The organism is Sphingobium sp. B2 (genome assembly GCF_007693735.1).
Classification (GTDB): domain Bacteria; phylum Pseudomonadota; class Alphaproteobacteria; order Sphingomonadales; family Sphingomonadaceae; genus Sphingobium; species Sphingobium xenophagum.
Window position 1 is genome coordinate 115,344 of record NZ_VDBZ01000002.1, and the last position, 115,343, is coordinate 230,686.

Annotated in this window: 88 protein-coding genes and 1 pseudogene (2 of these 89 cut by a window edge); 46 read left to right on the forward strand and 43 right to left on the reverse strand. The window is 61.1% G+C overall.

Going from position 1 to position 115,343, the window contains the following annotated elements; translation table 11 throughout:
• The 3 genes from FE851_RS16345 to FE851_RS16355 all read left to right on the forward strand — a co-directional run.
• Positions 1-402, forward strand: the 3' portion of a protein-coding gene (locus FE851_RS16345; RefSeq protein ID WP_145204744.1) for an ABC transporter permease. The gene continues 918 nt to the left of window position 1, outside the view; only the last 402 of its 1,320 coding nucleotides appear in the window; its start codon lies beyond the left edge, outside the window; its stop codon occupies positions 400-402.
• 7 nt (positions 403-409) lie between these two features.
• Positions 410-904: a DUF3299 domain-containing protein gene (locus FE851_RS16350; protein WP_145204746.1), complete on the forward strand. Its 495-nt coding sequence runs from the start codon at positions 410-412 to the stop codon at positions 902-904.
• Positions 905-1,130: 226 nt separating this feature from the next.
• Positions 1,131-3,254: a TonB-dependent receptor gene (locus tag FE851_RS16355; protein ID WP_145204748.1), complete on the forward strand. Its 2,124-nt coding sequence runs from the start codon at positions 1,131-1,133 to the stop codon at positions 3,252-3,254.
• A gap of 68 nt (positions 3,255-3,322) precedes the next feature.
• Here the strand turns inward: FE851_RS16355 and FE851_RS16360 are convergent, their stop codons facing one another.
• Both FE851_RS16360 and FE851_RS16365 read right to left on the reverse strand, forming a co-directional pair.
• Positions 3,323-4,603 (reverse strand): cation:proton antiporter, encoded by a 1,281-nt coding sequence (locus tag FE851_RS16360; protein WP_145204750.1) that lies wholly within the window; start codon positions 4,601-4,603, stop codon positions 3,323-3,325.
• Positions 4,604-4,661: 58 nt separating this feature from the next.
• On the reverse strand, positions 4,662-5,492 hold the full coding sequence (locus tag FE851_RS16365) for a 23S rRNA (adenine(2030)-N(6))-methyltransferase RlmJ (protein ID WP_145204752.1): 831 nt from the start codon (positions 5,490-5,492) through the stop codon (positions 4,662-4,664).
• 300 nt (positions 5,493-5,792) lie between these two features.
• Between FE851_RS16365 and FE851_RS16370 the strand changes: the two genes are divergently transcribed.
• Positions 5,793-6,887, forward strand: coding sequence for a glycosyltransferase family 4 protein (locus FE851_RS16370; protein ID WP_145204754.1), 1,095 nt, complete (start codon positions 5,793-5,795; stop codon positions 6,885-6,887).
• Between the two features lie 8 nt (positions 6,888-6,895).
• On the forward strand, positions 6,896-9,112 hold the full coding sequence (locus tag FE851_RS16375) for an amylo-alpha-1,6-glucosidase (protein WP_145204756.1): 2,217 nt from the start codon (positions 6,896-6,898) through the stop codon (positions 9,110-9,112).
• A gap of 34 nt (positions 9,113-9,146) precedes the next feature.
• On the opposite strand, the gene FE851_RS16380 is transcribed toward FE851_RS16375, so the two are convergent.
• The 4 genes from FE851_RS16380 to FE851_RS16395 all read right to left on the reverse strand — a co-directional run bounded on the left by FE851_RS16380 (position 9,147) and on the right by FE851_RS16395 (position 16,309).
• Positions 9,147-10,643 (reverse strand): MFS transporter, encoded by a 1,497-nt coding sequence (locus tag FE851_RS16380; RefSeq protein WP_145204758.1) that lies wholly within the window; start codon positions 10,641-10,643, stop codon positions 9,147-9,149.
• Between the two features lie 145 nt (positions 10,644-10,788).
• On the reverse strand, positions 10,789-12,846 hold the full coding sequence (locus tag FE851_RS16385; RefSeq protein ID WP_145204760.1) for a glycoside hydrolase family 97 protein: 2,058 nt from the start codon (positions 12,844-12,846) through the stop codon (positions 10,789-10,791).
• On the reverse strand, positions 12,843-14,453 hold the full coding sequence (locus tag FE851_RS16390; RefSeq protein ID WP_145204762.1) for an alpha-glucosidase: 1,611 nt from the start codon (positions 14,451-14,453) through the stop codon (positions 12,843-12,845). Before FE851_RS16390 ends, FE851_RS16385 begins: the two co-directional genes overlap by 4 nt.
• On the reverse strand, positions 14,450-16,309 hold the full coding sequence (locus FE851_RS16395) for an alpha-amylase family glycosyl hydrolase (protein ID WP_145204764.1): 1,860 nt from the start codon (positions 16,307-16,309) through the stop codon (positions 14,450-14,452). Before FE851_RS16395 ends, FE851_RS16390 begins: the two co-directional genes overlap by 4 nt.
• A 168-nt stretch (positions 16,310-16,477) precedes the next feature.
• Between FE851_RS16395 and FE851_RS16400 the strand changes: the two genes are divergently transcribed.
• Positions 16,478-17,500, forward strand: a complete 1,023-nt coding sequence (locus tag FE851_RS16400) for a LacI family DNA-binding transcriptional regulator (RefSeq protein WP_145204766.1) — start codon at positions 16,478-16,480, stop codon at positions 17,498-17,500.
• Positions 17,501-17,586: 86 nt separating this feature from the next.
• Here FE851_RS16400 and FE851_RS16405 read toward each other — a convergent pair whose 3' ends face one another.
• The 6 genes from FE851_RS16405 to FE851_RS16430 form a co-directional block, all read right to left on the reverse strand.
• The gene (locus FE851_RS16405) at positions 17,587-20,373 is read right to left on the reverse strand and encodes a TonB-dependent receptor (RefSeq protein WP_145204768.1); all 2,787 of its coding nucleotides are present in this window, start codon (positions 20,371-20,373) and stop codon (positions 17,587-17,589) included.
• A 272-nt stretch (positions 20,374-20,645) separates the two neighbouring features.
• Positions 20,646-21,851 (reverse strand): phosphatidylinositol-specific phospholipase C1-like protein, encoded by a 1,206-nt coding sequence (locus tag FE851_RS16410; RefSeq protein WP_261371009.1) that lies wholly within the window; start codon positions 21,849-21,851, stop codon positions 20,646-20,648.
• Positions 21,848-23,782: a glycoside hydrolase domain-containing protein gene (locus FE851_RS16415; RefSeq protein ID WP_145204770.1), complete on the reverse strand. Its 1,935-nt coding sequence runs from the start codon at positions 23,780-23,782 to the stop codon at positions 21,848-21,850. The genes FE851_RS16410 and FE851_RS16415 overlap by 4 nt, the downstream gene beginning before the upstream one ends.
• Positions 23,779-25,032, reverse strand: coding sequence for a YdcF family protein (locus FE851_RS16420; RefSeq protein WP_145205605.1), 1,254 nt, complete (start codon positions 25,030-25,032; stop codon positions 23,779-23,781). Before FE851_RS16420 ends, FE851_RS16415 begins: the two co-directional genes overlap by 4 nt.
• Before the next feature lie 10 nt (positions 25,033-25,042).
• Complete coding sequence (locus FE851_RS16425; protein ID WP_186378871.1) at positions 25,043-27,556, reverse strand: TonB-dependent receptor; 2,514 nt, start codon at positions 27,554-27,556, stop codon at positions 25,043-25,045.
• Positions 27,557-27,897: 341 nt separating this feature from the next.
• Positions 27,898-30,297, reverse strand: a complete 2,400-nt coding sequence (locus tag FE851_RS16430) for a TonB-dependent receptor (RefSeq protein ID WP_261371010.1) — start codon at positions 30,295-30,297, stop codon at positions 27,898-27,900.
• 391 nt (positions 30,298-30,688) lie between these two features.
• Here FE851_RS16430 and FE851_RS16435 point away from each other — a divergent pair, with 391 nt between their 5' ends.
• Complete coding sequence (locus tag FE851_RS16435; RefSeq protein WP_145204772.1) at positions 30,689-31,876, forward strand: acyl-CoA dehydrogenase family protein; 1,188 nt, start codon at positions 30,689-30,691, stop codon at positions 31,874-31,876.
• A 65-nt stretch (positions 31,877-31,941) separates the two neighbouring features.
• On the opposite strand, the gene FE851_RS16440 is transcribed toward FE851_RS16435, so the two are convergent.
• The gene (locus tag FE851_RS16440; protein WP_261371011.1) at positions 31,942-32,892 is read right to left on the reverse strand and encodes a LysR family transcriptional regulator; all 951 of its coding nucleotides are present in this window, start codon (positions 32,890-32,892) and stop codon (positions 31,942-31,944) included.
• 212 nt (positions 32,893-33,104) lie between these two features.
• On the opposite strand from FE851_RS16440, the gene FE851_RS16445 reads away from it, so the two are divergent.
• Complete coding sequence (locus FE851_RS16445) at positions 33,105-34,469, forward strand: aminotransferase (RefSeq protein ID WP_261371012.1); 1,365 nt, start codon at positions 33,105-33,107, stop codon at positions 34,467-34,469.
• Positions 34,470-34,532: 63 nt separating this feature from the next.
• A complete protein-coding gene (locus FE851_RS16450) occupies positions 34,533-35,717 on the forward strand; it encodes an MFS transporter (protein WP_145204778.1) in 1,185 nt (394 codons plus the stop codon).
• A gap of 105 nt (positions 35,718-35,822) precedes the next feature.
• On the opposite strand, the gene FE851_RS16455 is transcribed toward FE851_RS16450, so the two are convergent.
• Complete coding sequence (locus FE851_RS16455; RefSeq protein WP_145204781.1) at positions 35,823-36,626, reverse strand: SDR family NAD(P)-dependent oxidoreductase; 804 nt, start codon at positions 36,624-36,626, stop codon at positions 35,823-35,825.
• Positions 36,623-37,360, reverse strand: coding sequence for a 2-keto-4-pentenoate hydratase (locus tag FE851_RS16460; protein WP_261371013.1), 738 nt, complete (start codon positions 37,358-37,360; stop codon positions 36,623-36,625). The genes FE851_RS16455 and FE851_RS16460 overlap by 4 nt, the downstream gene beginning before the upstream one ends.
• Positions 37,361-37,589: 229 nt before the next feature.
• On the opposite strand from FE851_RS16460, the gene FE851_RS16465 reads away from it, so the two are divergent.
• From FE851_RS16465 to FE851_RS16510, 10 genes are all read left to right on the forward strand, one after another.
• On the forward strand, positions 37,590-39,098 hold the full coding sequence (locus FE851_RS16465; protein ID WP_145204787.1) for an aldehyde dehydrogenase family protein: 1,509 nt from the start codon (positions 37,590-37,592) through the stop codon (positions 39,096-39,098).
• Between the two features lie 46 nt (positions 39,099-39,144).
• The gene (locus FE851_RS16470) at positions 39,145-40,179 is read left to right on the forward strand and encodes a WD40/YVTN/BNR-like repeat-containing protein (protein ID WP_261371014.1); all 1,035 of its coding nucleotides are present in this window, start codon (positions 39,145-39,147) and stop codon (positions 40,177-40,179) included.
• Complete coding sequence (locus FE851_RS16475; protein WP_017181282.1) at positions 40,166-40,654, forward strand: VOC family protein; 489 nt, start codon at positions 40,166-40,168, stop codon at positions 40,652-40,654. Before FE851_RS16470 ends, FE851_RS16475 begins: the two co-directional genes overlap by 14 nt.
• A gap of 67 nt (positions 40,655-40,721) precedes the next feature.
• On the forward strand, positions 40,722-41,327 hold the full coding sequence (locus FE851_RS16480) for an amino acid synthesis family protein (protein WP_145204790.1): 606 nt from the start codon (positions 40,722-40,724) through the stop codon (positions 41,325-41,327).
• 18 nt (positions 41,328-41,345) lie between these two features.
• Positions 41,346-42,254, forward strand: a complete 909-nt coding sequence (locus FE851_RS16485; RefSeq protein ID WP_261371015.1) for an alpha/beta fold hydrolase — start codon at positions 41,346-41,348, stop codon at positions 42,252-42,254.
• Positions 42,255-42,269: 15 nt separating this feature from the next.
• The gene (locus FE851_RS16490; protein WP_145204796.1) at positions 42,270-43,859 is read left to right on the forward strand and encodes an acetolactate synthase large subunit; all 1,590 of its coding nucleotides are present in this window, start codon (positions 42,270-42,272) and stop codon (positions 43,857-43,859) included.
• Positions 43,856-44,641 (forward strand): SDR family oxidoreductase, encoded by a 786-nt coding sequence (locus tag FE851_RS16495; protein WP_145204799.1) that lies wholly within the window; start codon positions 43,856-43,858, stop codon positions 44,639-44,641. Before FE851_RS16490 ends, FE851_RS16495 begins: the two co-directional genes overlap by 4 nt.
• A gap of 17 nt (positions 44,642-44,658) precedes the next feature.
• A complete protein-coding gene (locus FE851_RS16500) occupies positions 44,659-45,231 on the forward strand; it encodes a cytochrome b (protein WP_145204802.1) in 573 nt (190 codons plus the stop codon).
• A gap of 36 nt (positions 45,232-45,267) precedes the next feature.
• Positions 45,268-46,695, forward strand: coding sequence for an NAD-dependent succinate-semialdehyde dehydrogenase (locus tag FE851_RS16505; RefSeq protein ID WP_145204805.1), 1,428 nt, complete (start codon positions 45,268-45,270; stop codon positions 46,693-46,695).
• 26 nt (positions 46,696-46,721) lie between these two features.
• Positions 46,722-47,111, forward strand: a complete 390-nt coding sequence (locus FE851_RS16510) for a carboxymuconolactone decarboxylase family protein (protein ID WP_145204808.1) — start codon at positions 46,722-46,724, stop codon at positions 47,109-47,111.
• A gap of 170 nt (positions 47,112-47,281) precedes the next feature.
• On the opposite strand, the gene FE851_RS16515 is transcribed toward FE851_RS16510, so the two are convergent.
• The 3 genes from FE851_RS16515 to FE851_RS16525 form a co-directional block, all read right to left on the reverse strand.
• On the reverse strand, positions 47,282-48,826 hold the full coding sequence (locus FE851_RS16515) for an alpha/beta hydrolase domain-containing protein (protein ID WP_261371016.1): 1,545 nt from the start codon (positions 48,824-48,826) through the stop codon (positions 47,282-47,284).
• A 10-nt stretch (positions 48,827-48,836) separates the two neighbouring features.
• On the reverse strand, positions 48,837-51,161 hold the full coding sequence (locus FE851_RS16520) for a TonB-dependent receptor (protein WP_261371017.1): 2,325 nt from the start codon (positions 51,159-51,161) through the stop codon (positions 48,837-48,839).
• A 351-nt stretch (positions 51,162-51,512) separates the two neighbouring features.
• Positions 51,513-52,520: a sterol desaturase family protein gene (locus FE851_RS16525; RefSeq protein ID WP_261371018.1), complete on the reverse strand. Its 1,008-nt coding sequence runs from the start codon at positions 52,518-52,520 to the stop codon at positions 51,513-51,515.
• A gap of 745 nt (positions 52,521-53,265) precedes the next feature.
• On the opposite strand from FE851_RS16525, the gene FE851_RS16535 reads away from it, so the two are divergent.
• The 3 genes from FE851_RS16535 to FE851_RS16545 all read left to right on the forward strand — a co-directional run bounded on the left by FE851_RS16535 (position 53,266) and on the right by FE851_RS16545 (position 57,049).
• On the forward strand, positions 53,266-53,628 hold the full coding sequence (locus FE851_RS16535; protein ID WP_409994508.1) for a 2Fe-2S iron-sulfur cluster-binding protein: 363 nt from the start codon (positions 53,266-53,268) through the stop codon (positions 53,626-53,628).
• A gap of 425 nt (positions 53,629-54,053) precedes the next feature.
• Positions 54,054-55,127, forward strand: a complete 1,074-nt coding sequence (locus FE851_RS16540; RefSeq protein WP_261371019.1) for a hypothetical protein — start codon at positions 54,054-54,056, stop codon at positions 55,125-55,127.
• A 173-nt stretch (positions 55,128-55,300) separates the two neighbouring features.
• A complete protein-coding gene (locus tag FE851_RS16545; RefSeq protein WP_145204823.1) occupies positions 55,301-57,049 on the forward strand; it encodes a PAS domain-containing protein in 1,749 nt (582 codons plus the stop codon).
• 22 nt (positions 57,050-57,071) lie between these two features.
• On the opposite strand, the gene FE851_RS16550 is transcribed toward FE851_RS16545, so the two are convergent.
• From FE851_RS16550 to FE851_RS16575, 6 genes are read right to left on the reverse strand one after another with little or no spacing between them, the layout of a single operon-like run.
• The gene (locus FE851_RS16550) at positions 57,072-57,563 is read right to left on the reverse strand and encodes a DUF3237 domain-containing protein (protein WP_261371020.1); all 492 of its coding nucleotides are present in this window, start codon (positions 57,561-57,563) and stop codon (positions 57,072-57,074) included.
• Between the two features lie 53 nt (positions 57,564-57,616).
• Positions 57,617-58,498 (reverse strand): kinase, encoded by an 882-nt coding sequence (locus FE851_RS16555; RefSeq protein WP_145204829.1) that lies wholly within the window; start codon positions 58,496-58,498, stop codon positions 57,617-57,619.
• Positions 58,498-59,469, reverse strand: a complete 972-nt coding sequence (locus FE851_RS16560) for a 2-hydroxyacid dehydrogenase (RefSeq protein ID WP_145204832.1) — start codon at positions 59,467-59,469, stop codon at positions 58,498-58,500. The genes FE851_RS16555 and FE851_RS16560 overlap by 1 nt, the downstream gene beginning before the upstream one ends.
• 9 nt (positions 59,470-59,478) lie before the next feature.
• A complete protein-coding gene (locus tag FE851_RS16565) occupies positions 59,479-60,393 on the reverse strand; it encodes a TauD/TfdA dioxygenase family protein (RefSeq protein ID WP_229380801.1) in 915 nt (304 codons plus the stop codon).
• Positions 60,394-60,407: 14 nt separating this feature from the next.
• Positions 60,408-61,820 carry an MFS transporter gene (locus FE851_RS16570; RefSeq protein ID WP_145204835.1) on the reverse strand — a complete coding sequence of 471 codons (1,413 nt, stop codon included), beginning with the start codon at positions 61,818-61,820 and terminating at the stop codon, positions 60,408-60,410.
• A 24-nt stretch (positions 61,821-61,844) separates the two neighbouring features.
• The gene (locus FE851_RS16575) at positions 61,845-64,760 is read right to left on the reverse strand and encodes a TonB-dependent receptor domain-containing protein (protein ID WP_145204838.1); all 2,916 of its coding nucleotides are present in this window, start codon (positions 64,758-64,760) and stop codon (positions 61,845-61,847) included.
• Positions 64,761-64,946: 186 nt separating this feature from the next.
• Here FE851_RS16575 and FE851_RS16580 point away from each other — a divergent pair, with 186 nt between their 5' ends.
• Positions 64,947-65,486: a MarR family winged helix-turn-helix transcriptional regulator gene (locus FE851_RS16580; RefSeq protein WP_017181261.1), complete on the forward strand. Its 540-nt coding sequence runs from the start codon at positions 64,947-64,949 to the stop codon at positions 65,484-65,486.
• Positions 65,487-65,511: 25 nt separating this feature from the next.
• Here the strand turns inward: FE851_RS16580 and FE851_RS16585 are convergent.
• The 3 genes and pseudogenes from FE851_RS16585 to FE851_RS16595 form a co-directional block, all read right to left on the reverse strand.
• A pseudogene (locus tag FE851_RS16585) lies at positions 65,512-65,838 on the reverse strand (FMN-binding glutamate synthase family protein); the annotation flags it as partial.
• Positions 65,839-65,846: 8 nt separating this feature from the next.
• A complete protein-coding gene (locus FE851_RS16590) occupies positions 65,847-67,286 on the reverse strand; it encodes an FMN-binding glutamate synthase family protein (protein ID WP_261371021.1) in 1,440 nt (479 codons plus the stop codon).
• Positions 67,283-68,992 (reverse strand): thiamine pyrophosphate-dependent enzyme, encoded by a 1,710-nt coding sequence (locus FE851_RS16595; RefSeq protein ID WP_145204841.1) that lies wholly within the window; start codon positions 68,990-68,992, stop codon positions 67,283-67,285. The genes FE851_RS16590 and FE851_RS16595 overlap by 4 nt, the downstream gene beginning before the upstream one ends.
• 146 nt (positions 68,993-69,138) lie before the next feature.
• On the opposite strand from FE851_RS16595, the gene FE851_RS16600 reads away from it, so the two are divergent.
• Positions 69,139-71,121, forward strand: a complete 1,983-nt coding sequence (locus tag FE851_RS16600; RefSeq protein ID WP_145204844.1) for a BCCT family transporter — start codon at positions 69,139-69,141, stop codon at positions 71,119-71,121.
• Positions 71,122-71,134: 13 nt separating this feature from the next.
• Here the strand turns inward: FE851_RS16600 and FE851_RS16605 are convergent, their stop codons facing one another.
• The 5 genes from FE851_RS16605 to FE851_RS16625 all read right to left on the reverse strand — a co-directional run bounded on the left by FE851_RS16605 (position 71,135) and on the right by FE851_RS16625 (position 74,376).
• Positions 71,135-71,932 (reverse strand): DNA-binding domain-containing protein, encoded by a 798-nt coding sequence (locus tag FE851_RS16605; protein WP_145204848.1) that lies wholly within the window; start codon positions 71,930-71,932, stop codon positions 71,135-71,137.
• Positions 71,929-72,759: a DUF692 domain-containing protein gene (locus FE851_RS16610; RefSeq protein ID WP_145204853.1), complete on the reverse strand. Its 831-nt coding sequence runs from the start codon at positions 72,757-72,759 to the stop codon at positions 71,929-71,931. The genes FE851_RS16605 and FE851_RS16610 overlap by 4 nt, the downstream gene beginning before the upstream one ends.
• 59 nt (positions 72,760-72,818) lie before the next feature.
• On the reverse strand, positions 72,819-73,088 hold the full coding sequence (locus FE851_RS16615) for a hypothetical protein (RefSeq protein ID WP_107124778.1): 270 nt from the start codon (positions 73,086-73,088) through the stop codon (positions 72,819-72,821).
• Positions 73,089-73,198: 110 nt separating this feature from the next.
• Positions 73,199-73,840 carry a DUF1109 domain-containing protein gene (locus FE851_RS16620; RefSeq protein WP_145204856.1) on the reverse strand — a complete coding sequence of 214 codons (642 nt, stop codon included), beginning with the start codon at positions 73,838-73,840 and terminating at the stop codon, positions 73,199-73,201.
• Complete coding sequence (locus FE851_RS16625; RefSeq protein ID WP_145204859.1) at positions 73,837-74,376, reverse strand: sigma-70 family RNA polymerase sigma factor; 540 nt, start codon at positions 74,374-74,376, stop codon at positions 73,837-73,839. The genes FE851_RS16620 and FE851_RS16625 overlap by 4 nt, the downstream gene beginning before the upstream one ends.
• 210 nt (positions 74,377-74,586) lie before the next feature.
• Here FE851_RS16625 and FE851_RS16630 point away from each other — a divergent pair, with 210 nt between their 5' ends.
• From FE851_RS16630 to FE851_RS26245, 3 genes are all read left to right on the forward strand, one after another.
• Positions 74,587-74,862, forward strand: a complete 276-nt coding sequence (locus FE851_RS16630; protein WP_019052323.1) for a DUF2282 domain-containing protein — start codon at positions 74,587-74,589, stop codon at positions 74,860-74,862.
• 49 nt (positions 74,863-74,911) lie between these two features.
• Positions 74,912-75,355: a DoxX family protein gene (locus FE851_RS16635; RefSeq protein WP_145204861.1), complete on the forward strand. Its 444-nt coding sequence runs from the start codon at positions 74,912-74,914 to the stop codon at positions 75,353-75,355.
• Positions 75,356-75,499: 144 nt separating this feature from the next.
• Positions 75,500-75,649 carry a hypothetical protein gene (locus tag FE851_RS26245; RefSeq protein WP_186378872.1) on the forward strand — a complete coding sequence of 50 codons (150 nt, stop codon included), beginning with the start codon at positions 75,500-75,502 and terminating at the stop codon, positions 75,647-75,649.
• Here the strand turns inward: FE851_RS26245 and FE851_RS16640 are convergent.
• The 4 genes from FE851_RS16640 to FE851_RS16655 all read right to left on the reverse strand — a co-directional run bounded on the left by FE851_RS16640 (position 75,607) and on the right by FE851_RS16655 (position 81,879).
• Positions 75,607-77,790 carry an alpha/beta hydrolase family protein gene (locus FE851_RS16640; RefSeq protein ID WP_145204865.1) on the reverse strand — a complete coding sequence of 728 codons (2,184 nt, stop codon included), beginning with the start codon at positions 77,788-77,790 and terminating at the stop codon, positions 75,607-75,609. The genes FE851_RS26245 and FE851_RS16640 overlap by 43 nt on opposite strands.
• Before the next feature lie 242 nt (positions 77,791-78,032).
• Positions 78,033-80,537, reverse strand: coding sequence for a DNA ligase D (gene ligD / locus FE851_RS16645; protein WP_145205624.1), 2,505 nt, complete (start codon positions 80,535-80,537; stop codon positions 78,033-78,035).
• Positions 80,537-81,010: an MgtC/SapB family protein gene (locus tag FE851_RS16650; RefSeq protein ID WP_107124783.1), complete on the reverse strand. Its 474-nt coding sequence runs from the start codon at positions 81,008-81,010 to the stop codon at positions 80,537-80,539. The genes ligD and FE851_RS16650 overlap by 1 nt, the downstream gene beginning before the upstream one ends.
• Positions 81,010-81,879, reverse strand: a complete 870-nt coding sequence (locus FE851_RS16655) for a Ku protein (RefSeq protein WP_145204868.1) — start codon at positions 81,877-81,879, stop codon at positions 81,010-81,012. Before FE851_RS16655 ends, FE851_RS16650 begins: the two co-directional genes overlap by 1 nt.
• 220 nt (positions 81,880-82,099) lie before the next feature.
• Between FE851_RS16655 and FE851_RS16660 the strand changes: the two genes are divergently transcribed.
• The 6 genes from FE851_RS16660 to glpK all read left to right on the forward strand — a co-directional run bounded on the left by FE851_RS16660 (position 82,100) and on the right by glpK (position 90,477).
• Positions 82,100-84,280, forward strand: coding sequence for a TonB-dependent receptor (locus FE851_RS16660; protein WP_145204871.1), 2,181 nt, complete (start codon positions 82,100-82,102; stop codon positions 84,278-84,280).
• Entirely contained in the window at positions 84,280-85,977 is a 1,698-nt protein-coding gene (locus FE851_RS16665) for an alpha/beta hydrolase family protein (protein WP_145204874.1), read from the forward strand. The genes FE851_RS16660 and FE851_RS16665 overlap by 1 nt, the downstream gene beginning before the upstream one ends.
• A 1-nt stretch (position 85,978) precedes the next feature.
• Positions 85,979-86,488 (forward strand): DUF3237 domain-containing protein, encoded by a 510-nt coding sequence (locus FE851_RS16670; protein WP_261371022.1) that lies wholly within the window; start codon positions 85,979-85,981, stop codon positions 86,486-86,488.
• Positions 86,485-87,354 carry a DeoR/GlpR family DNA-binding transcription regulator gene (locus FE851_RS16675; RefSeq protein ID WP_017181243.1) on the forward strand — a complete coding sequence of 290 codons (870 nt, stop codon included), beginning with the start codon at positions 86,485-86,487 and terminating at the stop codon, positions 87,352-87,354. Before FE851_RS16670 ends, FE851_RS16675 begins: the two co-directional genes overlap by 4 nt.
• Before the next feature lie 139 nt (positions 87,355-87,493).
• Positions 87,494-88,984: a glycerol-3-phosphate dehydrogenase gene (locus tag FE851_RS16680; RefSeq protein WP_145204877.1), complete on the forward strand. Its 1,491-nt coding sequence runs from the start codon at positions 87,494-87,496 to the stop codon at positions 88,982-88,984.
• Positions 88,984-90,477, forward strand: coding sequence for a glycerol kinase GlpK (gene glpK / locus FE851_RS16685; RefSeq protein WP_145205630.1), 1,494 nt, complete (start codon positions 88,984-88,986; stop codon positions 90,475-90,477). The genes FE851_RS16680 and glpK overlap by 1 nt, the downstream gene beginning before the upstream one ends.
• A 16-nt stretch (positions 90,478-90,493) precedes the next feature.
• Here glpK and FE851_RS26885 read toward each other — a convergent pair whose 3' ends face one another.
• The 4 genes from FE851_RS26885 to FE851_RS16705 all read right to left on the reverse strand — a co-directional run bounded on the left by FE851_RS26885 (position 90,494) and on the right by FE851_RS16705 (position 94,801).
• Positions 90,494-91,174, reverse strand: coding sequence for a FadR/GntR family transcriptional regulator (locus tag FE851_RS26885; RefSeq protein WP_261371023.1), 681 nt, complete (start codon positions 91,172-91,174; stop codon positions 90,494-90,496).
• A gap of 879 nt (positions 91,175-92,053) precedes the next feature.
• Entirely contained in the window at positions 92,054-93,202 is a 1,149-nt protein-coding gene (locus FE851_RS16695; RefSeq protein WP_145204884.1) for an alpha/beta hydrolase family esterase, read from the reverse strand.
• A gap of 207 nt (positions 93,203-93,409) precedes the next feature.
• On the reverse strand, positions 93,410-93,862 hold the full coding sequence (locus FE851_RS16700; RefSeq protein WP_017181237.1) for a PA2169 family four-helix-bundle protein: 453 nt from the start codon (positions 93,860-93,862) through the stop codon (positions 93,410-93,412).
• 111 nt (positions 93,863-93,973) lie between these two features.
• On the reverse strand, positions 93,974-94,801 hold the full coding sequence (locus tag FE851_RS16705; protein ID WP_145204887.1) for a transglutaminase-like domain-containing protein: 828 nt from the start codon (positions 94,799-94,801) through the stop codon (positions 93,974-93,976).
• Between the two features lie 214 nt (positions 94,802-95,015).
• On the opposite strand from FE851_RS16705, the gene FE851_RS16710 reads away from it, so the two are divergent.
• The 12 genes from FE851_RS16710 (at position 95,016) to FE851_RS16765 (ending at position 109,453) form a co-directional block, all read left to right on the forward strand.
• Positions 95,016-95,798 (forward strand): N-formylglutamate amidohydrolase, encoded by a 783-nt coding sequence (locus FE851_RS16710; protein WP_145204890.1) that lies wholly within the window; start codon positions 95,016-95,018, stop codon positions 95,796-95,798.
• A 67-nt stretch (positions 95,799-95,865) separates the two neighbouring features.
• A complete protein-coding gene (locus FE851_RS16715; protein WP_145204893.1) occupies positions 95,866-97,365 on the forward strand; it encodes a UxaA family hydrolase in 1,500 nt (499 codons plus the stop codon).
• Between the two features lie 52 nt (positions 97,366-97,417).
• Entirely contained in the window at positions 97,418-98,449 is a 1,032-nt protein-coding gene (gene rsgA / locus FE851_RS16720) for a ribosome small subunit-dependent GTPase A (protein ID WP_145204896.1), read from the forward strand.
• 139 nt (positions 98,450-98,588) lie between these two features.
• On the forward strand, positions 98,589-99,041 hold the full coding sequence (locus tag FE851_RS16725) for a (2Fe-2S)-binding protein (RefSeq protein WP_145204899.1): 453 nt from the start codon (positions 98,589-98,591) through the stop codon (positions 99,039-99,041).
• Entirely contained in the window at positions 99,038-101,221 is a 2,184-nt protein-coding gene (locus FE851_RS16730) for a xanthine dehydrogenase family protein molybdopterin-binding subunit (protein ID WP_145204900.1), read from the forward strand. The genes FE851_RS16725 and FE851_RS16730 overlap by 4 nt, the downstream gene beginning before the upstream one ends.
• A gap of 280 nt (positions 101,222-101,501) precedes the next feature.
• Positions 101,502-103,232: a quinohemoprotein amine dehydrogenase subunit alpha gene (peaA, locus tag FE851_RS16735; protein WP_145204903.1), complete on the forward strand. Its 1,731-nt coding sequence runs from the start codon at positions 101,502-101,504 to the stop codon at positions 103,230-103,232.
• A complete protein-coding gene (peaB, locus tag FE851_RS16740) occupies positions 103,229-104,683 on the forward strand; it encodes a quinohemoprotein amine dehydrogenase maturation protein (protein ID WP_145204906.1) in 1,455 nt (484 codons plus the stop codon). Before peaA ends, peaB begins: the two co-directional genes overlap by 4 nt.
• A complete protein-coding gene (gene qhpC, locus FE851_RS16745; protein ID WP_145204909.1) occupies positions 104,680-105,039 on the forward strand; it encodes a quinohemoprotein amine dehydrogenase subunit gamma in 360 nt (119 codons plus the stop codon). Before peaB ends, qhpC begins: the two co-directional genes overlap by 4 nt.
• A gap of 8 nt (positions 105,040-105,047) precedes the next feature.
• Entirely contained in the window at positions 105,048-106,136 is a 1,089-nt protein-coding gene (locus FE851_RS16750) for a YncE family protein (RefSeq protein ID WP_145204912.1), read from the forward strand.
• An 11-nt stretch (positions 106,137-106,147) separates the two neighbouring features.
• Positions 106,148-107,140: a hypothetical protein gene (locus tag FE851_RS16755; RefSeq protein WP_261371024.1), complete on the forward strand. Its 993-nt coding sequence runs from the start codon at positions 106,148-106,150 to the stop codon at positions 107,138-107,140.
• A complete protein-coding gene (locus FE851_RS16760) occupies positions 107,137-108,840 on the forward strand; it encodes an ABC transporter ATP-binding protein (protein WP_145204918.1) in 1,704 nt (567 codons plus the stop codon). The genes FE851_RS16755 and FE851_RS16760 overlap by 4 nt, the downstream gene beginning before the upstream one ends.
• Positions 108,833-109,453 carry a S8 family serine peptidase gene (locus FE851_RS16765; RefSeq protein ID WP_145204921.1) on the forward strand — a complete coding sequence of 207 codons (621 nt, stop codon included), beginning with the start codon at positions 108,833-108,835 and terminating at the stop codon, positions 109,451-109,453. The genes FE851_RS16760 and FE851_RS16765 overlap by 8 nt, the downstream gene beginning before the upstream one ends.
• Here the strand turns inward: FE851_RS16765 and FE851_RS16770 are convergent.
• The gene (locus tag FE851_RS16770; protein ID WP_145204925.1) at positions 109,441-111,471 is read right to left on the reverse strand and encodes a tetratricopeptide repeat-containing sulfotransferase family protein; all 2,031 of its coding nucleotides are present in this window, start codon (positions 111,469-111,471) and stop codon (positions 109,441-109,443) included. The genes FE851_RS16765 and FE851_RS16770 overlap by 13 nt on opposite strands.
• A gap of 370 nt (positions 111,472-111,841) precedes the next feature.
• Here FE851_RS16770 and FE851_RS16775 point away from each other — a divergent pair, with 370 nt between their 5' ends.
• Positions 111,842-114,595: a TonB-dependent receptor gene (locus tag FE851_RS16775; RefSeq protein WP_186378874.1), complete on the forward strand. Its 2,754-nt coding sequence runs from the start codon at positions 111,842-111,844 to the stop codon at positions 114,593-114,595.
• Between the two features lie 80 nt (positions 114,596-114,675).
• Here FE851_RS16775 and FE851_RS16780 read toward each other — a convergent pair whose 3' ends face one another.
• Together FE851_RS16780 and FE851_RS16785 are read right to left on the reverse strand one after the other, a co-directional pair.
• Positions 114,676-115,182: a cytochrome C gene (locus tag FE851_RS16780; RefSeq protein ID WP_145204928.1), complete on the reverse strand. Its 507-nt coding sequence runs from the start codon at positions 115,180-115,182 to the stop codon at positions 114,676-114,678.
• A 12-nt stretch (positions 115,183-115,194) separates the two neighbouring features.
• A protein-coding gene (locus FE851_RS16785; RefSeq protein WP_019052330.1) for a methylamine dehydrogenase light chain crosses the window boundary here: on the reverse strand, positions 115,195-115,343 show its 3' portion. Its footprint extends 397 nt past the window's final position; only the last 149 of its 546 coding nucleotides appear in the window; its start codon lies off the right edge, out of view; the stop codon is at positions 115,195-115,197.

Here is a 115,343-nt window from a genome sequence, read left to right on the forward strand (position 1 = left end):
ATCGATGGTGCGCGCGCGTTTGCCTGGCTGCTCGCGGCGACCGGCGGTCTTTCCATCTTTGTCGCCTTGCTTGCGGCGGCGTCGGCGCGGGAAGGCGATCTGGCGTTGCTTCGCGTCATGGGGGCCAGCCGCGCGCAGATTTTCGGAACGATCATGGCTGAAGGTCTCGTCATTTCGGCCATTGGCGGGCTTGCGGGGTTGCTGCTGGGCCATGGCGCGCTGGCGTTGGCGCGCAATAGCTTCGAGCAGCTCAGGGATTTCGGATTCGATCCCTTCACGCTTTTGCCTGGTGAAGCAGCGATCCTGCTTGCGGTCCTGGTCATTGGCCTTGTGGCATCCCTGATCCCAGCATTGCGCGTCTTCCGCCTCGATCTGGCCGACAGCCTGACGCGATCCAGCTAAGGAGTTCATGATGCGCCTTTTGATTTTGCCTGCCCTGCTGGCGCTGACCGCGATTCCGGTCGGCACCGCGATGCAACTGGGCAAGCCAGCCCCGACCAAAGATGTGTGGCAACCGGCAAAAACGCCTGCGGGCGGCACGCCCTGGTCTTTGCTCCAGCAAACGAAGCTGAACGACCGCACGGACGAGGCGACGATGATGATCTACACCAAGCCGAGCTTTCCGCCGGCGGTGAAGGCTCTCAATGGCAAGCAGATCAAGATTGCGGGCTGGATGATGCCGCTCGACAATGGGTTAAAGCAGAAACATTGGGTTCTGCTTGGCTATCCACCCGGCTGCCCCTTCCACATGCATGCGCTGCCCAATCAGTTCATCGAGATCAATGCGGCCGTTCCTTTCCCGACCGACGAAAGCAAGGTGCATGTCGTAACCGGGACATTGCAACTGACCGGCTATGATGAAAGCGGTATCTTCTATCGCCTATTGAACGCGCGCCCGGCCTGAATCCCGGAGGGGGGGCTTGGTCATGAAGCCCGCTGGCAAGGCATAATCCGGCTGCGGATTTCTGCCCCTCACCACCCTTTGCGCCGATCCAGCAATATTTTGACACGATTTGTTTATGATATATTGTATCTAAAAACAAAGCCGCATAAGAGAGCCGCGACAGGGGAACGCGCCAAGAGCGCATTCAGGAGAGGATCCGAGGTTCGGATCATAAAAAGGGTACCCCATGCGCATCAGTTTTCTACTATCTACTTGTTCGGCCATTGCGGTCCTGACGCTAAGCCATCCCGCTCTGGCGGAGGATGACGGGTCAGCCACAGCGGGATCGCACGAACAAACCCCTGCCAACATCATCGTGACTGCGCCTTTCCAGCGTGATCGGTCCGACATCCTCTCTGGCACGTCGGTGCTTCAGGGCAGCGAGCTGACCCAGGCCATTCGGCCTTCGATTGGCGAAACGCTCCAGCATACGCCCGGCGTGTCCGCGACCTCCTTTGGTCCCAGCGCGTCCCGCCCGGTTTTGCGCGGGCTTCAGGGGGAGCGCGTCCGCGTCCTGGTCGATGGCATCGGCTCGATCGACGTGTCCAACACCAGCGTCGATCACGCTCCTGTGGTCAACCCTTTGCTGGCCGAACGCATCGAGGTGCTGCGCGGTCCCCAGTCGCTGCTGTTCGGCGCGTCGGCGATCGGCGGCGTGGTCAACGTCATTGACAAGCGCATTCCGCGCAGCGTGCCCGAAGAGCCTGTTCATGTCGACGCGATCGCCACCTATGGCAGCGCGGCCGACGAGCGCAGCGGCGCGGGCTCGGTCGACGTACCGCTGGGTGACAAGTTCGTCGTCCACGCCGACGGCAGCTATCTGACATCCGACAATATGCGTATTGGTGGCTACGCCCTGTCGCCCAGTGCCCGTGCGGAAGCGCTGGCATCCAGCCAGCTTCCCGCAGAAGAGCCGGCAGAGGGCGAGGAAGCCATCGATTTTGCCGGCAACGCCGCTATCCGGGGCAAGCTGCCCAACAGCCAGGCCAAGACCTGGACTGCAGGCGTCGGTGCTGCCCTGATTACCGAGACCGGCAATCTGGGCGTTTCCTACAGCCACTATGATAGCCTCTATGGCGTGCCCGTTCGTTACGCGACCCGACCCGGCCAGGAACAGGAGGCGCCGCGCCTCGATCTCGCGCAGGATCGACTGGATTTGCGGGCGGAGGTCGAGACGGGCGGCGGTTTCCTCAAGACCATTCGCGCGCGCGCGAGCTATGCCGCCTATCGCCATTTCGAACTGGAGGAGGACGGCGCAGTCGGCACTGCTTTCTACAACAAGGGCATGGAAGGGCGCATCGAACTGGTGCAGGCCGATCGTGGCCCGTGGCAGGGCGCAAGTGGCGTTCAATATTATTCGCGAAACTTCAACGTGGTTGGCGACGAAGCCTTCCTGCCCAAGAATGACACGCAGCAGTTCGGCGCGTTCACCCTGCAGACCCTCAATTATGGCCCGGTGAAGCTGGAAGCGGGCGCGCGCTATGAGCATAGCGAGTTGCAGGCGCTGCCGCTCGAAGAACAGGACCAGTTCTTTTCGGGCAAGCGGACCTTCGACACTTTCTCCTTCTCCGGCGGCGCGTCCTATGGCTTGAATGACAATTGGCGTCTGGGCGCCAACATCTCGCGGTCCGAACGTGCGCCTTCGGCAGAAGAATTGTTTGCGAATGGTCCGCATGCCGGGACGCAGGCGTTCGAAGTCGGCAATCCCGATTTCAAGACCGAACGCGCATTGGGGGTGGAAGCTGTGTTGCGCGGGAAGGGCGACAATTACAGTTTCGAAGCCTCCGCCTATCATAACTGGTTTTCCAACTTCATCTATGAAGGGCTGACCGGCGAGGAAGAGGATGGCCTGCCCGTCTATCAGTTCAATCAGGCGAAGGCGCGATATTACGGGTTTGAAGCGCAAGGTTCGGTTACCCTCGCCACATTCGGCGAGATGAAACTCGTCGCCGATGCGCTGGGCGACTATGTCCATGCCCGGATCGTCGGCGAGGGCCCCGCGCCCCGCATCCCGCCGCTGCGTGTGCTCGGCGGTCTGGGCGTCACCAGCCCCAAGGTGGATGTACGCGGCGAGGTCGAGTGGACGGACGACCAGAAGCGCATATCCGACTTCGAGACGGAAACGAAGGGCTTCACGATCGTCAATGCCGAGGTCAACTACCGCCCCTGGGGCATGGAGCGTCCCCTGAGCTTTGCGCTGTCGGCAAACAACATCTTCGACGTTGTTGCCCGCCGCCATGCCTCCTTCCTGAAGGACTTTGCGCCATTGTCGGGACGCGACATCCGCGTCACGGCCCGCGTCAGCTTCTGAAGGCCGGATGTCCCGCCGCGGCTGCCGCGGCGGGACATCCTATCAGGCAGCGGCGCTCGTTGGCCGATTTAATGAGCGGCGGAACCGTTCCCGTCGGGATCGCGACCATGCCAGCGGTCAAGCATCCGCATGGCGGGGGTGACGGTCAGGCCGTGCAGCAGGATTGACAGCAAAGCCACCAAACCGACGATGGCCCACAGGCGAGGCCCCTCATCAATCTTCAGGTGATTGAGGCCATATGCAAGATAGTAGAATGATCCCACGCCCCGGATGCCGAAGAAGGCGATAGTTCTCTTTTCCGCCCGGCTCGCGCGGAACCCGGCAAGGGCTACCAGCCCGGCAAAGGGCCGGACCACCAGCAGGATGACGATGGCCGCCGCTACATCGACCCACCGCAGCGGCCAGAGCATGCCACTCAACAGCGCGCCGCCGAACAGCAGAAGCAGCACCATCATGGCCAACCGCTCAACTTGTTCGGTCAGATCGTGCATTTGCCGGTTGAAGGCATGATCCCGATGCGATCGCCGCAGCGTTAGCGCGGTCACGAATACGGCCAGGAAACCGTAGCAGTGCAGGATTTCGGTGACGCCATAGGATATGAATGTCGCGGAAATCGCGATCAGTCCGTCGCCGGTCTTCGACAATCGGGTGTCGGCGGGAATATGGAAGGTCAGCCACCCAAACAGACGGCCGATCAGCCAGCCAACCAGAACGCCCGCGGAAATTTCCCACAGGACATTGTGCAACAGCCATTGCGCAGCCCAGGGCTCGCCCGTCGTTGACGCCAATCCCATGGCGATGGCGAGATGCACGAATGGAAATGCCAGGCCGTCATTCAGTCCCGCCTCCGAGGTCAGTCCGAACCGCACCTCGTCTTCTTCGCCGGACTTGGGTGGGCCCACCTGGACGTCGGCAGCCAGCACGGGATCGGTTGGCGCAAGGCTGGCCGCCAGCAGCAGCGCCGCTACCCAGGAGAGGCCAAGCCACCACTGACCGATGAGCGTTATGGCCAGGATACCCAACGGCATCGTGACGGCCAGCAGCCGCCAGGTGATGTTCCATTTGCCCCAACTGAAAGGTCGGTCGAGTTTCAGCCCGGCCCCCATCAGGGCGATGATTACGACGAATTCGGTAAAGCGCTCGGTCACTTCGGGATAGGTGAGCGGCAAGGGGCGCAGCGTAACCGCAGGCAAGGAAAATATGGCTATACCGATGGCGATGCAGACGACGGGCAAGGACAGTGGAAGGCGCTTGAGCGCTAATGGAAGCCATGCCACCAGCGCGATCAGTAGCCCGGCGCCGGTGAGGATCAGGATATAGGGGTCAGGTGCTGAAATGATTTGCTGCATCGCCTGACAACGACGCAACCGTCGGATTGGCTACATTACCCATGGCAAGACAGCGATTTTACCTGCCCAGCCAATCGGAGGTGATCTCGCCGCTATGCCCCTCCGGCGCCAGCGCGGCGCGCAGAGCGTTTTGCAACGGCGGCAGGGCCTGCGTGAAGGCGTAGGGCGGGTTGACGATAAACAGACCCGCTCCATTATAGATGCCGGACTGGTCGTCATCGTACAACCAATGTTCCACGCACAGAAACTTCGGGATGCCGAGCCTGCGCAACTGGTCCTTCCACCGTGAATGCGTGGCGCGGTCTTTCAGCGGATACCAGATCACCGTGACGCCGTGCGCCCATTTGCGGGAAGCGGCGGCCAGAGTGGCTGTGATACGGGCGCGTTCGTCGGTCTGCTCGTACGGCGGATCGACCACCACCACGCCGCGCGGCGTTCGGGTCGGCAGCAATGCCAGCCATAGCTCGTAGGCGTCGCGCTGATGCACGGCGGCGGACGTGCCGCGCATCGCGCTGCGCAAGGCATGAACGTCCTCAGGATGTTTTTCGTTCAGGATCAAGAAATCCTGCGGACGCAGAAGCTGCGCCAGAATATGCGGCGAGCCGGGGTAAAGGCGTGGTTCGGGCCCGTCATTCACTGCCCGCACGGCGGCGCGATAGTCGTCCAGTAACGGGTTGGTGTCGGCGAACGCCCGCAGCACGCCGTGCATGGCCTCGCCGGTGCGTTGTGCCTCCTCGCTGCCAAGGTCGTACAGCCCACAGCCGGCATGGGTGTCGATCAGGGTCAGGGCGCCTTCTTTCTGTTGCAACGCCCGGACAAGGGCGATCAGCAGGCTGTGTTTCACGACATCGGCGCTATTGCCGGCATGGAAGGAATGGCGATAATTCATTGAGATTCAAAATCCTGACGATCTGCCTTCATACGAGCCGCCGGGTGCGGAAGCGGCGCACGAGGCGATTGAAGCAACACATCGGATGCTCGTATAGCGTCACGCGGAAACCTTCAAATCCGTAGCCGCCATCTTCAGCAGTATGTTGGCCATTTGCGTGAGCTTGCCCAGACCGACGACGAGGAGGAATGGACGAAAGATTGTCGTTCATGAAACTTGCGTGCCTCTGGAGGCTTGTAGCGGTGCAGCCTTGTCGTGGATGGGGGACGAAGGGCTCAACTCGTTTGAGAGGACGCCCGTATGAAAATCGCGCAAATCGCTCCCCTGGCCGAAAGTGTTCCGCCGAAACTATATGGCGGCACGGAACGTATCGTATCCTATCTGACCGAAGAACTGGTCCGTCAGGGCCATGAAGTCACCCTGTTCGCCAGTGGCGATTCGCAAACCAGCGCGGAACTGGTGCCGATCACGGACATGGCGTTGCGCCTAAACCCCGCTGTCGTCGACACAATCCCTTATCATATGATGATGCTGGAGCAGGTCCGCCGCCGCGCCGACGAGTTTGACGCGCTGCATTTCCATATCGACATGCTGCACCTGCCGATGGCGCATGATTTCATCGGGCGCACCGTGACCACGCTGCATGGCCGGCTCGACCTGCCAGACCTGCCGCCATTCTACCGCACCTTTGCACAGCACAGCCTGGTGTCCATTTCCGATCATCAGCGGCTGCCCATGCCGCCGGTCAATTGGGGTGGCACCATCTATCATGGCCTGCCCGCCGACCTGCTGGCGCCGCGGCTGGGCGCGGGCGAGGATTATCTTGCTTTTCTTGGGCGCATATCGCCGGAAAAGCGGCCCGATCGCGCGATCCGCATTGCCGCGCGATCGGGGCTCAAGCTCAAGATCGCGGCCAAGATCGATGCTGTCGATCGCAGCTATTGGGAACGCGAAATCGCGCCGCTGGTGGACCATTATCCCAATGTGGAATTTATCGGCGAGATCAACGAGCAGCAAAAGGCCCAGTTCCTGGGCGAGGCGGCCGCGTTGCTGTTTCCGATCGACTGGCCCGAACCGTTCGGTCTGGTCATGATCGAGGCAATGGCTTGCGCCACGCCGGTCATCGCCTTCCGTTGCGGTTCGGTGCCCGAAGTGATCGAACATGGCGTGTCCGGCTTCATCGTCGATAGCGAGGATGAAGCGGTGGCGGCCATCGCGGCGCTGCCTGATCTGGATCGGCGGGGGGTACGCGCCGCGTTCGACGCACGTTTCACGGCGCAGCGGATGGCAGCGGACTATGTGGCCCTGTACCATGATCTGCCCGGTGCCCGTACCGATGCCGCCCGGTTGCGGCGTCATCGGGGCGTGGAAGCCGAATTGCAGATCGTCGCATAGGAGACGCCATGACCCTGAGTCAGCCCCAGCCCGACATGCCGGGTATCGCTGGAGGGCAAGCGCTGTCCCAGGCGCAAACCCAATTTTTCATCCCCGCGACCGCCTCGCTCCACGAACGCAGGCCGCGCACGCTCAAATATGGCAACAGCTTTGCCGTGTTCGATCATAGCGGTGACGCGATCTCCGGGCCGGGCAGTCCGGAGGGGCTGTATCACTGCGATACCCGGTACCTTTCCCACCTCTATCTTACCATCAACGCCATGCGGCCGATCCTGCTGAGTTCGGCGCTGCGCGACGATAATGCCATGCTGACATGCGACCTGACCAACCCCGACTTTTTCGGGGATGACGGGCGGGTGGCGGTGGAGCATGATCTCATCCACCTGCGGCGCACACGCTTTTTGTGGAAGGATGCGTTGTATGAGCGTGTCACTATCCGCAACTTCGACGCGGAAACGCGTCAGGTCAGCGTCGATTTCAGCTTTGCTGCGGACTTTGCCGACCTGTTCGAGATACGCGGCATGACGCGGTTGCGCCGGGGGACGATGTGCGAACCGCAAGTCGGCGCGGCCGACGTCCTGCTCGGTTATATCGGACGCGATGATCGCGAACGGCAAACGCACCTGCATTTCGATCCGATGCCTGACGCATTGACCGACAGCCATGCGCGGTTCGAGGTGACCCTGCCGCCGGGTCAGCGTTGTGCGCTGTTCACCCGCATCTGCTGCGAACGGACAGAGGCGACGGAGCCGCTTCCCAAGCAGTTCCTCAAATCGCTGCGGGAGGCCATGGGCGCGCTACGCACGGCGCGCAGGCGCGGTGCGACGCTGCATTCTTCCAATGACCTGTTCAACGAGGTTGCCCGTCGATCGGTTGCCGATATCTCGATGCTGTCGACAGATACGGAATTTGGCCCCTATCCCTATGCGGGCATTCCCTGGTTCAGCACGGTGTTCGGTCGCGACGCGATCATTACCGCGCTCGAAACGCTGTGGATGGACCCGGCGATCAGCCGTGGCGTGTTGGGCTATCTTGCCGCGCATCAGGCCACCAGCTTCGATCCGGCGGCGGACGCTGAACCTGGCAAGATATTGCATGAGGTGCGGCATGGAGAAATGGCGGAACTGGGCGAGGTGCCGTTCCGCCACTATTATGGCAGCATCGATTCAACGCCCCTGTTCGTGATGCTGGCGGGCGCCTATCTGGAACGGACCGGCGACGCTGCCTTCCTGACGAGCATATTGCCGCGTATCGAGGCGGCTCTGGAGTGGATCGACACCCATGGCGATCGCGACGGCGACGGTTTTGTCGAATATGGTCGCCTGACCGACCAGGGGTTGCAAAATCAGGGCTGGAAGGACAGCCACGATTCCATCTTCCATGCCGATGGCACGCTGGCGCGCGGGCCGATAGCCCTGGCCGAGGTGCAAGCCTATGTCTATGGCGCGTGGCAGGCAGCAGGGGCGCTGTTCGCGACGATTGGCCAGGAGGCGCGCGCCGCCGAGTATCGCGATCGCGCGGCGCGTTTGCGCGACCGGTTCGACGCCGCCTTCTTTGACGCGGCACTGGGTACCTATGTGCTTGCGCTGGATGGCGACAAGCAGCCCTGCAGGGTGCGATCGTCCAATGCGGGTCATGTCCTTTATACGGGACTGGCGCGCGAGGAGCGGGTCGAGGCCGTCGTCCGGACGCTGATGGCGCCTGCCTCCTTTTCCGGCTGGGGCGTGCGCACCATCGCCTCGACCGAGGCGCGCTACAATCCCATGAGCTATCATAATGGCTCGATCTGGCCGCATGACAATGCCCTGATCGCGGGGGGCTTTGCGCGCTATGGCTATCAGCGGGAGGCCGCGCAGATATTCGAGGGGCTGTTCGCCGCCGCCACTTATGTGGACATGATGCGCCTGCCCGAACTGTTCTGCGGCTTTCCTCGTCGTCGGTCGCAGGGGCCGACATTCTATCCGGTGGCGTGCAGCCCGCAGGCCTGGTCAGCGGCGGCACCGCTGGCGCTCATCCAGTCGAGCCTGGGGCTGAGGTTCGATGTCCCGGCGGCGCAAATATCCTTTCACCAGCCCAAGCTGCCGCATTTCCTCCACAGCCTCGCCATCAAGGATCTGAGCATCGGTCCCGACAGGGTCGATATCATGTTCGATCGACTGGGCGATCAGGTGGTGGTCAAACCCATGAAGCATGATGGCGACGCCCGGATCGTGACGATTGCCTGAGGGGCGACTTGCCGATTTGCGCGCCTCTACCCCCCTATCGGCAACGTAGCGTCGCGATGGATGCCAGCATCATGACACCGGCTGCAAAGGCCATCGTCCAGATCGGTTCGGTCGGGAAGAAATGGCGCATGATCGTGCCCATCACGGTCGCGACCAGCAGTTGCGGGATGACGACGAAGGCGTTGAACAGTCCCATATAGATGCCGAGCTTTGTCTGCGGCACGCTGGAGGCGAGCATGGCGTAGGGCATGGCGAGGGTCGACGCCCAGGCGATGCCGATCGCGATCTCCGACAGGAGCAGCAGTTGCGCGTCGCGCAGGAACAGGAAGGACAGAAAGCCCAGCGCGCCCAGCATCAACGCGATGGCGTGGGTATTGGCCTGGCCGATGCGGCGGGCGAGTGGCTGGAGCAGGAAGGGGGCGGCCAGGGCGGCCACGCCATTATAGGCGGCGAACAGGATGCCGACCCAGTTCGCACCGGCATTATAGGCGGGGCTGGTGGGATCGGCCGATCCGAACATATATTGGGCGACGACGGGCGTGGTGTAGATCCACATGATGAACAGGGCCGACCAGGTGAAGAACTGGACGAGCGCCAGTCGCTTCATCAGCGGTGGCATGGTCGCAAAATCACCGACGACATGGCTGAGCAGATTGTCGCTGCGACCCTGCGCATGGAGCCGACGCGCGACGAGGCGCGCGCAGCCATAGGCGGCCAGCAGCGCGCCCAGCAGATAGAGTTCCTTTTCAAGCGACCAGGCCCATACGATCGCCAATATGACGCCGCCGGCCACGATCCAGCCCGGCCCGCCCGCAGGCATGGCCCGATCGGCCGGCAAGGCGGCGGGTGGTTGCCCGTCAGCCTGCGCAAAGCGCGCCATCTGATCGGGCGCATATTCGCGCGTCGTCAGCACCGTCCAAAGGACAGCGAGGAACAGGGCCGCCCCGCCGATATAGAAGCTGATCCGCACCGTGTCGGGTATGCCCTGCGCAGCGGCAACATTGGAAACGCCCATATGATCAAGCAGCCAGGGTGTTGCGGAACCGATCACTGCGCCCGCGCCGATGAAGGCGGTTTGCAGGGCATAGCCGGCCATATGCTGATCCTTTGCCAGCATGTCGCCGACAAAGGCGCGAAAAGGCTCCATCGACACGTTGAGCGATGCGTCGAGTATCCAGAGCATCATCGCTGCCGCCAGCAAGCCGGGCGCATGGCGTATCCCGATCAGCGCCGCCGCGGCGAACAGCGCGCCGACAAAGAAGTAAGGTCGCCGCCGACCAAAGCGGCACCAGGTCCGGTCGCTATAATGACCGATGATCGGCTGGACCAGCAGGCCGGTCAGGGGCGCGGCGATCCACAGCAATGCAAGATCGTCCAGACTTTCGCCCAGCGACTGGAAGATACGGCTCATATTGGCGTTCTGAAGGGCAAAGCCGATCTGGATGCCAAAGAAGCCGAAGCTGATATTCCATAGCCCTGCAAAACCCTGCCGGGGGCGGCTCGCGCTCGCGCTGCCTGTGTGACCGTCCATCCTGCATCCGCCCCTTAACTTCGCATATTTCCCGGCAATTCTGAAATTTTGTTACCCGATCCTGATCCTATCGAACAAGCGGCCATCCATGCCGGCAACCCGTTGCAGCATAGAGATGTGCCAGCCTGTAGGACAGGATATAGGATCAGCGGCGGCGCGCCTTGCCGCCAGCGACGAAGCGGATCGCCTGACCACCGCCGGGCGCCATTGCGATCGTCAATATGTCGCCTTTCCTGACCGCTTTCTTTTCGATCACGATCGCATGGCGCGCATCGGTGCGATAATCCGCGCCCGGCCCGTCACGATAAATTTCCGCGATATAGCTTCGTCCCGCATCCAGAAAATCGAGCGTCACCTGAACCGCGCGGGCTTCTTCATCACCCACGGCACCCAGATACCAGTCATCGCCGCCCTTTTCCTTGCGCGCGACCGTGGCATAATCGCCAACCTCTCCATTAAGCGCCCGTGTGTCGGACCAGTCGGTCGGCACATCCTTGATGAACTGGAACGGGCCGGGATATTTTGCGTAATTTTCAGGCGTGTCGGCTGCCATCACGACGGGCGAATAGAGCACCACATAGAGGGCAAGCTGTTTGGCCAGCGTCGACTGGATCGCGCTGCCTTCCGATCCCGAAAGGCTAAGGACGCCCGGCGTGAAGTCCATCGGCCCGCCCAGCAATTGGGTAAAGACCAGATTGGCCTCATGTTCGGGCGGGTTCTTGCCGCCGATCCATGCATTATATTCCATGCCGCGCCCGCCTTCGCGCGATACCCAGTTGGGATAGGTGCGGCGCAGCCCGGTGTCCTTGACGGGCTCATGGCTGTCGATGCTGACATGATATTTCGCCGCCGTCTGCACGACGCGCAGATAGTGGTTCACCATCCACTGGCCTTCATGCCATTCGCGATGGCGGGTTCCATCGGCATCGACGCGCTCGATCTGGCCCGCATCGGTGACATAGCCGGTTTTCACCACCCGCTCGCCATGATCGGCGGCCCATTTGAAGGCGCTGTCCAGCTGGCCGTCATAATGGCTGGCCGACCCGCCGGTTTCATGATGGCCGATCAGCGTCACGCCCCTGGACCTGGCATAGGCGGCCAGCCCGTCGGCGTCGAAATCCTCGGTCGGTTGCGAGAAATTCATGGCATTGCCATTGCCGAACCAGTTGCCGTCCCAGCCGACATTCCATCCTTCCACGAGGACGGCGGGGATGCCGCTGGCGGCGGCAAAGTCGATATAGCGCCGGACGTTGGCGGTGGTCGCGCCATGTTTGGGACCGCGCGCCCAGCTCCAGTCGCCCTTGATCATGTTCCACCACACGCCGACAAATTTGCCCGGCTTGATCCAGCTCGACACGTCGCCCAGCCTGTTGGGTTCGTTGAGGTTGAGGATCATGTGGTTCATGTAGAGGCCCGCCGCATCGTCCGCGATCGCGATGGTGCGCCATGGCGTCGAGAAGCCGGCATCGCGCGAGACTTTGGGTGCGCCTGCGCCCGGCGTCAGCGCGGCGCGGAAGGTGTTGCCCTGAACCCGCGCCAGATTCATCCCGCTATAATCGACCAGAGCCGCTTCATGCAGCGCGACATGGGTGCCGCCCGCGAGCTTCACGGTCATCACCGTCTGCGCCGTGCCGACGGCATCGAGCGGGGTCTTGTTGTAGAGATATTCCTCCCGGTTCCATTCAAACGCGGGTTTCCACCAGGCAGTGCCGGGCTGGGCGAAGGCGAACTGGGTCAGTTCCTCCGCAATGTTGACATGGTGGAGATTGGGCTGATCGGGCAGGGTGTAGCGAAAGGCGACGCCATCGTCGAACAGGCGGAAGGTGACGTCCATTGTCCGTTCAAGATCGCTCTTTTCGCGAAAGGCGAGGCGGATTTCGCTGTGATTGTCGCGGATGGTCGCCCATTCGCCCCAGGGCTGGGTCCATGTCGTGTCGCTGTGATCGCGCTTCGTATCGGTCAGCATCAGGTTGCGTTCGATCTTGGGAGCGTCCGTCAGCATGAAGCCCAGGCGGCTGTCGGCGATCAGGGGCTGGCCATCGCGCTGCACGGCGTAGCTGGGGCGGCCTTCGCTATCCAGACTGACGGTGAGGGTGATGCGACCGTCGGGCGAGGCGGCCTTGGCAACGACATCTGCGCGCGCGGCGATAGGGGCGAGCGACAGGGCGAAAATCGGCAGGGCAAGCGCAGTCAGTCGCGTCATGAAACAGATCCTTGATATTGGGCGACGAGGGCGGAGGCAGGCGGGAAATGCCATGGGGCGGCGTCACCGCATGTCAGCAGGGGACGCCAATGGTCGGCATCGTCCGGCGTCCAGTGCGCCGACTGGTCGCCGAGGTTGAAAACGCACAGTATATGCTGATCCGCATGGCTGCGCGTGAAGGCGAGCAGGTCGCCGGGCAGATCATGGAACGTCATCGTGCCGCTGCGCAGGGCAGGGGAGGCATTGCGCAGCGCCAGCACCTGACGGGTCCAGTGCAGCAGGGATGCCTGATCGGCCTCCTGCCGGTCGACCGCGCGCGGGCGATGCGCTTCGCCGATCGGCAGCCAGGGCTTTACAGTGGAAAAGCCCATATATGGGGCGTCGGCCGTCCAGGGCATCGGCGTGCGGGCGCCGTCGCGCGACAGGGTCAGCGGCCAGTTGGCGATGGCTTCGGGGTCTTTGAGATCCTCAAAGGCGATGTCGATCTGCGGCAGGCCCAGTTCCTCGCCATAATAGAGGAAGATATTGCCGCGCAGGCAGGCGAGCAGCAGCATCTTCATCCGGCAATAGGTGTCCGGATCATGACCCTTGCCCCAGCGCGACACGGCGCGGGGGGCATCGTGATTTTCAAAGGCCCAGCTTGGCCAGCCGATCCCCTGTTCCGCCGGCCATTTTTGCAGCGCGCCCTTGATGAGCGAACTGGTCAGCGCGGGCGCATAGAGAAAGTCGAAGCCATAGGCGGTGTTGAGGCGATGGTCGCCCTGCGTGAAGGCCTTCATTTCCCGGTCATTGTCCGCGCCGCCGACCTCTGCAACGGTGAAGCGGTCGGGATAGGCGTCGAACACGGTGCGGACCTTTTCCAGAAACAGGGGAAGGTCCGGGTGGCTCTGGCTATATAGTTTGAGCTGGAAATCGAATGGCCGGGTGCGCAGCCTGCCATCGTCGGGGGCTGGCGGATTGTCGCGCAGTTTCGGATCGTGCATCGAATGGTTGATCGCGTCGATGCGAAAGCCGTCGACGCCCCGGTCCAGCCAGAAGCGGATGATGTCGAAGATGGCGGACTGCACGTCCGGGTGATGCAGGTGCAGCTGCGGCTGTTCGCGCAGGAAGCTGTGCATATAATATTGGCCGCGCCGCGCATCCCATGTCCAGGCCGGGCCGCCGAACACGGACTGCCAGTTATTGGGCGGCGATCCGTCCGGCTTGGCATCCGCCCAGACATACCAGTCGGCCCTGGCATTGTCGCGGCTGGCGCGGCTTTCGACGAACCAGCCATGCTGGTCCGACGTATGCGCCCATACCTGATCGACGATCACGCGCAGGCCAAGCGCATGGGCGCGGGCGACCAGCGCGTCGAAATCCGCAAGCGTGCCGAAAATGGGATCGACATCGCAATAGTCGGACACGTCATAGCCGAAATCGCGCATGGGGCTTTTGAACACGGGCGACAGCCAGATCGCATCGACGCCAAGCGATGCCACATAGGGCAGGCGGGCGGTGATGCCGTTGAGATCGCCGATGCCATCGCCATTGGAGTCAGCAAAACTGCGCGGGTAGATCTGATAGATGGCGGCGCCGCGCCACCATGGCTGTAGAGTGTCGGTCATTCAGGGGACTTTGCGGGCAAGGAACGGGAAGGGCGGACAGCGCACAGGCTGTAGCCAAGCGGAGGAAGGCGGAGCGAAAGACTGCCCGGCGCGACAGCGCGGGCGGCGCAGGGCGCACCGGCGAGGGTGACGAAATCCCGCGATCCGACATCGACCTGAACATGGGTGTCGATCGGCGCGGTCGAAGTGTTGAAGGCGATGAGATATTCCGCGCCGCTATCAGGATCGAAGCGCGAGACGGCGAAGAGGCCGGGTTCCTCCGACCGGGCGCGGATCATCTGCTTGCCCCGGCGCAGCGCGGGATGGGCGGTGCGCAGGCGAGCGAGCGTGGCGATGGTGCGATAGAGGGGATGGGTCGGATCGAAGCGGGCCGTGGCCGTCGTGGCGTCCGTGCCGACGAGGCGATTGTCGTTGTAGGACGCGACCTTGCTGCCGAACATATCCTCGCGCGCGTCCTGATCGCCGCCGTCGCCTGAAAAGCCCTGTTCGTCGCCATAATAGAGCGTCGGTGCGCCGCGCAGCGTCAGCATCATGGCATGGCCGAGCGTGACGCGGTCCAGCACTTCCTGTTCGCTGGCGGCGGGGAAGGCGCGGCGGACGAAGGTGGCAAAGCGGCCATTGTCGTGGTTGCTGATGAATGTCGGCAACTGCCGCGCGGTGGCGGCGCCCCGGACATAGAGGTCGTCACCTTGCAGCATCTTTTCCCACAGCGCCGTCGCACCTGGACCCGCGACGGTCTGGATCGCGGCCTGATGAAAGGCGAAGTCGAGGACGGCGGGAAAGCCGCCTTCGCGCGTGTACCAGGCGAGCGCGCCGGACATTATGTCGCTTTCCGCCACCTCGCCGAAGATGTGGAAATTGGGGATGCCTCTGGCCCGCGCCCGCGCCTGCATGGCGGGGACGAAAGCCTGCCAGAAATGGGGATCGACATGCTTGGCCGTGTCGACGCGGAAGCCATCGACGCCGAAACGGTCGATCCAGCCGCCGAATATATCGATCATCCCCGCAATGACGCGGGGATTTTCGGTCATCAGGTCATCCAGCCCGGCAAAATCGCCCATTGTCGCGCTTTCGCCGCGATAGGTCGTTTCGCCCCGGTTATGATAAAGGGTGACGTCGTTGAGCCAGACGGGCGTCTTGGCCTGGGCTTCACCCGTTGGGACATAGGGGGTGTAGGCGTAGGATGGATCGGTCAGCCGGGCGAAATTGTCCGCGCTATGATCGTCATCGCCGGCAAAGCCGCTGTTGATCGGCGGGCCGTTGACGCCGCCGCGCCGTTGATAGGGATAGTCGGCCCGCGAACGGTAGGGGCAGGGGGCCGCAGCACATTCGCGCATCTGGATGACGTCGGCGGTGTGATTGGCGATGATGTCCATATAGACTTTCATGCCGCGTGCGTGTGCCGCCGCCACGAGCGCCGCGAAATCGGCGTCGGTGCCCAAATGCGGGTCGACATGGGTGAAGTCGGTGATCCAGTAGCCGTGATAGCCCGCGCTTTCCTGACCTTTGGCCCCCTGCACCGGCTTGTTGCGGAAGATGGGGCCAACCCAGATGGCGGTCGCGCCCAGCCCCTGGATATAGTCAAGCCGCCGGGTCAGCCCTTTAAGATCGCCGCCGTGGTAAAAGCCTTTTGCCGCAGGATCATAGCCATGGGTCAGTCGGTCGCCGCCATAGCCGCCCTTGTCGTTGCGCGGATCGCCATTGTCGAAACGGTCGGGCAGGACGAAATAGATGATTTCATCCTCCGGCAGGCGGGCGCGAAAATCCGCTGCGGCGGGCGAGGGGGGCGTCTCCGACAGGGCCGGGCTGGCCAGTGCCAGCAGCGCAGCGAACAGCGTGGGATTGCGCCTGCCCATTCCTCATCCTCCCCTTTTGCCGCACCTGCGTGATTGCGGCGGTCTTGTTCCCCCCTTCTTAGGCGGCGTTGGTCCGCCGGGCCAAGCATGTGACATACGTATTCAAAGCCATGTTCCAGACTCAACGCCCTGCTTTCCAAGCGGGCCGGAGGAGCGTAGGATCAGACCATGGCCGTCAATGAAAAAATCACCTCGTTCGACATCGCCACACTGGCCGGCGTTTCCCAGCCGACCGTGTCGCGCGCGCTGCGGGGCGACCCCACGGTCAGCGAGGGGACGCGCAAGCGGATCGAGGCAATTGCCCGCCAGCTCAACTATGCGGTGGACAAAAATGCCTCTTCGCTGCGGCGGGGGAAGAGCAACACGCTGGCCTTGCTGTTTTTCGAGGATCTGCTGCCCGACGAAAGCTGGATCAACCCCTTTTTCCTGTCGATGCTGGGGCCGATCCTGCAAACCTGCGCCAAGCGCGGCTATGATCTGCTGACATCCTTCCAGCAATTATCGACCGACTGGCATGTCGATTATGAGGATAGCCGCAAGGCCGACGGCATCATCCTGCTGGGCTATGGCAATTACGAGATTTACCGGGTGCGGCTGGAGCAATTGATAGCGCAGGGGACGCATTTCGTGCGTTGGGGATCGGTTGACGACCATGCGCTGGGGATGACGATTGGCTGCGACAATCGGCAGGGCGGGCGTGACGCGGGGCGTCGTCTGATCCAACGGGGCTGTCGCGCCATCGCCTTTCTGGGCGATGCGTCCGACCGCTACCCCGAATTTCGCGACCGCTATGCGGGACTGGTGCAGGTGATGACGGAAGCGGGCCTGCCGGTCGACTCAAGGCTGCATGTCGATGCCCTGTCGATCGAACATTCAGGGCATGAGGCCGCGCGCCGATTGATTGCGGGCGGTGTCCCCTTTGACGCGATTTTTGCGGGCTCGGACCTGATCGCCATCGGCGCGATGCGGGCGCTGGATGAGGCGGGCATGGCGGTGCCGGGCGACGTCGCCCTGATCGGCTTTGACGATATTCCGGCGGTCAGCCTGACGCGCCCGCCATTGACCACGGTGGCGCAGGATTATCTGCGTGCGGGCGAAGTGCTGGTCGATGCGCTGATCGGGCTGATCCAGGGCAAGCCGGTGACGCCGACGCTGCTGGCGCCCCGCCTGATCACCCGCATGACCGCCTGACAAAAAGAAGGGACCGCCAACTCCTTGAAAAGGAGCGGCGGTCCCGGCGCTGCCTGCGTGCAGTCAGGCAGTTTGGCGAAGGGCGATCAGAATTTGTAGGTCAGGCCCAGATAATAGTCGCGGCCATAGCGCTGATAGTCGATGACCTGGCGCGGATCGTCATTCTGATAGGTGACGAACGGCTGGTCGGTCAGATTCTTGCCCTGGAGCAGGATAGACAGGCCAGTGAGCGGACCCGACTGGAATTCATAGCCGATCTGCGCGTCCAAAATCCCTTCCGCCTTGGCAGTGCGGAAGGTCGGGGCTGCCGACAGGCCCGCCACTTCGCCCAGGAAGGAGGAACGGTAGCGATAGCTGACCCGCGCCTGGAACCCGTTTCGTTCGAAATAGGCGGTGCCGCTGGCGACCCATTTGGACAGGCCGGGCAGGGTCACGGTGTCGGTGGGGTTGGAGCCATATTTGACTTCGCTGTGGGTGTAGGAGCCGCTGGCGAACAGGCCGAAGCCATCAAGCGATTCGCTGAACAGCTTGAAGGGGAGCGATGCGGTGCCTTCCACGCCCATGATGGTGCCGCGACCGTTGTTGGCGGGCGCTTTGAGCAGGCCGATCGCGCCGCCATTGGCAATGATTTCGTTGCGGACGTCCACCGGCAATGCCGGAAGGAGCGACGAGAAATCATAGGCGATGCTGTTGTTGGGATCGACGAAATCGGTCAGATTCTTGAAATAGCCCGACAGCGACACATAGCCGCCATTGCGGAAATAGCGCTCCACCGACAGGTCGATATTGGTCGACTGATAGGGACGCAAATTGGTGTTGCCGCCGTTGGAACTGAACGGGCTGTTCATGGGGTCTGAACCCAGGCCGATCTTGGACGGATCGAAGCTGAATTCCTGGTTCACGCGCTCCTGATCCAGACGGGGGCGGACCATGGCCTGCGCCGCGCCCAGCTTGACGAAGAAGCCCGGCTCCAGTTCGACCGAGATCTGCGCGCTTGGCAGGAAGTCGGTATAGCTGGCCTTGCCCGATGCGGGCACCACCGTGACGACGCCGTTGCTGAAGCTGGAAATGGTGCCGACCGAACGCTGCCGGGAATGGATCACCTGTACGCCGAAGGCTCCCTTCAGCGGCTTGCCGCCCAGTTCGCCGTCCATCGTCATCTTGGCATAGCCGGTGAACACATCTTCCTTCACGAAATTGTCGCGCACCAGCGATTGCGGGCGATTGTCATACACCGCGTCCAGCACATTATCGTAGAGATAGAGCGGATTGAGCGTCAGCATCGCCGGGACGCCCAGATAGCCAAGCGAGACGTTGGAGCCGAGCAGTGCCTCGCTGGGAACAGGCGCGGAACCGGGGGTGCCGCCTGCAATGGTGCAATCGGTGCCGCCCGTGGGACACAGGAAAAAGCTGGTAAAGGCGCTGGTTTTCTTGCGACGGCTATAGTTGCCGCCGATTTCCCAGTTGCTGAACAGGCTGCCTTCGATGTCGCCGTTGAGGTTCATGCGCAGCGAGCGCATGTCGTCGATGAATTTGGGCCGATTGAGGAAACCCGCCTGCACCACGGCGGTCGTGCCATTATAGCCCCAGCCATTGGGATCGGTAAGGCTGATGATCCCGGTGTTGGTATAGTCGATGGTCGGCACGATCTTGAACAGGCCGTTCGACTGGCGATCGACCCGCACGCTGTCCGGCACGCCCGACCGCAGATAGCCTGTGCCCGAATAGGTTTCGAGCAGGAAGTCGGTGCGCTTGGCGCGCGACCAGCTGGCATCGACGTTCAGGCGAAGCGCGTCGTTCAGGCTGAACTGGTTGTTCCAGCCGAGCGAGATCGTGTCGGCGGTACGCTTGTTATAATCGTTGCGCTGGACGCCATAGACATTGCTGAAGGTCGCGCCGGTGACGAAGCCATTGTCGACCGTCACGTCGCTGACGCCCACATTGGCGCCCCAGACGAGCGGGAATTCGATGCCGCGCAGCCGCTGTTCTTCCTCGAAATGCGAATAGAGGACATCGAAGGTCGAATGGAAATTGTCGCTGGGCTGCCATTCCAGCGTGCCTACCGCGCCATAGCGCTTGAGCAGGTTGGACTGCACATAGGGCTTGGCGCCGCCGATGATCAGGTTGCCGCTGGCGTCGGTGGGATAGCCCCAGGCGTTGAAGCGTTCATTCTGCGAGGGGGTTTGCGATGCCGCAAAGCCGATGGCCAGGCCCAGCGTGTCGTCGGCATATTGATCGACATAGGTCGCCGACGCGCGATAGCCATAGCGTTCGCCGTCCGGGTTGAGCTTGTTCATGCCGTTCATCTGGCCGCGCAGCGACACGGCGATGATGCGGTCATTCTTGTCGAGCGGGCGCAGCATCCTGAGGTCGACCGTGCCCGAAATGCCCGCCGCGATCAGCGACGCATCGGTGCTTTTATAGACATTGACGTTCTGGAAGAATTCGGACGGATACTGATCATATTCCACGCCGCGATTGTCGCCGACCGTCACCTGTTCCCGCCCGTTGAGCAGGGTGGTGGAAAAGTCGGGGCCAAGGCCGCGGATCGACAGGCGCTGGTCGCGGCCTTCGAGACGCTGGGCGGTGACGCCGGGCAGGCGGGCCAGCGAGTCCGCGATCGACACGTCGGGCAGCTTGCCCACATCTTCGGCAGTGATGGAATCGACGATCAGCACCGAATCGCGCTTCATCTTCGCAGCGGAGGCGAGGGAGGCGCGGATGCCAGTGACGACAATGGCCTGGTCCGCTTCGTCGGCCTGATTGGCTGCGACGGGCGCATCGGCCGTCTGCGCGGATGCGATAGACGCCACCGAAAGCGAAACGCTCGCCATCAAAGCTGCGCGCAGAATGGAACCATGAAATTTGTGCATTGCAGAAACACCCTCCCCAAGACGCCTGTCAGGCGCTTCTTGCCGCTTTCGCGGGTCTGGAGGGGTAATAGCTCTGTGCTGCCCGATCTGCACAGAATCCCACATACGTATTCAGGCGATTTCACGCGACATCCCCCGCACCCCGGCCGCTCCCCAACTAATGGGCGGGCGTGGCGGCAAGGACGGGGAGGGATGAAGAGCCTTTATTTCGTCGGCGGACAGAGAGCGGGCTTGATCAAAGGTCCGCTAGCCAGAGAGGCGGGAGCCAATGCCTATCGTACGCTGCTGCAACGATAGACCAGCCTGTTGCAGCGCCATCCCTGCGCAAAGGGGGCAAGGTGATAGTCGTTGGCGTAGACATTCGGGGCGGTCAGATAATCGGTCGATATGATCTGTGCGCCGCTGGCCAGCGCTGCGTCGCGGCGCTTGCCTGAACCGTCGCGCGCATCGACGGTGTCGATGTCGGCGCGTGTCCGCACCAGATACCCTTTGCGGACAGCATCGCCTATTTCAGCGCCGCGCGTCAGCGCGTTGTCGAACAGCATGAAGGCCGTGTGCGCCATACCTGCCTGACCCTGGACGAAGGCGGCGCGTCCCTGAAGTGACGGGCGTCCGTCCAGATAGGGTGTGAAGGCTTTGAGATTCATGCCCGGCACGAGAAACAGGAACAGGAATTTGCCACGGGCCTGCCCCATCGTCGGCCAGCGCTTTGCCAATGCGGCAGCTTCGAGGGTCGGCAAATCCCCCCGCAGGTCGTCGGGCGTAAACAGCTTGTCGCGGCCAAGGATGCTGCGGATGCTGTCATCCACTTCATCGAACGCCGCCTTGTCGAAGGGCGGAATCTGTGTCGCACCGGGGATCGCCTTGTCCAGGCCAGACAGCTTGGGCTCCAGCAGCACGAATACAGGGCTGTGGTTCGGCGTGGCGTCCGACCATTGTTTCATCAGCGTCAGACAGTGGCGAAAGGTCGGGCACTGGCTGCGAAAATCCAGGTCCGCGACATGCAGCACCTTCATCCCCGGCTTTGCCAATTCATCGCGATAGATTGGCGCGAGATCGGTCACCCCCTGCGCGCGCAACTGGCGATAGGGCAGGGGATCGGCATAGGCGCCACCGGCAGGATCGGGTTGCAGATCGATTTCTATGCTGCGAACGCCGCTGCGCAACTGTGCCTGCAACGGCATCTGCACATAGTCGAGGCTGACCGCCATGTCCGTCAGGCGACCGGGATGTTCATCCAGCATCTGCGCCCGCTGCGCGGGTAGCATCATGTCGTTCATTTTGGCCATGAACGCGGACAGACGTGGCGCCATCAGCGCCATCACGCGCGGATCGGCCGGGATTGCATAGCTGTTGTGCGTGCCGACCACTTGTATGGCGTTGATGGGTACAGCGTCGGCGTTCGACGCAGGTTGCGCTACGGCCATTGCTCCACACAGGGTCGCGGCAAGGCCGGCCATCATCGCAAACCGTTTCACTGACCTGTCTCCTGCTGCATCGACCGGACCGGCAAGTCCGCCAAAGCGGTGCCGTTGATCCGAATGTTCCGGCCCATTGGCGTCGTGACGACATAGCGCGGGTCGCCGGGCGTTATCGGATAGAGGCCGAGCATGGCCCAGACGTACCAGGCGGACATGGTGCCCGCGTCATCGTCCATGCCGTCGGCAAAACCCTGCGGTGACAAGGCAAAGCTGTGTCCTACCCAAGGCTGTGGCCGCACGCCGGAATTGACGTAGCGATGGGGGACCGACTGGGTGATATAGCGGCGCACCACCCGTTCGGTCGCAGCGTTGTCGCCCGCCCATGCAAAGAGATAGGGCGTATGAATGTCCGGCTGGTTCGTCATGTTGAACAGATTGTCGGCGAAGAAGCGATCCAGTTCAGGCCGGAACCGCGGACCCAGAGTCTGCGCCAGCCAGGGGAGATCGAACACCGGGGCCCAGCGATATTGGGCCAATGTCCCCTGATATAGCCCCCGCGCCTTCACGATATCAGCATCGTCACCCAGATCCCGAAAGGTGGCCAGCCACATCGGACGATAGCTCAGCGCCCGCGCACGAAACGCCTGCGCGGTGGCGGTTTGGCCCAGGTCCGACGCCAGTTCGGCAATCGCCCAGTCATCATAGGCGGCCTCGATCTGTTCGTCCGGCGTCTTTCGCGCAAGCGTGGCGCTTTCGGTGACCATCCCGGCCAAGGCTGCTTTCGCGTCGAAATCGGTAATGCCCCTGCGTCGGAAATCGAGCAGGGCAATGCCCGCATGTTCGGTGCGTACGGTCAGAAATGGCTCGGTCGGCGTCGCCCAGCGCGCCTTGCCGCTCTGGTAGAGCCTCACCAGCGAGCGTGCGATCTGCGCGGCACGATCGGGATCGATCAGCGCAATCAGGGGCATCTGCGTCCGGTAATTGTCCCAGAGCGCCCAACTGGTATAATGCTGCTGTCCGGGGGAAAGCCGTTGGACCATGCCATCGCTGCCGCGAAAGCGCCCGTCAGGGTCTGCGATGGCGACCGGCGACTGCATCACCCGGAACAATGCGGTGTAAAACAGTGCCTGCTGCTTTCGGGAACCGCCGATTTGGACGCGGGAAAGTTGCCTGTTCCAGTCGGCCAATATCCGGTCGGCAATGGCCTGAAAGGGGCGGACGCCCAGTTCGGCGTCACGTACATTGGCTGCGGCTGCCGGATCAACCGAGGAAAGGCCCGTGTGCAGTTCGACAATATCGCCGCTGCGCACCTTCAGCGCCAGTTGCGCATCGTGCGCCGGGTCGCCTTGCCAGATTGCCGTTACCGGATTGCCATTATGGGTCAGACGGGTCGCTGAATGGAGATGATAGGTGCCCGCGTCGCAGACGGTGCCTGCCGAAAAACTGGCCTGTAGATCGCCGTCCGGCTGCGCCTGCCAATGGGCGGCGATGCGCCTGGAATAGCCACGATCGAAGGCGATCATGACGTTGACCTGTCCGGATTTCGGCATGGTGAAGCGCAAGGCGCCTGCTCCGCGCGTGGCGGTCATCTCCGCAAGGATGCCGGGACCGTAACTTACGCCATAATAGCCCGCATGGGCGCGCTCACGGCGCTTGTCGATCGGCGCGGAACCAGTGGCGTCATCATAGGCAAGCATGACCTTGACGTCGCCACCCGCCCCGTCGCAGCCGACACCGACGCCGCGCGTGTGCGAAAATCCGGTAAGCGTGTTGGCGGCATGGTCATAGCCGGCATGATTGGCAGGCGTCGTATCGGGGCCAAGCTGGACCATGCCAAAAGGGGCGACGGCCGCCGGGCTGAGTTGCCCATAATCGGCGAGCGTGCCTACGAAGGGATCGACCAGTCGCCCCGGCTCGCGGGCGCCCGCCGTCGCGGCAATTGCGCCACATGCCAGGATTGCCGACAGGGTAGAGACGATGCGGTTCATGGATCGAGCGGGTCGATGGCTTCGACATGGAAGGCCGCAGGGTCCGGCGTAAACATCAACGTGAACTGATCAGGCCCCGCTGTCAGGCGACCGGGCTGCACGCCCATTTCGGCGAGATTGCGCTGCGCCAGCATGTCGCTGCCGATATATTGGATCGTGCGATGATCCGACACGACCAGCGCTGGCCGACCGGTCGGAAATTTTGCCGCCAGCAACAGCCGCGCGCAGTTGCGCAAATTGGTGGTGGTGTGGCGCGCGTGAGGTTCCATCAATATGCGATCGGCGGGCACGCCATATTGCGTGACAAGCAGCCGCTTCATCTCGACCGCTTCGTTGAACGGTGTGCGATTGGGATGAACATTGCCGCCCGACACGATGATGAACGGCGCGACGCCGCGCGCGAAAATATCGGCGGCGATGGACAGGCGGATATGCCCCAACACGCCCGTGCGCGATTGTGCATCCTCTGGTCCGTGACCAAAGACCAGCAAAGCGGTATAGGGCTTTCCACGCCAGTTCATTGCGTCGATGGCGCGGTTCGTTGCGGCATTGTCGCCGCCGAGCAATGGCCGGAAATTGCCCGCGTCGATGCGCTCGTTCATTTGCAGCAGGCCCGCCGCATAACGCAAGGCGGGATCGAAAAACAGGTCGTTGCCCTTGGCCTGCGCAGCGGTGGCGACGCCGTGCGCGCTCAAAATGTCGGCCATCTGTGGCGACGCTACAGGAAAGATGGTCGCATCTATAACAGGATAGCGCGGCGCTACACCCTTGGCATAGACAGCGATCACGCGGTTGGTTGCCGCCGCCGTTTCCGTCCATGCCGCAGCCAGCAGATCGGCATCGGACAAAGCCGCATATCGCGCAAAACGTCCCGATGGGCGCATCTGCCGCGCGACCAGCGCCTTGCCCAGTTTGGGATCGTCCAACAGGAGCCGCAGGCGGGTTTGCACCAGGGCGATGTCCGCATCGGTCCATAGCCACGCATCAGCCAGGCATTGCGGCGATGGCGTGCATGTGCCTGTGGGAATGCGTGCCGCGCGATCGGCCATCAGCGTTTGCAGAACATTGTCGTCCCGCAATGCCTGGGCCCATCCGTCCGCTGTCCGCAACATGGCGAACAGCGGAAAGACGCGCGTCGATAGCGTGTCGGCAAAGGGTGATGCGTACCCCGCAGGTTCCTGCGCCGCCGCCGTTACCGACGCCAGCGACAGGGCAATCGCCACGAAAGGCCCGAAGGCGCAGGCACGCATCAGGCGCAAATCACCAGCTCCGGCTAAGGATGAAGCGGAAGTTGCGGCCGAACACCGGACGACCATAGATCGCATCGCTTGCACCTTGCCCGGCAAGCTGGTCCGTGCGGGGATTGCCTTCGGTCAATCCCTTGGCGTTGCTCAGATTGTCGCCCACCACCTGGAAGCGCCATTTGCCGTAGGTCATGGCCGCGCTGGCGCCGAAGGTCTGATAGGCGGGCAGCGCGGTCAGATTGAAAAGGTCGACATAACGGCGACCGACCCATTCATAGCGCCCCGCGATCTGCAATTCGCCTTCGCCAACCGGGAAGGTGAATGCCGGGCGCACATTGCCGAAGAATTTGGGTTCGCGGATGATCTGATTGCCGTTGACCGCGCTGGGATCGGCACCGGACGAGTTTTGCAGGTTGCGATATTGCGCATCGGAATAGGTTATGGAACCGGCCAGTTCGAACCAGCGGACAGGCGCAATCTTGCCATCGATTTCCACCCCCTTCACGACCGCTTCGCCGATGAAGGGCACGGACTGGTCGTTGCGGCCGGTCGCCGGGTTGAAGGCGATGAACGAGGCGTTGAACGGGTTAAATTTAGTGTAAAATCCCGTCACATAGACATAGGCCGGGCCGTAGCTTGCCTTGACGCCCAGTTCATACTGGCGCGCCTTGGTCTTGATGATGGTCGGCGCCGGGGTGGATACGACGCCCATCTGCGGGGGCACTTCCAGATTGGAGACGCGGCCATAGGCGCCCAGATTGCCGTTCAAATCGTAATTGGCGCCCAATGTCCAGTTGGTCGCCGAAGGCTTGAGCGTCCGGTTCACGATCGCACCCGTGAAGGCGCGGGTGTTATTGTCGGCTATCGTCGTGGGATCGCCCAGATTGGCGCTGGTCGACAGCAGCGAATAGCCATCATAATCGTACCATTCCTTGCGGATGCCGCCGTCTATCTTCAACCCGTCGGTGACGTCCCAGGTGTCGTTTGCGTAGATCGCGATCATCTTCGCATCGGCCTTGCCCTGATTGAGCGTGGTCGTGTAGCGCAAAACCCCATTTTGCGTGACCGAGCCAAGCACGGCGCCCGTGGCCGAATAGGCGACAAGATCGAGCGTGCGTGGCCGGCTCTTCACTTCGATCAGCATGTCCTGATAGGCCTGGAACAGCGTGTTGCCGTAGAATGACCCATAGGTGCCGACCCGCACGTCGTGCGTGCCAAAGCCGGTTTCGAATTGGCGGGTCACGCTCAGATCAGCCTGTCCCGAATAGAATTTGGATTCCGAAACGCGATACTGGCCGGACATGACCAGTCCGGAAGCGGCATAGGGATCATAGACCGTCGCGCCGTTCGTGCCGGCAATCGCATAGCCCAGGCGCGCTACGTCCGCACCGAAAGCTGTGCGTGCGGCGGCCAGACTGCTGGCGATGAAGGCATTGCCATCGACCGGATTGGTGGTCGAATAGAAGGCGTCGAAGCTGTTCTTGCCCTTGGTAAATCCGCCCTTGGCGGATACGATCCAACCGTCGAAATCGCCTTCATATTGAATGCCGGCGTTGAAGAAGCGGATATGGCGGCCATCGGCCAGATCGCGCGTCATGCTCTGGGTCACGCCTGCGCCATCGCGATATTTGAAATTCACGTTGCGCAGCGACGGCGAATTCATCGTGCCGGTGTGATAGTCGATGTAAGGATCGAGCGAGACGGAGGGATTGCGCGGATCGGCGATCGGGATCGGCAGATAGAACAGGTTGTGATCGTTCGTATACTGCATCGTCACCTTGACGAAGCCATTGTCCAGATCATGCTTCAGATTGGCGCGGATCTGGCCACCCTTGTCGTTGGGAAAGCCGGCGTCCCGATAGCCATCATGCTGGCGCAGGAAACCGCCAATTGCGTAATAGCTGCTATCGCTGATGGGGCCAGACTGCATGGCGTCGAGCCGATAGAGGCCGGTATCGCCCAGCGTGATCTGCGCCTTGCCACGCGATTCCGGGCCGCCGGTTACCGTGATGTTATTTGCAATGGCGGCAGCGCTGCTCGCGTAGATCGGCGCTGGACCACCGCGGACGATTTCGATCCGCTCGGTCATCAGATCATAGCGGTTCATGCCGTCGCCGGAGTTGAAGAACACGCCGTCGATCTCATGATAGAGCGGCAGCCCGTCCTGCTGGAAGATCAGATAGCCGCGATCGGTCGGGATGCCGCGTACGCGGGTGATGTTCTGCACCTCGCCGCCCGTCGCTTCCACCTGAATACCCGGAATCGTGCCGAGCAGATCGGCGAAATTCTTGGGCGCGATCTTCTGGACTTCGCCCTCGCCGAGCGAATTGACAGCATAGGACACGTCAAAGCGGCGTTGGGCCCGCGCGCTGCCGGTCACGACTATGTCCGATTCGGCATCTTCGTCCGCACCGGCAGCAACGGCTGGCGCGGCTTCCTGCGCGGCGGCAGCACCGGACAACGACAGCGCCAGTACGCTGAGCGACGTGATCAAAATGGCGGCTTTGGACTTGTGAACTGTAGGTTGCATTGAGCGACTCCCCCGCTTGGATGACGGGCGGTTAGGGGCGCTTCGCGACACAGCCATGACAGTTTGGCCGGTCGACGTCGGAAAGGGTGAGGATGGTTCGTAAAAAAATTTTGACGCGCCTTGGCGTGTCATGCGTGGCCTTGATCAGGTCCGCGCCTTGGCGGCCATCCGGCTCCGCCGCCCCTGTCGATCACTCGGATCGTCGGATACAACCAACAGATTTAAAACGAGAATGTTGTCGTCGAGAGCGTTCTTGCGTTACTTGAGATGGAGGCTATCTGGTTTCGGTCAGGACGAAATGGCCCCGGAGCCATGCAGCTCCGGGGTTGGGCACAGGCTGTTTATCGCGCGCCAAAAGGTATGCGCAAGGTCGCACCATATGTGGCCGGGGGGGCATAGATGGAGGTGACGCCCAGAATGCCGAGGTTGAGGGCATAGGCGCGATAGGCCTTGTCGAACACATTGCGTCCCCATGCGGTGAGCGACATGCCCGTGCCTTCGTGCCGATAGGTCAGGGACGCGTTGGTGACATTATAGGCCTTTTGCTGCGAACCCAGGCCGTTGGTCACTTCCAGATATTGATCGTCATACCATACGCCGTCGATCTGCGCGGCGATGTTGCCGCCCGGAACGTCGTGGTTGTAACGCAGCAGATAGTTGACGCTGAAGCGCGGGGCGTTTGGAAATTGTGCGCCTTTGATGGTCTTTTGCGGGAAATCGCAGCGGAACAGGCCGCCCAGATTGGTGCAATATTGACTGTCAGGCGCGCCCGGAAAAAACTCCGGTCCAAACTGGACGTCGGTCGCCGGTATGCTGTCGACCGACGATGTTTCCCAAGTGCCGCCCAACACAACATCGAAATTCTTCGACGGGGACCAGAAGGCTTCCAGCTCCGCGCCGGTCGCATGGGCATTGCTGTTGAAAACATGGGGTACGCCGCCGGCAAGGGAAAAAGCCTGATAATCATCGTAGATATAATGGAATAGGGTGCCGTTGAGGCGCAGCGATCGCCCTAGCAGGGATGTTTTGAATCCTGCTTCGAAGCTGTTGAGCGTTTCAGGCCGGTGCTGGAAATCAGCCGCTGCGATATTGGATGAAAGCGACCAGTTGCCGCCCTTGATACCCCGGTTCCAGGATGCGAACAGCAGCGTGTCTGGAGTAGCCTGAAAATTGAGGGACGCGCGGGCTGCCCAATCGCCATATTTTTCACGATTGACGCCAGGTACGACGGCCGCCAGATCCTTGTCGGTGAACAGCACGACGGGGTTGGGTTGCGGCGCGTAGGTGGGATCGCTCAGGATGTTAACATAGGCGATGGATTTATTATCTTTCGAATATCGGCCACCCAATGTCAGTGACAATCGATCCGTCAGCGTGATGTCGCCCTGAGCGAATAGCGACCAGTTTTTCGATCTGATCTTGTAAAATTGATCGACGGTCGGGACGGAGAAACCGCCATTTCCCGACACTGCCAGATCGTAGATCGGCGCGCCGGTGACGCCGTGAACGCCGTCATAGAACATATTGAGATAATAGGCGCCAAGCTGCCATTTCAGACGGTCTGTCTCGCCCGCAAACCGCAGTTCCTGCGAAAACTGGTGAAAGTTGATAGAGGTATCGACATTGACGATGAGGAAGGGCAGCGCATCGCCATCTTCTGCATAGGTTTTGTCCATCTCCAGATAATTTGTGATGGATGTCAGCTTGGCCGCGCCAAGATCCCAGTTCAGTTCGGCCTGGTAGCTGTTCATCACCCGGTCGAGCCTGCCTTTGCGCTCGCCGAAATGGACCCATGGCGACGCTGCTTCACCAGTGACGCCGTTGATCACGCCATTCTGGTCGTCGCTGAGGCCCGCCGCATTGGTGTTGCAATAGCCGTTTTCGAGATAGACGCAGTTTTCAAACACATAGCCGCCGGTCGCGACATTATTGTCTTCGGAATGCTTGTACCAGAGGCTGAGCGTTGCATCGGGTGAAAAGTCCGCCTGGATATTGAGGCGCGCCGCCCATCCGTTTTTGCCGCCCAGATCCTGTCCGCTGCCTGGCGCGATCAGTGAACCATCGGGCGCCAGCGTGTCGCGGGACTTGATATAGCCATCGGCCTTTTCCATGCGGGCGGCGGCGCGGAAGCGCAGCCCCGGCGTGAGTTGCCCGCCGACGGCGCCCTCCAGAGACTTGCTGTCAAATCGGCCATATTCGCCCTGAACATAGCCGTTCAATTCGTCGCTACTGGCATCTTCGCTGAGATAATGGATCAACCCGCCAGTGGCATTGCGACCGAACAACGTACCCTGCGGTCCGCGCAGGACCTCCACACGCTTAATGTCGAACAACTGGCCCGAAATCGCGTTCATCGATGCGATGTAGGCATTGTCCTGATAGACGGCGACCGGCGCTTCCAGATTATCGGTAAAATTGCTCTGCGATATGCCGCGCAGGCTGAAGATGGTCAGGTTCGGCGACCAGGCATTGACGCGCAAAGAGGGGATTTGCTGCGTGATCTGCGTCGTTTCGGTGATGCCGAGGCGGTTGATCTGTTCGCCGGTGAAGGCGCTGACCGAAATGGGAACTTTCTGCAGACTTTCACTGCGCTTGTTGGCGGTGACGACGATTTCGCCGAACAGTGCCGGCTGCGCGCCGCCATCAGTGGTTTCCTGAGCGCTAACCAGAACCGGAACGGTCAACGCCGAGCACGCCAATATCAACGAAACGCACCGCGCGGCGCGTGTCTTATTCTGCATGATCACTCACTCCCTAGATTTTTTTGTCCCCACAGCACTGCGAACAGGCAAGCTGCAAAACGAGCCGTCGTGACGCGGCAATATAAATTTACAGCAGGCGGGATTATGCTTTCATTGTTCCCAAATGGAAACAATTAATTGATCGATGGAGCCGGTTTTTCTGATTTGAGCGCCGTCAGGCAGATGAGAATATAACATACTGAATATAAACGTTAAATAATCAACCATGGGCGCGCTTCATGTTGCCATCACGCAACAATCGCTAGAATTATAGCCGATTGTCAATTGAGATCGCCATGAGGTACATTGGATCAATCGTCGCAGTGATTCGCTGCCCGAAAAGGAGAGCAACGTGCCTCAGGTCCTGAAAGCCGCAAACGGATTATCGCAAATGCACCCTCTGGAAACCAGCATCACCCCGGACGCTATTGTAGAGCGCGCCCGTGCGCTCGTTCCGATCTTGCAGGAGCGTGAGGCACAGGCGATCACCAACAGGCAGGTGCCGGCGGAAACCATCGCTGCGTTTCAGGAGGCCGGCTTTTTCAAGATATTACAGCCCAAACGCTATGGCGGCTATGAAATGTCACCGGCTGTCTATTGCGAGGTGGCAAAGACGCTGGCGGAGGGCTGCATGGGCAGCGCGTGGGTCTATGGCGTTGTCGCCGTTCACAACTGGCAACTCGCCCTGTTCGACCCACAGGCCGCAGAAGATGTCTGGGGCCAGGACCAAAGCGTGCTGATCAGTTCATCCTATATGCCGACCGGGCAGGCCAGGAAGGTGGATGGTGGATATCGTTTCAGCGGTCGCTGGGCATTTTCGAGCGGGTCGGCACATTGTTCATGGGTGATATTGGGCGCGAACATGGTTGCAGAAGGAGGGGATGGTAAAGCCGAACCCTATAATTTCCTGCTGCCGCGCAGCGACTATACTATCGTCGATACCTGGAATGTGATGGGCCTGTGCCCGACCGGAAGCAACGATATCGTTGTGGATGACGTGTTCGTCCCGGAGCATCGCGTCCTGCGCGAACGCGACATGTTCAATCTGGATTGTCCCGGACACGCGCTCAATAGCGAAGCGCTCTATGCGATTCCGTTTGCGCAGCTTTTCAACCGGACGGTTTCGACCACATCCATAGGCTCGCTGCGACGGGCATTGAATGTGTTTGTGGAAACGACGCGCAAGAAGCGCACGACTTATACCGGATTGAGCGTGGCGAGCGATCCGACGATCCAGAAAGCGGTCGCGGATGTGAAGCTCATATTGAGCGATCTTGAGCTGCGGCTCGCGGCGGATCTGGCGGAGTTGGATGCCAGGGCGGTAAGTGGCGACTGGCCGATCGAACGCCGCGCGGAATTGGGCCATAGCACCACCGCCATGGTTTCACGCTGTGTCGAAGCAATCGACAAGCTGATGCTGTTTTCGGGAGGAAAGGGGATCTATTCCGGCAATGTCGTCCAGCGCGCTTTCCTCGATATTCACTGTGCGCGCGCGCATGTCGCCAACAATCCCTATCCCTATGCGCGCAATGTCGGCGGCCTTGCGTTCGGTTTCGACAATGATTGCATGGATTTGTGATTGGATCAGATCAACCCCGGCTTATCCCGGCCCTGGAAGGGGCCGGATACCGGGCTGAAGCGGCGTCAGGATTTCAGGTCGTGCGCGAGTGCCAGCAGGGGGGCTGAAGCGTCCGGCTTGTCATGCTGCATATTTTCACGAACGAAATCGACGAACGCCCTGACCTTGGAAAGGGCGAAGTTGCCGCGCGGGAAGATGATATGAAGCGGGATGCTTTCGCTGACCACATCGGTCAGGAGCGGTTCCAGCCGGTTCGCCGCGATGTCTTCTTCCACCAGGAAGCGAGGCAGGTAGCTGATGCCGAGACCTTGAAGCGCGGCCTCGCGCGCCATGCGAACCGAATTGCTGGTCAGCGGGCCGCGATTGACGGTAACCGACACATCATCGGAAAGTCGCCATTCGCCCACTTTCGAGAGATGGGTTTCAATGATGAAAGTGTGATCCTTCAGATCATGCGGTGTATGCGGCTTGCCGGTCTTGGCAAGATAGGCCGGCGCTGCGATCAAAGCCATCGGATAATCCCGAAGGAGCACATATTCAAAGCTGGAGTCAGGTGGATCGCCCATCCAGAAGGCCACGTCGAAACGACCTTTGAGCATCCCGACATGGCTGTCCGACAAGTTGAGGAACAGGCGTACGTCGGGATAGGTTTGCAGGAATCTGGGTATTATCGCCGTCAGGTCGAACAGCGAGGAAACGACGGGCGCATTGACCTTGAGATCGCCGCGAGGCTTTGACACCATCCCGGTGATGATCTGATTTGCCTCGTTCACCTCATCGACAATTCTGGCGCAGCGCGCATACATTTCGCGTCCGGCAGGGGTCAGGGAAACGGAACGCGTCGTCCGTTCCAGCAGGCGCACGCCAATGCTCTGTTCGAGCTTTGCGATTTGCCGGCTGACGGCGGCCTTTGAATAGCCCAGCAAATTGGCGGCGTTCGAAAACCCCCCTGTGCTTACAACGGCGGCGAACGAGATCATCGCCATCACGTTACCTAGGTCCGGTCTTTCTTCCATGCCTCTCCCTCTTTCATAGAGCCAGATTAGTCAATCGGATTGCTGAAATAGGGCGAAAGCGGAAGGCGCGCTTGTTCGTAATTGTTGCGATTATGCAAAAATAAGATTGTTTTGATATTCACTGTTGCGTATGCAGATGCCCATGCACGAGTGTGCGCCCACTTGAATTGCATGGCGGCGATTCGTGTTGTGGTGATCGACGGAGATTTATGATGTTTGAGAAGCTTTCCCAATCCTCGCAGCGTGACGTGAGCAGCCAGTTTCATCCGTTCACATCGATCAACGATCTGAAGGCTGAAGGCACGATGATGATGGAATCGGGCTCCGGCGTGCGGGTTAGGGACATTCACGGCAAGGAATATCTGGATGGGATGGCCGGCCTTTGGTGCGTGAACCTTGGCTATGGGCGCAAGGAAATCTCCGAGGCGATTGCACGTCAAAGCGAGAAGCTTTCGTTTTTCCACACCTTCAACGGCATGAGCACGGATGTTGTGGGCGAATGCGCGGAGGCGCTGCTGGCGCGCGCGCCGGTGCCCATGTCGCGCATCTTCTTCGGTACGTCGGGAAGCGATGCGAACGAAACGCAGCTCAAGATCATCTGGGTTTACAACAATCTGCGCGGGAAGCCTGAAAAGAAGAAGGTCATTGCGCGCTGGAATGCCTATCATGGCTCCGGCGTCGCTACGGCCAGCCTGACCGGCCTGCCGGGCATGCACAATCTGTTCGATTTGCCCAAGGGGCCGATCCTGCATGTCAGTGCCCCCTATTATTACCGGAAGGCGCCTGACGGCATGTCCGAGCGGGAATTTTCCCGCCAGCTCGCCAAGGAACTGGAAGATGTGATCGAGCGGGAAGGCGCGCATACCATCGCGGCATTTTTCGCAGAGGCCGTGATGGGCGCTGGTGGTCTCATTCCGCCGCCCGAAGGCTATTTTGAAGAGATCATGCCGATCCTCAAGAAGAATGACATTCTGCTGGTCGCGGACGAAGTGGTTTCGGGCTTTGGTCGTCTGGGCACCTATTGGGGCAGCCAGACATATGGATATGAACCCGACCTCATTACCTCCGCCAAGGGGGTGACGTCAGGCTATTTCCCGATGTCGGCCGTGTTCATTTCTCCCAAGGTTTGGGACGTTCTGGACTCCGGCGCGGACAAGATCGGCGTATTTGGCCATGGTTACACCTATTCGGCCCATCCTGTCGGCGCGGCGGCCGCGCTGGCCGCGCTCAAGCTGATCGATGAGCTCAAGGTGGTTGAAAATGTCGCCGATGTTGGCCCCTACATGATGCAGGGCTTGCGCGATCGGTTGGGCCAGCATCCCCATGTCGGCGATATTCGGGGCCAGGGCCTGATGCTGGGCATCGAACTGATGCAGGACCGTGAGACAAAGCAAATCCTGCCGCCGGAAAATCGCACCGGGCGCCAGGTTCTCAAAGCGGCGGCGCAACGGGGGCTGATCACCCGCGCATTGGGAGACACGCTTGTCTTCGCCCCGCCGCTCGTACTCACGCGTGGGGAAGCCGACGAGATCGTCGATAAATTCGCGCTGGCCGTCGACGATGTTTTGAAAGCCTGATCGCACCAGGGCCGTCCAGACTTTCTGGGCGGCCCGTTCACTAAACCTTGGGAATGGGGCGACATGGAGCTTAACACGGCGATTTCGGGCCTGGCCGCTGCGGAACAAGGCGCGGAACGCCTGACCAGAGGCGGACTGATTTCTGCAATATTGCTTGGGCTGGTCGGCGCGGTCGTGATTTTCGTGACGCCCGGTTTCCTGGCAGTAATAGCGCAGAAAACCGGGTTTAACGACGACCAGCTGGGTTATCTGGCGGCCTGGGACATCAACGCCATGGGCGTGACGATCGGCCTCAGCACATTTGCCTTGTCCAGGGTGCCCTGGCGTCTGGCCGTAGGTCTGGGCCTGGCGCTCATAATAAGCGGAAATATTTTAACGGCAGCCGTTGTCAGTTTTCCGGCCATGGCCGCCGCGCGGGTCGTGGCCGGGGCAGGGGAAGGAATTGCGATAGGCTTTGCCTTTGCAGCTTTGGGCCGCGCGAAAAATCCGGATCGGGCGTTTGCCATATATCTGGTGACCGGCGCCGCATTGAGCTCGCTGTTTCTCTATTTTCTTCCCGCGTTGTTGGCGATGTTCGCGCCAAGCACCATTTTTATCGCCAATGCAGGGCTTACGGCTCTCGTGCTGCTCTCGCTACGGGCCTTTCCCGACGGCAGCAAGGATGAGCCGGACATATTCGCGGCTGGCGGCGGCAAGCTGGACCTGCGGGTGGCATCCGGCGCGCTTGTCGGCGTGTTCCTGCTCTTCTTCGCGATGGGCGGGGTGTGGAGCTATGCCGAGCGCATCGGCCAGTTGAGCCGTTTGACGGACAATGCCATTGCCAGCGGGCTGTCCATTGGAACCATGGCGGGCGTCGTCGGGGCGGGGCTGGCAGGTGTCCTGCCGCGCCGCTGGGGACGGAGCTGGCCGTTGATATTCAGCGGGTTGATCGGTACCATCAGCTTTCTGCTGTTCCGCGACCAGGTGTCGAGCACGGCCTATATCCTGGCCTGTGCGATGATGTTGTTCAGCTGGAATTTCGCGCAGCCACTTTTGTCAGGGATATGTTCGGAGGCCTGCAAACGCGGACGGGTGGTGTGCGCGATGGCGTCGATCCAGACATTTGGCACGGGGCTGGGCCCTGCTGCTGCTGCGGCTAGCCTGATCACGGGATCTTTTGCGGTCATGATCTATGCCGCAAGTCTCATATTGGCGCTCAGCATCATTGTGACAATTTCGACTGCCCAATGGGGACGCAGCCCCGCATGAGCGAGATGGCGGGTATATAGTCCCGCATATCCGTGCGCTGATGCGTTGCGATCATCGTCCGACGGTTGAAAACGGGCTGCCCCTCTCAGGGCAGCCCATTGCCGTTTAGAGGAATATGGCGCGCGACAGGCCGCCGTCGACGGCGATCGATTCGCCCGTAATCCCGCTGCCCAGATTGGAGCACAGGAACACGATCGGATCGGCTACTTCTTCCACTTCGAGCATGCGTTTCAGCGCAGCCGGATCACCCGCTTCGCGCGCGACGATCGCATCGACCGTGGTGCCTTCCTCGGCCGCCATCTCGGCAAACCATTCCTCGATATGTTCGGTCCGGGTGACGCCGGGGTGAATGATGTTCACCGTGATGCCATCCTTGCCCACTTCGTCCGACAGCGTCTTTGTGAAATGGACGAGCGCTGTATTGCGCATGCCCGACAGTGCTTCGGTGCAGCGCGCGGTCAACCCGCCAACATTGACGATCCGTCCCCAGCCAGCCCTGCGCATGTAAGGGACGCACGCCTTTGCCGTGCGGAAATAGCCGAACAATTTTGTATTGAGGTCCAGCATGAGCGCATCTTCGTCCGCTTCCTCAATGGCATTGCGCACCAGTCCGCCCGGCGCTGCGGCGCAATTCACCAATATGTGAACGGCACCGAATTTTTCCACTGCGATATCGACAAGCGCCTGAACCGATTCCTTGGACGTGGTGTCGGTTGGAACCGCGATGATCTCGCCACCTGTTTCGTCACGCAATTGCTGCGCTGCCGCTTCAAGCTTCGAAGCGGTACGCGCAGCGATCACTACCTTGACGCCGGCAAGCGCCAGCTTGCGCGCCGTTTCCTTGCCAATGCCAACGCCACCCCCTGTGATGACGGCAACCTTGCCTTCAATACCAAGTTTCAAATTCATAACGACTGGTCCTTCTCGTCTGACGGAATGAGGGAGATACGGGCCGCAGGTGCGCCATCGAAGCTGACGCTTATAGTGTCTCCTGCGAAAATCTCGGTCGCGCCGGTCGTGGTGCCCGATGCGATCAACTGTTCTTTCTTCAAATTGTCATTTTCGTTTTCGCGCAACCAGTTGGCCAGCCAGACGACAGCATCTAGCGGGTTGCCCAAAACTCTTGCGGTCGAGCCTTCGACAGGCGCCTCGTCATTGCGGCTGAGCTTGGCTGGCATATCGGCAAACCTGTCTTCCCACTGCGACGACAGTTTGCCGCCGAGCACAAGGCCGTAGGCATTGACATTGTCGGCGATCAGCAGGGGCAGCGATTGGTGATCGTCGGTAAAACGGGAAAAGACGATCTCGATGCCGGTATAAATTCCCTTGAGCGCCGCGCAGATGTCGGCCCGCGTATAGGGTCTGTCCAGCATCGGCAGATCACTGCCCATTTCGAATACCAGTTCGGCCTCCGCATATATTTCCGGCACGACCGCGAAAATCTGGCTGCGGTCTGAAAATATCGCGCTGGCCGGAAGGCGACCCACGGTTGGCTCGGCAGCGCCGAACGCGTCCTGCGGCGCCTTGCCGGTCAGGCCCAGTTTCCACACCATGATGGGTTGACCAGTCCGGGCGTGGATTCTGCGCTGAATGGCATAGGCCTCGTCAACGCTCGGAAATTGCTGGGGCAGGGGCGTCGACATTCGCCTTTCCCCGGTGGCCGCGAGCAGTGCCCTTTCAAGATCGAGATTGTTGTCCTGCACCATGATTCCTTCGGTCTGAACGTCTTTGGCATTGTCGTGCATATGCAACAAATAATCTGATAAATCTATAATTGTTTACATTGTGTCGATCCGCTATTAGATGGATGGAATCGCTCAGGCGTCAAGGCGCCGCGGGCAGGACAGGTTTCAGCAATTGAGGGTCAAGGCCATGTCAGAACAGTCTACAGCATATGCAACGGCCGAAGCGCTTCGCTCTGATCTCGGCAAAACGCCCCGCGGGCTGATTATCGATGGAAAATCGGTGCAAGCGCAGTCGGGCAAGACCTTCGCCACCGTAAATCCCGCGACGGGCCAGGAAATTTGCCAGGTGGCCGAAGGTGGCGTGGCCGACGTCGATCTGGCGGTCAAAGCCGCGCGCAAGGCGCTGGTCGATCCCAGCTGGCGCGACATGAGCGCAGTGGATCGCTCCAAATTGCTGAATCGTCTGGCCGACCTGATCGAGCGTGATGCAGCAGAGTTGGCCGTTCTTGAGTGCATGGACAATGGCAAGCCGGCAACGCTGACCCAGGCCGTCGAAATCGAAGGTTCGATCAAGACCTTCCGCTATTATGCCGGTTGGCCGACGAAATTTGGTGGTGAAACGCTGCCGGTATCGCCCCGCAGCGGCGCAAAAATCCTGAATTACACGGTGCGCGAGCCGGTGGGCGTTTGCGGACTGATTGTGCCGTGGAACTATCCCATGTCGATGGCGGCATGGAAAGTGGCCCCGGCGCTGGCAGCAGGTTGCACCGTTATCCTCAAGCCAGCCGAGCAAACCCCGCTGACGGCCCTGCGGTTGGCTGAACTGGCTCTGGAGGCCGGCATTCCAGCTGGCGTTTTCAATGTCATAACCGGCTTTGGCGAAGCGGGTGCGGCACTGGTCGACCATCCGGGCGTGGACAAGGTAGCCTTCACCGGGTCGACCGCTGTCGGCAAGGCGATCGTGCGCGGCTCTACCGTCAATCTCAAGAAGGTCAGTCTCGAACTGGGTGGAAAATCTCCGCAGATCGTCCTGCCTGACGCTGATCTCGATGCAGCCGCGGCGTCTGTAGCGGCGGGGATATTCTTCAATCAGGGGCAGACCTGCACCGCAGGGTCGCGGCTCTATGCGCATGCCTCGATCCATGACGATCTTCTGGCACGGGTTGCTGACCATGCGGCGCGGCTCACGATCGGCAATGGTCTGGACCCGAGCGTGAATTTCGGTCCGCTGGTGTCACAGGAGCAATGGGACCAGGTGAGCGGCTATGTCGAAATCGGGAAGAATGAAGGGGCTGAAATCCTGATCGGTGGCGGTCGGCCAAAAGCCCATGGCGAGGGTTTCTTCTTTGAACCCACGATCATGGCAAATGCGGGCCGTGACATGCTCATCGTGCGCGAGGAAATCTTCGGCCCGGTGTTGAGCGCGCTGAGCTGGTCGGACCCCGAAGATCTGGTGGCGCAGGCGAATGATTCCGATTTCGGCCTTTCGGCAGGAATTTGGACCAACGACCTCAAGCAGGCGCACCGCCTGGCCGGTGCGGTCAAGGCCGGGACGGTCTGGATCAACTGTTTCAATCTTGTCGACAATGCCACGCCATTTGGCGGCTTCAAGCAGTCCGGCTGGGGGCGTGAGCATGGTCGCCAGGCGATGGAGCTCTACACCGAGATCAAGAGCATCTGGGTCAATCTGAGCTGAACGGCGTCGGAATATAGCAAGCATCGATAGAATAGCAGGAGACCTCATGAGCAGGACCATGATAGTTGCAACCGATGGGCAGGCGATCATTCGCACCCATGACGAGGGCAAGCATTGGTATCGGATCAATATCGGGCAGGATCTGGAATATGACGACCGGGTCCGCTGCCTGCTGATTGATCCCGCCAATCCCGAAGCGCTGTTTGCCGGGGCGGAAAAAGGTTTGTTCTACAGCGCTGACCATGGCGTTCACTGGAGCAGGATTGATTGCGCGCTGAACGGTCTTGCCGTGTGGAAGCTGGTGGTGAGCGAGAGCGATCCCAAGGTGATCTATGCCGGCACTGGCGCTCCTTCGCGCGCTATCCTGTTCCGTTCGCGCGATGGCGGAAAGAGCTGGGAACGCACGCCGCTGGAAATGCCGGAGTTTTGCGCGGGCGTGAATCGCCCCCGCATGCTGGCGCTTGCCGTCGACCCGGCCGATTCCAATGATGTTTGGGCAGGGGTTGAAGAAGGCGGCCTGTACCGCAGCCGCGATGGTGGCGATACGTGGCAACGCATCGATACGAGCTGGTCGGAATTTGGTGGCAATTCCGATCTGCATGACATCGTCATTCTGAAGCAGGACGACGGAACGACAGTGCATCTCGCGCTCACCGTCATCGCGCTCTATCGTTCCACCGACAATGGCGAGACCTGGGTCCGTCTGCCTGCCAAGGAAAGTTGGGGCCTGCGCTATTCGCGACTGCTGATGCGCAAACCTGGCAGTAATCGGGAGATTGCAGTGGGAATCGGCGACGGAACGCCCGGCACCACGGCTGCGATACTGACATCGGACGATGCTGGCCTGACCTGGACGAAGGCGGAACTCGACCGCCCTTCAAACTCCTGCATGTGGGCATTCGGCGCAAATCCCGCCGATCCCGATTTCATGCTGGCAGGAAGCAAATTCGGCTATCTGTATCTTTCGACAGATGCCGGAAAATCCTGGGCCAAGGAATGGCGCGAGTTCAACGAGATTACGGATCTGACCTGGATACCTGGAATTCCTGAAGATTTGGGGTTGCCGCATGTCACAAACTGAAACCTCCCCGATCCGGGTGGAGAAGATCGCCCATATCGTATTGTTCGTGAAGGACCCCGAACTCTCCGCGCAATGGTATAGCGACATCCTCAACATGAAGATCGTCGCTCGTGCTGCCGATGGCCCGTATAAGGGCGGCGTATTTTTGAGCTTCGGGGTCAGCGACCACGATATTGCGCTGTTTCCGGCAGAAGAAGGCGCGACCACAGGCAAAGAGTTTGAGCATGTCGGGCTGATGATGGCTGGCACGAGCATGGACGATTTGCGGCGGAACTACGCATTTTTCGCGGAGCGTGGCGTCAAGATCGCCGAAATTCTGGACCATGGGGTTTCGACGGGGATCTATTTCTATGATCCTGACGGGCACATGCTGGAAGTGTTCTGCCAGCGCGTTCCCCAGGAAACCGGAGCCTCGCAGGCTGAACTGACGCGCAATCAGGGTCAGGCCGATCCGGTAGATCCGAGCCAACTTTAGCAGCGGTCGGCGAACGGGACCGCCAAGCCAACACACTTTGCCAAACGGCAGAGGCAGGGAGAATGACATGAAGACGTATGAGCCGAACTTCGGCGCTTTCCACATCCGCAAATGGTTCAGCCAGGTGGAAGAAATCTGGGCCGGTGAAACAGGCGCTCCTGCAGATGGCCAGCCTTTGGTCAAATATATGATCGGCGCGTGCATCAAGAACCCCTATGTGGGCCAGTTTGTCGAGGATCTTTCGGCCTGGATCGATGCTTCCCCGGAACTGGGCACGGAAATCGGGCGACGGCTGAATGCGCTGTCGGGTGGTGCCAAGATCGAAAGTTACGGCAAGGCGATCATGGTCGGCATCGATGGTGAGTATGAGCATGGCAATGCCCTGCTGACGAACCCGGCGGCTAATCCGGTCCGTGATGCAGTGGGCGGCGGCGCGTCATGGGTTCCCTCCACGGGCAAGCGCGGCGTTCCGGGCACAATCCTCGACATTCCCTTCGGCCACAAGGATGCTCTCTACGTTCGTTCGCACTACGACACGATGAGCGTTTCCTTCGATGATGCGCCCAATCGTGATGAAGTGATCGTTTGCTGGGCATTTGCCACGCGCGGACGGCTGAATGCGCGCCTGGGTGGCCTCAAGGCCGAAGATGCCGAAGGCAACGGACTGACCTGACGTATGAGCATCCAGACGATGACAGACCAAGGCCAGGCTCCGCTTCCCGTCGCGACGCTAGACGGGGAGCGGACCCGCCGCATTTCGAGCGGCACGCTGGATCTATATGTGCGTGAATGGGGTGACCCGGAAGCGCCAGCCATGCTGTTGCTGCATGGCTTGCGAGGCTATTCCGGGACATGGCGCAAGCTGGCATCGTCGCTGGCCGATCGCTGGCACATGATTGCGTTCGACGCGCGCGGCCGGGGGGAAAGCGACTGGGATGCGGAGCGCAACTATTATACCGACGCCTATCTTGGCGATCTGGAAGCGATTGCCGATGCCTTGAAGCTCGATCGCTTCGTGCTGGTCGGTCATTCGATGGGCGGAACGACGTCCTATTGCTACGCCGCCAAGCATCCGGATCGTTTGCTGGGTTTGGTCGTGGAAGACATCACTGCCGGTTCTTCGGTATCGGGTGCCGGGTTCGAACGGATCGTCGCAGAGATGGCTGCGTTGCCAACACGCTTTGCCGACTGGGCGGAGGCCCGCGCCTATTGGCGCAAGCTACGGCCCAACGTGTCCGATGCAGCCATCGAGGAACGATTGTTTGAATCGATGCGGGCAGACGACAGCGGTTCGGTGGTATGGCGTTATGATGCGGATGGTATTGCGGCGACCCGCATTCAACCTGATCCATCGCGCGTGGTTGATCTGCACCCGGTGATTGCCGCGATCCGTACCCCCACTCTGGTGATCCGGGGCGGGCGATCGGATTTTTGCAACCTCGATAAGGTGAGGGAGCTGGAAGCCGGCAACCCCAGGCTCGCACATGCCAGCGTGGCTGAAGCCTCCCATTATGTTCATGACGATGCGCATGAAAGTTTCATGCGCCTTGTCGAAGGCTTCCTTGCCGGCCTGAAGGTCGGTGGGGCGGCGCTTGGCTGACAGGAAAGAGATATTATGAACGTTCAAAGCGAAGCAAATGCGCCGGTCAGCGGGCGCCTGGGCGCCGATCTTTTGCTCGACAGCCTGTATGAAGGCGGCGCGCGCATTTGTTTCGCCAATCCTGGGACGACCGAATTGGGGCTGGTCAGTGCGCTGGCGCGTGACGGACGGTTGCGCTGCGTTCTCAGCCTGTTTGAAGGCGTGTGTACAGGCGCGGCCGACGGCTATGCCCGCGTTTCGGGACAAGTGCCGCTGACCCTGCTGCATCTGGGGCCTGGTTTTGCCAATGGCATCGCCAATCTCCACAATGCGCGCCGCGCGGGTTCGCGGATCATCAACCTGATCGGTGATCATGCGACATGGCATCTGGCCTATGACGCGCCGCTGACGTCGGACATTGTCTCGCTGGCACAACCTGTATCCCGTCAGGTCATCTACCTTACAAAGCCTGATGCGATCGTTGATGATGTACGACAGGCGTTCGCGGCGACCAATCTGGCGGAAGGTGGCGCTGCAACGCTGATTTTCCCGACCGATGTGGTTGATGCCCCGGCGCCCGACAACGAAAACGCGGTGGGGTTCGCGCCGTACCAGCTGACTCCGGTGGGGGACGACAGGATCAAATCAGCGGTGGCCGCGCTGTCCGAACCGGGCGAAACCATCGTCCTGCTGGGGGGCAGCGCACTCACGGAAGCCGGGATTCGTGCCGGGGCCGCGCTCGCCGCCGCTCTGGGCGGACGTTTGCTGATGGAACCCTATCCGGGGATCGTAACGCTGGGTGGGGATCTGCCGAAAGTGGAGCGTCAGGCTTATTTCCCCGATGATGTCATCGCACAAATGGGCGATGCCCGCGTTGTGCTGGCTGGCGCACGCATGCCGATCAGCTATTTCGGCTATGAAGGCTGGCCTAGCCAGCTGGTGCCCGAAGAAAGGTTGGTGCGCCTGGCTGCGCCTGGCGAGGCTGCGGTTGCCGCGCTGGTCGCGCTCGCCAGTCAGGTTGGCGGTGAGCCAGCGCCCGCGCCTGCGCCGATGGAGGCAGTCTGCTCGCCTGAAGCGGACGCAGCGTTAACGCCGGTATCGGTGGTAGAGGAACTGCTGGTTCGGTTGCCGCAGGACGCGGTGATTTCACTGGAAGGGTCGACTCTGGGCGGCCCCTGGCTGCGCAACGCGCATCGCGCGAAGCGGCACCGGGTGATGACGAATACCGGAGGCGCGATCGGGCAGGGGCTGCCTTGCGCGGTCGGCGCTGCGCTGGCGCAGCCTGACGCCCGTATCGTTGCGCTTCAGTCCGATGGCAGCGCGCAATATACGTTGCAATCGCTCTGGACGATGGCGAGAGAGGGGCTGAAGGTCACGATCATCATCGCCGCCAATCATCGCTACGCCATCCTGCAGACCGAACTTAATCGGGCCGCAGTGCCGCTCGATGACAAGATTGTCGCCGATCTGACGAAACTGGACAGTCCCAAGGTCGATTGGGTCGCGTTGGCCAAAGGCTATGGTGTCGAGGCGATCCGCGTGACGACGAATGGAGAGCTGTCTGCGGCGCTACGCCATGGCCTGACGCTTGATGGGCCGTTGCTGATACAGGCAGAATTGCCATGAGCGGTAGCCAGCGGGTTGCGATCCTGACCGGCGGCAGCGGCGGACTGGTTCCCGGCATCGCCGAACAACTGGCCCATGCCGGCTTTACGATTGTCTTGACGGCGCGTGGCGAGACGGCGCTGGACGCTGCGGCGGCGCGGTTGAGGGACAGCGTCGACACGCCTGTCGTTGCGATTGCGTCCGACGCCCGCGATGCCACCGCCACCAAAGCCCTTGCCGAAACGGTCGTCGATCGGTTCGGTCGCATCGATGTGCTGGTCAACGCAGCAGCAAGCTCAACCCCGATCGGCGGCGCTATCGAAGACGTCGATATTGATGCGTTGATTGCCGATGTCGACGTGAAGGTGGGTGGATATTTGCGTTACGCGCAGGCGGTCGTCCCCGCGATGAAGCGACAGGGGGCGGGGCATATTGTCAATATCGGCGGGCTGACCGGGCGGTCGAGCGACACTTTGAGTGGTCTGCGCAATGCCGCGGTCGCCCATTTGACAAAGGTGCTTTCCGATCAGCTCGGGCGGTTTCGCATTTCGGTGAACGTCGTCAATCCCGGCATCGTCCGGACGCCTCATCTGAACGAATTGTTTGCCGAAATGGCCAAGGAACGCGATGTTACCGCAAAGGACATCGAGGCCGAATTCGTCCATGACATCCCGACGGGTGAAATCCTGTCTCCTGCCCAGGTCGGGCAATTCATTGCCTTTCTGGCAAATGCGCAGAGTCCTTCGATAACCGGGCAATCCCTGACTATCGATGGAGGCTATTCGCGAGGCGTTTACCTCTAGAGGATCGGGAAAAGGTCATGCAGGAAGATACTGAACGGAAAAGTCCCAAATATCCGCTCTCCATGCGCATTTTGCACTGGCTCCGAGCGGTCATCATTCTGGGTCTGATCTGGTCGGGCTGGTATATGACCAGCTTGCCGGACAGCACTCCGATAGCAAAATTCGAATTTTTCTATCCCAATCATAAGCAATTCGGCGTCCTGGCCTGGCTGCTGGCGGTGCTCCACCTTCTTATTCGCTGGCAGAAGCGGCGGGTGTTGCCGCAAACCCCGGACGGTCTGACCGGCTGGGAACGAACGTTATCGCATGTGGTCCACCGTTTGATCATGACATTGACATTGCTGATCCCGATTTTTGGCTATTCAATGTCGTCCAGCTTTACGCAGAGCGATGGCGTTCCCTTCTTTTTCTTCGGTCATTTGCCTGAACTACTGCCAAAGAATGATGAGGCCTTTGCGTTATTTCAGGCGCTTCACGAATATAGCGCGTATCTGCTTCTGGCATTGATCGTTCTGCATGTTGCCGGTGCGGCAAAGCACCGCCTGCAAGACAAGGGCGGTGAAACCGACGTCCTGTCGCGCATGTTGTGAGACCATTTTCTTTCATTTCCTTGGAGTTCTGTCGCAATGGCTGACCCGGCACTGCATTTGTTACGCCCTGAATATCTTGATCAAGGCGGGCTGAAGGTCACAAATCCGGCAGACGGGCGCGAAGTCACGACCATCCGCCGCTATAATCGCGCTGAATTGGTCGAGATTGTCGAGCGCGCTGACGCGGCACGGCATGAATGGGGCGCTCGCACCGCGAAGGAGCGCAGCGATGTGTTGCGCGCCTGGTATGATCTGATGTGCGAACATGCCGAGGCGCTGGCGATGCTGATGACGCTGGAGAGCGGCAAGCCCCTTGATGAAGCGCGCGGCGAAGTGAAATATGGCGCGGCTTTCATTGAATGGTTTTCCGAAGAAGCGCGCCGCGCCTATGGCGAGGTAATCCCGACCCATGCGTCGGGGAAGAGGATCATCACGCTGCGTCAGCCGGTCGGCACCTGTGCTGCGATCACGCCATGGAATTTCCCGCTGGCAATGATAACGCGCAAGGCTGGACCGGCGCTCGCTGCGGGATGCTCTATTGTCGTGAAACCGGCCGAACTGACGCCGCTTTCGGCGCTGGCGCTAGAAAATCTGGCGCATCAGGCCGGCGTGCCGCATGACCTGTTCCGGGTCGCCCCGGCAGTGCGGTCTTCGGAGGCTGGTGATGTGTTCTGCACCCACCCCCTTGTCCGCAAGATCAGCTTTACCGGATCGACACAGGTCGGGAAGCTCATCATGGCTCAGGCGGCGGGGCAGGTTAAGCGCCTTAGTCTGGAGTTGGGCGGGAACGCGCCTTTCATCATATTCGATGATGCCGACATTGACCGGGCGGTCGAGGGCGCCATGGCCTCGCGCTTTCGCAATGCCGGGCAGACCTGCGTCTGCGCCAACAGGTTTCTGGTTCAGACAGGCGTTCATGACGCTTTTGTCGAACGCCTGAACGCGCGCGTGGAGGCTTTGCGTGTAGGCGACGGCATCAATCACCCTTCGGGCATGGGTCCGTTGATCAGTGACAAGGATGCCAGTCGCGTCGCTGACCTGGTCAAGCAGGCGGAAATCCAGGGCGCGTCCAAGGCTGGAACAGCCCCGGACGTTCCTGAGCAGGGCGCATTCCATCCGCCTGTCGTTCTGACCGGCGTCACCACGGACATGGCGATCGCGCATGAAGAGATATTCGGGCCGGTAGCGCCCGTAATCCGCTTCACGCACGAAAGCGAAGCCATGCAGATCGCCAATGACACGCCCTTTGGCCTGGCCGCCTATGTCTACACCGCCGATTTCGCCCGGCAGTGGCGTTTTATGGAGGGGCTGGAATATGGCATGGTTGGGGTCAATGACGGTCTGATTTCGACCGAGGTTGCGCCTTTTGGCGGCGTCAAGGAATCAGGCTTTGGTCGGGAGGGATCGAGCCATGGCCTGTCGGAATATATGAACATCAAATATTGCCTTATCGGCGGGCTATAGGCTCGGGCTTGGCTCGGAGAGCGGTTATGGACGAAGATCGACTGGCCAAAGGGCTGAGCATTCGCAGCGAGGTTCTGGGCGCGGACTATGTCGCCCGTTCCATGGCGCAGGCAGATGATTTCAGCCGCCCGATGCAAGAGCTGTCGAGCAGCTATTGCTGGGGTGAGATATGGGCCCGCGATGGTTTGTCGCGGCGGGACCGCAGCCTGCTGAATATCGGCGTGATCAGTGCGCTGAACAGGCCGCACGAGTTGAAGCTGCACGTCAAGGCGGCTCTGCGCAACGGTTTGACGCGCGAGGAAATTCGCGAAGCCTTGTTGCAGGTTGCGGTATATTGCGGAATTCCCGCCGGGATCGATTCTACCCGCATCGCTCAGGACGCATTTGCTGAGTATGACGCGGAGTTGGCGGAATAAGCAGCTTTAGGCTGCCTACGTCGCACAGGGATGTCATCAGGGCCGCGAAGGAACGCGGTTGAATTGCCAGCCCTGGCGACGGCAGTTGCGCTGGTCAGCATCGGATTTGTCGATCCGCAAATCAGATGCTGACCCGTTTCCGCAGCAAGCCAAAAGGCATGTATCGGCTGTCAGGGCGCCTTTTTCGTAAAGTCGGCGGGAGAGGCTATTGGCTCAAGTCCTTCAGCATCGCCTGGGAGCAAATATCCTGCCGACACGGATCGGCGCTTGGCGTCCTCAAACCGACGGGCATAGTTGCGATAATTGCCATAAAGAGCACGTAGTCGCGCAGCGGAATAGGGAAGCTTTGTGTCATAGACGACGCCACAGCCGGTTTCATAGTCGGTCCAATATTCAGCGCTTGGCACCATGATCCAGGGCGGGCGTACGCCTCCCACTATATTGCCGGTTTTGGCGTCTCGCCTTACGCCTGCGCCGTCGCGCGCGACCCGGTCCGCACGAGGCATCGGCTCCCCCAAACGCACCCATCGGTCAAGCGCGTCCAGCAACGCCGAGAATGGCAGTTCGGATGGTTCGTCGTAAATCTGCTGGCACCGCGGATCGTTCGGCTTTCCGCGCTCGTACGGCATCGGTTCGACTTCGCCGGTCCCCAGATCGGCCTTGCGCAGATGTGGGGTGCCCATCACCTCATAATAGCGCAATTTGGGTTGGTCTGTGTCAGGCGGCAGGACTATCTGTTCGATCGCATCATGCACCGTTTCAGACTGACTGAAAATGGTGACGAAGGGCGCGTCTGTCGGCATGTGGCGCGGCACGCGGATGCTCTCTCCCGCCACCTCGCCATAGGCGAGCTTGCCCGTCATATAGGCATCGATCAAGGGACGTCCATCCGGCATGCGCCATTGTTGGTGTCGACCCTGATCGAGATAGTCCATCCAGATCTGGGCATTGACCGCCCAGGTGTTGACATAGACCCGATCAACCTTGCGTCCTGCCAAAGGACCGTTCGGCAGGTTGGATTTGAGCAGCATCGCCAGTTCAGCGCTGATGCCCTGCGCTTGGGGGATGAACGGGTCTGGCTTTCCACCGCGCAGGAACTTGCCTGCATCGAAGTAGCTGCCAAGCGGTGCATAGCGCGGATAATCGAAGCGGCGCATGAAATCGAAATTGACGATGTCGCCATATTGCCGGGCGTCCGCGCTCTGTCCGGTTTCATCGAGCGGAAATTTCGGGTCATTGGGCGGGGTGTTGATCGACAGGGTATAGCCGACGAACGCATATCCTTTTCGGGTGAGGTAATCGCGGGTCAATATCCAGCCGGCAGCCCGCTCCCCAAACCAGCTGAACGGTTCGATAATGACCGTGCCGTTGAACCGCGCGGGATCTTTGGGCTGGCGTATCAGAAACCGGGTGACGTAGGGAGCGGTCGTCACGGTCTGACCCGTTGCTGTAATCGCGGGCGCTACGCCCGCGAGATAATATTCCGCCTCTTCATAGCCGACCTTTTCGAGATCGACATATTCGGTTCCTGGCCGCGCCGCCGAAGAAAGCGGCAGCTTTCCGCTGGGCGGGACCGGAGTGACGGTTGGCATCGGCAGCACTTCAGCGTCGGCGCCGCTCGCGACCAGCAAAGCGATGGCAAGGGTCAGCGCTGTTCCGCAGGCGGGAGAGCGCCACCGTCGCTTCGTGTCGGGCAATGACGACGCTTTGCTCATAATGGCCATCTCAGAAGTCGGTTCTGAATTGGACGCCAAGCTGGCGCGGGCGGCTGACCGCACCACGCGGCAGACGCTGGGCACTGCCATCGGCCAGGATTTCCGACCGCTCGATGCCTGAACTGTACAGGTCGCCGAGGTTGAGGCGCTTGTCGAGCAGGTTCTTGCCATAAAGCGTGATCTGGGAGGTGCCAAACTTCACGCCGATCGAGGCGTTGACGAAGTTGAGTGGCTTGCGGTCGAGGAAGCCGCCAGCGCTGTTTGCGACTTTCAGCCCCCCTGTGTAGCTATAGTCAGCGCTGATAAGGAGCGACGCGTTGTCGCTGATTGGATGATCGTAATTACCCGAAATCGATCCGGTCCATCTGGGCGTCTGGACGAGCCGGGTATCAGGCGCCTGCGCGAGGAGGCCGGGGTCAAGCAAGCGGCCATCGGTGTAGCCAAGGCCGAGTTGGAGCATCAAGGGCACGCCTGCGATGGGCCTGCCACTCACTTCCAGTTCGCCGCCGCGAATGCGTGCCTTGCCGGCATTGGCGGTGAAACTGAACGTACATGTGGGCAGGATCACCTGCTGCTGGATGTTGGACCAATCGATCTGGAACGCGGCGGCCGCAACATTCAGCCGCCCTCCGGCGATCCGGCTCTTCGCGCCAACTTCATAGCTCCATAGCGTGTCGGACTTGAAATCCTGCGTATCATCCTGCGTGCGCCCGATCGCAGCGAGGTCCGATTGGCAGAAATCCGGCAGCCGGCCTTGTGATCCACCCAGACGAAAGCCCTTCGACGCCGATGCGTAGACCGTGCCCTCCCGCGGCAGCTTGTAAGAAACGACGAACTTTGGAACGATGCCGCTCTGGCGGCTGCGGCGCGCCGGTGCCAGGTCGCCGCCCGGCGAATTGAAGATGCCTTCGCTCAGCACGGCGTCGGCCTTCTGCTTGATCCAATATTGGCGCAGCCCGCCGGTCAGTGTCAGTTTGGGTAGAATTTCATAATATAGCTCGCCAAAAATCGCGCTATTGTCTTCATGCGTCGGGAAAGTCTGGCGCGTGATGAAGGGCGGATCGAACCCCGCATCCTCGAATTCCGGAACCGGCAGGGCCGGCTGTGCAAAGCTGTTGAAACGGTGCTGATAGAAAAAGCCGACGATGCCGGACAAGCCGGGCAGCAGGGTGCCATCGTCGAACGAAAGCCTGACCTCTTGCGTGAAGCGCCGGTCCTTGGAAATGTTGATGGTCGGCAATGGTGGATCACCGATATCCACACCAAGCACGTCCCTGATATAGCCGTTATTGCCTTCGGTCGTGTCTTCCAATTCCTTCGTTCGACGCGCAAAATAGCTGCTGGAAGAGACGATCGAATATCCTTCGCCCGAATATTTGAGGACAAGCGATCCAAGCCCCCAACGATCTTTGGAATATTCCTGCACGTCGCGATCGCGATCAATCGTGTAGGTCACGGGGCGATAACCGGGGAGGGGGAGATAGGCGGCGGGGAAACCATGCAGATTATATATCTGCCCGATGCCGCTGATCGTCGCCTCCAGCTCATCCGTCAGCTTCGCCCGCAAGGATGCGGAGGCCGAGTAGGTGTCGCCGCGCCCCTGACCGGGCACCGAAACAAGGGCCCCAGACGCACCGGGGAAACGGCGCGTGATGAAACCGGACTCGCGCGTGTAGCCGCCAGCGATGTCCAGTCCCACCCGGTCGGGTACGACAACCAGGTTGGCGAGGGCATTGCCGTCGAAATCGAAGCCGCCATTCTTGGTGCCGCCGCCCTGAATTTGGGCGGTGTAGCTGTTTTCGGTGAAGGTCGGCTGGCGTGTGATGAAGCGCAGATTGCCGCCCATCGAACTGGCGCCGAAAAGCGTGCCCTGCGGTCCTTTAAGGACTTCGATGCGATCAAGGTCCAGGGTCTGCGGGCTGATCGAGGCCGGGACGGGGGTATCGTTGATATAATAGGCTGTCGTGTTGGCTCCGGCGACGCCGCGGATGGTCGTCTGCCTGCCGCCGACAAAGCCGACCGACGAAAAATCGCCGCCCTGGCCGTACTGGAACGTGACGTTTGGCAGTTTCGTCGCATAATCAGCGAAGGTCTGAATATTCTGTTTTTTAAAAAAGTCCGAAGAATAGGCCGTGATCGAGGCTGGCACGTCCGTCAGCGACTCTTCCTTTCGCCGTGCGGTAACGACGATCGCGTTGCTGTCGTCATCGTTGTTGCGGGCTTGTGCTGGTGAGGGCCGATCAACGGCAGAGCCTTGAGATGCCTGCGCCAGAGCAGCGGCGCCGTTGAGTTCTGCTACCAGGACCAGCGTCAGGATCGATACGGTCGCGCTCATGCTCATAAGGCGCCGGTGGCGTTCGGAAACGAATGTGTGGAAAGGCCTCATACAGTTTTACTCCCTGTCTCATTGGCGGCTACGTCATGCGTGCCGCCTTTTTTGCCCAAGCCCGGCGCGAAAATCGCAGTCCCGAGAGGGTGTTGGAAAATGGGTATTTGGGGCTGGTGCTCATCCCATCGCGCCTCAGAGGCTATGGGGGCAACGCCTGTGGGGTAAGTAACGTACCGTATCGCGGCGTAACGATCGCATGTTAATGCAAGGAAAGGCCGGATTCGCGGGCGTTACAGCTTTGGCTGCGACCTCGGCGGATAGCCGTAACGGTCGCAGCCATGGGCGCGGTTAACGTTGTTATTTCGGGTCGGATTCTGCCTCGTGCCGCCGTCCGACGCGCACCAGATCCCTGATCTGCCGGCCGGCGACGACAAAGGGTTCGCCATAAAAGCCCTTGAGGGTGTTGTGCGGATTCTGGTCGCCGAACTCTTCTTCATTGACGCCCCACCGCCAGGTTTCACCCTTTTTGGGCAGATAGAGCGTGCCGAACATCCAGTCCCACAATGTCAGGACCACGGCGTTGTTCTTGTCACGATGGTGAAGTTCGATGCTATGGTGCAGATTGTGCATCACGGGCGCCAGCACGATCCGATCCAGCCAGCCATATGATACCGGCACATGGACGTGGGATAGAAAGTCGATCACGAAGAACAATATATAGGCCATAATGCCGACGCAGGCCATGGTTCCAGGGTGCAGGGCCGTGCCGGTGGCATAAAGGGCCACGCCCGTCACCAGGCCGCCAAACACCGCCGGGACAGCATTGACGATGAAGAATTCGATCGGATGCTGGCGATAGAGCGTCCAGGGGGTCAGGGTTTCGGCCGTGTGGTGCGGCTTATGCAGGGTCCACAGGAAGGGGTTGGTGTGACACCAGTAATGGACCCAATATCCCATAAAGTCGGTGGCCAGGAAAAAGACCAGAAATTGCACGGCGACGATTGCCCAGGCCGCATGCAGCAGCGGGACGGTGGCACCAAATTCGGCGCTGAGCAAGTTGGCGACGTTGGTCGCGATCGCCAGGCCATTCAGTGCGAACAGGCCGACGAGCGGGAAGCCGATGACGAAAAGGATGATCGCATTCCAGCGATCGACCCGTGCCGAGGCATGGCTGTGCAGGTCGCGCGGGAAGGCGGCGTTAAGCAACATTTTGAACGATATGGGGCCGTTCGGACGTTCCGACAGAATGAAGATGATCGCAACCACCGCCGCGAACAGAGGCAGACCCCACATCCACATCGCCATGATTTCAATGGTCGGTTCGTAAAAGGCGCGAATGCCGGACCACAGGCTAGAATTGTCCATGATGACCTCCTGTCGACAGGCATGCGCAGATCGCGAGGACAGAGCGGTTTGGAGGCGGACGATGTCGGCCAGCCGATCGGTGCGAGACGATTCCATGATCGACGACGACCGACGGGGGGCGGGCGGTGTTGAAGCATGTAATCATATTGTCTCTCCTATTCGCGTCCGCTCGTTAAGGAGCGTGTTCAGCCATTGCTTGCGCATACCCAGCAGCGATGCGGGAGCGCGAATGTTGGCGTCGCCACAACGGTGGCTGCTCGCCAGGATGCAATTCGTATCGCCCTGCTTCGCGGCGCAAGCTTGGTTGGCCATGGGGGAAAGCATCGCGCGCCTCGGCTGCGACCAAAAGTAACGAACAGTATTGTGCAGGACGTAACGTACCGTATCAAAGACTGCGACGCTTTGGATTGACGGCGGATCGCGCCGGGAAGGTGAGGGCCCAAAGGGCCACGAAAATCCGTGCATGAGGCGCGGCGGTGCAGCGTTCTGAATGTGCCGCAATAGTCGGTACGTGCCGGTGAGTGTCTCATGTCTCTGTTGCAAATATGAGATAATCATTGACATTATTGCGAATAATCTGCCAATGAATAAACAATTATGAACGGTTGCCAGATCGAGATTTGATGGCTTCGCGAGCGGCGCCATGTGGGTCAAATCCGCATTCATAATATCCACAGCCACAGGTGTATTCGGGCCCGCAAAGCGCGCACGCGCAAAGATTTTTGAGGAGATGAGCACAGTGAATATGTCGATATCGTCCGTAGAAGATGTTGCCGCTGACCCGCAGCGGGAAGGCGGGCTGCGGGTCATGCTGTCCGATGGAGTCGTTCGCGACGTTGCCGCGTCGCCCGGTCATTCGGTCATGGAACTGATCCGCGATGCGGGCATTGCCGAACTGCCTGCCTATTGTGGCGGAGTCTGCTCCTGCGCGACGTGTCACGTCTATGTCGGCGCGGAGTGGTTGAGCCTATTGCCGCCGATGAGTGACGATGAGGACGCGTTGCTCGACAGCATCGCCAACCGGGCGTCGCAATCGCGCCTTTCCTGCCAGATCCCGTTTTCCGCACAGTTGCACGGCATGGAAGTTACCGTAGCGGTCGAGGAGTAATGAACCGGAGCAGGCGTCGCTGTCCGATTGCGGCCGCGTTGGCGCCTGCGTCCGCAACATAGGGTGGCATGTGTGACCCAGGGTGTTTACTTACGGACAGAGGGGGCGCAGATATGTTAAGATTGTTGCTTGGAGCACAGCGCTGAAAATTCAACCTGGTCCGTCATTCCGTCCCACGTTCACGATCCCATGCCATGTCGTCAGATGCCATGTCGTCAGATGACAGTGCACGGGAACGGTTGAGAGCATTCGCCGAAACGGTCCGAACGAGTGGAAGTCTGGGAAAATCGGTACAGATAAATCGATTGTTCGACTTCCTCGTCGAATCCTCTCTAGCAGCTAGAACACCCAAAGAGATCGAGATCGCGCAAGAGGTATTCGGGCTTTCGCCAAGCGATCATCTCGGCCAGGACGCCACCGTCAGGATGAGCATCCACCGGCTGCGCAAGAAGCTGGAAAACCTGCCCCCCAACAGGGAAGGCGAGCATCTCGTGCTGCCACGAGGGGAATATCGCCTCCAACTCAGGTCCGACGTCGATGTCGATGCTGCGGGACTGGCCGCGGACGCTTCCGTCGGCAAGACTGACGACGCAGAAACACCCCGGCGTCAAACCCGCTACAATATGCCGGCGCGGTCTATCCTGGCGATCTGCGTCCTTGGGATCATCGTTCTTGCGGTGCTGATGGCCTGGTTCTGGCCTTTGAACCTGACCAGAGATGCTCGGCTGGCGTCCGCGTTCTGGAAGCCCCTGACACATTCGGCGATCCCGACGGCCCTGATCGTGGGCGATCGTTATGCGTTCGGGGAAGTCGAAAACGGACGGGTCGTTCGGCAGGTGGTCGATCCGCTCGTCACCAGCAGCGAAGATCTCGACCGCTACCTGCTCAACCACAAGCGCGATGGCGCCCAGGTGGTCGATCTCAACCAGTTTGACCTGCCAGCGGCGATGGCCCCCGCGCTGGTGTCCATCATGCCGGTCCTGAACCGGGCTACGGGCGATGCCAAGGCCAGGGCGATCACATCGTCGCGTTTCACCACAGACATGCTCAAGACGCATAATATCGTCTATATTGGTCTGTTGAGCGATCTGCGCGATCTCAGGGAGCCGATATTCGATCGATCAGGCTTTGCATTGATGCCGACCGGAGACGCGATCGTTGATCGCCGGAGTGGCCGGCGGTTCGAAGCCAATTGGGCCGACCCGTCCAAGGAGCGCATGTTGCGTCGCGACTATGCCTATGTCGCCAGCTTCCCAGGACCATTTGGCAATCGTATTCTGGTGATCGCCGGAATGAACGATCCGGGTCTTGTGGAGGTGGCACAGATTGTGTCCCGTCAAGCCGATCTGGCCATATTGACAGGGAAAGCCAGTGAAAAGTCCGCGTTCGAAGCGCTTTACGAAATCCGGACTTTCGGACCATCCGGCGTGGCAAACCGACTGATTATCATGAGACCGACGCAAGCAGGGCGTCAATGGGACGCCACCTTGCAACGATGATGGACTTGATCAGGCTCCGGCGGCCTTCAACGCAGGGATGATTGCAATGCCCGCGACGCGGCAGCAACCGCTTCGCTGATCCATGATCGGTCCTTTCCATTGCCTTGGTAACCAAATGGCGCGCCAATCGTTGCACGGTTGGACTCGTGCGCGTTGGCAACTAGAGGAAACACATGAATCAAGACCAAGACGGGCAAAACGACGCTGGCTTTGACGTCGAAAGCGCAGGACAGAGCCAGGGTATTCCGGCAGGCGACACGCTACAGGACGACGGCAAGGATACCACTGGTCGCAAGGCTCGGCAGCATTGGCGCGAAAGTGTTATCACCCGGCCCGGACTCGATGATCGTGGCGACGTCTTTTTCGCGGCGATCGAGATGACCCGCATGCCGATGATCCTGACGGACCCAGCGCAGCAGGACAATCCGATCGTGTTCGCGAACAAGGCGTTCCTTGATCTGACCGGCTATGAAGAGAGCGAGATCCTGGGACGGAACTGTCGTTTTCTCCAGGGTGCGCAGACCGATCGTGCCGCGGTTGACGAACTGCGCGATGCGATCGCCCAGCGTGAGTCGATCGCCGTCGAAATACTGAACTACAAGCGGGACGGGACACCGTTCTGGAACGCGGTGTTCATTGGCCCGGTTTACGACACGTCGGGCAACCTCCTCTATTTCTTCGCCAGCCAGTTGGACGTGACGCGCCGCAAGGAAAGCGAGCAAGCGTATCAGCAGTCGCAGAAGATGGAATCGATCGGCCAACTGACTGCCGGGCTTGCGCACGACTTCAACAATCTTCTGCAAGTGGTGACAGGCAATCTGGAACTATTGTCGGGTCGCGTCGCGGATGAAAAAGCACAGGCTTATCTCGCGCGCGCGCAGGGCGCTGCAGAGCGTGGTGCCAAGCTGACCGGGCAATTGCTGGCATTTGCACGCAAGACGCGGCTGGACCCACGCGCGATCGATGTGAATGCGTGCATCGTCGGGTTTGCCGACATGCTGGAAAGTTCGCTGGGCCGCTCGGTCGAGCTTCATCTGAGCCTGCGCCACGGGCTGCCCAAGGCGGTGCTGGATGCCGAACAGTTTGAGATGGCCATCCTCAATATAGCGCTCAACGCGCGCGACGCGATGCCAGGCGGCGGGCTGTTGACGATCTGCACCTTGAAGCTGCATCTGAACGGTGATGCAGAGGCGCGACAGCTGAAATCCGGCGATTATGTCGTCATTGAGCTGCGCGACGAGGGGGAGGGCATGCCGGAGCATGTCGCCGCGCGCGCCGCCGAGCCCTTTTTCACGACCAAGCCGACCGGCAAGGGCACCGGCCTGGGGCTCGCCATGGCTTCCGGTTTCGTCCAGCAATCGCGTGGCCGGCTGGAGATTGACAGTGCGCCGGGGAAGGGCACGACGATCCGCATGCTGTTTCCGGTGGCTGGTGCGGACGCGCTGCCCACAGTTCACACGGCGGGGCATCCTGTTGGCGAAAGCGCCAAGGTGGACGGCGCACACATCCTGCTTGTCGAGGACAGCCCCGACGTGCTCGCCCTTGCCCAGGAGCATCTGGTCGAGGCGGGATACCGCGTGACGGCGGTGGAAAATGGCGACCTTGCGCTGGCGGAATGGGAGCGGATTCGCGCGACCGACCCCATCGACCTGCTGTTTACCGACCTGGTCATGCCCGGCACGCTCAATGGCATCGCGCTGGCCGAAGCGATCACTGCGCAGGATCGCGATATGCCGGTTCTCATGACGACGGGCTATAATGAGGAACTGGTCGCAGAAGGACCTTTGCGCCGGGGGCTGGATGTGCTTGGCAAGCCGTGGCGCAAGGCCGAACTGCTGGATCGGGTGGCGCAAGCGCTGGCAAAGCGCGCCGCCGGTCAAGCGCGTCGCATTCCGTCCGAGTTCGGCGCAGCCGAAGAATAGTCCGGTCCCTCGCGTCGACCGATCAGGTGACGCGCCAGACCCATAGCCGGATCGAGTCGGAGTAACGGGCGCCAGAGCAGATGAAGATGCTGCTGTTGAGCCATTCATAAGGGCCAACGGGTGCGATGAATTCGGGGACGGTGCGGAAATAATAAGCCGACGGATCGACAGGCTCCCCGCCTGCCAGACGCGCCATGACATCGGCAGGCCCATGCCGCAGCCCCCTGTTGCGGATCTGGATGACCGCGCCATCATCGGTTTCGATCGCATAGGTCGCGTCCGCGACCGTGACGCCATCCGGCCGCAGAAGCTGCCAGTCGCTTCCACCGCCCAGGATATGGCCGCGAATGCCTGGTCCCTCGACCGTGCCGGACAGGATCGGTATGATCCGCCGCATGCCATCCGGCGTCTGGCCAATCTGTATCGGATCGGCCAGTTGCGCGCTGGCCTCATAGAGGAATTCAAGGCCGGGCCGGATGGCATCGACAGGGATATTGTCAGGCGACATGGTCATCGGCTCCATCTACGGGCGGTCCGGTTACAAGAGTCCAGTTTGGCATATGCCAGTCATGGACCGGCAAGGCGCTGGCAGGACATCACATTCTGTTGTGCATCGAGCTTGAACACTATGTCCGCGCGCGCCGGAAGGTCGGCGAACATATGGCGGGTCACACGCTCATAATGGCTCACGAAGCGGGCCACGGCGGCGTCATCCATGATAGCTGGCGCATCCGGCGCGGCCGCGCGAAGCTTATGCTCCTGAAGTAGCCGGTTGGTGAGAACATGATCGAACGAAGGCGGCTGCAACATCACCAGATGGTCGATCCGCGAAAACAGCTGCGCATAGGAAGTCTGCAGGGCCATGTTCACATGGCGTCGCCAGATGCCTTCGGCGTCCTCCTGCGCTTCCAGCGCGTTGAGCGGCTGGATCAGGCTGGCGGCATCCTGTGGCCGAGCGCCCACGCACCAGCCTTCGAACAGCAGAATGTCGACCTTGCCGGCATGGCGTGTCCAGTCGGCCCGCGGCAATCGATCGTCCAGCGCCTTGCTGAACCGCGGGATCAGGGCTTCCCGCCCGGCGGCCATATCATCCAGCAGCGCGATCCCTGTATCGACATCGTGCGTCCCCGGCACCCCCCGCGTCCGGAAAAGGGGATGGATGTCCTGCGCGATCCGCTCGCGCGCTGCCAGGGGCAGGTAAAGATCATCGAGCGAAACCACCGCCGCCGAGACCCCATGTTCAGGCAACAGCGACGCGCAGAGGAAGCGACAGAGCGTGGATTTTCCACTGCCCTGTGCCCCGTTGATCCCGATGATCAGGGTGCGTCCAGCCAAGCTCTGCCACTGCGCGATCTGCTGCGCGAGCGGCCGCCACCAGCGATCGACTATCGCCGCGTAAGAGGCGGGCAACTGTTCTGCCGCGACAAGATCATCAATGGACACAGGCATTACAGGCTATCGCGGGGCGTCCGACCCTCCCGCCAGTCGTCCAGATTGGCAAGGGCACGCATGCCCATCGCTTCACGCGTTTCCCGCGTTGCGCTGCCCAGATGGGGGAGGAGGACGGTATTGGGCGCATCGCGTAGGCGTTGGGAGACTTGGGGTTCGCCAGCAAAGACATCCAGCCCCGCGCCGCCGATCCGTCCTGCTTCCAGTGCGTCGATCAACGCGCCTTCGTCGACCACATCACCCCGCGCGGTGTTGATCAATATGGCATGGGGGGCCATGTGCGCGAAAATGGCCGCATCGATGATGTTGCGGGTTTCCGCGCCGCCGGGGATATGCAGCGACACGACGTCGCTTTGCGCCACCAGATCGACCAGTGACGGCACGAAGCGCGCGCCAAGACGCTGTTCATCTTCCTGCGCGCCGGGCCGCCGTGAAAAATATACGATGTTCATGCCAAAGCCGAAACGGGCGCGCTCCGCCATTGCCTGCGCGATCCGGCCAAAGCCGACCAGCCCCAGCGTCTTGCCGCGCAGGCTGGTCCCAAGCAAATGGGTGGGCCGCCAGCCGGTCCATTGCCCGGCACGCAATTCCCGTTCGCCTTCGCCTGCGCGGCGCGTTGTCATCAGCATCAGCGTGATGGCGATGTCAGCAGTCGCGTCGGTCAGCACGCCGGGCGTATTGGTTACGACAATGCCCGCCGCCCGCCCCGCCGCGAGATCGATATGATCAACGCCTGCGCCGTAATTGGCGATGATCTGCACCCGTCGCCCCGCCACGCCCAATATGCTGGCATCCAGCCGATCGGTGATGGTGGGGCAGATCGCATCAAAGTCACGCATGGCCGCGGCCAGTTGCGCGCTCGTCAGTGCGACATCGCTATCGTTGAATGTCGCGTCATAGCGCTGCGCGATCAGCGCTTCGACCGGCTCGGGCCATTTGCGTGTCACCAATATCCGGGGTTTGTTGACCATCGTTTCGGATCAGTTCTTTGGTGCCGAGGCGGAGAAATAGGCCGTGAACGGATCATCGGCATGTTCGGGCGGTTCGCCTTCGCGCACGGTCGTACGCCGCATGTCGCGCCGCTCGTTATAAATGTCGAAATCGCCGCCCCGGTGCATGGTGGTCAGGTTGTCCCAGATCACGATGTCTCCCGGTTCGTAGGAGACGCCGAACACATATTGCGGCTGGGTGGCGAATTCGATCAGATATTTGATCAGCGCGCGGCCTTCCTCACGCGGCAGGCCCACGACATCCATCGCATGGCTGCCGATATAGATGGCGGTACGTCCGGTCGCTTCCTGATGCATGATCATGGGCTGGCGCGCTTTGGGTCGGCCGTCAATCTCTTCCTCCGTGATCGGAAAACCGGCGAGCAGGCGCGAATACCAGAGCGAATGGTCGGCTTCCAGCGTATCGATCTTTGCCCGGATGTCGGCCGGCAGATCCTCATAGGCCGATCGCATGTCCGCGAAATAGGTAAGGCCGCCTTCCTTGGGCACTTCATAGGCAAGGAGCAGCGAATAGGCCGACCGCAGCTCCATGAAGGAAGAATCGGTATGCCAGAGCCGATCGCCTTTCTTGTGCAGCACCATATTTTCATCGACCAGTATCTCGCCCGCCGGGGTGAGGTTGCTGGCGTCGAATATTTCCGGCGTGTTCGGGTGGCGGCGCGGCCGGTTCTTGACCGCAGGCGCGGTTTCCAGATGGCCGAAATGGCGACTGAAGGCGATGTGGGCGGCATTGTCGAACCCGGTCCCGCGAATGACGCATACGCCCCATTGGTTCATCGCGTCCTTGATGGCGGCGAAATCGGCGTCGCTCAACGGTTTGCCGACGTCGATGCCGGAAAGCTCCGCGCCAAAGCGCGCTGTTATGGGGGTCGCAGTCAGAGCCATGATCATAATTCCTGTTAGGCTTGGTCGGCTTTCGCCGGAAGGATGGTGTTTTCGGTGGGAACGGGATTGCGGGCGGCCCGGCGCTTGCCGACACGGGCGAGCAGGACGAGCGACACGGCAGAGAGAAGCGGGGTGGCCGCCAGCAGCACGAACAGCAGGCGCGGCTGCATGTTCATCGCCAGCAGATAACCGCCCAGCAGCGGCGCGAAGATCGAGCCGATCTTCGCCACCGACGTTGCCCATCCAGCGCCATTGGCGCGGATCGCGCTGGGATAGAAGATGCCAGCGATGGAATGCATGCCAAAATGCGTGCCGCTGATCATCGCCATGCTGAGCAGAGAGAAGGCGGCCAGCCCCTGTAGCGAGACGGGTGCCAGACCCATGACCAGCAGCAGCGGCGCCGCCAGCATGGGATAGAAAGCGATGGCGATCGGACCCAGACGGTCAGTGAAGCGCATAAGCGCCAGCCCCGCGATCGAACCGCCGATCGAACTGACGGACATGATCATCGCCGCCTGTGTCCGGGTGAAGCCGACATCTTCAAAGATGATCGGTCCCCAGTTCGACTTGAAATAGACCGCCATCGAACTGCCGATATAGGCGAGCCACAGCAAGCTGGTGATCGGGCGCAGGTCGCCTTTGAACAGGGTCGTAATGCGGAAGCCTTGCCCGGTTGAGGGCACCGCTTCGTCGGTGACCGTGAAATGATCCTGCGGCCGCGCGCCAAGCCCCGGTGCCAGCGCGTTCAGCGATTTGGCGATCTTTTCGGGCGATCGTCCCTTGACCGCCAGATAGCGAGCGGATTCGGGGAGGAGGGCAAAGAGAATAGGCACAAGCAGCAGCGTCGCCACGCCCGACACCATGAATACAGATTGCCATCCATAATCGGGCGCCAGCCAGACCGTCATCGGCCCGGCGACCACGCCGCCCAGCGTATAGCCCATCATGATGACGGTCACGACAGTCGCGCGATAGCGGCTGGGCACGAATTCGATGTTCAGCGCCCAGGCAAGCGGCATCAACCCGCCCAGCGCCAGGCCATTGAGGAAACGGAGGATCAGGAGCATATGCATGTTTGGCGCAAGCGCCATGGCTATGCTGGTGGCGCCAAAGGCCACGACCGATGCGATGATGATCGGACGCCGCCCATAACGGTCGCCCAGCCAGCCAAAGGCGATCCCGCCCAGCATCGCCCCGAACACGCCCGTCGCGAACAGTTCGCCCAGCGAAATCACGTCCGCACCAAATCCGTCGCGCAGATAGGGCGCGACGAAAGAGATGACGAGCATGTCGAAGCCATCGAGGAAGGTGACCGCCCAGGATAGCGCCACCAGCCGGATGATGAACGCATTGATCCGCTGACGTTCGATCACATCCGTCAGATGGATGACGACAGGGGGTGACGGATCGGTTGCGTTCATGCTCATATCGGCTCCTGTCGATCCCGCGCCTTATGAACCGAAGTGGAAGCGCGCGCCGACCTTGAACGCACGACCGACCGGATCGAACAGGATCTGGTTGGTGCCGCCCGACGGGCCGGGCATTGCGGGCGGATCACGATCCAGCAGATTGTTGACCGTTGCAAACAGCTGGAAGGTGCGGCCATTGCCGGTATCGACATTCACGCGGGCCGTCATGTCAAGGTAGAAGCGGCTGGGGACATTATTGTTGTCGACGCTGTTGGGCGCGGTAACGGCATAGCCATCCTGATCCGGCCCGACGAAATTGGTCCAGTAGATTCCCGACGGAATGTAGCGGCCATGGCCGGTCAACTGGAACTTGCCGACGGTCCAGGTGAGGACGCCGTCCAGCACATAGTCGGGCACGCCCGGTATCGTCCCGGTGCGAACGCCGGTCTGGCCCGCGCGGTCCACCGCGCCCAGGGCATCGACGGTGGTCAATTCTTTGGTGATGTTCGCGATCAATTGCGCATTCAGTTCGCCCCAAGATCCGATCGGCTGACGATATTGGAATTCGATGTCATAGCCGCTGGTTTTGAGCGCATTGGAATTGAGGATGACGTCGCGAACCTGAAGAATCTGGTTGTTGGCGTCGCGCGTGATCTGGCTGCAGAAATTGTTGGCGCCTTGGGCGCAGCGGTTGACCAGCGTCTGCGCGCCCAGCGCGCCGATCGCATCGGCCACCTTGATATTATAGTAGTCGACCGACAGGCGCAGCCGCTGGAACGGGCCGCTGCGCGGCGCGATCACGAAACCGCCGGTCCAGCTGTCCGCCTTTTCAACGGAAAGATTGGGATTTGATCCGGTTATGACAAAGGGGTTGGTCTGCAATCCCCCGTTCAGCGGGTCGGACAGGCCGATCGAGCGGAGCGTCTGCGGCCCGAACAGTTCAAAGATGTTGGGCGCGCGGATGTCGCGTGACCGCGTGCCGCGCAACCTGACGCCTTCGACCGGTTCATAGACCAGGCCAGCCTTCCAGGTCGTGACCGATCCTGTCGTGCTGTAATGGGTGCGGCGGACCGCGCCATTGAGATCGAGCGCATAGCCAAAGGCTGAATCGCGCAACAGCGGCACCGCGACCTCGCCAAATACCTCCTTCACCGTCACGCCGCCCGACAGGGCCGACCCGTTGAGCGAATAGAAGCCGTTTGCCGCGGAGATGGGGTCGGCGGTGCCATCGACCGTATCCCGGCGATATTCCGCGCCGACCGCCCCCGTAACAGGCCCGGCGGGCAGATCGAACAGTTCGCCGCGCAGGTCGATGCCTGCGACATGCTGTTCATTGACGGTATGTTGCAGGCCGTTGCCGGTGATGTAGCCCACCGACGCCTGGCTATATTGCCCTTCGCCAAAGGGGTTGAACGGGACGCAGGAGGGATCGTCATTGCCGGAGATCGCATCGGCATTGACTCGGCAGACGGTCTGGCCGCCGGACTGTACCGCATCCACCGCCTTCAACAGATTGGCCTGATTGACGAGGTTGGTCGCGCGCTGGGTGAAGTTGGTGCGGCCATATTGGTAGAAGCCGTTGACCGTCCACCTGTCGCTCAGTCGCCCCTCTACGCCCAGAACGCCGCGATAGGTTTCCGTAGTCGATGTTGCACGGCCAGGGCCAAGGTCGAACGCGGCCTTGCCCAGGATGAAGGAAGCGACGCCATTGGCGTCCATCGCCGACGCGACAGCGGCGGGAATGAATGGATTGTCGCGCTTGATGCGGCCCAGCAACGTGCCATTGAAGTCGCGGAAGATCGCGCCGTCGACCGTGCCCTTGACGCGGCCATAGGATATGTCGGCGGTCAGCGTTACATCATCGGTCAGTTCCGCCGTCAGCGCGCCATAGCTGGAAACCCGCTCCAGCGGCACTTTTAGCCGCAGGGCCGAAATGAAGCCGTTACGCCCCTGTCCTTCGCCGCCAAGCATGAAGAGCGGGCCGACCAGCGTGCCATATTGGAATTGACCCGGCGTGCCGTCGGGAAGGAACTTCGTGCCGCGCAGCGGGTCGGTAGCCGTCGTGCCGATCGCCTGACCCGCCGCATTATAGGATCGGTTGATCAGGCCGCCCGGCGTCATCGTCGATGTATTGACCCCGGCGATGATGAGGTTGGCGGGCAGGCCACCGGCGCCTGGCGTGTTGCCGAGGATCAGTGTCTGGCTGTTGCACCAGCTGCGGCTTGTGCAGGTGCCCAATCCTTCCAGCTTTTCATATTCCACCGCGCCGATGATATGGACGCGATCGCTCAGGCGCATGCCGCCCGACAGGCTGGCGAACAGATTGCCATCGTCGCCCCGCTGGGACATGCCGGCGGCAAATTCGCCGTCCAGCCCTTCCTTCTTGCGGTCAAGGATGAAGTTCACGACGCCTGCGACGGCATCCGAACCATAAGCGGCCGAAGCGCCGCCGGTCACGACATCGACAGTGCGCAACAGGGACGATGGAATGAGGTTGGTGTCGACCGAACCCTGCACGGTGCTGGGGACGAAGCGCTTGCCGTCGACCAGGACAAGCGTGCGTTGCGGATCAAGCCCTCGCAGATCGAGCAACCGCGCGCCGATATTGCCGCCCAGATTGGCCTGGGCCGCAGGACCGCTCGATGCGCGGAAGCTGGGCAGCTGGTTCAGCGCTTCGCCGACATTGGTGATGCCCAGCGCATCCAGACGTTCCGCCCCGATCGAGGTGACGGGCGTTGGTGCGTTGAAGCTGGACCCAAGGCGCGTCCCCGTCACGACGATGTCGGTTGTGGGGAGATCGGCGGGGACCGCGTCGTCCGATTGCTGGGTGGCGGGCGGCGGGGCCGTCACGGCATCCTGCGCGGCTGCGCCGATCGGCAATGCCGCCATCAGTGCCCCGGCAATGGCCCGGCCGCTCACATTTGCACGCATGTGCTGGGTGCTCAATCGCATCATCATTTCCCTCTCCTGGCCTTCTGCTGCGGCCTCTGGAACAATGTATGTATCACGGTACATATATTGTCAACGGCTTCATCCATTGGCCGGATCGGCAGGAAAACGCGCATTTTGCAGTTGCTTAAGAGCGCCGCTAAGAACGACTTGGGGGATAAAATTCAGCGCACCCCGCATTGCGATGGGAATGATATGGCTACCGACGACTCCAATCCGGTCGACCCGTTCGACAGCAACACGCCGCAATATCGCGCTTATTTTCCCGAAGGATCGCGGGACGATGTCGAATTTCGCCTCACGCGCATGCTCTCGCTCGCGGCGCGGCGTTGGGGAACGCATGTCGAAAGCCGGATGCTGGCGGCGACCGGTCAGTCCAGGCCCAGATGGCAGACCCTTTTCGTCCTGAGCGTGGCACCGCCGCCTGTTACCACATCGCTGCTCTCGGCCCGTCTGGCGATCCAATGGCCGCCGCTGATCCGGACATTGAACGCCCTGGAAGCCGACGGTCTTATCCGGCGGACGGAAAATCCCACCGACAAGCGATCACGCCATATCGAGATAACGCCTGCCGGTATCGAGGTCGTCGAACAGGTTCAGCCGATCCTGTCCGAGATCCGGTCGGCAGTATTTGCCAAACTGAGCGAACAGGACATGGAACTGGCGACACGCGTGCTGGGGATGATCATTGCGGGCGTGGGTGAGGCTCAGGACATGGACGATGACCCCGTGTAACGGGGATGGCTTGTCCCTGTGGCGATTACGCCCGTCTTGCAAAGCTGGCCGGATCGGCCGCGTTCCACCAGTTCGCAAGCCGAGGATCGCGTGCGCCGTCAAGCAATTCTCCCGGTTGCACGAACGGATAGATTTCGTCGATCGATCGCATCTCCGCCGCGTTGATCCGCTGGCGCAGGCCATCGGGAGTGAATTCGTCCGGTGAATTGAGACCAGCGGCCACGACAATGTCGTGGAGCGCGTCGAGCGTCGCCCTCTGGCAGCGGGCGACCCGCTCTGCTTTTTCCGGCACCACCAGCGCACGCTGACGCGCGAGCGATTGGGTGGCTACCCCTGTCGGGCATGTATCGGTGCTGTCTCTTATACACATCTAGATGTGTATAAGAGACAGCTCTGGAAGCGGGCGACCCGCTCTGCCTTTTCCGGCACCACCAGCGCACGCTGACGCGCGGGCGATTGGGTGGCTACCCCTGTCGGGCATGTATCGGTGTGGCAGCGCATGGACTGCACGCAACCAAGCGAGAACATGAAGGACCGGGCCGCATTGCACCAGTCAGCGCCCAGCGCCGCATTCATCGCGATTGCCGCGCCGGAATTGACCTTGCCCGATGCGGCAAGGCGCACCTTGTCCTTGAGGTTCGTGCCCACAAGCGCGTTGCGCGCCAATATCAACCCTTCGCGCAACGGCATGCCGACCCGGTCGGACAATTCGGTCGGCGCAGCGCCGGTACCGCCTTCCGCACCGTCAATGACGATGAAGTCGACCAGTATCTCCGTCTCGATCATCGCTTTTACCACGGCGAACAGTTCATGCGGATAGCCTACGCATAATTTGATGCCGACTGGCTTCCCGCCGGAAAGGTCGCGCATCTGCGCGGCGAAGGTGAGCAGTTCGCGCGGCGTCGAAAAGGCAGTGTGGAAAGGCGGCGACAGGCAGTCCTCGCCTTCTGGAATATCGCGAATCCTGGCGATCTCCGCCGTCACCTTCGGGCCTGGCAGCAAACCGCCATGGCCGGGCTTTGCACCCTGGCTCAATTTGATTTCCGTCATGACCACTGCGTCATTGGTGGCCTTGTCGCGAAAATGAGCCGGATCGAAATTGCCGCTGGCATCGCGGCAGCCGAAATAGCCAGACCCCAATTCCCAGACTACGTCGCCCCCATGTTTGAGATGATAGGGCGACAGTCCGCCCTCGCCAGTGTCGTGATAGAACCCACCAATCCTGGCACCCAGGTTCAGCGCTTCGATCGCATTGCTGCCCAATGCCCCGAAACTCATCGCCGAAATATTGAGCCGCGCGGCGCTGTACGGTCGACTGCACTGGTCCGTTCCAACGGGGACGCGTGTATATTTCTCGGCATGGCGCGATGGCGCTATCGAATGGGCCAGCCACTCATATTCCTCGGAATAGACGTCCAGTTCGGTACCAAAGGGATGGGTCGACACATCACCCTTGGCGCGCGCATAGACGAGCGCGCGCTCGTCATGACTGAACGGGCGTCCATCCAGATCGCTCTCCACGATGTAGGATCGCAGGAAGGGCCGCAGCCATTCAAAGAACCAGCGGAACCGCGCCGAAACGGGATAGTTGCGGCGAAGGGAATGGTGCGTCTGCAATAGGTCGATCAGCGCCACGACCAGCAGCGGCACGAACAGCAGCAGCAGCCAAAAGACGCGGGGATGGCGCAAGCCTGTCAGCGTCACGGCGATGGTGCCGACCAGACCCGCCAGCAGCAGGGCGTTGCGGGACAGGGCGTGGTCGCGGAACAGGGAGTCCGCCAGGGCAGGGCGCCTGTTCATGACAGCAGGTTCCGCACGATGCCCACGACATCCCGCCCGCGTCCGTTCAGTACCGCCTTGGCCGAATAGAGCGCCATGCCGGCCACCTGCCCCGGCTTCACATTGGGCGGCATCACCAGTTCAAACCGATCGGTCACGACATCGAGCAGTGCCGGGCCCGGCTCGGCAAGCCAGGCTTGCACCATCGATTCAAGGTCTTGCGCCTTTTCGACCCGCCATCCGCGAAAACCGATGGCTTCGGCCACCCGCGCAAAGTCGGGATTGACCAGTTCCGTATAGCTGTCGAGCAGCCCCTCGACCTTCTGTTCAATCTCCACGAAGTCGAGCGCGCCATTATTGTAGACAACCACCTTGATCGGCAGCTTTTCCTGAATGGCGGTCAGCAGGTCACCCATCAGCATGGCGATCCCGCCATCGCCCGACAGGGAAATGACCTGCCGGTCCGGGAAGGCCGCCTTGGCCCCCAGCGCCTGAGGCATAGCATTCGCCATCGTGCCGTGGCTGAGACTGACGACCGTGCGGTTTTGTCCGGTCGAGGCGATATGGCGCAGGCACCAGACCATCGGCGATCCGCCATCCGCCGTGAATATCGCATCGGCGTCCGCATGACGGGAGATCATTTCCGTCAGATATTGCGGATGGATCGCGCCGCCCTTGCCTTCCGTCGCGTGCTTTGCCTGCGCCGCCACCGCCTTGCGGTGATGATCCAGGCATTCGTCCAGAAAGCCGTCATCCTCGCGCGGCGTGATGCGCGGCAGCAAGGCTTCAAGCGTCGGGCCAATATCGCCAACCACCCCAATATCTACGGGATGGCGGCGTCCCAGATGCGTGCCGTCAAGATCGACCTGCAGGATGGTTGCCTTGTCCGGGTAGAATTGCCGCCATGCAAAATCGCAACCAAGGAGCAGCAGCACGTCGCATGACATCAAGGCGTGATAGCCCGACTCGCTGCCAAAAATGCCGGTCATGCCTACGTCGAACTGATTGTCGGCTTCCAGAAAATCCTTGGCGCGCGATGTGCGAGCGACCGGCGCGCGCAACCGGCTGGCCAGCGCCACTACCGCATCATGCGCCATCTCGCAGCCTGACCCGCCATAGATCGCCACGCGCTTGCCGGCATTGATTGCGCTGGCCAGCCGGTCAAGCTCCGCGTCGGAAGGCAGCACGACCGGCGCGGCGCGGTGCACGGCGAAATGCGGCTCGTCGGGCGCTTTGGCGCTCGACACGTCGGCAGGCACGATCAGCACCGCCACCCCACGCTTTGCCAGGGCGGCTTGCGCCGCCATCGCGGTCATGCGCCGTGCCTGGGCAGGCGTGCGGATTTCCTCGCAAAAGACGCTGCACGATGCATAGACCGATTTGAAATCGACCTCCTGCGGGAAGTCAAAGCCAAGCTCGTCGCGGACGATCTGGCTGGCGATCAGTATCACGGGCGCGCGATTGCGATGCGATTCGAACAGGCCGTTGATGAAATGCAGGCTGCCGGGACCACAGGATCCCGCACAGGCAGCAAGTTCGCCGGTCAGCATGGCGTCGGCGCCCGCCGCAAAGCCTGCCGCTTCCTCATGCCGGACATGCACCCAGCGTATGTCGCTGGTCCTGATTGCGTCGGTGATGTGATTGAGCGTGTCTCCGGGAACGCCATAGCAGCGGCGTACGCCGGCAGATTGCAGCGTTTCTATGATCACCTGTGCGACTGTCGTCATGCGCCTGTCCTTTGCAGCGTACTCATCTGAGCCAGGAAACGCACAAGGGGCGTAAGTGGGGTCATTGCGCACGCGAAAATATCGCGCAGAAACAAATCGGGCGTAGAGTCGTTCCTGAGGATTGGCTGAAAGGCAGGGGGTAGAGAATGGTGGACGAGCAAGAGGCCGCGACCGGCGCGCAGCGTGCGCCCCGGATGCAGGTGAATGCGCCGGTATTCTACATCTCGGCGGTGCTGATCGTCGCCTTCGCTGCGTTCGGCGCGCTGTTCCCCGATCGTGCGGGGGACATGTTCAACTCTGTGCAGAACTTCATCGTGCGCGATTTCGGCTGGTTCTACATCGCCTCTGTCGCCGGCTTTCTCATCTTCGCGCTCTACCTGATGCTCAGCCGTTATGGCGACATCAAGCTGGGCCCCGACGACAGCGAACCGGAATATAGCTATCTTTCATGGTTTGCGATGCTGTTCAGCGCAGGCATGGGGATCGGCCTGATCTTCTTTGGCGTGGCCGAACCGGTGCAGCATTATGCACTGCCCCCGGTTGGCGAAGGCAAAACCGTGGAGTCCGCTAGGCAGGCCATGGTCCTGACTTTCTTTCACTGGGGCCTTCACGCCTGGGCGATCTACATCGTCGTTGGACTGGCCCTGGCCTATTTCTCGTTCCGTCGCGGACTGCCCCTGACCATCCGTTCGGCGCTGTTTCCCCTGATCGGACGGCATATTTACGGGCCGGTCGGCCATGCCATCGACATTTTTGCCGTCTTGGGCACGATGTTCGGGGTGGCGACCTCACTGGGCCTTGGCGTGCTACAGGTCAACGCAGGTTTCAGCCATCTGTTCGGCATCCCCACCAACAGCAGCGTCCAGCTCATACTCATCGCCGCGATCACCGGCATGGCCACGCTGTCGGTCGTCGCCGGGCTCGACAAGGGCGTCAAGCGCTTGTCGGAACTCAACATCGTGCTGGCCATCGCGCTGCTGCTGTTCGTGCTCTTCGCCGGATCGACCGTATTCCTTCTACAGGCCTATGTGCAGAATATCGGCGCCTATCTGGGCGCGGTGGTCCAGCGCACGTTCCGCATGTACGCCTATGAGCCGAACCCGTGGATCGGCAGCTGGACGATGTTCTACTGGGGTTGGTGGATCGCTTGGTCGCCCTTTGTCGGCATGTTCATCGCCCGCATCTCGCGCGGGCGCTCCATCCGCGAATTCGTGACCGGCGTGCTGCTGGTGCCGGTGCTCTTCACCTTTCTGTGGATGACCGTATTCGGCAATACAGCCATCGCGCTCGACATGAGCGGCGTCGCGCCCATTGCCCGGACCGTGGTCAACAACCTTCCCGTCGCGCTGTTCGAAGTGCTGGAGCAACTGCCGCTTTCGACGCTGGCGTCGGGTATTGCGACCTTGCTGGTCATCACCTTCTTCGTAACATCGGCTGATTCAGGGGCGCTGGTGATCGACATGATCACGTCTGGCGGGGCGGAAAACACGCCCGTCTGGCAGCGCATATTCTGGGCGGTCTGTGCCGGCACGGTGGCGGCGGTGCTGCTGCTGGCGGGGGGGCTGCGCGCGTTGCAGACTGCCGCCATCGCCAGTGCCCTGCCCTTTGCCGTTGTCATGATCTTCATCTGCTATGGCCTGTTAAGGGCGCTGCAAACCGAGTCCGACACGGGCGCGCTCGACCTTTCCGGCGCGCAAGATAGCGAAGATGAAACGCTGGGCTGGCAACGTCGCCTCGCCAATATCGTCCATTTCTACAAGGAAGCGGAAGTCCGCGCCTTCATAGACGATGTTGCGTCCCCTGCGCTAGATGCCGTGGCTGCGGAAATGAGCGCGGCGGGCTTCGCGCCCGACATATCGCGCGGGCCGGACCATGTGACGCTCGCCGTAAACCATGGCGACCGCGGTGCATTCAGATACAGCGTGAAGCTGCGCGGGTTTCGCACGCCAAGCTTTGCCTGGGCCGAAACACGCAAGGCGCAGCAAGGCGACAAGCTGCACTACCGCGCGATGGCGCAAAGCCCCCAAGGCGATCAGCCCCGTGATGTGACCGGCTATACGCGCGAACAACTGATCCACGAAATTGTGGGCCGCTATGCCAGCTTCCGCCACATACGCCGCATGGCCTGATCGCGTGGCCCCGTCAGCATGGCCCCTCCAGCCGGGGATTGCCGGAACCGACGGGCTTGTCCTGCGCAGTGATCGCAGCAATCAGGCCGTCGGCCAGCCATTGCCCCAGCCATTGGCCGACAAGCGCTATGCCCCGATCTTCGCCAAGCTCGACCGTCACCTTTCGACAGGCCGCACCGAAGGGCAGACCGCCACGCAGGTCGAGCAACGTCTGCAACTCCATGGCGTCGATGGTCCTGACGCGACATTGTTCGTCCTGACGCCATAACAGCGCCGTTTCAGGCGTCCCCAGATATTGGGACGCTGGCGGCTCTTCCCCGGCAACCAAGGCGGACCAGATGGCAAAGGCGTTCGTCTTGAGGTCAACAAGGTCGATTGATCTCTGGAACGTCAACAAGGCGCACTCCCAGTCAATGTCGTGCAGATGATCCAGCGCGACCGCCGGGCCGTCCGCCGAGATGAACAATTCTTCCAGCCCCAGTTCCAGGCAGGCGATTTCCGCGATTTCCGGATCGTGCGGGTGGAGCCTGGCCAGCGTCGCGGGGAAATCATGCGCATAGGCGTCGAGCGTCCAGCTGCTTGGCGGCACATCGTCGATATGATGCGCGGCGGCATGCAGAAACCTCTCCTCGCCAATCCAGGCACGGGTTCGCGCGAAGCTGCCTTCAAGGCAGGTGACGAGCTGGGACCGGTAATTATTCTGATAGACGGCAAAGCCCGCCTCACTGGACGACTGGATACGCGCGGCGGCAGCCATGTCAGCGCGCACAAGCCAGTCGCGCATGTCGCGCTGAAGTGCGAGAAGGCTCATGCCGCTGCCTCCACTGCGCCAGCGGCGATAGTCCGCGCGGTGTCCAGTTCCGCGAGCAGATCCCCCAAAGGCGGTATGTCATCGTCCCGCTCGATCATCGTCGCCACGGGGCCAAGGCGTGGCAGGATATGGACGTAAAGGTCCCATACCGACGGGGGGACAGGCCGATCATGCGTGTCGATCAGCAGATGTTCGCCCTGGCTGTGACCGGCAAGATGGACCTGACGCACATGATCATGCGGGACGCCATCCAGATAGGCGATCGGATCGAAGCCGTGATTGCTGGCGCTGACAAGCACGTTGTTGACGTCCAGCAGCAGGCCACAGCCCGTTCGTGCGCAAACCCTGTTCAGAAATTCCCATTCGGTCATGTCGGCTGACGCGAAATCGAGATAGGATGACGGGTTCTCGATCAACATGGCGCGGCCCAGCGCGTCCTGCGCCCGATGAATGTTCGCGCAGACAATATCGAGCGCTTCCATCGTATAGGGCAGGGGCAGGAGGTCGTGGGAATTGAACCCCTCGATCCGCGACCAGCTCAGATGATCAGATACGAACAGCGGGTCGATCTCGTCGACGAGTGCGCGCAGGCGGTTGAGATATAAGCCATCGACGCCATCCGCAGAACCGATCGACATCGACACGCCGTGCAGCGCGACCGGATAGCGGGCGCGAATGTCGCGCAATATCCGCCGGGGCCGACCACCATCGACCATGAAATTTTCGGAGATCACCTCCAGAAAATCAACGGCGACATGGTGGTCGAGAAAGTCGGCATAGTGCGGCGTGCGCAGGCCAAGGCCGAAGCCGGAGAAGGACGGGATCATCAGGACGCTCCCTGCTGCAAGGGAACCCGGCGCTGACGGGAGCGCCGGGCTTTCGAATGTTATTGGGGTTCGGTCAGGCTGCCGCCAGCAGCCTTGCATGCCTTGACGGTCATGGCCTTGAAGCCGTGGCCCTTGCAGACATTCTGCCCCTTGCATTCGTTGCTGGCCGTCTTGCAATCGGACGTGCCCTTGCAGCTGTTGATGCCGTAGCAATGCACGACCTTCGTATCGGCGCTATCCTTCGCGATGGCCGGGGCAGCGGCGGCAGCCACGATCGCGATGGAGGCAGCGGAAGCGGCGATGCCAAGGCCAGTGTTGAGAGTGAACATGAGGGATTCTCCAAAAAGCAGGTTGCGCCACGATGGCTCCTGTCTTTCGGTCCCGCCGGTCGACTGGTTACAGCAGCGAACGAAAATTCCTGCTGGAACGCTGTGTCGCCTCACCAGCGCAGCAGCCTTGGCCCCACCAGCATGCCGAGCAGTGTCGCCAACATGATGCCGAGCGAATACCAGGTCAGAACGAAAATGGCCGACACTTCGGGGCAGTGCAGGCAATAGACGGTCGCGGCGAATGCTCCGGCTGAAAGGCCCGCCGCCGCCCCGGCCGCCCTGAGCCGCGTAGGGGCCAGCCTGCGGAAGGACCAGAGCAGTCCCGCAAAGATCGGCGCGGACAGCGACAGGACCATCCATGGACAGCTCTTCCAGCTCTCGCCCAGCCACATCGCCAGCCATTGGGACGACGGAGTCCGCGCCAGTTCGAGAAAGCCTATGCCCGCCAGCAGGACGACCGGGATCACGAGCAGCCACAGGCCACGCAGCCGACCGCTATCGGGCCGGGCGAGTTGCGCGGTCGTCATCAATGCGGCGACCGCCAGGGAAAAAGTATAACCCCATTTCATCCAGAAGGATGTGCCCTGCATCGCCGTGCCCAGATCCGGCCGCATCCCAAGCGCGATCAGGATCAATATGACCGATCCTATTCCTCCGGCGGCCATGCCGATCGCCAGCCTTCGCGCGACGCTATTGCGACCGACCGGGCGCGTTTCCTTGGCCAGATGCCTGACCAGATCGTCCGTGTTCATCGCAGCGCTCCTTGTACCCGACCCATCAGCGCCTTCAGTCCGCGATGTACCGAAACCTTTACGTCCGATTCCCCTATACCCTCCATGCTTGCCGCCTCGGCGACACTCAGTCCCTCGATCCGCGTGGCGCGGATCGCCCGTGCCTGCTTGTCAGGCAGCCCCTGCAACAGATCGTCCACATCCAGCCGGGCGATGCTGCTCGCCTCGAAATCCGTAGCGGTCAGCCATTCATCGTAATCCTCGATCGGCCGCAGACGGCCGACGCGGCGCAGGTGATCGATCATTTTGTATCGCGCGACCGCGTACAGCCAGGCGGTGAATGGGCGCTCTCGGTCGTAGGTGGCGCGGCGGGTATGAACGGCAATAAGGGTTTCCTGCACCATATCCTCGACATCGTCGTCAGCGCCGCGAAGCCGACGCCGATAGAAGCCCCGCAGCAGCGGAACAAGCAGGCGCAGCAATGCTTCATGGGCCTTGGCGTCGCCATTCAGCCCATCGATCATCAATGCACGCAGATGCTCCTCTGTGGTCTGCATTCTGTCTCCTCATTCGCATGTTCGGAGGAAGTCGTGCCCAGGTTACAGCTTTGCGCGAAAAATTTTCGCGCGAAATGTCTGTAACCGGATTTGCGCCTGTCACGAACTTGCCAACGTGACACGGGCTTTCCCCAGCCTCCTCCCCGGTCACCGCGCGGTCCGGCCTGTCCGGACCGCGTGAAGAGGCCTAGGATCAAAGAGGACATCATGATGCGTACCACCCATGCCGCGCTCGCCGCGAGCATCGCCATCGCTTCGGCAGCCGCACTTGCCATGCCTGCCCATGCCCAGGAAAAGCCGAAGATGGAAAAATGCTACGGCGTCTCGCTCGCCGGCAAGAACGACTGTGCTGCGGGCCCCGGCACCAGCTGCGCGGGCACGTCCAAGGTCAACTATCAGGGCAACGCCTGGAAGCTGGTCAAGGCAGGCACCTGCACATCGATCAAGACGCCCAAGGGTAACGGATCGCTGACGCCCAAAGCCTGACCGAAGCGGCCGGGGCGTGCGTTCGTCCCGGCCCTGCTGGAGATGATCGATGCTTGTGCCAATCCATGATCGTTGCACTCGGCGCATCGCCGCGATGTTGCCGGATGCATTGCTGTTATTCGTCGCCCGTATGGCCATCGCGTCCATATTCTTCCTGTCCGGACGCACGAAGGTAGAGGGTATCCTGACTATCACGGACGGCACATATGAGCTGTTTCGTACCGAATATGCGCTGCCGCTGGTGCCGCCGGACATCGCCGCGACCATGGCCACCGGGGCGGAACATTTTTTCCCCATCCTGCTCGTGCTGGGGCTGGGTACGCGCTTTTCAGCGCTGGCTCTCCTTATGATGACGATGGTCATCCAGATTTTCGTCTATCCCGACGCCTGGCCGACGCATCTTAGCTGGATCGCCATCCTGCTGCCCCTCATCGCGCGTGGCGGAGGCACCTGGTCAGCCGATGCGCTGCTGCGCCGAAGGTCGGATCGCTGAGTTAAGGCCGAAAAAATGCCGGCAGGATCGAATGATCCGCCGGCATTTTTTCATATTATAACCGTCCGATCATTCCGCCGCCGGAGCGCTGGCGGGTGTGGATGTGATCGGACCGCCCTTCACCGCAGGCGCACCTTTCAAATAATGGGCCAGCCAGCCCCTGTCTCTTATACACATCTAGATGTGTATAAGAGACAGGGGCTGGCTGGCCCATTATTTGCAGGGTGCGCCTGCGGTGAAGGGCGGTCCGATCACATCCACACCTGTCTCTTATACACATCTAGATGTGTATAAGAGACAGGTGTGGATGTGATCGGACCGCCCTTCACCGCAGGCGCACCTTTCAAATAATGGGCCAGCCAGCCCTGCACCTCGCGATAGAATTGGCGGCTATCCTCCGGCTTGGTGATCCAGTGCCATGCGTCCGGGAAGATCAGCAGGCGGCTTGGCACCTGCATCCGTTGCAGCGTCGACCAGGTTTCCAGTGTGTTCGACATCGGCACGCGATAGTCCCTTTCGCCTGCGGTCAGCAGCATCGGGGTCTTCCAGTCCTTGCCATATGTGATCGGGCTCTGGTCGCGCCAGACCTTGCTGTCGCCCCAGGGCGGGCCGCCGCTCGCCACTTCGCGCCCATAGTTGAAATCGCTGGTGCCCCATTGGGTCAGCAGATCGACTTCACCGGCATGACTGACGATACATTTGTACCGGGTGGTCGTGGCTTCCATCCAGTTGGCGAGATGCCCACCATAGCTCGCGCCGCCGATACAGGCATTGGTGGTGTCGATGAAGCCGTATCGTTTGCCGGCCTCGTCCACGGCCTGATTGATTTCGTTGGCAGGGCCGCGCAACGGGTCCAGCTTGATGGCACGGGCAAAGGCTTCGCCATAACCCGTCGATCCGGTATAATCGGTCAGCAGCACCACATAACCGGCGCTGGCCAGAAGATGGTAGTTCCAGCGCAAACCAATCTGATCAGCGTTGGACGATGCTGGGCCGCCATGCATCAGCACCATCAGCGGATATTTTTTCGTCGCGTCGAATGCAGGCGGCGTGACGATCATATTGTGGATACGCCGTCCCCTGTCGCTGGTGAACCAGAAATGCTGGGGGCTGGACCAGTCGATCGTTTCGGCAAGCGCCGTGTTGACGTTGGTCAGATTGCGATGACGCCCACTTTTGGGGTCGATGCGGACAATCTCGGCCGGGTTCACCGCGCTGCCATAGCTGGCAATCAACTCGGTCGATTTGGCATCGGACGGAATGTCTATGGCGGTATAGCCACCGACCTTGGCCGCGGCCACCAGTTCGGGTTTTCCACCGGCAACCGGCACGCGATAGACATGCTCCAGGCCTGCGTCCGGCACGGTCAGAAACAAGGTCCGACTGTCAGGCGTCACGGCGTAGCCATCCACTTCGCGATCAAACGCGCCGGTCAGCAGCGTTGCAGCGCCGCCAGCGGGCCACGCAACGCGATGTAGTCGGGCCAGATCATATACTTCATCGCCCTGGCTGTTGAATTTGACGATCAGATTTTTGCCGTCGGGTGTGAATTTGGGATCGCCATATTCGCCCAGGACTGGCGTGGCCAATGTCGGTTCGCCACCGTCAGCGGACATGCGGTACAGGCCGTAATTGACCCGTGCATGGGCTGCATCCCACCGCTGCGTCGTGGCGATGAACAGGATTTCCTGTCCATTGGGACTCCATATGGGCGACAGGCTCGCGCCGCCATCATTGCGCGGGGAGCCGCCAAATCCCTCCATTTTCGCCAGTTGCGTCGTGGAGATGATGTCACGCGCTGCCGCGCCCTGGGTTAGCGGCTGGACCCACAGGCTGGGGCGGCGATCGTCCAGCCATTCGTTCCAGTAGCGGATCGGGAAATGTTCATAGACGCGCATGGAAAATTTGCGCGCCTTGCGCTCATCGGCTGCCTTCTTGTTGGTCGCAGCGTCGACCGCGCCGGGATAGACCATGCTTTCAAACAGGATCGCCTGCCCGTCGGGTCGCCATTGCGGTCTGGCAGCACCCGTCGGCACGTCCGTCGCGCGCCGGGCTTCGCCGCCCGCCAGGTCGAGAATGTAGATCTGCGCGACATCATCGCCTTCGCGCTTGGTGGAAAAGGCGATGCGGCGGCTGTCGGGCGCCCAGGCCGGATCACTCTCTCCCGCCTTGCTCGACGTTATCCTGCGCGGAGCCGCGCTGCCGTCGGTCGGCACGATCCACAGGTCGCTGACGGATTCATCCTTCGCATAGGATGGTTCGCGCAGGGAATAGATGACCCATTTGCCGTCCGGGCTGGTCAGCGGCGCACCGACCGACTTCATCATCCACAGCGTCTCATGCGTCAGCACCTGCTTGGGCTGTGCGAACGCTGGCGTGGCGCTCAGCCCAGCGACCATCGCCGCGGACACCAGAAAATGTGCGATCTTTCCCATAGTCAATCCTGTTCCAAGACGGCGGCGCAGCAGTTGTGGGCCGCGCTGCCTCATTCTATCGAAGCTGCCCGAACCGGCAGCGATAACATAGGCATATGCGTCACCTTCACGGCGGACGGAAGAAGGAAGTCGATCCATTCGCCGCTTGAGCGGCGATCGCCCGAACACGCATAGTTGCGGGATACGGGCAATGGTCCGCGAAGGTAGCGCGCTTCCTTGGGTCCGGTTGCTTTGGAGCCAGGTCAAATTTCCGGCAGGGCTTGCGCTGCAAATCCCCAGCCTTTGAGGCCTTTGCTCCTCTTCAGCAGGGTGTCGGGATCATCGATGGAGAAGGGATGGGCGTCCTTCATCCTGTCCAGTTCTTCCCAGTCGATCGGTATGGCGACAGGCGCGCCGGGGCGGGCGCGGGCGGAATAGGGGAGGATGGCCGTGCTGCCACGCTGGTTTCGCAACCAGTCTATGAAGATGCGGCCCTTTCGCTTCGCCTTGCTCATTGTCGCCGTGAAGCGGTCAGGCTCGGCGGCGCTCAGGGCCTGGGCGAAGCGCGACGCGAAATCCTTGTGCGTGTCCCAGTCGTGACCGGGCGTCAGCGGGACGACGACATGCACGCCCTTGCCACCCGACAGCATCGCGAAGGAGACAAGCCCGATGTCAGCGAGATGATCGCGTATATCCTTGGCCGCTCGCTTCACCTTGTCAAAGTCCAGCCCTTCGTCCGGGTCGAGGTCGAAGATCATACGGTCGGGCTTCTCCACATCGTCGGTTCTGCTGGCCCAACCGTGAAATTCAATCGTCCCCATCTGGACGCAGGCCAGCAGGCCGTCCGCACCGTCGACATAGATATAATCTTCCGACCCGCCATCTTTCTCGCGAATGGGCATCTGTCGGACTTCCTGCCCGAAGGCGCCGCTGTCATGCTTCTGGAAGAAGCATTTTTTCGCTCGCCCTTGTGGACAGCGGACCAGACTGATGGGCCGGTTGGCGGAGAAAGGCAGCATGAGCGGCGCTATGCGGGAATAATAATCCGCCAGTTCCCCCTTGGTCTGGCCGGTTTCGGGAAAGATGACCCGGTCACGGCTGCTGATGTCGATCGCGCTCTTCGGCACAGGGGCAGGCGCGGGCTTTTCCGGTTTCACCGTCTTTGCTGGCTTATCCGCACGCAGACCCAGGAAGCTGCCATGACGGACGCGACCATCGGCAGTGAATTCGGCAAAGGCAATTTCGGCCACCAGCTTCGGCTTGATCCAGCTTACGCCGCGCGTTTCCGCGCGGGCCACGTCGACCGGGGCCGTGTCGGTTGCCAACCGGGCCATGGCCTTGTCCAGTTCGTCCATCGCCTGAGTATCGAAGCCGGTCCCGACCTTGCCCTTATAGACCAGCTTTTGCCCCTCATGCTGGGCGAGCAGCAGGGACGCGAAAGGACGTCCCCTGGCATTGCTCCTGGTCCATCCGACAAGGACGAACTCCTGGCGCCGGGTGCATTTGACCTTCACCCAGTTGCGGGTTCGGGCACTGCGATATGGCGCGTCGGCGCGCTTGGAGATGATCCCTTCCTGCCCGGCCTCGCAAAGGGATCGGAACAAGGTTTCTCCGGCCCCCAGAACATGATCGGAGACATGGATGGGCGATTCCGCCTGATGCAGCAGCGCTTCCAGCTGCTCATTGCGCTCGATGGTGGGCAGCCCCTTGAGGTCTTGCCCATCGAGCGAAAGCAGATCGAAGGCGAACAGGTGCAGCGGCTGTGCCGCATCCTCCTGCCCATGCCCGCGCTTGAGCATCTGCTGCAATGTCGAAAAATCGGGATTGCCATTGCCGTCCAGCGCCACCACTTCGCCGTCTATCAGGCACGGCGGCAGGTCCAGCGCGGCGATCGCACCCGTGAGCGGCGCGAATTTTTCGGTCCAGTCCAGGCCGTTGCGCGTAAACAGCGTCACTTTCTGCCCGCCTGCGGCAATCAACGCGCGATAGCCATCATATTTGATCTCATGCAGCCAGTCATTCCCGGTCGGCACGGCATCCACCAACGTGGCGAGTTGTGGCTTCACGAAGCGGGGCAGGGCCGTGGCGCGCGTTTTCCGCCTGTCGCTTATTTTGGCGGTATGATCCTTCGCTGCCGCCATCTTTGCGGCGAACCCTTTGCCATGCACCCCGGCAAGGGACTGTTCGCCAGCCTTGTCAGCCTCAATCTCCGCCATCGATCGGCCCGTCACTATGCTGGTGAGCGCACGTTCGACCAGCGCAACGCCCGATCCGGCTTCCTTGTCGTCAATCTTGCGCAACAGCCAGTTTTCGCGCTTCTCCTTGGGACGCCCTTTCATCCGCACCAACAGCCACTCGCCCTTCATCCGCTCCCCATGCAGAATGAAATGCAGGTGCCCATCCTCTATATCGGCGGCGCTCTTTCCTGCGATCGGTTCCCAGGTGCCGCGATCCCACAACATTACCGTGCCGCCGCCATATTCACCCTTGGGGATCAAGCCTTCGAACGTGCCATAGTCAAGCGGGTGATCCTCCGTCCGCACCGCCAGCCTTTTGTCGGCCGGGTCGATGCTAGGCCCGCGCGTTACGGCCCAGCTTTTGAGCACCCCGTCCATTTCCAGCCGAAAATCCCAATGCAGGCGGGTCGCGGCATGTTTCTGCACGACGAAGCTGTTGCCGCCTGTTTTCGCCACCTTGCCCTTGGGTTCGCGCGTGCGGTCGAAATCCCGCTTGGCATTGTAGGTGGAAAGGGCATCCTTTCTGGTCATCATTTCGTCCGATCCAGAGGATCGAGCCAGCGGCGTTCGACAAAGCCCAGGACGGTCAGCATGATGATCGCAACGATCGTCGCGCTGACGACCAGCGGCCAGAGCGCCGCGCCGCAGGCGATGCCGATAACAGCCGCCAGCCAGATATGCGCTGCGGTCGTCAGGTTGCGGACCTCGCCCTTGCTGAATACGATCAGCCCGGCCGCAATGATGGCAGTAAAGGCGGCCGCTGCCTCGAACACGCGCAGCGGGTCGATATTGCCCCCGTCTTGCAACTGGAGATGCAAGGCGATGGCGCACACGGTCATCAGCGCCGCGGTAAAGCAGATAAGGCCGTGGGTCCGCATGCCTGCTGCATGGCCACGCAATTCCCGGTCCATGCCCAGCAACAGGCCCAGCACCGCCGCAGCACCCAGCCGTAGCAGCACGGGGCCATCGATCAGATGCAGGGGGGTGACGGGGTTGAGTTCCATCACGCGCTCTTGCGTTTTGACGCTGCGGCTTTTTTGGGCTTGGCCTTGGCGGCTGCGCTTTTTGTGGTCGCGCTCTTGCCCGATCCAGCGGATTTTTTCAGTGCGGCCATCAGGTCGATGACATTGCCTGCCTTGGCCCCGGTCGGTTCATCGTCGACATCCTCGATGATCCGCTTGCCCTTCGCCTTCTTTTTCTTGTCGATCAGGCGGTGAAGCGCATCGACATAGCGGTCGTGAAATTCCTCCGGCTCGAAGGGGGCTGTGCGCTTCTCGATGATGCTGATGGCCAGGTCGAGCATCTCCGGGTCAGCCTCATCGCCAGGGAGGCCGCGAAAATAGCTCTGGGCCTTGTTGACTTCATAGGCATAGCGCAGCACTTCCAGCACCAACCCGCGTCCGCAGGGCTTGAGCGACACCAATTGTTCGCGCCCACGCACGGATAACTGCCCCAAGCCGACTTTCTTCGTCTGCCGCAGCGCATCGCGCAGCACGGCATAGGCTTCCTCCGCCAGATCGTCGGCGGGGACCACGAAATAGGGCTTTTCATAGTAAAGCACATCAATCGCATCGGCGTCGACAAATTGAACGAGGTCCAGAGTCTTGCGACTCTCGATCTTCACCGACTCAATCTCTTCCTGATCCAACAGGACGTAATTGCCCTTGGAAATCTCATATCCTTTGAAGATTTCGTCGCGATCGACCGGACCGATGCCGCTGACCACCTTGTCGTAATGGATCGGCTTGCCGCTGGGTTCGTGGATCTGGCGGAAGGATATGGCCGGGCCAGACTTGGTGGCGGGATAGATTTCGACCGGAATCGAAACCAGCGCCAGCTTGATTTGACCCTGCCAATATGCGCGTGCGGGCATGCATTACCTCCGCGCTATCAGCGTATGGCCGCAAGGTTGGTTCCACCGCCGCACTGGCAGGCAGCGGCAAGCAAGTCCCCCCGATCGGCAAGCGGCCTGATCGTCAGCCGCGATTCAAATAGCCCGCTATTTTCGGAAACGAAAAGCAGCGAAAAAGAGCGAAGAAAAACTATGCCGTCATCCCGTCAGAGAGATGCGGCTTTTCCGGGAGGGAATCATCTTGCGCACCAGTCATCTGAGCCTGCTCATCTCCACCAGCCTTGCCGCCGCGTTCGCAGTTCCCGCTTCGGCGCAGGATCAGTCGGCGGCTGATGCGGTCTTGAGCGATCCCAACGAGATTATCGTCACGGCCCAGAAGCGGGCACAGAGCGTGCAGGACGTTCCCATCTCGATCACTGCGGTCGCCGGCTCTTCGCTCGGCACACTACAGATGCGCAGCGGTACCGAAATCGCCCGGCAGACACCTAATCTCTCGGTCAGCGTGCTGGGCAATGAGGACCAGCCCAAATTCTCGGTCCGCGGCATCGCCCAGTCGGCATTCGATCTTAACGCTTCCTCGCCCACTGGCATTTTCTACGACGAAGTTTTCGTCCGCGCTTCCTTCCTCGGTGGCGCGCAGCTGTTCGATATGGACCGGGTCGAGGTGCTGCGTGGCCCTCAGGGTACATTGTTCGGCAAGGAAACCGTGGGTGGCGCTGTCAGCTATATCACCCGGGCACCGCAATTCGATAATTCTGGCTTCATTTCGGCCGAACTTGGCAATTATAGCTATGTTGGCCTGCAGGGCGCGGCCAATACCCAACTCGTCGAAGATCGCCTCGCCTTGCGCGTCTCCTTCAACACCAGCGACAGTGACGGTTTCGTCAAGAATTTGTTGCCGGGAGGACGTGACAAGTCGAACTTCAACAAGGTCGCGATCCGCACAGCGCTTAAATACAAGGATGATGCGGGCTTCGACGCAACCCTGCGCTACAATTTCACCCGTAGCGCACCCGAAGCCGTCGGCACCAACGTCACCGGATACTTGCCGGGCAACACCAATGCATTCGGATTTGACCCGCGCCGCGACCCCAATACCGGCGAACTGCTCGGCCCGCGCGAGGGTTATTATGACCGGGACGGTCGCATCCGGGTACGCGGCGATGGCGTCAGTCTCACGCTCAACAAGGATCTGGGCAATGTCGCGCTGACGTCCATCTCCTCTTACCTTAAGGGCTATTTCCTCAACGAAGTCGACGGTGACGGCAGTGCCGCCAATCTGTTGGCTCTGGATTTCGAGGCAAGGACAAAGGAATATTCACAAGATCTTCGCCTTGCGACGCAGTTTGATGGACCGTTTAACCTGATCGCGGGCCTTTATTATTTCCGCGATACGCTCGACAACCTGTTCCATGTGTCGCAGTTCGACGGAGGCTTCGACGCGCGGCAAACCTATCGTCAGACGCGGACCTCCTATGCCGCATATATGGACGGTAGCTTCGACTTCTCGCCGACATTCAGTCTCTATGGCGGTGTCCGAGTGACGCATGACAAGGCGAAAATGCGCAATTTCCAGTCGGTCGTGAACATTCCCGGCCTTGGCATTCCGACGACCAATGTCGATTATACCGAGACCCAGCCCAGCGGCCGGTTGGGCCTGCGCTACAAGGCATCGTCCGATTTCATGGCGTTCGTCCAATATGCGCGGGGTTATCGCAGTGGCGGCTTTAACGGGGGCGCGGTGGTGTTTCCGGGCGACCTGACGACCGCCAAGCCCGAATTTCTCGACGCCTATGAAGCCGGGATCAAGAGCCGGTTGTTCGACCGGCGCGTTACATTGAACCTGTCTGCATTCCACTATCAGTTCAAGGATCAGCAGTTCATCGATTCGATTTCGGTGATCAACCAGGCGCTGGTCAATGCGGGCAAATCCCGGATCAATGGCATAGAGGCGGAAATCACTGCCAGTATCACGCCACAGTTGCGGTTATCGACCGGACTCGGATTGCTCGACGCGAAATATACGAGCCTGATACTCAACGGCACGGACCTTGCCGGCAATCGCATGATCGAAGCGCCCAAATTCTCGATGAGCGCCGCGGCAGACTACAGGATTCCGCTCAGCGCTTCTGCCGAACTGACGCTCCATGGCGACATGGTCCACAAAAGCTCTCAGTTCTTCACCGCCTATAATGACAAGGTCTTTCCCTTCAGCCTTGGCCGTACGCCGGGATTCGAAGAATATAATGCGCGGATCGGCGTTTCCTTTGACGACGGGCAATATGAAGTCGGGCTGTGGGGCAAGAACCTGACCGGAAACGACACGCTGGTTGGCGTCGGTATCGAAACGAACACCTTCCTGCGGTTCGGGACTGTCCCCTATCCACGCCGTTACGGCATCGATTTTCAGGCGAAATTCTGATGTTGCCGTACAGGGCCAATCCGGGGCTGCTTGTTGCCCTGATCGCCAGTCTCGTCGCCATTGCCGGGCTCTTCCTCGCTTCAGCGATCCAGACCGGCGACGGCGTGACTGTTTCGGAGGTCCATTTCCGGGGCGCAAGTGGCGCGCAAATGCGAGCATTGCTGTTCCGGCCGCGCGCAGCGACAAGTGCGAAGCCCGCACCTGCCATCCTTGCCGTCCATGGTTATCTCAACAGCGCGGAGATGCAGGCCAACTTCGCGACGGAGTATGCCCGCAGAGGCTATGTCGTGCTGGCGCCCGACCAGCGCGGACATGGCGGCAGCGACCCCGTCGCCTTCGCCGATGGTTTTGGCGGCCCGGATGCTCTCGCCTATCTTCACAGCCTGCCTTTCGTCGATCGCGGCAATATCGGGCTTGAGGGACACAGTATGGGCGGGTGGACCGTGCTCAGCGCGGCCAAAGCGATGCCCGACGGCTATCGTTCGCTGGTGCTGGAAGGCTCAAGCGTAGGGGCGCCCTTTGCGCCAGAGGGCACACGGGCTTTCCCGAAAAACCTGCTGGTCGTTTTCGGGACGCGCGACGAATTTGGCGGCTTCATGTGGGGGCCTGAATCGCCACTGGCGACCGGCGCGGTCAGGAAGCTGCGCGACCTGTTCGGCGCTACTGAACCGGTCGTACCGGGGCGCCTCTACGGTCGGATCACAGATGGCAACGCCCGCATGCTGCTGACGCCCGCCGTGACCCATGCATGGTTGCACCAGTCGTCCGCCGGGATCACCCCTGCGCTCGATTGGTTCGGTCGCACATTGGACGGGGGCAGGGCGCTTGACGTCACGGATCAGGTCTGGCCGTGGCGGGAGGCGGGTAATTTCGTGGCGCTCATGGCAGTGCCCTTGCTGATCGCCGGATTGATCGCGGCTTCGGCAACTCTTTTCGCCACAAGGTCCGCGCCCAAGCAGAATCCGGCCCCGTCGCCATCGGTAACCCAGCCGATCGCCAAACGTGTCGCCATAGCGCTTCTTCCAGCCTTGCTGTTCATTCCGGCCTGCATGGCAACCGAAGCCTTGCTCGGCCAGAACGCCCTTTTCCGGCAGACCTTCACAAACCAGTTTGCAGGTTGGGCTCTGCTCAGCGCTTTGCTCTCCCTATTCATGCTGCGGCGCAAGGGCGGGGGTCTGGGCATGCGTGAGGTGCCGCGTGCATTGGCGCTTGCCGCGATCATTCTGTTGCCCGCTTACCTGCTGGTGCTGGGGGCGGACCAACTGCTTCACGTCAATCCTTCCTGGTGGTTCATCACCATCCGTCCGATCTCGCTGGAGCGCGCGCGCGATTTCCTTCTTTATGCGCCCTTCTTCGTGATGAGCTGTCTCTGCTCGCTGCAACTGGTACAGGCCGTTTCGCCGCTTGATGCCGGTAGCATGGGCGGCGCGGTGGCCCGTGCCATGGCTGCGCTGGCTGGCGGGTTCGTCCTTTTCCTCATTGCCCAATATGGCGTGCTGGCGGCCACGGGTCACCTGCTTCTGCCTGGAGAGGGACTGCGCGTGATTTCGGCGATCGGCTTTGCGGTATTTCTGGCTTTTGTCGGCTTGTTCGGTGCCGTGTCGCAGCGCAGCCATGGTTCGGTCGTGCCGGGCGCCCTTGTGTCGGGGCTATTTGTCACCTGGCTTCTCGTCGCCACCCAACCGATCGGAGTGTAACATGAGGCGATTTGTTGCGGTTCTCGCCGCCTCCATGCTCATGACCGATGTAGCGGAAGCCGCGACAGCATCCGCCGAGGCGCCGCAACTGCGGTTCGTTTTCGAGGAACGCGTTGATCTGGGGCCGGGCGAGCCGGCCGGCGAAGGGCCACATGGCACCGGGAACAGAATCCCTCTGCTGGGCGGCACAGTCAGCGGTCCGGCCTTGAGCGGGGCAGTCGTTCCCGGCGGGGCAGACTGGCAACTGATCCGCAAGGATGGATGTACGGAGATTGTCGCCGATTATTTCATCCGCACGCATGACGAGGCTCTGATCCATGTACGCAACCTGGGCCTTGCCTGCGCGGCAGACGGCCAGCGTATCGCTTATGCACGGGCGAACCCCGTTTTCACCGCTCCGCTCGGCAACCACGAATGGCTTAACAAGTCGGTCTTCACCTCGACGATCGAGCCGGTAGTGCTTGGCGGCCAGCTTCGCCAAGTCATTGTGCGCTTCTATGAAGTCCTTTGACCAAAGCGCCGCATCCGTCGGGTTTGGCCTCCACGACGATTATGTCTATGCGGGATGGCATGGTTCAACGACCCAAATCAGACGAAAACGCCTCACGCGACCTGGCGGCAGTGCGGCAAGTGCGACTGGTCGAGCATCTTGGTGGCGCCGGGCATGCCAAGGTGGAGGATCTGGCGCAGTTGTTGGGCGTAACGCCACAGACGATCCGTGGGGACTTACGCCAGCTGGACGAGCAGGGCGCGGTTTCACGCGTGCGGGGCGGAGCCATGCTGCGATCGCGGCTCGACAATATCGGCTATCATTCGCGTCAGGCCATGGCAGCCGATGCCAAAGGCCGGATTGGCAAAGCCGCAGCAGACCTGGTGCCGGACGGCGTGTCGCTCTTCATCAATATCGGCACCACGGTGGAAGCGGTTGCGACCTTCCTGGCCCAGCGCCAACGGTTGATGGTCGTCACCAACAACCTCAATGTCGCAGAAATACTCGCCGATGCACGGGGGATAGAGGTCATTGTGGCGGGCGGTCGGCTGCGGGCGGAGGACCGCGCTGTTGTTGGTCCGCTCACGGTCGATTTCCTCGGCGCTTTCAAGGTGGATTATGCGGTGATCGGTGCGAGCGCACTCGATGCCGATGGCAATCTGCTCGATTTCGACATAGACGAGATCAAGGTTTCGCAATCGATCGTCGCGCATGCCCGCCATGTTGTCCTTGTCGCGGATTCCTCGAAGCTTTCTCGCCACGCGCCGGTGCGCTTTGCGACGATGAACGATGTCGATACCTTCGTAACCGACCGGATCACCGATCCGCGCCTTGCACAAATCTGTGCCGAAATGGGCGTTCGGGTCATAGCGACAGACCCGGCGTGATCAACATGCCGTATCAGGAGCCATGCCCTGTACCGCGCCGCAGCCTTGCAACGCCATCCTTTCTGGCCGTTCGGGACATGATTTAATGCCAGATTCAGCGATAGATCCGAACATGCCCCCTGCCAACCCTCCGCACGGCATGCCTGCGATATACGACATTCTGGTCATTGGCGCTGGCATCAATGGCGCGGGAATCGCGCGCGATGCCACGGGACGAGGCCTGCGCGTCCTTGTCATGGAGGCGGGGGATATAGCCCGCGGCACCTCTTCGGCATCGACCAAGCTCATTCATGGCGGTCTGCGCTATCTTGAGCATTTCGAATTTGCGCTGGTACGGGAATCGCTGGCGGAGCGAGAGCGCCTGTGGAAGATCGCCCCGCACGTGGTTCGACCGATGCGCTTCGTTTTGCCGCACCGTTCGGGCCTGCGCCCGCGATGGCTGCTAAGGCTTGGTCTGTTCCTCTATGACCATATTGGCGGCCGCCGAAAGCTGCCGCCAACCAGTACGCTCGACCTGCGGACACATGAGGCTGGAAAGCCGCTGAAACATGGTTTCCGCACGGCCTTTGCCTATTCGGATTGCTGGGTCGACGATGCCCGCATGGTTGTGCTTAACCTGCGCGATGCGGCTGATCGAGGGGCAACCGTCCTGCCGCATACGCCTGTTGTCGGTCTTGAGCGGGCGCAGGGCGTCTGGCGCATCCGCGCAGGCGATGGCACGCAATATGCGGCGCGCGCCGTGGTGAACGCCGGGGGGCCGGCTGTGCTTGACGTGCTTGACCTCGCCGGCCAGCGTGGCAGCCAGCGCATGCGGCTGGTCCGCGGTTCGCACATCGTCGTCTCCCGCTTGTTCGACCATAATTTTTCCTATTTCTTCCAGCTCCCTGATGGACGCATCTTCTTCGCCATTCCCTACGAGCAGGACTTCACCATGATCGGCACGACCGATGCCGACCACAGCGGTTCACTGACCGACATCAAGCCCGATGCCGCCGAGATCGCCTATCTCTGCGAGGGCGCGAACGGCTATTTCCGCAAGCAGATCACGCCCGCCGCCATAGTGTGGAGCTTTGCTGGCGTTCGCCCGCTGATCGATGACGGATCGGGCCGGCCGGAAGCGGCGACGCGCGGTTATCGGCTCGATCTGTCGGAGGCGATCGATGGCGCGCCTTTGCTCAGCGTGTTCGGTGGCAAGCTTACCACCTACCGCCATCTCGCGCAGTCGGCGATCGACCTCCTGGCCAGTCGGATACCGGAACTCGCAGGCCCCGGCTGGACCGACAGCGTGGCCCTTCCCGGTGGCGACTTCCCGATGGATGGGGCTGCCACTCTAGTGGACGAACTTATCGCGCAATATCCCTTCCTCCAGCGCGGCTGGGCGGAGCGGCTCGTCGCCTCTTATGGCACGCGCGCCTGGCTGGTGCTGGGCGACGCGCAGGGTTTGCAGGATTGCGGCATTCACTTTGGCCATGGCCTGACCGCATGCGAGGTCGATTATCTGATCGCGCAGGAATGGGCGCGAAAGGCTGACGACATACTCTGGCGGCGCAGTAAGCTGGGCCTGCATCTTTCTGCCGCGCAGGTGGCAAGCCTGGAATCCTACCTGGGCACCAAAATGGGAGCGTCATGATGAAGGCGGTGCTGGCAATCGATCAGGGCACGACGTCGACCCGCGCACTGATTGTGGGCCAAGATGGCACAATCGTAGCGCGATCGCAGGTCGAATTGCACCAATCCTATCCCCGGACCGGCTGGGTGGAGCATGATCCGGAGACGATCTGGCGCGATGTCGTGGCAACAGCGCGGCAGGCTCTTTCGCAGGCCACAGAAGCTGGAATTGACGTTGTCGCCATCGGGATCACCAACCAGCGGGAAACCTTTGTGGTGTGGGACCGGGAGACCGGCAGGGCCATTCATCCGGCGATCGTCTGGCAGGACCGGCGTGGCGCCGCTTTATGCGAACGCCTGATCGGGGAAGGCGTGGAAGCGGAAGTATCGGCGCGTAGCGGCCTTCTGCTCGATTCCTACTTCTCGGCCAGCAAACTGGCCTGGCTTCTCGATACCATGCCGGGTTTGCGGCGCGATGCAGAGGCGGGCAAATTGGCCTTCGGAACGATCGACACCTATTTGTTGTGGCGGCTGACGGATGGCCGCGTTCACGCAACCGATCCCAGCAACGCCGCGCGCACCCTGCTCTTCGATATTGAGCGGATGGATTGGTCGGACGAACTTTGCTCTTTGTTCGGCATATCCCGTGCCATGTTGCCACAAGTGATGGACAATGACGCCCTGTTCGGCACCGTCGACGCCGCCGTCCTGGGACAGGCGTTGCCGATTACGGGCATGGCCGGCGACCAGCAGGCCGCGCTGATCGGGCAGGGATGTCTGAAAGCCGGTCAGGTCAAGATCACTTATGGCACCGGCGCCTTCGGCCTGATGCACACTGGCGACACGATCAGCCGATCGCGTCATCGGCTCCTTTCTACCGTCGCCTACCGTGTCGGGGGACAGACCTGCTATGCGCTGGAAGGGTCCATATTCGTGGCAGGGGCGGGCGTGCAATGGCTGCGCGACCGGCTCGGCATCATCGCCTCGGCCGCCGAAACCGAAACACTTGCCCGCACTATTCCGGATAATGGCGGGGTCTATCTCGTCCCTGCGTTCGCGGGGCTGGGTACGCCGCACTGGGACTCGCAGGCCCGCGCTGTCCTGTGCGGCATGACTTTGGGCACGGGCGCGGCGCATGTGGCCAGAGCGATGCTGGAGGCGGTCGCGTATCAGAGCGAAGAACTGATCGGCACGATGCGCGAAGATACCGGGCTTTGTGCCGATCTGATCCGGATCGATGGCGGCATGGCGCATAACGCATGGCTCTGCCAGTTTCTTGCCGATGTGCTGGCAACGCCGGTCAGGCGCCCGGACAATGTCGAATCCACAGCGCTTGGCGCGGCCTTTCTTGCTGGCACGGCAGCAGGAATTTGGCCGTCGCTGGCCGACACGCCATCTTCTTCAAACAAGGATGCGGTGTTCGAACCCGCGCTGGCAGCCGCCGAACGCGCGCGGCTGATTGCGGGGTGGCGTGACGCGGTGGCCAGGACCAGGCACCTTACGAACGTGGAATGAGCAGGCTCCGGCGGTCCTACCAATAATTCTCCAGCGCCTTCTGGCAGCGAGATTGTGCCGCTACGATCGGGGCCTGACAGGCATCGTCCAGATGATCCAGAATCTGGACGCTTGCCGACAATAGTTCGCGCGCAGCGTCGTCGGGTAGTGCGGCGCTGCGAGTCCGGCGCATTAGAATGGAAGACGCGAGCGCCCTGGCCATGAAATGCATCAGGGGATTGGCTGCCATGTCGGCAATTTCCCGAATGAAGCTGTACCAGGCTGTGCCAAGGGCGGTACCATTGTTGGCCTGCTGCATCTGAACGAACGCGTACCGGATACGGTTCAGCCCCTCCAATGTGCGCCTTTGCCGCGCAAGTTCGATCATGCCGGTATTGATCTGGTCAAGCACCTCCCGGCAATCGGCAGTGGAAACACCCTGTGTGGCTAAATACGCATTGGCGACATGCAGCGCGCATCCTGTTCCCGACGCGCTGGCAAAAACGCCTCCCGCTCTGCCGCGGCGGACCTTCACGATCCGGGCATCGGCAAGGATACGTACAGCTTCGACCGCCACCTCAAGGCTTACGCCATAGTCGCTGCTGATGTCGGAAAGTGATCCCAGGAAAATATCCCGGTCCTGCGATACGGAAATTTTTCCGAGCAAGTGGTTCGCAAGCCATTCGGCAAGATTGTCGCTCCGGTCGGGCGCCGGCATTTCATTCCTAACGCCCTGAAAGCGCAGTAACGAACGCACCATCTCGGAAAGGGCATCGTTCCGGCTGGCCAGTGATGGAGCAAGCCAACGCGCTGCCTCGTTCAGGACATTATGGGCCTGATCAAGGCGCAGTTCGTCGGCGGCCTTTGCAACCGTTTCCCCCAAACTCGGGGCTGTGACCCAAAGTCCGCCCAGGCCGTTCCCACCGCGGCGCGGAGCAAGGACACCGCGTTGCTGTAATATGCGACTGGTCTGCCGCACAATCCTGCGACCAACGCCAAATTCCTTTGAAAGGACGCTTTCGGTAATGGGTCGATGCGGCAGGGGAGCGTTGCAAATCCATTGCTCAACTCTGTCTGCGATCGACGAAGAGTTGGAAAGCGCATCGGCATGTTCGTTGATGACCCGTCTGAACAGCTCTCGCGCTCTGGCGCGCTGCGGGTTGTCAAATCCCGGTCCTGTCATTGTGTCAGGCAATGACGAAACGGTCAGATCGCTCTCCATCCCCAACCTTGCCGATCAGCATCCAGAACATTTTCTGATATGAGTTGCGTTGAATGTTTAAGTTCATACGCAGGGCAAAGCCACAAAAATCGGACAAAGAACTGGCCTCTCGCGGCTTGAGTAGGCAGGCGGGCGCAGTTCTCAACTATATGCGATCAAACTGAAGTTCAGCGCAACGCGCAATCTGGCTGAACCGCAACATGCGGCACGGAAAGGGGTAGATATTGCCTTGGCGGGCGATGGATACAGCTCGTGGATTACGCAGTTCCGCTGGCAAAACTAGCCTCACTGCCTATTGTCCCGAAAAACATCGCAATCACGCGCTACGCAGATCACCCACCAGAGCTTTCACAGCTGTCTGTTTTGTTGTTGGTACTAGTGCATCAAACCTGCCGACCGCAGCGCGTCTTCGATAATCTTCTGAACGCTGCCCTTGTTCGCGGCGGCTCGTGCCGGCTTGGCCGACGATAGGGTTTCAAGTCCTGCCTTGGTCGTTGAAAGCGAATTGGGCGTTTCTGCTGTCGCTCGATCCATTGGTTTTGGGCGTTGTACGACCCTTTGATCGTTCAGAAGGGCCCATGACGCCGCGATCCGTCGTGTGGAGGAGATACCGGCTTCCAGCATGTGCGGCATCGGTGTTCCGCATGCGTCATTGCCTGTGGTGGCAAGCGGCGTGCCATGGCCCATATCTGCGATGCGATAATCCTCTATCAGAGCACGGCCCTTTGCGTCGTGCCAGATGCGATAGCGATGACCGGCAATGTCCTCAGTCGAGTTCGGCGCTTCGTCCAATTCGTGAACCGACAACCATTGGGCCAGGATTGCGTCGGCATTGCTGCTCTTGACGGTTTGGTCAGCCGCGCCATGCCAGATCGCAATGCGCGGCCAGGGACCGGCGTAATCGGATGCGCTTCGTACGCGATCACCAAGCTGGTCGCCAGAGAGCGTGTCAGGCGCGCGCATCGCTTCCAGCGCCTGCTGAACATTGGAGGCCGCGCCAAAGGGCAGCCCGGCTATGATCGCGCCCCCAGCGAATAATTCCGGATAACTTGCCAGCAATATCGAGGTCATCGCACCCCCAGCCGACAGGCCAGTGATGAATATGCGCGATGTGTCGATCCCATGGGCGTCGATCATGGTTTCGATCATCTGGCGGATCGACAATGTTTCGCCACGGTCGCGGACATTATCCGCGCGGGAAAACCAGTTGAAGCAGAGATTGGGATTGTTGGAGCGCTGCTGTTCTGGAAACAGCAGGATGAAGCCATGATCATCGGCAAGCTGTGACCATCCAGCACCATGATCATAGCCGTCCGCAGTCTGGGTGCAGCCATGCAGGACGACGACCAGTGCCGGCTTTTGAGCGACTTGCGCGGGGACGTAGCATTTCGCCTTCAATGCGCCGGGATTGGAGCCAAAGGATTCAACCTCCTGCAATCGGCCCGGCTGGCTTGCCTCCATCGTCGGACCTGCGGCGGCGCGCATGGCCACCAACTGCGCGATATTCGCGGACAATTTTCTCATGAAATGACCTCTGGCCTTGAAGAGTGGCCAAGCTGGCCATGATAATCGGCGGCGGATTATGCTGCACTGCACAATATGGCGATCGACACCGCTACGGCAAGGTCAAAGTTCAAAATTTTCAGGTTCGCCCGCTGATGGACGGACATTGTCCCGGTCCAGGTCTCCGGTAACGAAAAAGGCGGCGAGGTTGCCCCCGCCGCCCCAGCATCAATGCTGCATCGAATGTTTGATGTCGCGCATCTCGTCATGGCCGGCCTTGACCGACATATAGCTGGTTTCGACCAGGTCGCGTACGGCTGGGCTCAGCTTTCTGTCTTCCAGCGCATCCTCGAACTTGGCTTTGATATGATCTTCGCCAGCTTCGACTTCGTTGATGATCGCCTTGTCATCATTGCCCGTCACGACCGACTTGAGGTTAAGGAACATGCGATGGGCGCCGGCCAGCAGAGTGCCGTCATCTTCCGGGTTGCCGCCGAGCGCTGCGACCTGCTGCTGCAAGCGAGTGGCAATGGCGCGCCGTTCGCCAGCACGGCTGGTGAACAGGGCTGTGAAGCGGCTATTCTCGCTGTCCTTGGCGGCTTCGGTATAGCCATCGGCGCTGTCGATCGTCGTCGCGATCAGGCTGTTGAGGGTCGAAATATCGTGACTGTTGTCGGACATGGGGATTTCCTCCTGTGGGGGTGGCAGTCACCCCGGCGTCGGGCGACTGCTTGGTCCATCAACGACGATCCCTCCGGAAAGTCGCATCGATTATGCCCGGCTTAACCTCCATCAGTATGATTTTTCGCCGGCCGATTGCACTTCGTCGGTATGGACGTCGAACCGGACGAGATTGGTCGGGCCGAATGCCGTGGTCAGCGCCACATCGGTGGCGTCGCGTCCGCGCGCCATCAGTATGCGGCCTATGCGCGGCTGATTGTGGCGGGCGTCGCGTGTGTACCAGTTGCCGTCGATATAGACGTCGAACCAGGCGCTGAAGTCCATAGGCGCATCGACCGGCGGAACGCCGATGTCGCCCAGATAACCCGTGCAATAGCGCGCGGGGATGTTCATGCAGCGGCACAGGGTAACGGCCAGATGCGCAAAATCCCGGCACACGCCCCGCTGTTCCTGAAAGGCGTGCCAGGCGGTCATGTCCGACCGGGCATGATGATAGCCAAATTCTATATGGTTGTGGACGAAATCGACGATCGCATCGACCCGTGCCCTGGCCGTCGTGTAATGCGCGAAATTGCCCCAGGCGAACGCCATCAACCGGTCCGTCTCGCAATAGCGACTGCCCAGCAGGAAAGGCATTACCGCATCGGGCAATTCTTCGACCGGCGTGTGCGGACCGTCGGGGGCGGGAACGTCCACCAACCCGCTATCCTCGATCACGAAATCGCATGACAGGGTGACGCCGCCTGCGGGAATGGTGAGGCGCGTGGCGACATTTCCAAACCCGTCCTCAAAATGATAGAGCGGAACATCCGGGTCGGCCAGCAACCGCTGGGGTGTGCGCAGGTCGAGATGCCGGGAGGGGTGCAGGCTGAGCAGCGCCATGATCGCTGTCTTATTCTGTGTTTCAAATCTGATGTCATATCCGCAACGGATCAGCATGGACGAGACTTTCCTCAAGGTGCCGACGGAGCGGCCGTTAATGGCATTGTTTGGGGCAGGGCGACGCGGGCCGGAGATCAGTGCAGACCGGGGCGCTGGCCAAATGGCTCGGGCAAGCGCATCAGGATGGTATGACTACGCAGGAAACTCCGGTGCCGACCGCTATGACGGATAACAAAAAGGGTCGTCGGCTTGGGCATGGGGAAATATCCTGATGGCCGGAGACGGGACGGATGCATTGTTGGGCCTGAACGATCCGGCACCGTTCGGGCTATTCAACGCAGCAGGCGCTTCCCCGTTCCTGCTGATCGGTGATCATGCAGGAGCGGCCATTCCGGCTGCATTGGGCGACCTTGGCCTGAGCGCTGCCGACCGGCGGCGTCACATTGCCATCGATATTGGCGTTCATGAACTGGGGCATAGGCTGGCCGAACGGCTCGATGCGGCCTTTCTGTACCAGACTTATTCGCGCCTCGTCATCGATTGCAATCGCGACCCCGTGCGCGACGATGCGATCCCGGCAGTTTCCGACGGGAGCCGTATCAATGGCAATGAAGCGCTGGATGCGACGGCCCGCGCCGCGCGGGTGGCGGCGATCCACGCACCCTATCATCGGGCGATCAGCGACATGATTGGGGCGCGATGCGCGTCCGGGCGCGACACCATCCTGCTGTCGCTGCATAGCTTCACGCCGGTCATGGACGGGATCGCCCGACCATGGGATGTGGGTGTGCTGCATTGGCTTGGCCGCACCGATTTTGCCCATGCCATGCTGGCTACGTTACGGGATGACGGCGTCTTGGCGGTGGGGGACAATGTCCCCTATGCCATGGACGCGACCGACTTTACCGTGCCATTCCATGCGTTTGCCCGCGACCTTTCCTATGCGGAAATAGAAGTGCGGCAGGATTTGATTGGGGATAGCCAAGGGCAAAGCATCTGGGCCGACCATCTGCGCCGCGCCGCAGAAGCAGCTTTACTGCGTATCAGCGAATAGTGTCCCGGCATGATACTGGCCGTCAATTGCACTTGTGCTAGCGCTGGCAACGATTTAGGCACAACCCATGCCCGACCCAGAAATCATGGCGCTGCAAGTCGCCTCGGACGATGATGTAGCCGTTGCGTTGACGCCGCTCGTGCCAGGGCAGGTGGTCGTCTTGGCTGACTGCCAAGTCACCCTTGTCGACGCGATTGCACCGGGCCACAAATTTGCGGTCCATGACATAACTGCCGGCAGCGCCGTCCGCCGCTATCGTGCCCCGATCGGGGTGGCGACACGGGATATCGGCGTCGGCCAGCATGTGCACAGCCACAATGTGAAAACCGCGCTGCGCGGCGAACTGGCTTACCATTATGTGGTCAAGCCTGTTGAGACGGTCGAAAGGCCGGTTGATACGCAGCCCGGTTTCATGGGCTATGTGCGGCAGGACGGCAGTGTCGGCATCCGCAACGAAATATGGATTTTACCCTCGGTGGGCTGTGTCGGACGCCTGGGCGAGCGACTGGCGCGCTGGGGGGAGGGGCTGGTTAGCGATCATGTCGATGGCGTTCATGCATTCAACCATCCTTTTGGCTGTTCGCAATTGGGGCATGATCTGGAAGGCACGAGCGCGATCCTGGCCGCACTGGCACAAAATCCCAATGCTGGCGGAGTGCTGATTTTAGGGCTCGGTTGCGAATCCAATCAACTCGACCTGATATTGACCCGGATTCCGCGGGAAATGCGCGCACGGATACGCACGGTAAGGGCGCAGAGCGAGCAGGATGAATTTGCCGCGGGCAAGGCGGCACTGGAGGCGCTGGCTGAACGGATGGCGCAGGATGTGCGCCAGCCCGTACCATTGTCGGCGCTGCGGCTGGGGGTCAAATGCGGCGGTTCCGACGCCATGAGCGGCCTGACCGCCAACCCCCTGATCGGCCGGATGGCCGATGCGGTCACGCAGGCAGGCGGCACCGCGGTCCTGACTGAAATTCCCGAGATGTTCGGGGCCGAACAATTGCTGCTCGTGCGCGCGGAAAATGAGGCTGTTTTCCATCGGCTGACCCGGGTGGTCAATCGGTTCAAACGCTATTTTCTGGACCATGGTGAACCGGTGTCGGAAAATCCCAGTCCAGGCAATATCGCAGGCGGCATCACCACGCTGGAGGAAAAATCGCTTGGCGCGGTGCAGAAGGGTGGGCTCTCGAACGTCGTCGATGTCATTGATTATGGCCATATCGCGACCCGGACAGGCCTGACTATATTGGAGGCACCGGGCAACGATGCTGTATCGACGACAGCATTGGCGGCGGCGGGGGTGACACTGACGCTGTTTTCCACTGGCCGCGGCACGCCTCTCGGCAGCCCTGTGCCAACGATGAAGATCGCCTCTAACTCTGCCCTTGCGGCGGCCAAGCCAGGCTGGATCGACTTTGACGCGGGTATGGTCCTGACCCATGGCATGGATGCAGCGGCCAGCGCGTTGCTGGATCGCATCATCGCGGTCGCCAGCGGCGAACCGGCGTGCAACGAACGCAATGATGAGCGTTCGATCGGTATCTGGAAACGCGGCGTCACTCTGTAACAGCTGCAAGGCGTCCCTATACAAACCGCCATTTGAGCGGCATGCAGCAATTATGGACTCCGTTGATAAGACCTTGGATGAGCTTGGCTGGCGCCCGTTTTTCAGCGCGCAAATGTCAGAACTGGGCGATAGTGGGTCCAGGCCGGTTCGCGTTATGGCCGTGCATCGCGGCAAGATCGTGGTCGCTGGCGAGGGTGGGGCTCTAGACATTCAGCCCGGCTTTGGCGCCGGCTTGGCGGCGGAGGATCATCCCACTGTCGGCGACTGGGTGCTTGTCGACAGCGCCACTTGCCAGATCACGCATATCTTGCAGCGCGCCAACCTGTTCAAACGGCGTGCGCCCGGCGGTGACCAGAAAACGCAGTTGATCGCTGCCAATGTCGATACGCTGTTCATCGTCGCCTCCTGCAATCAGGATTTCAGCATCCCCCGGCTGGAGCGTTATCTGATCCTCGCGCGCGACGTAGGGGTTCATCCCGTAATCGTCCTGACCAAGACCGATCTGACCGACAAGCCAGAGGCTTTTGCAGCGGCGGCGCGCGATTTGCAGCCGGGATTGGAGGTGGAAAGCATCAATGGCAAAGACCCTGCCAGCGCCGCCCGCCTGTCGCGCTGGTGTGGCATGGGTCAAACGGTCGCGCTTGTCGGATCGTCCGGCGTCGGTAAATCCACGCTGGTCAACACATTGCGCGGCTCTGATACTATCGCGACCCAGGCCGTCCGCACAGCCGACGACACCGGACGGCACACCACGACAGTGCGGGAAATGCATCGGCTGGACCATGGCGGCTGGCTGCTCGACACGCCGGGGATGCGCGAATTGCAGCTTACCGATGTGGCGTCGGGCCTTGCCGCTGTGTTCGCCGACATTGTCGAGGCGGCCGAGCAGTGCCGCTTTTCGGACTGCGCCCACAACAGCGAGCCGGGTTGCGGGGTCCAAATGGCGATCGCAAATGGCGTCTTGACGCCTGCCCGCCTGGATCGCTGGCGCGCTCTGGTTGCGGAGGAAGCGTATAATAGCGCCAGCCCGGCAGAACGCCGCGCGCTTGACCGTCTTGCAGCGGCGGCGGCCAGGCGAAAATAGGTTGTGCCGGTTGCGCGGTTCATCCCCGTCCAACGAATGATCGACGAAGCGCAGCGCGCGCTGCCCTGCCGCTGAACCGACTGGACAGATGGCTGCAGATCAGCATCTAATGCGCGCGACATAGTCAAAGGTGGGCGGCATGGCGATCAGTCTGACGGTAAATGGCAAGAAACGGCGGGTGGAGGGCGATCCGGCCAAGCCGTTGCTATGGGTGTTGCGCGAGGATCTTGACCTGGTCGGCACCAAATTCGGCTGCGGCGCCGGGCTTTGCGGCGCGTGCACCGTTCATGTCGACGGACAGGCGGTGCGGTCGTGCCAGACCCTGCTGGGCGATGTGAAGGGCGCAGCGGTCACCACGATCGAGGGCGCGGCAGCCACTGACGTTGGCAAGCGCATTGCCGCCAGCTGGATCGCCCAGGACGTCCCTCAGTGCGGCTATTGCCAGGCCGGGCAGATCATGAGCGCCACCGCGCTTCTCAGCCAGACGCCCAAGCCCACCGACGAGGATATTGACGCCGCGATGATGGGCAATCTGTGCCGCTGCTCCACCTATGTCCGCATCCGCGCCGCGATCAAGGCGGCCGCAGCATGAGCAGTGCGACACTCTCCCGCCGCGGGTTCATTTCCGCGTCGCTGATCGCGGGCGGCGGATTGCTGTTCGATCTTGCCGTGCCGATCGCACAGGCGGCGGATGGCACGCCGGTCATCATTAACGCGTTCATCCGCATCCTGCCGGACAATCGCGTCATCATCGGCGCGAAAAATGCTGAAATCGGCCAGGGCGCCAAGACGATGCTGCCGATGCTCATCGCGGAGGAACTGGACGTCGACTGGGCGCAGGTCAGCATCGAACAAACCCATGCCGACGCCAAGATTTTCGGCGGGCAGAGCGCAGGCGGCAGCCGGACGACCCCGCGTGAATGGCTGCCCATGCGGCAGGCTGGAGCGGCGGCGCGCGCGATGCTGGTCGCCGCTGCAGCAGCGCAATGGGGCGTTGCGGCAGAGATGCTGACGACTGGCAGCGGCACGGTGACCGACCCCAAAACCGGCAAGTCGATCCCGTACGCCACACTGGCAGGCGCGGCAGCGAAGCTGCCAGCCCCCGATCCCGCGACGCTCAAACTGAAAGACCCGGCAAATTTCCATATCATTGGGCAGTCGGTCGGCGGTGTCGACACGCCTGCCATCGTCGCGGGCAAGCCGCTGTTCGGCATCGATGTCAAGCTGCCGGGCATGCTCCATGCTGTGCTGGAAACCTGCCCGGCATTTGGCGGCACGTTCAAATCGGCCAATATGGACGCAGTGCGCGCGCTGCCCGGCATTGCCCATGTGCTGACGATCAAGGGCGATGGCACCCCTGAATCCGGCTATGATGGTGTAGCGATCCTCGCCAAAAGCTGGTGGACCGCCAATCAGGCGCGCGAGACGCTGAAAGTCGAGTGGGACGACAGCGCGGTCACCGGCTTTTCGACCCAGGGCTATGCCGCGCAGGCCGCGACCCGTGCGAAGGGCAAGGCGGACGGCAATATCGTCCGCACTGGCGATGTCGATGGCGCCTTCGCGTCGGCGGACAAGGTCGTGACCGCAGACTATAGCTACCCCTTTCTCGCCCATGCCACGCTGGAGCCGCAAAATTGCACGGCCCTGTTCAAGGATGGCGCCATCGAAATCTGGGCGCCGACCCAGAATCCGGAGAGCGGGCGCGGACTGGTCGCCCAGGCGCTCGGCCTGCCGCCGGAGAAGATCCGCATCAATTTCTCCCGTATCGGCGGCGGTTTTGGGCGGCGGCTCATGAACGACTATATGGTGCAGGCGGCGCGCATCGCCGCGCAAGTGCCGGGCGTACCAGTCAAACTGCTCTTCACCCGCGCTGACGACATGCACCGCGATTTCTATCGCCCGGCAGGCTGGCACGGCTTCCGTGCCGCGCTCAACAAGGACGGGGCGCTGACTGCCCTCCACGATCATTTCATCACCTTCGGCAAGGATGGCAAGCCCGTGCGGTCGGCCGAACTGTCCCCCGGTGAACTGCCCGCAGGCCTGATCGACCATGTGCTGTTCGAACAAAGTTTCCTGCCCACCAACATGCCGACCGGCTGGCTGCGCGCCCCCGGCTCCAACGCGCTGGCCTTCGTCTATCAGGCTTTCATGGATGAGGTCGCGGCGGCGGCGGGCAAGGATCTGCCTACGCTGATGCTCGAACTCCTGGCCAAGACCGCGCAGGTCAGTCAGGGAGCCAATCGCCCGCCCTTCGTCACAGCGCGCGCCAGGGGCGTGATCGAAAAGGCGCTGGCCATGGGCGACTGGGCGAACCGCACGGCGTTGCCCAAGGGGCAGGGCAAGGGCTTTGCCTTTTATTACAGCCATGCCGGCTATTTCGCCGAAGTAGTGGAAGTAGCCGTTGCCGACGGCGTGCCGAAGGTCAGGACGGTCTGGGTTGCAGGCGATGTCGGCGGCCATATCATCAACCCCATCAATGCGCTGCACCAGGTCCAGGGGTCGGTGATCGAAGGGCTGGGGCAGGCACTCGCCGGGCAGGCCATCACTCAGGTTGCCGGAGCCATCGAGCAGGCCAACTTCGATACCCACCCGCTTCAGCGCATTCCCGACACGCCAACCATCCATGTCGAATTCGTCAAGACCGATTACCCTCCAACGGGCCTGGGCGAACCCGCGCTTCCTCCAGTCATCCCCGCGCTGGTCAATGCCATCTACGCCGCGACCGGCAAACGCATCAGATCACTTCCGGTGACAACCGAGATGCTGGTCTGAAAATAACCCAGTCGGGTAGCGCGATGGGTTTTGGCGCGGCTGATTCCGGGCGGCCATTTCAGGATGCTGTCATACCGGGATCGGCGTGGCATCCCTCCGTGCGAGTGTTTTGATTAGGATTCGGAAGGGGGCGATCAGCCCGCTCAAAAAATCTTGATAGATGTCCAGTTTCCTATGGCGGATTTCCACTACGCCATACGTTTCCGAGACGATAGCGCACGGTGTGCGTCTGCCTGAGCTTGGGTTTCGCGCATCTTATGGTGCTTGTGGGGGAAACGGGGTGAAGCGGGTAACGGTCTCGAAATTCGGGTTGCTGGCGCTGTTTTCTACATCGATCCTGTTCGCGCAGGCCGATGGCGGGCCGGATGGCGCGCTTATGAAGGAAAGCGATCCGGGGATCCCGGTTGCAGACGCGCTGGTCAAGGAAAAATGCGGCACCTGCCACGCGCCCGATGCCAAGAGGAATTTGTCGCGGATCAGCTGGGTCCGCACCACGCCTGAAGGTTGGTCGCAGGCGATCAAGCGTATGGTCCGGTTGAATGGCCTGGCGATCACGCCCGAAGAATCGCGCGCTATCGTTAAATCCCTCTCCTCGTCGCATGGCCTGGCCCCGCAAGAGGCGCTGCCGGTCATGTATCTGGCCGAAAAGCGGATGATCGACGAGACCAATATCCCGAACGAAACCATGCGCGGGGCGTGCGCTGCCTGCCATAGCTTTGCCCAGCCCCTGTCCTGGCGGCGGTCGAAGCTGGAATGGAAGCAGTTACAGGATCTGCATGTCGCCATGTATTCGCAGGCGGACGCTCAATATCGCCGCCCGGCCGAGGATAGCGAGCAACCGGCGGGCCGCGATCCCAAGGACAAGATGCTGCGCGGCGAATATGCGCTTGGCTATCTGGCGAAGGCCGCGCCGCTGCACACGCCCGAATGGGCCGCATGGCAATCGCGCCAGAGCGTGCCGCGTCTGGCGGGCGAATGGCTGGTCGTGGCATCGGCGCCGGGGCAGGGGCGTTTCGTGGGCAGCTTCAGTATCAAGCCCGGCAAGGCAGCGGACGAATTCCTGACCAGCAGTGTGCTGCGCTCGCTCAACAATGGAGCGTCGGTGAACCGCAGCGGGGCAGGCATTGTTTACGCCGGTTATAGCTGGCGCGGATCGTCAAAAGGCGCGGCCGTCGCTGGCAGGCCCGATGATCTGGGCAGCGCCGCGCGCGAAACAATGTGGTTCGCGCCGGACCAGCAAAGCGCGGTGGGGCGCTGGTATTGGGGCGATTATCAGGAATTCGGGCTGGACGTAAAATTGACCCGCGCAACGGCTGCGCCAGCGGTGCTGGCCGTCATCCCCGGTTCGGTGAAGGCCGGGACCAGGGGCGCGCAGTTCCGCATCGTCGGCCACAATCTGCCCGCTTCGCTTACGCCCGCCGACATTGATCTGGGCATGGGCGTGACCGCGACCAGAATACTGTCGGCCAGCCCGCAGGAACTGGTGGTGATGGCCGACGTCGCCGCCGGGGCGGCGTCGGGACAGCGCAATGTCGCGGTCGGTGGCGCGGTGCTGGAACAGGCTTTCCCGGTCTACAGCAAGATTGATTATATCAAGGTGACACCGGAAACCGCCCTGTCGCGATTGGGCGGGATCAAATTCCCCAAAGGCTACGCCCAGTTCGAGGCGACAGGCTTCGAAAATGGCATCGACGGCAAGCAGGGGACGGCCGACGATATTGCAGTGGGGCCTGTCGACGTCACCTGGTCGACCCAGGAATATCTGGCGGTTTATTATGATGATGACGCCAAATATGTCGGCACGCTCAGTCCCGCGGCGCTCTTCACCCCCAATAGCGAGGGGCCGAACCCCGCCCGCCGCTTTGGTCGCAATAATTATGGCGATATTTGGGTCGTCGCCACGGCCAAGGCCGAAAAGGACAAGTTCGGCAAGCCGTTGACCGCCCGGTCATACATGGTTGTCGCCGTGCCCGCCTATCAGAAATGGGATCAACCGGAGGTGTCGCAATGACCCTGATGCAGGCACCCACCTATCGCCGGGCGGAATATCACGGCTTTGACGCAGGCGGCAGCGAATTCGTCTATCTGGTAAGCGCGGGCGCCATCTTCGAAATCGACACCCATGTCCGTGCGGTTCTGGACCGGCTTGATGGACAGGAACTTACCCACGCAGCGCTCGTGCGCGAATTGGTAGCGGAAGGCAGCACGGCGGAAGAAGCCGACGGGCTGGTGCGCGAATTGCGGCAGGCGCGGCTCATCCATCTGGGCCACGCCATGCCGGTTGCAGAGGCGCCCCAGGCTCCTCCGGCGGACTTTCCGTTGCAGGCGCTGGTGCTGAACGTCACCAATCAGTGCAATCTGGCCTGCACTTATTGCTACGAATTCGGCGCGGACAAGATCGCGACGCCAGCGGGCAAACCCAAATATATGACGCTTGAAACGGCGATGGCGTCGGTCGATCTGCTGATCGCGGAGGCAATCGGCCGCAAGTCGGTGCACATCACCTTCTTTGGTGGTGAGACCTTGATGAATTTCAAGCTGTTACGCGATGTTGTGGCCTACGCCAATGAAGCTGCGAACGCAGCCGGCAAGGACATCACCTACAGCCTCACGACCAACGCAACGCTGCTGACGCCGGAGATTGTCACCTTCCTGTCGGACAATCGCATCGGCGTGACCGTATCGATGGACGGCCCGCCGGAATTGCAGGACAAGCATCGCGTCTTCAAGAATGGCAAGGGCAGCTATGCGGTGATCGAGCCGCGCCTACGCACGCTGATCGCGCATCACAAGACGCGGGCCATCACCGCGCGGGTGACGCTGACCGAAGGTGTGACCGATGTCGTCCGCATCTTCCGCCATCTGAAGGATGATCTGGGCTTTCACGAGGTCGGCTTCGCGCCGGTGACGACGGGGGAGACACGCGCCTATTCGCTGGACGGCAACGGCATGGATAGCGTGCTGGCGCAGTTCAACAGCCTAGCGGACGAGTGGCTGGAATATGCCCTGCGCGGGGAGTCGCACGGCTTCACCAATGTTAGCGAAACGATCAGCGAGCTGATTTCAGGCGTCAACAAATCGCACCCCTGCGGCGCTGGGCTGGGGCTGATGGGGGTCAGTCCTTCGGGCGACCTGTCGCCCTGCCATCGCTTCACGGACGCTGACACGCATAGCATGGGGCATGTCTCCAGCGGCATCGACCGCGTCAAGCAGGGCGATTTCCTGGCCAAGGGGCATGTCCAGGCGAAATATGACTGCCAGAGCTGCTGGGCGCGGCCGCTTTGTGCGGGCGGATGCCATCATGAAGCATTTGTCCGCTATGGCGATACCGGCCACGCCAACCTCCATTATTGCGACTGGATACGCCAGTGGACCGACACCTGCCTGCGTATCTACGGCGTGTTGTCGGTGCGTAATCCGGGCTTCCTGGAACGCTTTGCCGAGAGAAAGGGGTTGTCATGAAGCATCTTCGCGCCATCAATAAAAAGGCGCAGCGGATCGACGAGGCCGTGACGCAGATGGAGGCAGCCGCTTCCCCTCATGCGGACATGGAGGAGGATGTCGTCGCCCTTCAGCAGACACCGCGTCCGCATGTGCCGATGGGTTGTTCGCTCTCCTTTTCCCCTGGCTGGGAAGTCGATGCCAGTGGCGGGACGGCGGGGCTGTGCCAGCCGGTCGAGCGCGATATTTATGATTGCTACGTCACCTGTTTCTGGCCGGTTCAGGTGCCCGATCATGTCAACTACTCGCCCGACTGGGCCAGTAACTGCGCTACCGCGACCAAGGATTGGCGCAATCTCGATCTCGTTTTCCCATGAGGGCCGCCATGCATAAATTTCGTCTGATGCTGGGCCCTGGCCTGGCGATGCTGGGCGCTGCGCCCATGCACGCAGCTACGCTGTTCATGGGCTCCTATCCCGACCGCCTGCTGGTGTTTGAAGAAAGCAAGGGGGCAGTCACCGGCACGATCAAGCTGGACACCGGCCTGCCCACGTCGATGCAATTGTCCGACGATGGCAAGCGCATCTATGTAACGACCATCACCACCGGCGGGATCGAGGTGATCGACACCGCGACGCGCAAGGTGATCAACAAATTCAGCCTGAATGACGGCACCACCCGCTATCGTTTCTGGGGCGGAGTACCCGATCCTACGGGTCGCTATTTCTACACTGTCCTCTCCAAATTCGATAAGGGCATAGACCGCTATACCGTCAGCAAGCCCATGTATGGCGTCATCGACCTGAAACAGCAAAAGGTCGTCCGCACGGCCGATCTCGACAAGGAGGATGAACGTTCCGGCAGCTGGCGCGCGGGGTACAAAGTGTCGCCAGACGGCAAAACGCTCTACGCCTTCGGGGAAAAGGTCGCGATCATCGACCTGGCGACGCTGAAGGTGACGGACCGGATCGACCTGGCCAAGCCGGAAGGCACCGGCATGGAAAATGTCGGCTTTGGCGGCACGTTGGACGCTATCCGTACACCGGGGCAATATGTGGCGCTGTTCAATGCCGCCGACACCTATGTCCATAACAAGATGTTCGGCCTGGCGCGCTTCGATTTGTCGACCCGGCAGTTTGATTTTACCCCGATCGGCCCTGCACCAGACGCGATGGCCGGACTACAGGTTACGCCCGACGGCAAGCAGGCCTACACCGTCGTCACCAACGGCAAATATGGCAATAAGCGCTGCGAATTCTGGCATATGGACATGGCCAGCAATGCCGTGGTCGACAAGGCGGAGTTCCCATGCCGGTCGCGTTTCCGCCTGGGCATGTCCATCGATGGCGCGAAACTATATATTTACGGCGCGAGCTATGATCTGGAAGTCTATGACGCCCGAACGCTCAATCATGAGGTGACGCTGGATCTGGGCTATGACACCACTGGCGCGGGCATGGTCGCAGTGGAATGAGGCAAAGGCGCTTGATCGTCGGCATCCGGGGCAGCGGGATTGCGGCGACGACATGTGCACATCTATTACATGGAGCGGGCCTTCGGGTCGCAAGCGAAGCCGCTCATCGCACGCCGGTGCCGACGATCCTGTTGAGCGATCCCGCTCTGGCGCTACTGCGCGACGTGTTCGAGCGGCCCGGCCTCTTTGCCGATAGCCCCAGGATCAAGCGTCGAGTGATCGCATGGGGCGGTGCGCCGGTGGCGGTCCCCCACAGCGCGGCTCTGGTGTCGGAAGAAGCGGTGCAGGCGGCGTTGGCCAGCGACAAGCCTGCCGCAGGGCCCGTGCCGGTCGATTTCTCCATTCACGCCGCGCCGCCGCAGCCATCGGGCGAGATGCGTATCTTTGGTGATCGCAACGCCGTCGCCGCGAAGATCCGCTTGCGTGACCCGGCTTGCGCGCAGGAGGGCAGGGTAGAGGCGGTACCGGATGGCTGGCTGTTTCTGGTGCCCGCCGGAACGGGGGAAGGCTGGTTGCTGGGGGTAGGCGGGTCGCTGGACGACCTGCTGGCGCAGAGCGGATTGATTGCGCCAGTGGTCGACGCCGTCGGGGCGGCCTCCATGCCCTTTCTCGCAGCACCGCGCCTGCATCTGCCCCTGTGCGGCGACGACTGGCTGGCCAGCGGAACCGCAGCATTGGGCTTCGATCCACTCTGTGGCGATGGCACCGCGCAATCTGTGCGGGAGGCGATACTGGCCTCCGCCGTGCTGATCGGCATAGCAGAGGGCGGCGATCGCGCGGCATTGCTGACCCATTATCAGTCCATGCTGATCGCGGCGATGCGGCGGCATCTGGCGCTCTGCGCGCAATTCTACGCCAGCGGCGGGACGGGTGACTGGTGGCGGGCGCAACATGATGCATTGATGGACGGGCATCGCTGGTGCACCGGCCTGCTGGCAAAGATGCCGGAGCCAGCCTTCGTGCTGGACGGGTTCCGGCTGGTGCCCCGGCAGCAGGCGGCATGAGTGGCGCAACGCCCACGCCGGTTGCCGACTGGAGCGCTTACAAGCGACTAAGCCCCTTCCTGCGGCCCTATCGCGGCGCGCTGATGGTGGTCCTGGCGATCAGCCTTGTGTCGACCGCGCTGGGGCTGGCGCAGCCCTATCTGTCCAAATTGATGATCGACCAGGCGCTTTTGCGACGAGATATGGGCGCGCTGGTACGGATCGCCGCGATCATGATTGGCGTGACCGTTGCCGGGTTCGCGGTCAACATCCTCGCCAGCTATCGCTATGTCGCCCTGTCGGCGGCGATGCTCTATGATATTCGCGCGGCCCTACTGCGCCATCTCCAGACGCTTTCGCCACGCTTTTACGGCAGTTTCCGGCTGGGCGACCTCGTATCGCGGATGAACAGCGACGTAAGCGATGTGCAGCGGATCGCGTCCGATACCATGCTATCGGTCGTCAGCAACCTGCTCTTCTTCGTCGGCTGCGTGGCCATGATGCTGTGGCTCGACTGGCGGCTGTTCCTGGTAAGCGTCGTGCTGGTCCCGGCAAGTCTCGCGACATTCGCTTACTATCAGCGGCGGTTGACCGCGCTGACCCGTGACATGCGGGAAAAGGGCGCGGACCTGGGTAGCTTGCTGGGCGATACGGTCATGGGTATGCGGGTGGTCGCTTCGCTACGCGCAGGCGAGCATGAAGTCGGACGCTTCCAGCGGAAGAATGATGCCTTTGTCGGCGCAATGTTGCGGATGCAGGTCGCCTCCTACATGACTGGCGCGTTGCCCGGCACGCTGATGACCGCCGCGACATCGGCGGTGATCCTCTATGGCGGCTGGCGCATCATCGAAGATGGCATGAGCATCGGTACGCTGGTCGCGTTCATGACCTATCATATGCGGCTGCTATCGCCGATCCAGACGCTGATGGGGCTGACGTCTGGCCTCGCGTCGGCACGGGTGTCGCTGGGGCGGATATTCGAACTGTTCGATACCAGGGCCGATGTGGTCGAGTGCGCCGATCCAGTGCCGCTGGAGCGGGCGCAAGTGATCCGGTTCGACCGGGTGGCGATGCGTTATGATCGTGATGTCGTGCTGCGCGAAATAGACCTGACGATAGCAGCGGGCAGCCTGTGCGCGATTCTTGGACCGAGCGGAGTGGGAAAATCGACCATGGCGGACCTGATGGTGCGCTATCTTGATCCCGATGCCGGGCGCGTGATGGTCAATGACCGTAACCTGCGCGACTATGCGCTTGACGATGTGCGGCGGGAGATCATTCTGGTCGACCAGTCGCCCTATCTGTTTAACGATACGATCGCGGCGAATATCGGCTTTGCGCTTCCCGACGTGCGACAGGCCCAGATAGAGGCTGCGGCCCATGCGGCGGGGCTGGACGATTTTATCGCGCGGCTGCCGCTGGGGTACGACACGCGGGCGGGGGAGCGTGGCATGGCATTGTCGGCGGGGGAGCGACAACGGATCGTTCTCGCGCGGGCATTGCTGCGCTCGCCCAGCATCCTGATACTCGACGAGCCGACATCGGCGCTGGACGGGGAAACGGAGCAATTGATAGCTGGTCGGCTGCGCGGGGCGTTGCCCGATGCGACCATCATCATCATCACGCACAAGCCTGCCATGGCGCAACTGGCCGACATGATCGTGACGCTGACGGACGGGCGCGCTAGGGTAGAGCGGCGCGGTGAGCCGGTTCATGCCTGATCCGGTACGGATCGCGATCATCGACAGCGGGGTGCATCCCGACCATCCGCATATTGATGCCGCGCGCCTATTGTCGGGCTTTTCCGTGGCGCGCGATGGCAGCTTTACCCAAGGCGATACGCTGGACGATCTGGGCCATGGCACGGCCGTAACCGCTGCCATCATGGATCAGGCGCCGGATGCCTTATGCCTGCCGATCCGGGTCTTTCATGCGGCGCTTCGCGCCAGTGCGCGGGCGCTCGTCAGCGCGATTGATCTGGCGGTCGAGGCGCGGGTCGATCTGATCAATCTCAGTCTTGGGACCGTCAATCCGGCGCACAGCGCGGCTTTTGCGGCAGTAGTGGAGCGGGCCAGGGTTGCAGAAATTCAGATTGTCGCGGCGCGCGATGTTGACGGACAGGCCTGCTATCCGGGCAGTCTCGACGGGGTACTGGGCGTCACCCTCGATTGGGATTGCCCGCGTGGAATCTATTCTGTGACGGAAGGGGTCATCCATGCCAGCGGACATCCGCGGCCGATTCCCGGCGTCGAACAGCGGCGCAATCTTCATGGGGTGAGTTTCGCGGTCGCCAATGTCAGTGGGATCATAGGGCGGGAGCGTCAGGCCGGATAGGCTTCTATCTCCGGCCCCAGCGCCTCTTCCAGAGGACCGAGCCAGGGCGCGAAATGCCGCCAATGATCGACGCCATCAGTGAAGATCGGCTGACGCACCTGTTCCGAACTCGCGGTGCGAACTGCCCGCTCCGTCCGCCAGAAGGCAAGGCATGCCTCCTCGAACGGCAGGCCAAGATAGTCGAGCAGCCGCGCGACTTCGCCGGGCGTGTCGGCGACCATATGTTCATAATGCACACGGTGGACATGGCCGGGCGCCGCCGCATCGAACGCGCTCATCAGCGCCACATAATCGCGATAATAGCGACCGATCTCGCTCAAATCGTAAGTAAAGGCCTGACCGCGGGCGAAATGCTGTTTCCATCCCGAAAAGCAGCAGCCCATCGGATGGCGACGCGCGTCAATGATCTTGGCGTTCGGCAGGATCAGCCGGATCAGGCCAACATGCTGCCAATTATTGGGCATTTTGTCGATGAAACGGGGCTTGTCGCTCTGGCGGTGAACGCGGGTGCGATCGATATATTCCTCGCCCAGCCGTTGCCGGTCGGCTGGCGTCAGCGACGCGATCATCGTGGAGAAATCGGGGAATTCGCCTTCATCGATGCGCGATTGCAGACGGCTGGCGATGATCATCATCTCCGGCAATTCCATCGTCCCCTCAACCTGACTGTGGCTGGAAAGTATCTGTTCGACCAGCGTGGAGCCGGACCGGGGAAGGCCGACCACAAAGACGGGATCGGGCGCAGCGGCGCCCCCCTTTCCCATTCGCGTGAGGAAGGCGGCAGTAAAGCAGGCTTCCGTTGCCTTGACTTCCGCGGCAAATTCATCGGCATCATAGGATAGCAGCGAGCGGCGCAGGCGGTTGCCGCGATCATAATGACCAAAGGAAGCGGCATAATCGCGCGCATCCTCCAGCGCCTTGCCGAGTGAAAAATGGAGGTGGAAGATGTCCGCGCTCCGTGCCGCCTCCTCCGGCGCCAGCATCGACAGCGCCTGTTCCATCACGGCAATATCCGCTGCGTCGAGCTTGACGGTCTTGAGATTGGCAAGGCTCCACCAGGCTTCGCCCATGGTCGGCAGATAGCGCACCGCCTGGCGATAGGCATGAATTGCGTCCGCCTGCCGTCCCAGCGTCTTGAGCGCATGGCCGAAATTCTGCCAGAGTTGCGGTTGATCCGGCTTTTGTGCCAGCAGCCCTTCATAGATGGCGGCCGCCTGCGCCTGATCGCCCAGCCGCACCAGCACCGAAGCACGCAGCAGCGCATAGCCCGGATTGTCGAGCGGAGATTGCGCCAGAATATCCGCGTGGGCAAGCGCGTCGGTCAGGCGGTTGTTCTGGAGCAGCAGCCGGATCAGGAAATCGCGCGCCAGATCGAAGCCGGGGGCGGTGGCGACAGCGCGTTCGACCAGTATCAGCGCAGTGCTCATGTCCCCGCGACGCCAGTGAATTTCGCCCAGCAATCGCGCGGCGGCGGGATCATCCGGCAACCGGCCGAGCCGCGCATCCAGAATCGCTGCGGCATCGTCCAGGCACCCCTCATTCATTGCCACCGCTGCTTCAAGCAGGTCGCGGTCGCGTGATGAGGCATGGATGCCCGACAGGTCTGCGCGCCACGCTTGGTCGTTGCGGCCCACTTTCCGCAATTCGCGCGCCAGCCGGAACCAGCCGCTCGCCACACCGGCTTGTTGGCGGACCAGGCGTTCCAGCGCGGCGATAGCCTGCGCACTATCGCCCGTGTCGCTTGCTGCCTGCGCAATTTCCCATAACAGGGCGGGCACGTTCGGCTGGCGACGGGCAAGCGCTGCAAGCCGCGAGAGAGCGGCGTCTGGCTGGCCCAAGCGCCGCAAAGCCTGGGCAGCGACCAGTTCTGCGGGCGGCAGGCCGGGGGCTTTTGTCAGTATCTCTTCTGCATGCGCCAAAGCTTCCGCCGGCCGGGTGTCCAGCAGCTTGGCAGCGCAATCCACCGCCACGTTCAGTGCGCGGGAAGGGGGGACCGGCGGGTGCGAAGCAGCGTCCATGGAGGCTTTTACTTCCTTTCTCGTTTGCACAATGAACAGGATATTGCAGTTGCGCAACAACAGGAGCGACCGAAGGGCGGGAACAGTAAAATTAGGCTGTTGACTCCTGCCATCGTTACAGCATTATCAAACTTGGACAAGCGTACGAAATAGCGAAAGTCCAAGGGGTATACAGGTAAATTGTGATGCCATGCCGTCGTTCGGCAGGTCTGGAGGCGTGCGCCGTTTCCGGTCGTGGGGCTGTTTTGCCCTTGCGAAATTCGGCTTGTGACACGCCAGCTGAAAATACGCTGCAATGCGTCATAATCGCGCGGGATAACCGCGATTTTGGGAGAGTGGAGGGCATCTTTTCAAGGGGGAGTCCAACACTATGAAAATTCCGTCTCGTCGCCGGTCGCAACTTGTGAAGATATTGGGCGTGACCACCATATTGGCCGGGCTGGGCGCTACAGGCATGGCGCGCGCGGCCAGTGCCGTTGCTGACCAAGCCGCTGATCCAGCCATGACATCACCTGCCGATGACGCGGGCGGTGGCCTCACTGAAATCGTCGTCACGGCGACCCGCAGTGCGCAGAGCATCCAGAAAGTGCCGATTTCCATGCAGGCGCTGGGTGCTGAAACGCTGGCGGAGCGGCAGGTCAAGGGCTTGAGCGATTTTGCCACGCTGTTGCCGTCCGTATCGTTCGAGGGGATCGGGCCAGGCCGCAACACCGCCTTTTTCCGCGGCATCGTGCCAGCGGGCGGCGCCTATGCCTCGGTTGGTTATTATCTAAACGACATTCCAATCACGGGCACGGAAGTGCCCGACATCCATGCCTATGATCTGGAGCGCGTAGAAGCGCTGGCCGGGCCGCAGGGCACGCTTTATGGCGCGGGATCGCTGGCCGGCACCATCCGCATCATCACCAACAAGCCCAATATGGACAAGTTCGAGTTCGGTTATGATGTCGAGGCCAATAAATATGGCAAGGGCGACTTTGGCGGCCAGTTGGAATCCTACATCAACGTGCCGTTAAGCGACACATTAGCGGTCCGCGCCATGGGCTATTACCGGCGTGATGGCGGCTATATCGACAATAAGCCCAATAACGGATTGCTCAACAATGGGGATCCGGCCGTTTATACGCTGGGGGATGAAAACCCGGCGACCTTCTTCAATCTCGACAATTCCGACATCGCCAAGGATGACTATAATAGTATCAAGGAATTTGGCGGTCGCGTCCAATTGCTGTGGGAGCCGGTGGATGGCTGGTCGGTCGCGCCCGAAATCACCGCGCAAAAGCAGGTCGCCAACGGCTATTTCGGCTTCGATCCGCGCGTCGGCGATCTGGAAGTGCATGATTATGACAAGACCAGGAATGACGATCGCTGGTATCAGGCGGCGCTCAGCATCCATGGTCATATCGGCGACTGGGACATTGTTTCGGCGACCGGCTATTTCAAACGTAGGACGCGAACGCTCAACGACTATACTTATTATACAGTCACTTATGACGGTTTCGGGCCGGGCTACGAAAGCTATTTGCAATTTTTCGATAATTGCACCGGGTCGGGCGCATCACAGCAATGTTCGCTGATCGACCCGACGCAATATTATCATGCCGATACGCACCGCGACAAATTTACCCAGGAATTACGTCTGTCGACGCCCAAGGATTGGCCGTTTGACGTGACGATCGGTGGTTTCTACCAGCGGCAGAAGAATAAGACGAACACCTATTATGCGATTCGCGGGCTGGATACGATCACGGGCTATACCCAGACCGGCGGCGGCGATGTGGCTGGCGGATTGATCGGTGTGCCGGCTATGTTTGCGATTGATTATGATCAGGATGGCTTGCCTGACACTGAGGATGATAGCGTACCCTACTTCACCGACACCGTGATCAATCCAAACGGCAATCCGCTCGGCACGATGCTTCTGGGAACACAGGCGGTAAAGGGCGATGGCTTCTACGCTGTCGAGCAGAACCAGCTTTACCATGACAAGGCGATCTTCGCCGAAGGCCATTATAATATCACGCCGACACTGAAACTGACCGGCGGCATTCGTTATTTCTGGACCGATTATGCGGTCAAGGGCTTTGCCGGTGTCGCAGGGTCTGCGGCGAATACGGTCACGTCGGTCTTTGTCCCGACCGGGGAAATGGGTTGCCCGACTCCGCTCCCAGCCGAGCGGCTGCAATGCCTCAACACCAATTTCCGCGCGACCGACCAGACCGGGCGCTATAAGGAAGATGGCGAGACGCACAAGGTCGCGCTCGACTGGCAGTTCCAGCCCAACAAGATGGTCTATTTCAATTATTCCACCGGCTTCCGCCCCGGCGGTTTCAATCGTCCACTGCGCATCCGCAACTTCGGCCCGGTCGATGTCGCTCCGTTCAAGTCCGAAACGCTCACCAATTTCGAACTCGGCGTCAAAACGACCTGGAACAACATCTTCCGCTTCAATGCAGCGGTCTATTACGAGAAATGGAATAATATCCAATATGGTGTCGTGGTGTCGGGTGCGCAGGGTGCGGGCATGACCGGCAATGCGGGCAAGGCGGTGGTCAAGGGTATCGAATATGATGCCGACCTGAAGCTGGGCAAGGTGACGATCTCGACCTCCGGTGCCTATAATGACGGCAAGCTGAAGGGCAATTTCTGCAACTTCGCGCTGGACAAAGATACATCGACCATCTCCCAACTATCGAGCTGTACGCTAGGTCAGGATGTGCCCGAATCCAGTCCACCAACGCCGCAGGTCGCTGCTGCCAATGGCACCCGCCTGCCACGCCAGCCCAAGTTCAAGGGCACGACATCCATCCGCTACGACACCTATATGGGTGACTATAGCGCCTATGTGCAGGGCGCGGCGCTCTACCAGACCGGAGCGACCCAGGATCTGAACGTCGATAATAATGCGCTGCTTGGCAACACAAAGGGCTTTGTCAGCTTCGACTTTTCCGGCGGCATCAAGAAGGACAGTTGGAGCGTGACGCTGTTCATCCAGAACGCCTTCGACAAGCGTGGCCAGCTGACCAAAAATACTTTCTGTTCGATCGACTTCTGTTCCGGGTCGTCGCGTACCTTCACCATCAAGCCGCAATTTTTCGGCATCCGCTTCGGTCAGAAATTCTGAGCGCCTGCTACTGACTTGATAATGCCGCCGGACCAGCGATCCGGCGGCATTATTCTTACCAATTCGGTTATGAAATCCTTTTATTCCTGCCCCGGATAGAGCCGTCGCATGGCGGTTGGCGCGCCGCACTTGCGGATTGCAGCCTCGACATAGCGGGCGCGCTCGGCCTTCAGCGAAACGGATGTCAGCGCGAACTGGCGTTCGTGCGCCACCTCTTGCGCCGTGAAAGGCTTGGCGCCCTTTGGCACGCTGGCCCCGCCCAGGCCAAAGACCATGTAATTGACCAGATCGGCAAGCTGTTGATTGTCCTTGATCCGGCTGTGCGCGATATTGGGCAGGCGGATAAGATAGGCCCGCGATTGCGGGGTACACATGAACCAGCCAACCCGCCCGCGCAATTCGGGCAATAGCGCGGGTGCAGCGCTGCCCTGAACGCCATGACAGCCACCGCAATGTTCGGCATAGTCGGATCGCGCAAGGTCAGGATCGGTGATCGCGGCGGGTAGCGGACCCAATGGCGGCAGCGCGGCGCGGCCAATACCGACCGCGCCGATCAGGAACAGCGAACCAAGAACAAGCCTGCGCATCGCCGCCCGATCCTAGCTGGCGGATCCTACCAGCACCGCGGTCGAACAATGATACTCCATGCTGGTCGTACCGAAGCACCAGATCACATCATTGTTGAGTTGCGGCACATAGAGTTGGGTTTCGCGGTCGGTATTGTCGCAACCGCACTGCCCGCAGGCCG

What these genes read in the sequence shown, in the direction of transcription:
- FE851_RS16350 (WP_145204746.1), top strand. Translation starts at nt 410, where the DNA reads ATGATGCGCCTTTTGATTTTGCCTGCCCTGCTGGCGCTGACCGCGATT.
- FE851_RS16355 (WP_145204748.1), top strand. Translation starts at nt 1,131, where the DNA reads ATGCGCATCAGTTTTCTACTATCTACTTGTTCGGCCATTGCGGTCCTG.
- FE851_RS16360 (WP_145204750.1), bottom strand. Translation starts at nt 4,603, where the DNA reads ATGCAGCAAATCATTTCAGCACCTGACCCCTATATCCTGATCCTCACC.
- FE851_RS16365 (WP_145204752.1), bottom strand. Translation starts at nt 5,492, where the DNA reads ATGAATTATCGCCATTCCTTCCATGCCGGCAATAGCGCCGATGTCGTG.
- FE851_RS16370 (WP_145204754.1), top strand. Translation starts at nt 5,793, where the DNA reads ATGAAAATCGCGCAAATCGCTCCCCTGGCCGAAAGTGTTCCGCCGAAA.
- FE851_RS16375 (WP_145204756.1), top strand. Translation starts at nt 6,896, where the DNA reads ATGACCCTGAGTCAGCCCCAGCCCGACATGCCGGGTATCGCTGGAGGG.
- FE851_RS16380 (WP_145204758.1), bottom strand. Translation starts at nt 10,643, where the DNA reads ATGGACGGTCACACAGGCAGCGCGAGCGCGAGCCGCCCCCGGCAGGGT.
- FE851_RS16385 (WP_145204760.1), bottom strand. Translation starts at nt 12,846, where the DNA reads ATGACGCGACTGACTGCGCTTGCCCTGCCGATTTTCGCCCTGTCGCTC.
- FE851_RS16390 (WP_145204762.1), bottom strand. Translation starts at nt 14,453, where the DNA reads ATGACCGACACTCTACAGCCATGGTGGCGCGGCGCCGCCATCTATCAG.
- FE851_RS16395 (WP_145204764.1), bottom strand. Translation starts at nt 16,309, where the DNA reads ATGGGCAGGCGCAATCCCACGCTGTTCGCTGCGCTGCTGGCACTGGCC.
- FE851_RS16400 (WP_145204766.1), top strand. Translation starts at nt 16,478, where the DNA reads ATGGCCGTCAATGAAAAAATCACCTCGTTCGACATCGCCACACTGGCC.
- FE851_RS16405 (WP_145204768.1), bottom strand. Translation starts at nt 20,373, where the DNA reads ATGCACAAATTTCATGGTTCCATTCTGCGCGCAGCTTTGATGGCGAGC.
- FE851_RS16415 (WP_145204770.1), bottom strand. Translation starts at nt 23,782, where the DNA reads ATGAACCGCATCGTCTCTACCCTGTCGGCAATCCTGGCATGTGGCGCA.
- FE851_RS16420 (WP_145205605.1), bottom strand. Translation starts at nt 25,032, where the DNA reads ATGCGTGCCTGCGCCTTCGGGCCTTTCGTGGCGATTGCCCTGTCGCTG.
- FE851_RS16425 (WP_186378871.1), bottom strand. Translation starts at nt 27,556, where the DNA reads ATGCAACCTACAGTTCACAAGTCCAAAGCCGCCATTTTGATCACGTCG.
- FE851_RS16430 (WP_261371010.1), bottom strand. Translation starts at nt 30,297, where the DNA reads ATGCAGAATAAGACACGCGCCGCGCGGTGCGTTTCGTTGATATTGGCG.
- FE851_RS16435 (WP_145204772.1), top strand. Translation starts at nt 30,689, where the DNA reads ATGCACCCTCTGGAAACCAGCATCACCCCGGACGCTATTGTAGAGCGC.
- FE851_RS16440 (WP_261371011.1), bottom strand. Translation starts at nt 32,892, where the DNA reads ATGGAAGAAAGACCGGACCTAGGTAACGTGATGGCGATGATCTCGTTC.
- FE851_RS16445 (WP_261371012.1), top strand. Translation starts at nt 33,105, where the DNA reads ATGTTTGAGAAGCTTTCCCAATCCTCGCAGCGTGACGTGAGCAGCCAG.
- FE851_RS16450 (WP_145204778.1), top strand. Translation starts at nt 34,533, where the DNA reads ATGGAGCTTAACACGGCGATTTCGGGCCTGGCCGCTGCGGAACAAGGC.
- FE851_RS16455 (WP_145204781.1), bottom strand. Translation starts at nt 36,626, where the DNA reads ATGAATTTGAAACTTGGTATTGAAGGCAAGGTTGCCGTCATCACAGGG.
- FE851_RS16460 (WP_261371013.1), bottom strand. Translation starts at nt 37,360, where the DNA reads ATGTCGACGCCCCTGCCCCAGCAATTTCCGAGCGTTGACGAGGCCTAT.
- FE851_RS16465 (WP_145204787.1), top strand. Translation starts at nt 37,590, where the DNA reads ATGTCAGAACAGTCTACAGCATATGCAACGGCCGAAGCGCTTCGCTCT.
- FE851_RS16470 (WP_261371014.1), top strand. Translation starts at nt 39,145, where the DNA reads ATGAGCAGGACCATGATAGTTGCAACCGATGGGCAGGCGATCATTCGC.
- FE851_RS16475 (WP_017181282.1), top strand. Translation starts at nt 40,166, where the DNA reads ATGTCACAAACTGAAACCTCCCCGATCCGGGTGGAGAAGATCGCCCAT.
- FE851_RS16480 (WP_145204790.1), top strand. Translation starts at nt 40,722, where the DNA reads ATGAAGACGTATGAGCCGAACTTCGGCGCTTTCCACATCCGCAAATGG.
- FE851_RS16485 (WP_261371015.1), top strand. Translation starts at nt 41,346, where the DNA reads ATGACAGACCAAGGCCAGGCTCCGCTTCCCGTCGCGACGCTAGACGGG.
- FE851_RS16490 (WP_145204796.1), top strand. Translation starts at nt 42,270, where the DNA reads ATGAACGTTCAAAGCGAAGCAAATGCGCCGGTCAGCGGGCGCCTGGGC.
- FE851_RS16495 (WP_145204799.1), top strand. Translation starts at nt 43,856, where the DNA reads ATGAGCGGTAGCCAGCGGGTTGCGATCCTGACCGGCGGCAGCGGCGGA.
- FE851_RS16500 (WP_145204802.1), top strand. Translation starts at nt 44,659, where the DNA reads ATGCAGGAAGATACTGAACGGAAAAGTCCCAAATATCCGCTCTCCATG.
- FE851_RS16505 (WP_145204805.1), top strand. Translation starts at nt 45,268, where the DNA reads ATGGCTGACCCGGCACTGCATTTGTTACGCCCTGAATATCTTGATCAA.
- FE851_RS16510 (WP_145204808.1), top strand. Translation starts at nt 46,722, where the DNA reads ATGGACGAAGATCGACTGGCCAAAGGGCTGAGCATTCGCAGCGAGGTT.
- FE851_RS16515 (WP_261371016.1), bottom strand. Translation starts at nt 48,826, where the DNA reads ATGAGCAAAGCGTCGTCATTGCCCGACACGAAGCGACGGTGGCGCTCT.
- FE851_RS16520 (WP_261371017.1), bottom strand. Translation starts at nt 51,161, where the DNA reads ATGAGCGCGACCGTATCGATCCTGACGCTGGTCCTGGTAGCAGAACTC.
- FE851_RS16525 (WP_261371018.1), bottom strand. Translation starts at nt 52,520, where the DNA reads ATGGACAATTCTAGCCTGTGGTCCGGCATTCGCGCCTTTTACGAACCG.
- FE851_RS16535 (WP_409994508.1), top strand. Translation starts at nt 53,266, where the DNA reads ATGTCGATATCGTCCGTAGAAGATGTTGCCGCTGACCCGCAGCGGGAA.
- FE851_RS16540 (WP_261371019.1), top strand. Translation starts at nt 54,054, where the DNA reads ATGAGCATCCACCGGCTGCGCAAGAAGCTGGAAAACCTGCCCCCCAAC.
- FE851_RS16545 (WP_145204823.1), top strand. Translation starts at nt 55,301, where the DNA reads ATGAATCAAGACCAAGACGGGCAAAACGACGCTGGCTTTGACGTCGAA.
- FE851_RS16550 (WP_261371020.1), bottom strand. Translation starts at nt 57,563, where the DNA reads ATGACCATGTCGCCTGACAATATCCCTGTCGATGCCATCCGGCCCGGC.
- FE851_RS16555 (WP_145204829.1), bottom strand. Translation starts at nt 58,498, where the DNA reads ATGCCTGTGTCCATTGATGATCTTGTCGCGGCAGAACAGTTGCCCGCC.
- FE851_RS16560 (WP_145204832.1), bottom strand. Translation starts at nt 59,469, where the DNA reads ATGGTCAACAAACCCCGGATATTGGTGACACGCAAATGGCCCGAGCCG.
- FE851_RS16565 (WP_229380801.1), bottom strand. Translation starts at nt 60,393, where the DNA reads ATGGCTCTGACTGCGACCCCCATAACAGCGCGCTTTGGCGCGGAGCTT.
- FE851_RS16570 (WP_145204835.1), bottom strand. Translation starts at nt 61,820, where the DNA reads ATGAGCATGAACGCAACCGATCCGTCACCCCCTGTCGTCATCCATCTG.
- FE851_RS16575 (WP_145204838.1), bottom strand. Translation starts at nt 64,760, where the DNA reads ATGATGATGCGATTGAGCACCCAGCACATGCGTGCAAATGTGAGCGGC.
- FE851_RS16580 (WP_017181261.1), top strand. Translation starts at nt 64,947, where the DNA reads ATGGCTACCGACGACTCCAATCCGGTCGACCCGTTCGACAGCAACACG.
- FE851_RS16590 (WP_261371021.1), bottom strand. Translation starts at nt 67,286, where the DNA reads ATGAACAGGCGCCCTGCCCTGGCGGACTCCCTGTTCCGCGACCACGCC.
- FE851_RS16595 (WP_145204841.1), bottom strand. Translation starts at nt 68,992, where the DNA reads ATGACGACAGTCGCACAGGTGATCATAGAAACGCTGCAATCTGCCGGC.
- FE851_RS16600 (WP_145204844.1), top strand. Translation starts at nt 69,139, where the DNA reads ATGGTGGACGAGCAAGAGGCCGCGACCGGCGCGCAGCGTGCGCCCCGG.
- FE851_RS16605 (WP_145204848.1), bottom strand. Translation starts at nt 71,932, where the DNA reads ATGAGCCTTCTCGCACTTCAGCGCGACATGCGCGACTGGCTTGTGCGC.
- FE851_RS16610 (WP_145204853.1), bottom strand. Translation starts at nt 72,759, where the DNA reads ATGATCCCGTCCTTCTCCGGCTTCGGCCTTGGCCTGCGCACGCCGCAC.
- FE851_RS16615 (WP_107124778.1), bottom strand. Translation starts at nt 73,088, where the DNA reads ATGTTCACTCTCAACACTGGCCTTGGCATCGCCGCTTCCGCTGCCTCC.
- FE851_RS16620 (WP_145204856.1), bottom strand. Translation starts at nt 73,840, where the DNA reads ATGAACACGGACGATCTGGTCAGGCATCTGGCCAAGGAAACGCGCCCG.
- FE851_RS16625 (WP_145204859.1), bottom strand. Translation starts at nt 74,376, where the DNA reads ATGCAGACCACAGAGGAGCATCTGCGTGCATTGATGATCGATGGGCTG.
- FE851_RS16630 (WP_019052323.1), top strand. Translation starts at nt 74,587, where the DNA reads ATGCGTACCACCCATGCCGCGCTCGCCGCGAGCATCGCCATCGCTTCG.
- FE851_RS16635 (WP_145204861.1), top strand. Translation starts at nt 74,912, where the DNA reads ATGCTTGTGCCAATCCATGATCGTTGCACTCGGCGCATCGCCGCGATG.
- FE851_RS26245 (WP_186378872.1), top strand. Translation starts at nt 75,500, where the DNA reads ATGGGCCAGCCAGCCCCTGTCTCTTATACACATCTAGATGTGTATAAG.
- FE851_RS16640 (WP_145204865.1), bottom strand. Translation starts at nt 77,790, where the DNA reads ATGGGAAAGATCGCACATTTTCTGGTGTCCGCGGCGATGGTCGCTGGG.
- ligD (WP_145205624.1), bottom strand. Translation starts at nt 80,537, where the DNA reads ATGACCAGAAAGGATGCCCTTTCCACCTACAATGCCAAGCGGGATTTC.
- FE851_RS16650 (WP_107124783.1), bottom strand. Translation starts at nt 81,010, where the DNA reads ATGGAACTCAACCCCGTCACCCCCCTGCATCTGATCGATGGCCCCGTG.
- FE851_RS16655 (WP_145204868.1), bottom strand. Translation starts at nt 81,879, where the DNA reads ATGCCCGCACGCGCATATTGGCAGGGTCAAATCAAGCTGGCGCTGGTT.
- FE851_RS16665 (WP_145204874.1), top strand. Translation starts at nt 84,280, where the DNA reads ATGTTGCCGTACAGGGCCAATCCGGGGCTGCTTGTTGCCCTGATCGCC.
- FE851_RS16670 (WP_261371022.1), top strand. Translation starts at nt 85,979, where the DNA reads ATGAGGCGATTTGTTGCGGTTCTCGCCGCCTCCATGCTCATGACCGAT.
- FE851_RS16680 (WP_145204877.1), top strand. Translation starts at nt 87,494, where the DNA reads ATGCCTGCGATATACGACATTCTGGTCATTGGCGCTGGCATCAATGGC.
- glpK (WP_145205630.1), top strand. Translation starts at nt 88,984, where the DNA reads ATGAAGGCGGTGCTGGCAATCGATCAGGGCACGACGTCGACCCGCGCA.
- FE851_RS26885 (WP_261371023.1), bottom strand. Translation starts at nt 91,174, where the DNA reads ATGCCGGCGCCCGACCGGAGCGACAATCTTGCCGAATGGCTTGCGAAC.
- FE851_RS16695 (WP_145204884.1), bottom strand. Translation starts at nt 93,202, where the DNA reads ATGAGAAAATTGTCCGCGAATATCGCGCAGTTGGTGGCCATGCGCGCC.
- FE851_RS16700 (WP_017181237.1), bottom strand. Translation starts at nt 93,862, where the DNA reads ATGTCCGACAACAGTCACGATATTTCGACCCTCAACAGCCTGATCGCG.
- FE851_RS16705 (WP_145204887.1), bottom strand. Translation starts at nt 94,801, where the DNA reads ATGCTGATCCGTTGCGGATATGACATCAGATTTGAAACACAGAATAAG.
- FE851_RS16710 (WP_145204890.1), top strand. Translation starts at nt 95,016, where the DNA reads ATGGCCGGAGACGGGACGGATGCATTGTTGGGCCTGAACGATCCGGCA.
- FE851_RS16715 (WP_145204893.1), top strand. Translation starts at nt 95,866, where the DNA reads ATGCCCGACCCAGAAATCATGGCGCTGCAAGTCGCCTCGGACGATGAT.
- rsgA (WP_145204896.1), top strand. Translation starts at nt 97,418, where the DNA reads ATGGACTCCGTTGATAAGACCTTGGATGAGCTTGGCTGGCGCCCGTTT.
- FE851_RS16725 (WP_145204899.1), top strand. Translation starts at nt 98,589, where the DNA reads ATGGCGATCAGTCTGACGGTAAATGGCAAGAAACGGCGGGTGGAGGGC.
- FE851_RS16730 (WP_145204900.1), top strand. Translation starts at nt 99,038, where the DNA reads ATGAGCAGTGCGACACTCTCCCGCCGCGGGTTCATTTCCGCGTCGCTG.
- peaB (WP_145204906.1), top strand. Translation starts at nt 103,229, where the DNA reads ATGACCCTGATGCAGGCACCCACCTATCGCCGGGCGGAATATCACGGC.
- qhpC (WP_145204909.1), top strand. Translation starts at nt 104,680, where the DNA reads ATGAAGCATCTTCGCGCCATCAATAAAAAGGCGCAGCGGATCGACGAG.
- FE851_RS16750 (WP_145204912.1), top strand. Translation starts at nt 105,048, where the DNA reads ATGCATAAATTTCGTCTGATGCTGGGCCCTGGCCTGGCGATGCTGGGC.
- FE851_RS16760 (WP_145204918.1), top strand. Translation starts at nt 107,137, where the DNA reads ATGAGTGGCGCAACGCCCACGCCGGTTGCCGACTGGAGCGCTTACAAG.
- FE851_RS16765 (WP_145204921.1), top strand. Translation starts at nt 108,833, where the DNA reads ATGCCTGATCCGGTACGGATCGCGATCATCGACAGCGGGGTGCATCCC.
- FE851_RS16770 (WP_145204925.1), bottom strand. Translation starts at nt 111,471, where the DNA reads ATGGACGCTGCTTCGCACCCGCCGGTCCCCCCTTCCCGCGCACTGAAC.
- FE851_RS16775 (WP_186378874.1), top strand. Translation starts at nt 111,842, where the DNA reads ATGAAAATTCCGTCTCGTCGCCGGTCGCAACTTGTGAAGATATTGGGC.
- FE851_RS16780 (WP_145204928.1), bottom strand. Translation starts at nt 115,182, where the DNA reads ATGCGCAGGCTTGTTCTTGGTTCGCTGTTCCTGATCGGCGCGGTCGGT.